This is a genomic window from Pantoea sp. BAV 3049 (genome assembly GCF_009765445.1).
Lineage (GTDB): Bacteria > Pseudomonadota > Gammaproteobacteria > Enterobacterales > Enterobacteriaceae > Erwinia.
This window is the reverse complement of the sequence record NZ_WHOY01000031.1, coordinates 1,979,407-2,078,511: the sequence shown is the minus strand read 5'-3', so window position 1 is coordinate 2,078,511 and position 99,105 is coordinate 1,979,407. Positions and strand designations below refer to the sequence as shown.

87 protein-coding genes and 4 pseudogenes (1 of these 91 only partly in view) are annotated in these 99,105 nt (G+C 55.2%); 52 read left to right on the top strand and 39 right to left on the bottom strand.

The window, feature by feature from the left end; genetic code table 11:
• Positions 1 to 252 precede the first annotated feature (252 nt).
• Positions 253 to 1,656, top strand: a complete 1,404-nt coding sequence (gene mdtD / locus GSQ70_RS10510) for a multidrug transporter subunit MdtD (protein ID WP_158782483.1) — start codon at positions 253 to 255, stop codon at positions 1,654 to 1,656.
• Here mdtD and rbsR read toward each other — a convergent pair.
• From rbsR to GSQ70_RS10475, 7 genes are all read right to left on the bottom strand, one after another.
• Positions 1,653 to 2,654: a ribose operon transcriptional repressor RbsR gene (gene rbsR, locus GSQ70_RS10505; RefSeq protein WP_233268269.1), complete on the bottom strand. Its 1,002-nt coding sequence runs from the start codon at positions 2,652 to 2,654 to the stop codon at positions 1,653 to 1,655. The genes mdtD and rbsR overlap by 4 nt on opposite strands.
• Positions 2,655 to 2,657: 3 nt before the next feature.
• Positions 2,658 to 3,587 (bottom strand): ribokinase, encoded by a 930-nt coding sequence (rbsK, locus tag GSQ70_RS10500; protein WP_158782482.1) that lies wholly within the window; start codon positions 3,585 to 3,587, stop codon positions 2,658 to 2,660.
• 57 nt (positions 3,588 to 3,644) lie between these two features.
• Entirely contained in the window at positions 3,645 to 4,526 is an 882-nt protein-coding gene (rbsB, locus tag GSQ70_RS10495) for a ribose ABC transporter substrate-binding protein RbsB (protein WP_370521057.1), read from the bottom strand.
• Positions 4,527 to 4,548: 22 nt separating this feature from the next.
• A complete protein-coding gene (rbsC, locus tag GSQ70_RS10490) occupies positions 4,549 to 5,517 on the bottom strand; it encodes a ribose ABC transporter permease (protein ID WP_158782480.1) in 969 nt (322 codons plus the stop codon).
• Positions 5,518 to 5,519: 2 nt separating this feature from the next.
• A complete protein-coding gene (gene rbsA / locus GSQ70_RS10485) occupies positions 5,520 to 7,025 on the bottom strand; it encodes a ribose ABC transporter ATP-binding protein RbsA (RefSeq protein ID WP_158782479.1) in 1,506 nt (501 codons plus the stop codon).
• Positions 7,026 to 7,032: 7 nt separating this feature from the next.
• The gene (gene rbsD, locus GSQ70_RS10480; RefSeq protein WP_158782478.1) at positions 7,033 to 7,452 is read right to left on the bottom strand and encodes a D-ribose pyranase; all 420 of its coding nucleotides are present in this window, start codon (positions 7,450 to 7,452) and stop codon (positions 7,033 to 7,035) included.
• A gap of 294 nt (positions 7,453 to 7,746) precedes the next feature.
• The gene (locus GSQ70_RS10475; RefSeq protein WP_158782477.1) at positions 7,747 to 8,145 is read right to left on the bottom strand and encodes a YgiW/YdeI family stress tolerance OB fold protein; all 399 of its coding nucleotides are present in this window, start codon (positions 8,143 to 8,145) and stop codon (positions 7,747 to 7,749) included.
• A gap of 213 nt (positions 8,146 to 8,358) precedes the next feature.
• On the opposite strand from GSQ70_RS10475, the gene qseB reads away from it, so the two are divergent.
• Positions 8,359 to 9,021, top strand: coding sequence for a quorum sensing response regulator transcription factor QseB (qseB, locus tag GSQ70_RS10470; protein ID WP_158782476.1), 663 nt, complete (start codon positions 8,359 to 8,361; stop codon positions 9,019 to 9,021).
• Positions 9,018 to 10,364 (top strand): quorum sensing histidine kinase QseC, encoded by a 1,347-nt coding sequence (gene qseC, locus GSQ70_RS10465; protein WP_158782475.1) that lies wholly within the window; start codon positions 9,018 to 9,020, stop codon positions 10,362 to 10,364. The genes qseB and qseC overlap by 4 nt, the downstream gene beginning before the upstream one ends.
• 213 nt (positions 10,365 to 10,577) lie before the next feature.
• Here qseC and kup read toward each other — a convergent pair whose 3' ends face one another.
• The gene (kup, locus tag GSQ70_RS10460; RefSeq protein WP_158782474.1) at positions 10,578 to 12,446 is read right to left on the bottom strand and encodes a low affinity potassium transporter Kup; all 1,869 of its coding nucleotides are present in this window, start codon (positions 12,444 to 12,446) and stop codon (positions 10,578 to 10,580) included.
• Positions 12,447 to 12,704: 258 nt separating this feature from the next.
• Here kup and ravA point away from each other — a divergent pair, with 258 nt between their 5' ends.
• From ravA to glmS, 18 genes are all read left to right on the top strand, one after another.
• Positions 12,705 to 14,198 (top strand): ATPase RavA, encoded by a 1,494-nt coding sequence (gene ravA, locus GSQ70_RS10455; protein ID WP_158782473.1) that lies wholly within the window; start codon positions 12,705 to 12,707, stop codon positions 14,196 to 14,198.
• Positions 14,195 to 15,658: an ATPase RavA stimulator ViaA gene (gene viaA, locus GSQ70_RS10450; protein ID WP_158782472.1), complete on the top strand. Its 1,464-nt coding sequence runs from the start codon at positions 14,195 to 14,197 to the stop codon at positions 15,656 to 15,658. Before ravA ends, viaA begins: the two co-directional genes overlap by 4 nt.
• 82 nt (positions 15,659 to 15,740) lie before the next feature.
• A complete protein-coding gene (gene ovoA, locus GSQ70_RS10445; protein ID WP_158782471.1) occupies positions 15,741 to 17,879 on the top strand; it encodes a 5-histidylcysteine sulfoxide synthase in 2,139 nt (712 codons plus the stop codon).
• Positions 17,880 to 17,999: 120 nt separating this feature from the next.
• Complete coding sequence (asnC, locus tag GSQ70_RS10440) at positions 18,000 to 18,461, top strand: transcriptional regulator AsnC (RefSeq protein ID WP_158782470.1); 462 nt, start codon at positions 18,000 to 18,002, stop codon at positions 18,459 to 18,461.
• 136 nt (positions 18,462 to 18,597) lie between these two features.
• Positions 18,598 to 19,041, top strand: a complete 444-nt coding sequence (gene mioC, locus GSQ70_RS10435) for an FMN-binding protein MioC (RefSeq protein WP_158782469.1) — start codon at positions 18,598 to 18,600, stop codon at positions 19,039 to 19,041.
• A 459-nt stretch (positions 19,042 to 19,500) separates the two neighbouring features.
• Positions 19,501 to 21,390, top strand: a complete 1,890-nt coding sequence (gene mnmG / locus GSQ70_RS10430) for a tRNA uridine-5-carboxymethylaminomethyl(34) synthesis enzyme MnmG (RefSeq protein ID WP_158782468.1) — start codon at positions 19,501 to 19,503, stop codon at positions 21,388 to 21,390.
• Between the two features lie 74 nt (positions 21,391 to 21,464).
• Positions 21,465 to 22,085: a 16S rRNA (guanine(527)-N(7))-methyltransferase RsmG gene (rsmG, locus tag GSQ70_RS10425; RefSeq protein ID WP_158782467.1), complete on the top strand. Its 621-nt coding sequence runs from the start codon at positions 21,465 to 21,467 to the stop codon at positions 22,083 to 22,085.
• 853 nt (positions 22,086 to 22,938) lie between these two features.
• Entirely contained in the window at positions 22,939 to 23,319 is a 381-nt protein-coding gene (gene atpI / locus GSQ70_RS10420; protein WP_158782466.1) for a F0F1 ATP synthase subunit I, read from the top strand.
• Positions 23,320 to 23,327: 8 nt separating this feature from the next.
• Positions 23,328 to 24,143 carry a F0F1 ATP synthase subunit A gene (gene atpB, locus GSQ70_RS10415; protein ID WP_158782465.1) on the top strand — a complete coding sequence of 272 codons (816 nt, stop codon included), beginning with the start codon at positions 23,328 to 23,330 and terminating at the stop codon, positions 24,141 to 24,143.
• Between the two features lie 50 nt (positions 24,144 to 24,193).
• Entirely contained in the window at positions 24,194 to 24,433 is a 240-nt protein-coding gene (atpE, locus tag GSQ70_RS10410; protein WP_158782464.1) for a F0F1 ATP synthase subunit C, read from the top strand.
• 96 nt (positions 24,434 to 24,529) lie between these two features.
• Positions 24,530 to 25,000: a F0F1 ATP synthase subunit B gene (gene atpF / locus GSQ70_RS10405; protein WP_158782463.1), complete on the top strand. Its 471-nt coding sequence runs from the start codon at positions 24,530 to 24,532 to the stop codon at positions 24,998 to 25,000.
• A 14-nt stretch (positions 25,001 to 25,014) separates the two neighbouring features.
• The gene (gene atpH / locus GSQ70_RS10400; protein ID WP_158782462.1) at positions 25,015 to 25,548 is read left to right on the top strand and encodes a F0F1 ATP synthase subunit delta; all 534 of its coding nucleotides are present in this window, start codon (positions 25,015 to 25,017) and stop codon (positions 25,546 to 25,548) included.
• Positions 25,549 to 25,562: 14 nt separating this feature from the next.
• Positions 25,563 to 27,104 (top strand): F0F1 ATP synthase subunit alpha, encoded by a 1,542-nt coding sequence (gene atpA, locus GSQ70_RS10395; protein ID WP_158782461.1) that lies wholly within the window; start codon positions 25,563 to 25,565, stop codon positions 27,102 to 27,104.
• Positions 27,105 to 27,158: 54 nt separating this feature from the next.
• Positions 27,159 to 28,028: a F0F1 ATP synthase subunit gamma gene (atpG, locus tag GSQ70_RS10390; protein ID WP_158782460.1), complete on the top strand. Its 870-nt coding sequence runs from the start codon at positions 27,159 to 27,161 to the stop codon at positions 28,026 to 28,028.
• Between the two features lie 153 nt (positions 28,029 to 28,181).
• On the top strand, positions 28,182 to 29,564 hold the full coding sequence (atpD, locus tag GSQ70_RS10385) for a F0F1 ATP synthase subunit beta (RefSeq protein WP_158782459.1): 1,383 nt from the start codon (positions 28,182 to 28,184) through the stop codon (positions 29,562 to 29,564).
• A 24-nt stretch (positions 29,565 to 29,588) separates the two neighbouring features.
• On the top strand, positions 29,589 to 30,008 hold the full coding sequence (locus GSQ70_RS10380; RefSeq protein ID WP_158782458.1) for a F0F1 ATP synthase subunit epsilon: 420 nt from the start codon (positions 29,589 to 29,591) through the stop codon (positions 30,006 to 30,008).
• Between the two features lie 126 nt (positions 30,009 to 30,134).
• Entirely contained in the window at positions 30,135 to 31,505 is a 1,371-nt protein-coding gene (glmU, locus tag GSQ70_RS10375) for a bifunctional UDP-N-acetylglucosamine diphosphorylase/glucosamine-1-phosphate N-acetyltransferase GlmU (RefSeq protein ID WP_158782457.1), read from the top strand.
• A gap of 244 nt (positions 31,506 to 31,749) precedes the next feature.
• The gene (gene glmS / locus GSQ70_RS10370) at positions 31,750 to 33,582 is read left to right on the top strand and encodes a glutamine--fructose-6-phosphate transaminase (isomerizing) (RefSeq protein WP_158782456.1); all 1,833 of its coding nucleotides are present in this window, start codon (positions 31,750 to 31,752) and stop codon (positions 33,580 to 33,582) included.
• Positions 33,583 to 33,882: 300 nt separating this feature from the next.
• Here the strand turns inward: glmS and GSQ70_RS10365 are convergent.
• Together GSQ70_RS10365 and GSQ70_RS25980 are read right to left on the bottom strand one after the other, a co-directional pair.
• A pseudogene (locus tag GSQ70_RS10365) lies at positions 33,883 to 33,996 on the bottom strand (IS6 family transposase); the annotation flags it as partial.
• A 57-nt stretch (positions 33,997 to 34,053) separates the two neighbouring features.
• Positions 34,054 to 34,254, bottom strand: a pseudogene (locus GSQ70_RS25980) (IS6 family transposase); the annotation flags it as partial.
• Between the two features lie 223 nt (positions 34,255 to 34,477).
• Here GSQ70_RS25980 and GSQ70_RS10355 point away from each other — a divergent pair.
• Positions 34,478 to 35,374, top strand: a complete 897-nt coding sequence (locus GSQ70_RS10355; protein ID WP_158782455.1) for an ETX/MTX2 family pore-forming toxin — start codon at positions 34,478 to 34,480, stop codon at positions 35,372 to 35,374.
• A gap of 190 nt (positions 35,375 to 35,564) precedes the next feature.
• Here the strand turns inward: GSQ70_RS10355 and GSQ70_RS10350 are convergent.
• Together GSQ70_RS10350 and GSQ70_RS26385 are read right to left on the bottom strand one after the other, a co-directional pair.
• Positions 35,565 to 35,672 (bottom strand): annotated as a pseudogene (locus GSQ70_RS10350) (IS5/IS1182 family transposase); the annotation flags it as partial.
• Between the two features lies 1 nt (position 35,673).
• Positions 35,674 to 35,775 (bottom strand): annotated as a pseudogene (locus tag GSQ70_RS26385) (transposase); the annotation flags it as partial.
• A gap of 172 nt (positions 35,776 to 35,947) precedes the next feature.
• Here GSQ70_RS26385 and pstS point away from each other — a divergent pair.
• From pstS to GSQ70_RS10320, 6 genes are all read left to right on the top strand, one after another.
• Positions 35,948 to 36,988 (top strand): phosphate ABC transporter substrate-binding protein PstS, encoded by a 1,041-nt coding sequence (pstS, locus tag GSQ70_RS10345; RefSeq protein WP_158782454.1) that lies wholly within the window; start codon positions 35,948 to 35,950, stop codon positions 36,986 to 36,988.
• 82 nt (positions 36,989 to 37,070) lie between these two features.
• Positions 37,071 to 38,033: a phosphate ABC transporter permease PstC gene (gene pstC / locus GSQ70_RS10340; protein ID WP_158782453.1), complete on the top strand. Its 963-nt coding sequence runs from the start codon at positions 37,071 to 37,073 to the stop codon at positions 38,031 to 38,033.
• Positions 38,030 to 38,917, top strand: coding sequence for a phosphate ABC transporter permease PstA (gene pstA / locus GSQ70_RS10335; protein ID WP_158782452.1), 888 nt, complete (start codon positions 38,030 to 38,032; stop codon positions 38,915 to 38,917). The genes pstC and pstA overlap by 4 nt, the downstream gene beginning before the upstream one ends.
• A gap of 43 nt (positions 38,918 to 38,960) precedes the next feature.
• Positions 38,961 to 39,731 carry a phosphate ABC transporter ATP-binding protein PstB gene (pstB, locus tag GSQ70_RS10330; protein WP_158782451.1) on the top strand — a complete coding sequence of 257 codons (771 nt, stop codon included), beginning with the start codon at positions 38,961 to 38,963 and terminating at the stop codon, positions 39,729 to 39,731.
• A gap of 17 nt (positions 39,732 to 39,748) precedes the next feature.
• Positions 39,749 to 40,486, top strand: a complete 738-nt coding sequence (gene phoU / locus GSQ70_RS10325) for a phosphate signaling complex protein PhoU (RefSeq protein ID WP_158782450.1) — start codon at positions 39,749 to 39,751, stop codon at positions 40,484 to 40,486.
• Positions 40,487 to 40,618: 132 nt separating this feature from the next.
• Positions 40,619 to 41,854, top strand: a complete 1,236-nt coding sequence (locus GSQ70_RS10320; RefSeq protein ID WP_158782449.1) for an MFS transporter — start codon at positions 40,619 to 40,621, stop codon at positions 41,852 to 41,854.
• A 170-nt stretch (positions 41,855 to 42,024) separates the two neighbouring features.
• On the opposite strand, the gene yieH is transcribed toward GSQ70_RS10320, so the two are convergent.
• The gene (gene yieH, locus GSQ70_RS10315) at positions 42,025 to 42,687 is read right to left on the bottom strand and encodes a 6-phosphogluconate phosphatase (protein WP_158782448.1); all 663 of its coding nucleotides are present in this window, start codon (positions 42,685 to 42,687) and stop codon (positions 42,025 to 42,027) included.
• A 206-nt stretch (positions 42,688 to 42,893) separates the two neighbouring features.
• Between yieH and GSQ70_RS10310 the strand changes: the two genes are divergently transcribed.
• Entirely contained in the window at positions 42,894 to 44,207 is a 1,314-nt protein-coding gene (locus GSQ70_RS10310; RefSeq protein WP_158782447.1) for an NCS2 family permease, read from the top strand.
• Positions 44,208 to 44,261: 54 nt separating this feature from the next.
• On the opposite strand, the gene GSQ70_RS10305 is transcribed toward GSQ70_RS10310, so the two are convergent.
• The 7 genes from GSQ70_RS10305 to rpmH all read right to left on the bottom strand — a co-directional run bounded on the left by GSQ70_RS10305 (position 44,262) and on the right by rpmH (position 49,915).
• Positions 44,262 to 44,999 (bottom strand): 4'-phosphopantetheinyl transferase superfamily protein, encoded by a 738-nt coding sequence (locus GSQ70_RS10305; RefSeq protein ID WP_158782446.1) that lies wholly within the window; start codon positions 44,997 to 44,999, stop codon positions 44,262 to 44,264.
• 352 nt (positions 45,000 to 45,351) lie between these two features.
• Positions 45,352 to 45,789: a DcrB-related protein gene (locus GSQ70_RS10300; RefSeq protein ID WP_158782445.1), complete on the bottom strand. Its 438-nt coding sequence runs from the start codon at positions 45,787 to 45,789 to the stop codon at positions 45,352 to 45,354.
• Positions 45,790 to 46,083: 294 nt separating this feature from the next.
• Positions 46,084 to 47,448: a tRNA uridine-5-carboxymethylaminomethyl(34) synthesis GTPase MnmE gene (gene mnmE / locus GSQ70_RS10295; protein WP_158782444.1), complete on the bottom strand. Its 1,365-nt coding sequence runs from the start codon at positions 47,446 to 47,448 to the stop codon at positions 46,084 to 46,086.
• An 82-nt stretch (positions 47,449 to 47,530) separates the two neighbouring features.
• Positions 47,531 to 49,174: a membrane protein insertase YidC gene (yidC, locus tag GSQ70_RS10290; protein WP_158782443.1), complete on the bottom strand. Its 1,644-nt coding sequence runs from the start codon at positions 49,172 to 49,174 to the stop codon at positions 47,531 to 47,533.
• A 2-nt stretch (positions 49,175 to 49,176) separates the two neighbouring features.
• Positions 49,177 to 49,434, bottom strand: coding sequence for a membrane protein insertion efficiency factor YidD (yidD, locus tag GSQ70_RS10285; protein WP_158782442.1), 258 nt, complete (start codon positions 49,432 to 49,434; stop codon positions 49,177 to 49,179).
• On the bottom strand, positions 49,398 to 49,757 hold the full coding sequence (rnpA, locus tag GSQ70_RS10280; RefSeq protein WP_158782441.1) for a ribonuclease P protein component: 360 nt from the start codon (positions 49,755 to 49,757) through the stop codon (positions 49,398 to 49,400). The genes yidD and rnpA overlap by 37 nt, the downstream gene beginning before the upstream one ends.
• 17 nt (positions 49,758 to 49,774) lie before the next feature.
• Positions 49,775 to 49,915, bottom strand: a complete 141-nt coding sequence (rpmH, locus tag GSQ70_RS10275; RefSeq protein ID WP_003849659.1) for a 50S ribosomal protein L34 — start codon at positions 49,913 to 49,915, stop codon at positions 49,775 to 49,777.
• 600 nt (positions 49,916 to 50,515) lie between these two features.
• Between rpmH and dnaA the strand changes: the two genes are divergently transcribed.
• The 4 genes from dnaA to gyrB all read left to right on the top strand — a co-directional run bounded on the left by dnaA (position 50,516) and on the right by gyrB (position 56,707).
• The gene (dnaA, locus tag GSQ70_RS10270; protein ID WP_158782440.1) at positions 50,516 to 51,907 is read left to right on the top strand and encodes a chromosomal replication initiator protein DnaA; all 1,392 of its coding nucleotides are present in this window, start codon (positions 50,516 to 50,518) and stop codon (positions 51,905 to 51,907) included.
• Positions 51,908 to 51,911: 4 nt separating this feature from the next.
• Complete coding sequence (gene dnaN / locus GSQ70_RS10265; protein WP_158782439.1) at positions 51,912 to 53,012, top strand: DNA polymerase III subunit beta; 1,101 nt, start codon at positions 51,912 to 51,914, stop codon at positions 53,010 to 53,012.
• Between the two features lie 183 nt (positions 53,013 to 53,195).
• The gene (recF, locus tag GSQ70_RS10260) at positions 53,196 to 54,281 is read left to right on the top strand and encodes a DNA replication/repair protein RecF (protein ID WP_158782438.1); all 1,086 of its coding nucleotides are present in this window, start codon (positions 53,196 to 53,198) and stop codon (positions 54,279 to 54,281) included.
• Between the two features lie 17 nt (positions 54,282 to 54,298).
• Positions 54,299 to 56,707, top strand: a complete 2,409-nt coding sequence (gene gyrB / locus GSQ70_RS10255) for a DNA topoisomerase (ATP-hydrolyzing) subunit B (protein ID WP_158782437.1) — start codon at positions 54,299 to 54,301, stop codon at positions 56,705 to 56,707.
• Positions 56,708 to 56,765: 58 nt separating this feature from the next.
• Here gyrB and GSQ70_RS10250 read toward each other — a convergent pair whose 3' ends face one another.
• Positions 56,766 to 57,371, bottom strand: coding sequence for a LuxR C-terminal-related transcriptional regulator (locus GSQ70_RS10250; RefSeq protein WP_158782436.1), 606 nt, complete (start codon positions 57,369 to 57,371; stop codon positions 56,766 to 56,768).
• 358 nt (positions 57,372 to 57,729) lie between these two features.
• Between GSQ70_RS10250 and yidA the strand changes: the two genes are divergently transcribed.
• The 8 genes from yidA (at position 57,730) to GSQ70_RS10210 (ending at position 65,194) form a co-directional block, all read left to right on the top strand.
• The gene (gene yidA / locus GSQ70_RS10245; protein ID WP_158782435.1) at positions 57,730 to 58,539 is read left to right on the top strand and encodes a sugar-phosphatase; all 810 of its coding nucleotides are present in this window, start codon (positions 57,730 to 57,732) and stop codon (positions 58,537 to 58,539) included.
• A gap of 247 nt (positions 58,540 to 58,786) precedes the next feature.
• Positions 58,787 to 59,482: a FadR/GntR family transcriptional regulator gene (locus GSQ70_RS10240; protein ID WP_158782434.1), complete on the top strand. Its 696-nt coding sequence runs from the start codon at positions 58,787 to 58,789 to the stop codon at positions 59,480 to 59,482.
• Positions 59,479 to 60,360, top strand: a complete 882-nt coding sequence (locus tag GSQ70_RS10235; protein WP_158782433.1) for a 2-dehydro-3-deoxygalactonokinase — start codon at positions 59,479 to 59,481, stop codon at positions 60,358 to 60,360. The genes GSQ70_RS10240 and GSQ70_RS10235 overlap by 4 nt, the downstream gene beginning before the upstream one ends.
• Positions 60,344 to 60,961, top strand: coding sequence for a 2-dehydro-3-deoxy-6-phosphogalactonate aldolase (locus tag GSQ70_RS10230; protein WP_158782432.1), 618 nt, complete (start codon positions 60,344 to 60,346; stop codon positions 60,959 to 60,961). The genes GSQ70_RS10235 and GSQ70_RS10230 overlap by 17 nt, the downstream gene beginning before the upstream one ends.
• Positions 60,958 to 62,106 (top strand): galactonate dehydratase, encoded by a 1,149-nt coding sequence (dgoD, locus tag GSQ70_RS10225; protein WP_158782431.1) that lies wholly within the window; start codon positions 60,958 to 60,960, stop codon positions 62,104 to 62,106. The genes GSQ70_RS10230 and dgoD overlap by 4 nt, the downstream gene beginning before the upstream one ends.
• Before the next feature lie 230 nt (positions 62,107 to 62,336).
• Positions 62,337 to 63,656, top strand: a complete 1,320-nt coding sequence (locus GSQ70_RS10220) for an MFS transporter (protein WP_158782430.1) — start codon at positions 62,337 to 62,339, stop codon at positions 63,654 to 63,656.
• A 42-nt stretch (positions 63,657 to 63,698) separates the two neighbouring features.
• Positions 63,699 to 63,911 carry a hypothetical protein gene (locus tag GSQ70_RS10215; protein ID WP_158782429.1) on the top strand — a complete coding sequence of 71 codons (213 nt, stop codon included), beginning with the start codon at positions 63,699 to 63,701 and terminating at the stop codon, positions 63,909 to 63,911.
• An 11-nt stretch (positions 63,912 to 63,922) separates the two neighbouring features.
• Positions 63,923 to 65,194 carry a DUF3748 domain-containing protein gene (locus tag GSQ70_RS10210; protein WP_158782428.1) on the top strand — a complete coding sequence of 424 codons (1,272 nt, stop codon included), beginning with the start codon at positions 63,923 to 63,925 and terminating at the stop codon, positions 65,192 to 65,194.
• Here the strand turns inward: GSQ70_RS10210 and GSQ70_RS10205 are convergent.
• Positions 65,191 to 65,565: a YceK/YidQ family lipoprotein gene (locus GSQ70_RS10205; RefSeq protein WP_158782427.1), complete on the bottom strand. Its 375-nt coding sequence runs from the start codon at positions 65,563 to 65,565 to the stop codon at positions 65,191 to 65,193. The genes GSQ70_RS10210 and GSQ70_RS10205 overlap by 4 nt on opposite strands.
• Positions 65,566 to 65,866: 301 nt before the next feature.
• Between GSQ70_RS10205 and ibpA the strand changes: the two genes are divergently transcribed.
• Positions 65,867 to 66,283, top strand: coding sequence for a small heat shock chaperone IbpA (ibpA, locus tag GSQ70_RS10200; protein ID WP_158782426.1), 417 nt, complete (start codon positions 65,867 to 65,869; stop codon positions 66,281 to 66,283).
• A 59-nt stretch (positions 66,284 to 66,342) separates the two neighbouring features.
• Here ibpA and GSQ70_RS10195 read toward each other — a convergent pair whose 3' ends face one another.
• The gene (locus GSQ70_RS10195; protein WP_158782425.1) at positions 66,343 to 67,593 is read right to left on the bottom strand and encodes a valine--pyruvate transaminase; all 1,251 of its coding nucleotides are present in this window, start codon (positions 67,591 to 67,593) and stop codon (positions 66,343 to 66,345) included.
• 346 nt (positions 67,594 to 67,939) lie between these two features.
• Between GSQ70_RS10195 and kduD the strand changes: the two genes are divergently transcribed.
• A complete protein-coding gene (gene kduD, locus GSQ70_RS10190; protein ID WP_158782424.1) occupies positions 67,940 to 68,701 on the top strand; it encodes a 2-dehydro-3-deoxy-D-gluconate 5-dehydrogenase KduD in 762 nt (253 codons plus the stop codon).
• A gap of 139 nt (positions 68,702 to 68,840) precedes the next feature.
• Here kduD and ghrB read toward each other — a convergent pair whose 3' ends face one another.
• From ghrB to GSQ70_RS10155, 7 genes are all read right to left on the bottom strand, one after another.
• Positions 68,841 to 69,815: a glyoxylate/hydroxypyruvate reductase GhrB gene (ghrB, locus tag GSQ70_RS10185; RefSeq protein ID WP_158782423.1), complete on the bottom strand. Its 975-nt coding sequence runs from the start codon at positions 69,813 to 69,815 to the stop codon at positions 68,841 to 68,843.
• Between the two features lie 54 nt (positions 69,816 to 69,869).
• Positions 69,870 to 71,153: an MFS transporter gene (locus tag GSQ70_RS10180; protein ID WP_158782422.1), complete on the bottom strand. Its 1,284-nt coding sequence runs from the start codon at positions 71,151 to 71,153 to the stop codon at positions 69,870 to 69,872.
• Between the two features lie 83 nt (positions 71,154 to 71,236).
• On the bottom strand, positions 71,237 to 72,190 hold the full coding sequence (locus GSQ70_RS10175) for a sugar kinase (protein ID WP_158782421.1): 954 nt from the start codon (positions 72,188 to 72,190) through the stop codon (positions 71,237 to 71,239).
• A 3-nt stretch (positions 72,191 to 72,193) separates the two neighbouring features.
• On the bottom strand, positions 72,194 to 72,943 hold the full coding sequence (locus GSQ70_RS10170; RefSeq protein WP_158782420.1) for a sugar phosphate isomerase/epimerase: 750 nt from the start codon (positions 72,941 to 72,943) through the stop codon (positions 72,194 to 72,196).
• Between the two features lie 152 nt (positions 72,944 to 73,095).
• Positions 73,096 to 74,127, bottom strand: coding sequence for a LacI family DNA-binding transcriptional regulator (locus tag GSQ70_RS10165; protein ID WP_158782419.1), 1,032 nt, complete (start codon positions 74,125 to 74,127; stop codon positions 73,096 to 73,098).
• Positions 74,128 to 74,322: 195 nt separating this feature from the next.
• Entirely contained in the window at positions 74,323 to 74,985 is a 663-nt protein-coding gene (locus tag GSQ70_RS10160) for an OmpA family lipoprotein (protein ID WP_158782418.1), read from the bottom strand.
• A 108-nt stretch (positions 74,986 to 75,093) separates the two neighbouring features.
• Entirely contained in the window at positions 75,094 to 75,657 is a 564-nt protein-coding gene (locus GSQ70_RS10155; protein WP_158782417.1) for a DNA-3-methyladenine glycosylase I, read from the bottom strand.
• Between the two features lie 280 nt (positions 75,658 to 75,937).
• Between GSQ70_RS10155 and GSQ70_RS10150 the strand changes: the two genes are divergently transcribed.
• The 7 genes from GSQ70_RS10150 to torA all read left to right on the top strand — a co-directional run bounded on the left by GSQ70_RS10150 (position 75,938) and on the right by torA (position 86,585).
• Positions 75,938 to 77,461, top strand: coding sequence for a sodium:solute symporter family protein (locus tag GSQ70_RS10150; protein ID WP_158782416.1), 1,524 nt, complete (start codon positions 75,938 to 75,940; stop codon positions 77,459 to 77,461).
• 18 nt (positions 77,462 to 77,479) lie between these two features.
• The gene (locus tag GSQ70_RS10145; RefSeq protein WP_233268267.1) at positions 77,480 to 78,250 is read left to right on the top strand and encodes a glucosamine-6-phosphate deaminase; all 771 of its coding nucleotides are present in this window, start codon (positions 77,480 to 77,482) and stop codon (positions 78,248 to 78,250) included.
• On the top strand, positions 78,243 to 79,394 hold the full coding sequence (locus GSQ70_RS10140) for an N-acetylglucosamine-6-phosphate deacetylase (protein ID WP_158782414.1): 1,152 nt from the start codon (positions 78,243 to 78,245) through the stop codon (positions 79,392 to 79,394). The genes GSQ70_RS10145 and GSQ70_RS10140 overlap by 8 nt, the downstream gene beginning before the upstream one ends.
• A 57-nt stretch (positions 79,395 to 79,451) precedes the next feature.
• Complete coding sequence (locus GSQ70_RS10135; RefSeq protein WP_158782413.1) at positions 79,452 to 80,594, top strand: ROK family protein; 1,143 nt, start codon at positions 79,452 to 79,454, stop codon at positions 80,592 to 80,594.
• Positions 80,595 to 80,773: 179 nt separating this feature from the next.
• Positions 80,774 to 82,768 carry an autotransporter outer membrane beta-barrel domain-containing protein gene (locus GSQ70_RS10130; RefSeq protein WP_158782412.1) on the top strand — a complete coding sequence of 665 codons (1,995 nt, stop codon included), beginning with the start codon at positions 80,774 to 80,776 and terminating at the stop codon, positions 82,766 to 82,768.
• A 186-nt stretch (positions 82,769 to 82,954) separates the two neighbouring features.
• Complete coding sequence (locus GSQ70_RS10125) at positions 82,955 to 84,112, top strand: NapC/NirT family cytochrome c (protein ID WP_158782411.1); 1,158 nt, start codon at positions 82,955 to 82,957, stop codon at positions 84,110 to 84,112.
• Positions 84,102 to 86,585, top strand: coding sequence for a trimethylamine-N-oxide reductase TorA (gene torA, locus GSQ70_RS10120; RefSeq protein WP_158782410.1), 2,484 nt, complete (start codon positions 84,102 to 84,104; stop codon positions 86,583 to 86,585). Before GSQ70_RS10125 ends, torA begins: the two co-directional genes overlap by 11 nt.
• Positions 86,586 to 86,618: 33 nt before the next feature.
• Here the strand turns inward: torA and GSQ70_RS10115 are convergent, their stop codons facing one another.
• The 8 genes from GSQ70_RS10115 to fdnG form a co-directional block, all read right to left on the bottom strand.
• A complete protein-coding gene (locus GSQ70_RS10115; protein WP_158782409.1) occupies positions 86,619 to 87,281 on the bottom strand; it encodes a DUF1345 domain-containing protein in 663 nt (220 codons plus the stop codon).
• 43 nt (positions 87,282 to 87,324) lie between these two features.
• Complete coding sequence (selB, locus tag GSQ70_RS10110; RefSeq protein ID WP_158782408.1) at positions 87,325 to 89,163, bottom strand: selenocysteine-specific translation elongation factor; 1,839 nt, start codon at positions 89,161 to 89,163, stop codon at positions 87,325 to 87,327.
• Positions 89,160 to 90,539 carry an L-seryl-tRNA(Sec) selenium transferase gene (selA, locus tag GSQ70_RS10105; RefSeq protein WP_158782407.1) on the bottom strand — a complete coding sequence of 460 codons (1,380 nt, stop codon included), beginning with the start codon at positions 90,537 to 90,539 and terminating at the stop codon, positions 89,160 to 89,162. The genes selB and selA overlap by 4 nt, the downstream gene beginning before the upstream one ends.
• 16 nt (positions 90,540 to 90,555) lie before the next feature.
• A complete protein-coding gene (locus GSQ70_RS10100) occupies positions 90,556 to 91,167 on the bottom strand; it encodes a glutathione S-transferase (protein ID WP_158782406.1) in 612 nt (203 codons plus the stop codon).
• A 68-nt stretch (positions 91,168 to 91,235) separates the two neighbouring features.
• Entirely contained in the window at positions 91,236 to 92,162 is a 927-nt protein-coding gene (gene fdhE, locus GSQ70_RS10095; RefSeq protein ID WP_158782405.1) for a formate dehydrogenase accessory protein FdhE, read from the bottom strand.
• Positions 92,162 to 92,806, bottom strand: a complete 645-nt coding sequence (gene fdoI / locus GSQ70_RS10090; protein WP_158782404.1) for a formate dehydrogenase cytochrome b556 subunit — start codon at positions 92,804 to 92,806, stop codon at positions 92,162 to 92,164. The genes fdhE and fdoI overlap by 1 nt, the downstream gene beginning before the upstream one ends.
• The gene (gene fdxH, locus GSQ70_RS10085; RefSeq protein WP_158782403.1) at positions 92,803 to 93,690 is read right to left on the bottom strand and encodes a formate dehydrogenase subunit beta; all 888 of its coding nucleotides are present in this window, start codon (positions 93,688 to 93,690) and stop codon (positions 92,803 to 92,805) included. Before fdxH ends, fdoI begins: the two co-directional genes overlap by 4 nt.
• Positions 93,691 to 93,702: 12 nt before the next feature.
• Positions 93,703 to 96,750 carry a formate dehydrogenase-N subunit alpha gene (gene fdnG / locus GSQ70_RS10080; protein ID WP_158782402.1) on the bottom strand — a complete coding sequence of 1,016 codons (3,048 nt, stop codon included), beginning with the start codon at positions 96,748 to 96,750 and terminating at the stop codon, positions 93,703 to 93,705.
• A 156-nt stretch (positions 96,751 to 96,906) separates the two neighbouring features.
• On the opposite strand from fdnG, the gene fdhD reads away from it, so the two are divergent.
• Entirely contained in the window at positions 96,907 to 97,722 is an 816-nt protein-coding gene (gene fdhD / locus GSQ70_RS10075; RefSeq protein ID WP_158785277.1) for a formate dehydrogenase accessory sulfurtransferase FdhD, read from the top strand.
• On the opposite strand, the gene GSQ70_RS10070 is transcribed toward fdhD, so the two are convergent.
• Positions 97,719 to 98,495, bottom strand: a complete 777-nt coding sequence (locus tag GSQ70_RS10070) for a DeoR/GlpR family DNA-binding transcription regulator (RefSeq protein ID WP_158782401.1) — start codon at positions 98,493 to 98,495, stop codon at positions 97,719 to 97,721. The genes fdhD and GSQ70_RS10070 overlap by 4 nt on opposite strands.
• 178 nt (positions 98,496 to 98,673) lie before the next feature.
• Between GSQ70_RS10070 and GSQ70_RS10065 the strand changes: the two genes are divergently transcribed.
• A protein-coding gene (locus GSQ70_RS10065) for an aspartate aminotransferase family protein (RefSeq protein WP_158782400.1) crosses the window boundary here: on the top strand, positions 98,674 to 99,105 show its 5' end (the start). Its footprint extends 909 nt past the window's final position; 432 of the gene's 1,341 nt are visible here — the first part of the coding sequence; its start codon is at positions 98,674 to 98,676; the stop codon falls past the right edge of the window.

Genomic DNA, 99,105 nt, shown 5'->3' with positions numbered 1-99,105 from the left:
GTAAGCCGTTGTTCCGTGTCAGTGGAGGCGCATTATAGGCAGTTCCTGACGGGTGACAAGTGTTTCTTAAAAAAAAACAACCAACCGATTATTTTTTCATCAAAAGATAAAAAAAACACCGTTACACGGCCATTTTTGCAGCAAAACTGCGTTTAAAAACCTTTTTTGGGCATCACGATAATGGACAGCCTGGTGCTATTCTTTACCCATTGCAGGTTTGCCTGCTACCTCCAAGAATGAAAAGGATGCCCAATGATAAAATCCGCGCGCAGTATGGCCGGACTTCCGTGGATTGCCGCCATGGCCTTTTTTATGCAGGCGCTGGATGCCACGATACTGAATACCGCTCTTCCCGCTATCGCCCACAGCCTTGACCGTTCTCCCCTGGCGATGCAATCCGCCGTCATCAGTTATACCTTAACCGTTGCCATGCTGATCCCGGTCAGCGGCTGGCTGGCCGACCGCTTCGGCACCCGCAAAGTGTTCATCATTGCCGTTGCACTGTTCACCCTTGGGTCGCTGGCCTGTGCCCTTTCCGGCTCGCTGACCATGCTGGTTGTCTTCAGGGTGGTGCAGGGGATTGGAGGGGCAATGATGATGCCGGTGGCAAGGCTGGCATTGCTCAGGGCTTATCCCCGCAGTGAACTGCTACCGGTGCTGAACTTTGTCACCATGCCCGGCCTGATTGGGCCGGTACTCGGGCCGATGCTTGGCGGTGTGCTGGTAACCTATGCCACCTGGCACTGGATCTTCCTGATTAATATTCCGATGGGGATCCTGGGTATTATCTACGCGCGCAAATACATGCCCGACTTCACCACGCCTAAACGCCGCTTCGACCTGCTGGGCTTTATGCTGTTTGGTCTGGGGTTAGTGCTGCTGTCCAGCGGGATTGAGTTGTTCGGAGAGAAAATTGTAGCCAGCAGCATTGCACTGGCCGTAACGGCGGGAGGCATCCTGTTACTTCTTCTATATATAGTACATGCACGACGCCACCCGACTCCGCTGATCCCGTTGCCGATGTTTAAAACCCGCACCTTCTCTGTCGGCATTCTGGGTAATATCGCTTCACGACTTGGTACTGGCTGTATTCCCTTCCTGATGCCGCTGATGTTGCAGGTTGGCTTCGGCTATTCCGCCATTCTGGCTGGCTGCATGATGGCCCCTACCGCCGTTGGCTCGCTGCTGGCGAAGTCTACGGTGACTCAGGTGCTGCGCTGGTTCGGTTACCGGAAAACGCTGGTCTGGATTAGTGTCATTATTGGTGTACTGATTGCCAGCTTTGCGTTGCAAACACCGGCAATGGGTCTGGTTATTCTGCTGCTGCCGCTGTTTATCCTGGGAATGGCGATGTCGACTCAGTTCACCGCAATGAACACCATTACTCTGGCAGATCTTAACGACAGCAACGCCAGTAGCGGCAACAGCATGCTCGCCGTCACTCAACAATTGGCGATCAGTTTCGGCGTGGCAGTCAGTGCCGCAGTGCTTCGCTTCTATGAAAACTTTGATGGCACCACCGTTCAGCACTTCCATGCCACCTTCCTGACGATGGGCGTGATCACGGTGCTTTCAGGGTTGGTGTTTATGCTGCTTAAGCCCGGCGATGGCAGGCATCTGATCACCAACCGGGAAAAGCGCCAAAAACGCGCTTAAATTTCCGCGACAGAGCCACGCTCAATCAGTTCCGGCGTCAGCACCAGCAGCTGCTGGCTGGCGCCCGGTTCAGCAAGGCGGTGGATCAAGGTATCAATCGCCAGTTCTCCCAGCTCATCTTTCGGCTGGTGTATGGTGGTCAGTGGCGGCGTCATGTAGCGAGCCAGTTCGATATCGTCATAGCCAATTACCGCAATATCCCGCCCGACCGCAAGCTCTGCCTGAAACAGCGCATGATAAACGCCTACCGCCATCGCATCATTACTGGTGAAAATAGCCTGCGGCAGCGGGTCGACCGAGAGTAGCTGATGCATCGCGTTATAGCCGCCTTCAAACTCAAAGTCACCGCTTACCACATAATCTGGCAGGATCGGCAGGCCAGCCGTTTTCATCGCCTGCCGGTAACCCTCCAGACGCAAACGAGCCGGGGTTTTATCCTGAGGGCCGGCAATACAGGCAATGCGCGTGTAGCCGCGCGATATCAGATAACGTGTCGCCATCTCGCCCCCCAACAGGGAATTATCCTGAATAATGTCGCTGCCGCCTTCAAAGGGCGACCAGTCCATCATTACTGATGGAATAGAGGGATAGCGATTCAGGATCTCTGCTGAAGGAATATGGCTTTCGGTGCACATGATCAACAGTCCATCGACCCGCTTTTGCAGCAGCGTTTCAAGACTCCGGTTCATGCGATCTTCATCACCTTCGGTATTGCACAAGACCAGACTGTAGCCGCGTTCGAAGCAGCAACGTTCCACGCCACGAACGACCTCAGAATAAAAGGGGTTGCTGCTGGCGGTCAGCAACATGCCGATCGTCCGCGTCTGGTTGAGTTTGAGACTACGGGCCAGCGCCGAAGGTGCGTAATTGAGCTGGGTTATCGCCGCAGTGATTTTTTCGCGAACCGCTTCGCTGACAAAGCGGTTGTTATTAATGACGTGAGACACAGTTGAAGTTGACACACCGGCAAGCCGCGCGACATCTTTCATGGTAGCCACGAGTTACTCCTGCTGTAGCAAGAAGCTGTCGGTTTCATCGCGCCAGGGCACCGAGGGTTGCGCACCGGCGCGGGTTACCGCAATGGCCGCCGCCGCATGGGCAAAGCGAACCGCCTGATCCATTGGCTTATCTTCCAGCAGAGCAGTGATCAGCGCTCCGTTGAAGGTGTCTCCAGCGGCAATAGTATCAACCGCTTTTACCCTGAAACCGGCAATACGCTGCCCGTTGCCGTTTTCACTCAGCCACACCCCGCGGCTGCCCAGTGTAATCAACACGCTATAGATCCCTTTATCATGCAACACGGTTGCTGCACGCGCCGCATCTTCATCAGACTCGATATGCACGCCGGTCAGAATTTCCGCTTCTGTTTCGTTCGGCGTAATCATATCAACCAGCGCCAGTAATTCGTCTGAAAGCGGCGTTGCCGGAGCCGGATTGAGAATAACCTGCGTCTGGTGCTGACGGGCAATTTTCGCCGCCGCCAGAACACTTTCCAGTGGGGATTCCAGCTGCATTAAAAGTGCATCGGCGTCGGCAATAGTTTGCTGATGTTTTTCCACCAGTACCGGAGTCAGTGCCGCATTCGCCCCTGCGTGGATGGCAATACTGTTTTCACCTTCGGCATTAACGAAAATCAGCGCCACGCCCGTGGATTCGCCTGCCACTACTTCAACTGGCGTCACATCGATTTTGTCTTCCACCAGCTGCTGGCGAATGCGCAGACCAATACCATCTTCGCCCACGCAGGCCAGGAAGGATATATTCGCACCGCTGCGCCCGGCGGCCACAGCCTGGTTTGCGCCCTTACCGCCAAAAGCTACCTGATACTGCTTTCCGATCACCGTTTCGCCGGGACGCGGAAACTGAGTCAGATTAAGGATATGATCCGCATTAATGCTGCCAAGGACAGCCAGCTTGCCGGTTTTTTTCATCAGGGAATCGTCCAGAAAAAGGCGCCACCTGTGGAAGGTGGCGCGTGCCGTACTGATTTATTTAGTGACCAGCTTCAGATCAACCGGATTGATTGCCTGAACTTTCTGGCCCTTCAGCACTTTATCAGCAGTATCCACGCCGATAACGCCGATTTGTTCTGGCTGCTGTGCCACTGTCGCTGCCAGTTTGCCGCCTTCAACTGCTTTCACGCCATCTGCGGTGCCATCGAAGCCGACCACCACCACATCGGATTTGCCCGCTGTTTGCAAGGCACGCATCGCACCGAGAGCCATCTCATCGTTCTGCGCAAACACTGCCTGCACGTCCGGATGAGCGGTCAGCAGGTTCTGCATCACGTTCAGACCTTTGGTACGGTCAAAATCGGCAGGTTGACTGGCGAGGATAACAAATTTGTGCGCGTCTGCCGCAGTTTTAAAACCTTCGCCACGCTCGCGTGCTGCTGACGTTCCTGCAATGCCCGACAGTTCGATAATTTTGGCGTTATCGCCGAGTTTCTTCGCGATGTAATCACCAGCCATTTTACCGCCGAATCGGTTATCCGAAGCGACGTGGCTGACAACTTTGCCCTGGGCCGCCACGCGGTCAAGGGTGATCACCGGAATGTTAGCCTGGTTAGCCATTTTTACCGCGTTGCCTACCGCATCAGAATCCGTTGGGTTGATCAGCAGCAGTTTGGTGCCGCGCACGGTCAGATCCTGCACGTTTGCCAACTCTTTCGCCGGGTTATTCTGCGAATCCAGCACCACCAGGTTGTAGCCCAGTTTGTCGGCTTCCTTCTGCGCACCGTCTTTCAGCGAGACGAAGAACGGGTTATTCAGGGTGGAAACCACCAGCGCAATGGTGTCTTTCGCCATGGCATTTGCGCTCAGCGTGGTGCCGAGCAGAATGGCAAGGGCTGTCAGTTTGGTCATTTTCATCATAAATTCCTGTAGGGGAGAGTTATTTACTGCTTTTGTTATCCACCAATACCGCCAGCAAAATCACCACAGCTTTGACGATCATTTGGTAGTAAGACGAAACGCCGAGCAGGTTGAGACCGTTGTTAAGAAAACCAAGGATTAGCGCCCCGATCAACGTGCCCATAATGCGTCCCTTGCCACCTGCCAGACTGGTGCCGCCCAGCACCACCGCCGCAATAGCATCCAGTTCATAGCCCGTGCCCGCTATCGGCTGAGCCGAGGAGAGACGGGCAACTTCAATGGTGCCTGCCAGCGCGGCCAGCATGCCACACAGGGCATAAACGATAATTTTGACGCGATTGACGCTGATCCCGGACAGGCGAGTAGCCGCTTCATTGCCACCCAGCGCGTAGATATAGCGGCCCAGGCGGGTGTGATGCAGCATGTACCAGGCCAACCCAAATACCACCGCCATCAGCCATACCGGCGTCGGGATCCCCAGCGGACGGCCAATACCGATCCAGCCAAACAGATCGGCATTGTCATTAAAGCCAGTGTTGATCGGGCTGCCGTTGGTGTAGACCATGGTCACGCCACGCAACAGCAACATCATTACCAGTGTGGCAATAAAGGCCTGAACCTTGCCTTTCGCCACGATGGTACCGGTCACTGCACCGATCGCTGCGCCAAGGGCCAGAGAAGCCGCGACGGCCACCAGCGCGTTCACTTCCAGGCCCACCAGCGAAGCACCCACCGCACCGGTCAGCGCCAGCAGCGATCCCACCGACAGGTCGATGCCCGAAGTCAGGATAACCAGGGTCATCCCCACCGCCATGATGGCGTTAACCGAGGTCTGCTGCAGGATGTTGAACATGTTGTTCAGGGTGAAGAAATTCGGGCTCATGCTGGAGACGATGGCAATCAGCACGATCAGTGCGATCAGTGACTTCTGCTCCAGCAGCCAGGCCTTGCTGAAAAAACGGGTGCTCTGAAGGGTTTGGGTACTCATTGTTATGCCAGCTCCACGCTATGTTGCTTACCTACTGCCGCCGCCATCAGCACTTCCTGCGAGGCTTGTTCAATCGGGAAATCACCGCTCAGGCGGCCTTCGTGCATCACCAGCACGCGATCGCTCATGCCCAGCACTTCCGGCATTTCCGAGGAGACCAGGATGATGCTCAGCCCCTCTTCTTTAAACTGATTGATTAACTGATAAATTTCTTTTTTTGCCCCCACGTCCACGCCGCGGGTAGGCTCGTCGAGGATCAGCACTTTTGGTCGGGTCATCAGCCCACGGGCGATAGCGACTTTTTGCTGATTTCCTCCTGACAGCAGGCCAATTGGCTGGTTCATCGACGGCGTTTTAACGTTAAAAAGTTTGATAAAGTCACTGACGGCCAGCTGCTCTTCCGCATGTTTCAGACGGCCGCCGCTGCGGCTGAAGTAGTCCAACGCGGTAAGAGACATGTTCTCTTTCACCGACATCCCCAGTACCAACCCGTCACGTTTACGGTCTTCTGAGATATAAACGATGCCGTTCTGCAGTCCTTCTTCCGGCGAACGAGTCTGCACGCTCTTACCGTCAAGTGTCACGCTACCAGCGCTGCGCGGCAGAGCACCGTACAGTACCTTCATCAGTTCCGTGCGCCCCGCGCCCATCAGACCAGCCACACCCAGAATCTCCCCTTTACGCAGCGAGAAGCTGACATCCGCGACACCCGGCCCGCTGAGGTGCTCCACCTGCAGGCGAACGTCGCCTGGCGCTTTATCGAGGCGCGGATACTGCTCTTCGAGTTTGCGGCCCACCATCATCTCAATCAGCGAATCTTCATTCAAAGTGTCGACCGTCCGCTCAGCAATAAACTGCCCGTCGCGGAAAATCGTCACGTCATCGCAGATTTCAAAAATCTCTTTCATGCGGTGGGAGATGTAGACGATGCCGCAGCCCTGCGCTTTTAGCTCACGGATCACCCGAAAAAGTGAGGCGGTCTCGGTATCGGTCAGCGCATCGGTCGGCTCGTCCATCACGATCACTTTCGACTCGAAGCTCAGCACCTTAGCAATCTCCACCATCTGCTGATCGCCAATCGACAAATCGCCCACCAGCTTGTGGCTGCTGAAGCGCAGGTTGAGCTTTTTCAGCAGCACATCCGCTTCAGCGTGCATTTTCTTCCACTGGATACGGCCAAAACCGTTCACAAACTCACGCCCGAGGAAGATATTTTCCGCAACGCTGAGCTGAGGGATCAGGTTGAGCTCCTGGTGAATAATGCCAATTCCCGCCTCCTGAGAGGCTTTTGGCCCGTTGAATGAAACTTCACTACCCAGCCAGGTGATCGAACCAGCATCTCGGGTGTAGATCCCGGTCATCACCTTCATCATGGTTGATTTTCCGGCCCCGTTTTCCCCCACCAGTGCCATCACGCGGCCAGGGTAAACAGCCAGCGCCGCTCCCGAGAGCGCTTTCACGCCGGGGAAGGATTTATCTATGCCTTGCAGTTGCAGTAAAGGTTGCATGACGGCCTCAGAAGGTCACGCCAGCACAGAGGATGACGTTGGCATAAGGGGAACATTCCCCGCTGCGGATCACCGCCTGGCTGTGCTGTGTTTGCTGTTTGAACTGATGATGACTGACGTACTGAACAGTGATGGTGTTGCCCTGGTGTTGTTGCAGCAAATCGAGCTGGGTGAGCAGTTCACTATGAAGCTGTGGGTTATGAGATTTGATCTCTTCCGCGATGACGGCACTTTCTACCTGCATCTCTTCGGTCACGGCCTGTACCACCTGCATAAAACTGGGAATACCTTTCATCAGCGCCAGATCGACACGCTGCGGCCCGGCCGGAATGGGCAGACCTGCATCGCCAATGACCAGGCTGTCGGTATGCCCCAGGCGGGATACCAGGGACGAGATTTCAGAATTCAGTAAGGTGCCTTTTTTCATCGTTCACTCCAGAGCGAAACGTTTCGCTGATCGGGAGTGTAAAAAATCGCGGGGGGAAAACAATCGCAGAAAGGTGAAATTGTGATCGCCATCGAAACGTTTCGCTCGCGGCGAAGAAAGTTTGACTTAGTCTGCAGAAGGAAGGGATTAAAAGGGCTGGCAGGAAGCTGGTTTGCGGATAGCGGCAGGGATAGCCGTCAATAAAAAATGCGCCGGGTATTTCCCGCTGGTCATATCAGGGTACCCAGCCACACCAGTACCTGGTGCAGCTGGCAAACAAGCTGCAGGTCAGACTTAACCCTGAATTTTGCGGATCTGTTTCACGTCCACTTCAACTGAGTTGAAGTCTTTGTCAATTTTGCCCTGCAGTTCGACTTTGTCTGTTGGCGTTACAGTCTGTCCTTCCCAGCGTTTGTGGTCGATCTCAACCCTGATTGAGCCGGTAGCATCGTGGAACAGGTAATCTTCATCGCCCACACGCTTTTCAATATTACCGCGCATCGTAACCCAGGCATCATCCGGCAAATCCTGCGCCTGTTTTACGCTGGTCAGTGCCCCATTGGTTGCCACAAAGCCCCCTTTCTGCGCTGCGACCGCCGGTGCGGCCGGATCGCTGAAGCCACCGGTCTGGGCAGCAAGTACAGGAGTGGAAACCAGAGCGGCAATGGCCAGTAAAGCAGCTGTCTTTTTCATCGTATTCACCTTTTTATTTATCCTTGTTCCCTGGAAGGGGTACGTGATCTTCAGGACGGATTAAAACAAAAGGTTCTTAACGGGATCTTAAGATGAATCATCCTGCGGATTTATTTCTGTATTTTGTCGAAAAAGCGCAATTCCCGTCGATCTTGGGTATACAAACCGCAACCCTGTCTCGTATAAAGCCGTTATCTACAGAAGGAATCTACCATGCGAATTTTAGTCATTGAGGACGATCGGCTGATTGGTGACGGCATCCGGGCCGGCCTGGTCAAAATGGGTTTCAGCGTTGACTGGTTTACCGACGGCAGGGAGGGGAAGAGTGCTTTATCTGCCGCGCCCTATGATGCCGTGGTGCTGGATCTCAGCCTGCCCGGTATTGATGGCCTGGAAATCCTGCGCCAGTGGCGGCAATCGGGTCGCGATGAACCGGTGCTGATCCTGACGGCAAGAGATGCGCTGGAGCAGCGGGTTGCCGGGTTGCAGCAGGGCGCGGATGACTATCTTTGCAAGCCTTTTGCCCTCAGCGAAGTCGCCGCGCGGTTGCAGGCGTTGATTCGCCGCCGCCACGGGCAGCTCCTGCCCACATTGAATCACGGTGCAGTGGTGATGGAAACCGGATCGCACACGGTCACGCTTAATGGTGAGCCGCTGCCGCTAAAGGCACGTGAACTGGCATTGCTGGAACTGTTCCTGATGAATCCCGGCCGAGTACTGACCCGTGCCCAGTTGGAAGAAAAGCTCTACGGCTGGGACGATGATGTATCCAGCAATGCTGTTGAAGTGCATATCCATCACTTGCGTAAAAAACTGGGCAGCCAGTTTATCCGTACGGTCCACGGTGTGGGCTACACGCTGGGAGAACCGTTTTGAGCCGTCTGAGTTTACGTCTGCGGCTGATGCTGGGGTTTATTCTGCTGACGCTGATCTGCTGGGGAGCGGCAAGTCTGGGCTCCTGGTGGCAAACCAGGCACAACATCAACAAATTGTTCGATACACAGCAGATGCTGTTCGCCAAACGCCTGGCGGCGATGAATCCGGAGCAGTTGAGTCACCAGGCGCTGGTGCTGCCGAAAAGTAAAAAGATGCTGAGACATCATCACGGTGAACAGGATGACGACGCGCTGGCTTTTGCTGTGTTTACTCCAGACGGCAGGATGGTGATGAATGACGGCGACAACGGCAGAGATTTTCAGTTTCTCTACAATCGCGACGGCTTCACAGACGCCAAACTGAAGGGGGACGATGACTTGTGGCGGCTGGTATGGCTCAGCACACCGGATAAGCGTTACCTGGTGGTAGTCGGCCAGGAGTGGGAATACCGCGATGATATGACCAGAGACATTGTGGAGACCAACCTTGTTCCGTGGCTGGTTGCCCTGCCGATCATGCTGCTACTACTACTCTGGCTGGTCACGCACGAGCTGGTGCCGCTGAAAAGGATCGCCCACCAGCTCCGCCAGCGCTCGCCTGATGACAGTTCGCCACTACAGGAGAACCGGGTGCCGCAGGAAGTCCGTCCGCTGTTGGAAGAGCTGAATGCATTGTTTGCCAGAACAGGTGAGATGCTGGTGCGTGAGCGTCGCTTTACCTCAGATGCTGCCCATGAACTGAGAAGCCCACTGGCCGCGCTGAAAGTACAAACCGAAGTGGCGCAGCTGGCACATGACGATCAGGCCATGCGCCATCATGCCCTGACCAATCTGGATGAGGGGATCGATCGTGCGGCACGGCTGGTGGATCAGTTGCTGACGCTCTCCAGGCTGGAAAGCGATGAACAGCTGGAGAAGCAGCCGGTGGATCTGCAACAGCTACTGCAACAGGCGGTAGTGGATCATTATGGCAATGCACAGTCGCAACAGGTGGAACTCATGCTGGCAGCAGCGGACACGCCGGTTATCCGCTCTGGCAACGCGCTGTTGTTGTCTCTGATGCTGCGTAACCTGCTGGATAACGCCATTCGCTACAGCCAGCCGGGCACCAGGGTTGAACTGAAGCTGACCCTGCAGGGAATAGAAGTAGTGGATAACGGTGCCGGGGTCAGTGCGGAGGCGTTGCAACGGCTGGGTGAGCGTTTCTACCGGCCACCAGGACAGGAGAAAACCGGCAGCGGCCTTGGGCTGTCAATTGTCAGTCAGATAGCCAGGCTGCACGGGATGCAGGTGAGGTTTGCGAATCGGGAAGAAGGCGGGTTCGCCGTAAAGATCAGTTGGTAACGTAAGGGCGGAATTTATTCCGCCCTCGTTTCACGAAATTACACAGTTCGTATGCAGAGAGCATTCAGCATTAGCCTCATGCAACCCCAAAGCGAGAGGCACGAGAAGCACGACTCTGAATTCCCCCCAGTCAACTCCTGCGCAAGCACTGTGTAAAATTCCCGGTTAGTGTTCCCCGCGCAAACACCGGCCCCTGTTTAAGTATTTAAACTCTTAAATCTCGACCTGAGTTCCCAGCTCAATAACCCTGTTTGGCGGTATTTCAAACTGATCCGGCGCACGCAAGGCATTTTTCTGCAGCATCAGGAACAACTTGCCGCGCAGGCGCAGATACCAGGGACGCTTACCGATAATCAGCGACTCATGCGACATAAAGAACGACGTTTCCATCATCCGGCAGTTCAGCCCTTCCAGCCCGCAGCGGTGGAAAATCTCTTCCACATTCGGGGTTTCACGCCAGCCGTAGCTTGCCACCACGCGCCAGAATGTCGGGGAAAGCTGCTCGATGGTGACACGGCGAACGTTGTGCACGTACGGCGCGTCTTCAGTCCTTAACGTCAGCAAGACCACTCGCTCATGTAATACCTTGTTATGTTTAAGGTTATGCAACATAGCGAAAGGTATAACGTTCAGCGCACGGGACATATACACGGCGGTGCCTGGCACACGTACCGGCGGTGATTTCTCCAGAGAAGCAATCATCGCCTCCAAGGAATTGCCATGTTCGTGCATACGGCGCAGCAGGCGAAAACGCTCGCTTTTCCAGGTGGTCATCACAATAAACATCATCAGCGCCAGGCAAAGCGGCAGCCACCCACCCGAGAACACTTTGACCAGGTTTGCGGAGAACAGGGGGACATCGATGCACAGCATGCCGATGAGGATCAGGATCACCAGATAACGATTCCAGTGCCAGTTTTTGATCGCCACGGTGGTGCAGAGAATAGCCGTCAGCACCATAGTGCCGGTAACGGCAATACCGTAAGCCGCCGCCAGGTTGCTGGAGTGTTTAAAGCCAACGATGACGATAACCACCGAGAAGAACAGGATCCAGTTGATGACCGGAATATAGATCTGCCCGGACTCTTCTTCAGAGGTATGCACGATGCGCATTGGCGGCAGGTAACCCAGACGAACCGCCTGACGGGTCAGGGAGAACACGCCGGAAATCACTGCCTGCGAAGCGATCACCGTCGCCAGCGTGGCGAGGATCAGCATCGGGATCAGCGCCCAGTCTGGTGCCAGCAGGAAAAACGGGTTTTTAATTGCTTCAGGATTTTTCAGCAGCAGTGCGCCCTGGCCGAAGTAATTCAGCACCAGCGACGGCAGCACCACGGAGAACCAGGCCAGGCGGATCGGCAATTTGCCGAAGTGGCCCATATCCGCATACAGCGCTTCCACCCCGGTGATGGCCAGCACCACCGCGCCGAGCGCGAAGAAGGAAACTTCTTTGTATTCCATGAAGAAGTGCATCGCCCAGTACGGGTTTAGCGCATGGAGAACCTCAGGGTTGTCCACAATACTGCGCGCACCGAGTACCGCCAGCACGATAAACCACAGCAGCATCACTGGTGCAAACAGCTTGCCGACGATTCCGGTGCCGTGTTTCTGGATCACAAACAGCAAAGTCAGCACGGCAATCGCCATCGGAACGATGTAAGCATCGAGGTTTGGTGCCGCAATCTCCAGACCTTCAATGGCTGAGAGCACCGAAACGGCAGGGGTGATAACCACCTCACCATAGAAAAAGCTGCCGCCAATCAGTCCCATAATCACCAGAACCGCGGTGGCTCTTGCCCCGGTGTTGCGGCCCGCCAGCGACATCAGGGTGAGGATCCCCCCTTCTCCGGCGTTGTCGGCACGCATCACATAGCTGATGTACTTCAGCGAAACCACCAGCACCAGCAGCCAGAAAATCAGCGAAAGAAAGCCAAATACCGCATCGCGCTCAACGCCGAACCCGAACTGTCCGGAGAGGCATTCCCGCAGGGTATACAGAGGGCTGGTACCGATATCGCCATACACCACACCTATCGCTGCTAACGTGACGCCACCAAGGGACTGCTTTTTATCAGAACTCATAGACTAATCTTTTGTTGGGGCTGGAAATTGCCGGATTGCTCGCCGCTTATCAAGCCATCAAAAAGCGCACAGTATGCACGATTCATCACGAATGCCTATCCTTAATTACGCTAGCAAAAAGAAGTTCAATGGCCCACGTCACCCTTTGACAAGAAAAAAGCTGACTCGTATCAACTCTTTCAAGCATCATAGCCAGTAGTGTTTGCGCTCGCCAGTGACCCAGCTGGTCAGGCCGTAGAAAAGGATGAATGTTTGATTATGCCTCAGCCTCACGTACTTGCGGAAAGAATCGCTCGCCTCAGCAATGCATTAGAAAAAGGACTTTATGAAAGGCACCATGCGATTCGCCTTTGCCTGCTGGCTGCGCTGAGCGGTGAGAGCGTCTTTTTGCTTGGCCCGCCGGGTATAGCCAAAAGCCTGATTGCCCGCCGGCTGAAGTTCGCTTTTCAGCATTCCCGCGCTTTCGAATATCTGATGACCCGCTTCTCCACGCCGGAGGAAGTGTTCGGTCCGCTGTCCATTCAGGCGTTAAAAGACGAGGGCCGCTATCAGCGTCTGACCCGCGGCTACCTGCCTGATGCAGAAATTGTGTTTCTGGACGAGATCTGGAAGGCCGGTCCGGCTATTCTCAATACCCTGCTGACGGCAATTAACGAACGGCGTTTTCGTAACGGCGACAGCGAAGAAAAAATCCCGATGCGACTGCTGGTCACCGCCTCCAATGAACTGCCCGAAGCTGACAGCGGGCTGGAAGCGCTGTATGACCGAATGCTGATCCGCCTGTGGCTGGACAACGTCCACGAGAAGCAGAATTTCAAGAGCATGCTGACCCACCAGCAGGACGACAGCAATCCGGTGGCCGACTCACTGTGCATCACCGATGAAGAATACAGCGAATGGCAGAAAGGCATTACCCAGGTTGCACTGCCTGATGACGTTTTTGAACTTATTTTTCTGCTTCGCCAGCAGCTTGAGAACCAGCCGGAAGCCCCTTATATCTCCGACCGCCGCTGGAAAAAAGCCATTCACCTGCTGCAGGCCTGTGCTTTTTACAGCGGGCGTAGCGCGATTGCCCCGGTCGATCTGATCCTGCTTAAAGACTGTCTGTGGCATGACGTGGCGTCGATGAAGCTTCTCGATCGTGAAATCGATAATTTGATCACGCTTCAGGCGTGGCAGCAGCAGCCAATGCTGATCAAGCTGCAGCAGATCGAATCCCGCCGCCTGGTCCTGCAGCAGGAGAAGAGCGTCGAACAGGCCATCCGGCTGGAGAAGCATGGTGGCATGTTCAGCCGCAAGCCACATTACGAGCTGCCTGCAGTGCTGGCTGACGATACCCTGACCCTGATGCTGCAAAAGCCGTTGATGTTGCATGATATGCAGGTAACGCATGTGGTTATCGCCCGTGAGCCACTGCATCACTGGCTGCAGAAAGGCGGCGACGTGCGCGGCAAGCTGAACGGCATTGGCTTTGCCCAGACGCTGGATCTGCACGTGGACGGTAATGACTGCCTGACGCTACGGGATGTCAGCCTGCAGGCTACCCGACTGATGCTGCCGGGCAAACAGCAGGCCAGCGGACTGCCGGAAGAGATTGTTCAGGCGCTCGACGAACTGGAAACCCAGCTGCGCGGTCAGCGCACCCTGTTCAGCCAGTCTCAACGCTGCCTGTTTATCAGCGATGACTGGCTGGCTAAGATCGAAGAGAGTCTGCAGCAGGTTGCTGACCAGCTGAAGCAGGCGCGTCAGTGATTTCACTGGATACGCTGAGCGCCTTTCTGGCGGTCAGTGAAAACGATCTGATCGAGGAGCTGGTGCTGGCTCTGCTGGCCAGCCCGCAGCTGGCGATTTTCTTTGAGAAGTTCCCCGGCCTGAAGAAAGCGCTGATGCAGGATTTGCCCCGCTGGAAGTCCGAAATAATGGAGCAGCTGAAAAACACCCGTGTGCCGGATGAACTGGCTGATGAATTCACCCTGTTCCAGCAGTGTCAGCCGCTCAACCTGAAAGAGTTCTGCCTCAGGCTGCCGGAGGTGCTGCAATACCTCGAACAACACCACTCTCCCTTTGCCGAAAAAGCCCGGGCGCTGGTTGCCAATGCCGATGCCGCCAGTTCTCTGACCGGATCGCAGCAGACGCTGTTTCTGCAGCGCTGGCGGCTCAGCCTGACGCTGCAAACCCTTTCACTGAACCAGCAGCTGCTCGATGAGGAACGCGAAAAGCTGCTGGCTGAACTGCAGCATCGGCTGGCAATGAGCGGCCAGCTGGCACCCGTGCTGTCGGATAACGACGAGGCTGCGGCTGGTCGCCTGTGGGATCTGACCAAAAGTCCGCTGCAGCGCGGCGATTATCAGCTGATCGTCGAATACGGCGATTTCCTGGCGCAGCAGCCCACCCTGCAAAAACTGGCCGAACAGCTGGGCCGCAGCCGCGAAGCCAAAGCTGTCATGTCGCAGGATGCGCCGCTGGAAGCCTTCCACCAGCTGGTCAGGGAGCCGGAGAGCGTGCCGGAAGAGGTCAACGGGCTGCACCAGAGCGACGATATCCTGCGCCTGCTGCCGCCCGAGCTGGCGACGCTGGGCATCAGCGAGCTGGAGATGGAGTTTTACCGGCGGCTGGTGGAGAAGCGACTAATCACTTATCGCCTGCAGGGTGAGGCGTGGCATGACAAGGTCACCCTGCGTCCGGTTTCCCACCAGCAGCATGACGAACAGCCTCGCGGACCTTTTATCGTCTGCGTGGACACTTCCGGTTCAATGGGCGGCTTTAACGAACGCTGTGCCAAAGCCTTCTGTCTGGCGTTGCTGAAGGTGGCACTGGCCGATAACCGGCGCTGCCACATTATGTTGTTTGCCCATGAAGTGGTGAGTTATGAACTGACCGCGGGAGACGGCATCGCTCAGGCGATCCGCTTCCTCAGCCAGCGCTTTCGCGGCGGCACCGATCTGGCCGCCTGCCTGGATACCGTGCTACTCAAGCTTGCCACTCCGGCATGGAACGATGCCGATGCGGTGATTATCTCTGACTTTATCGCCCAGCGCCTGCCGGATGAACTGGTGAAAAGAATCAAACTACACCAGCTACAACAGCAGCAACGCTTCCATGCAGTTGCGCTGTCCGATCATGGAAAACCTGGCATTATGCGCATCTTCGACCATATCTGGCGTTTTGATACCGGGCTGAAAAGCCGCCTGCTGCGCCGCTGGCAACGCTAGCTCCCTTCAGACACAATCTGGTAAAGCTTGTTTGCTATAGTCATAAGTACGCTACAGCCATCAGGCAGATTGGGAGCATCAAGTGGTATCACAACAACAAGATTTTGCATCAGGTCTTCCCGCACCAACCCACACCCTGCTTTTAAGCGGTGGCAGTTCTGAACAAAAGCGTCAGGAGCTGCTGACCTATTTCACGCAGACCTGGACACTCTACGAGAGCCTGTTCGACTGCCTCGCCAGTGAAAAAGCGTATTACACCAAAGCCATTTCTCTGCGACACCCGCTGGTGTTCTACTTTGGTCATACCGCGACTTTTTACGTTAATAAGATGATGGCGGGTGGGCTGATTACCGATCGTGTCGATGACAATATCGAAGCGATGATGGCGATCGGCGTGGATGAGATGAGCTGGGACGATCTGGACACCAGCCACTATCAGTGGCCAACGCTGTCTGAATTACGCGACTACCGTGGCAAGGTGCGCCATCTGGTCGAAACCTTTATTAAAGAGATGCCGCTGACCCTGCCGATTGGCTGGGACAGCCCGGCCTGGGTTATCCTGATGGGGATCGAGCATGAACGCATTCATCTGGAAACCTCCAGCGTGCTGATCCGCCAGCTGCCGCTCGCCTGGGTCAAACCACAGCCGCACTGGCCGGTCTGCCCCAGCGCCCGCCATGACCTTGCCTCCGTCCCGCCGAACAGACTGGTGGCTGTTGACGGTGCCCGCGTAACACAGGGAAAAACCGATGATACTTACGGCTGGGATAACGAATACGGCACGCAGGTCAGTGAAGTGAAGCCGTTTAAAGCCAGCCAGATGCTGACCAGCAACGCGGAGTATTATGAATTTATCACCGCCGGTGGCTATCAGGACGACCGCTGGTGGGATAAAGAGGGATTGGGCTGGCGAAATTTTGCCAGCGCGAAAATGCCCACGTTCTGGGTGGGAACGCCTGACCAGCCGGAACAGCTCAGGCTTCGTCTGATGGCCGAGGAAGTGCCCATGCCGTGGGACTGGCCAGCCGAGGTTAACCAGCTGGAAGCGGCGGCGTTCTGCCGCTGGAAAGCCGATGAAACCGGTAAATCAGTGCAGTTGCCCAGTGAATCAGAATGGCTGGTGCTGCGTGAACGGCTGGCTGGCGATCGGATGGCTGAAGTGCCGGGCAACATTAATCTGGCCTGGTGGGCATCCTCCTGCCCGGTGGATCGCTTTGCCCAGGGCGACTTCTTCGATCTGGTCGGCAATGTCTGGCAGTGGACCACCACGCCAACCAACGGTCTGGAAGGCTTTAAGGTTCATCCGCTTTATGATGACTTCTCCACACCTACCTTCGACGGCAAACATGCGCTGATTAAAGGTGGCAGTTGGATATCAACCGGTAACGAGGCGCTGAAATCAGCCCGCTACGCCTTCCGCAGGCATTTCTTCCAGCATGCGGGCTTCCGCTATGTGGTCTCCAGCCATCAGGAGAAGATGTCGCTTAATCCTTATGAAACCGATGGCATGGTGTCGCAGTATCTCGACTTTCAGTTCGGGCCGGACTATTTCGGCACGCCGAACTATGCCGCCGCGCTGGTGGATATCGCCTGCCGGATCACGGACAAACGCGGCAGAGCGCTGGATATCGGCTGTGCCACTGGCCGCGCCAGCTTCGAACTCGCCCGTCACTTTAAAGAAGTGGTGGGAATGGACTATTCCGCGCGCTTTATTGATGTGGCACTGCAGCTGACCAGCGGTGAGGATTTCCGTTATGTGACTCAGGAAGAGGGCGATCTGGTTGAGTACCGTCAGGTGCGCCTGAAGGACTTCGGGCTGGACACAGAGCTGACCGGCAGGATCCAGTTTGTGCAGGGCGATGCCTGTAACCTTAAGCCGCAACAGGATCACTACGATCTGGTGCTGGCTTCTAACCTGATTGACCGCCTGCGTCAGCCTAAGCGCTTCCTGCAGGATATCACCACCATGATCCGCTCAGGCGGCGTACTGATGCTCTCCTCGCCCTATACCTGGCTGGAGGAGTTTACGCCGAAGGAGAACTGGCTGGGCGGCATCAGGGAGAACGGTGAAGCACTGACCACTTACCAGGCACTGCAGCGTTTGCTGGCGGCAGATTTTGAAGAGATTGCCGCTCCTCAGGATGTTCCGTTTGTTATCCGCGAAACGGCCCGCAAATATCAGCATACGGTTGCACAGCTGACAATTTGGCGTAAGCGTTAATCCCTCTCAGCGGGTGTCAACCGGTACCCGCTGTTCAATCCACAATAATATTGCCTCCCTGGTTAATTTCCTGCACATTAATCGACAATACATTGTTAATTCTTTAATTCAGGAAGCCCTATGGCAGATAATCTGCAAATCGATAACCTCGACCGCGGCATTCTCAACGCCCTCTTGTCCGATGCCCGCACCGCCTATGCCGAGCTGGCCAAGCAGTTTAACGTCAGCCCCGGGACCATTCACGTGCGCGTGGAGAAGATGAAGCAGGCCGGAATTATCAAAGGCACGCGGGTGGAGATCGATCCCAAGCATCTGGGTTATGACGTCTGCTGCTTTATCGGCATTATCCTGAAAAGCGCCAAAGACTACCCTTCCGCACTGGCCCGCCTGAACAGCCTGGACGAAGTGGTCGAGGCTTATTACACCACCGGCCACTACAGCATCTTTATCAAGGTGATGTGCCGCTCGATCGATGCCCTGCAGCAGGTTCTGATTAACAAGATCCAGACCATCGACGAGATCCAGTCCACCGAAACCCTGATCTCCCTGCAGAACCCGATCATGCGCACCATTAAGCCCTGATTTGTGCACAAAATTATCCACACTCAAAATGGCAGGCTCAGGGACCGATCCTGACCAATAACCCTACTTACCCACAGGTAGATCCCATTTAGATCACAGCGTACAATGTCCGCCTTTGCAGAACAGGGATCCTTTTATGGCGGACGTAACCTTAATCACCGGCAGCACCTTAGGTAGCGCAGAATACGTGGCTGAAATGCTGGCTGAGAAGTTAGAAGAAGCTGGCTTTTCCACCGAGTTGTTGCACGGTCCTGAACTGGATGAGCTGGCCAATGAAGGAACCTGGCTGGTGGTGACCTCCACCCATGGTGCCGGTGACCTGCCGGATAACCTGCAGCCTCTGTTTGATGAAATAGAAGAAGGGAAACCGGATCTGAGCAAGGTGCGTTACGGTGCTGTGGGCATTGGCAACCGGGAGTACGATCTGTTCTGCGGCGCTATCGATAAGCTTGATCTTCTGCTGACTGCCTGTGGTGCGAAACGACTGGGCGATCGTCTGGATATTGACGTACTGGAACATGAGATCCCGGAAGATCCCGCAGAGGTGTGGGTGGAAAGCTGGAAAACACTGCTGAAGTGACGATCCCTGGCGGCTGGATCGGGCCTTTTCTGGCCGCTGGCGGGTGAAAAACCGCAAGAGTTTTGTAAATTATGCCCCGTTTCGTCGCTTTTTCGGGCAAATAATTGTGTATAACTATGCTGAATTCCCGGTAATAACCGGTTGTTATCCCAAGAACAAGTTGATGCCTTACCGATGCCTGTGAATAACATGCCCTTTTGATCCCAGCTTATACGTCACAGGATCACCGATCTTTCACAGCAAATGATCCTCCTTAACCCAATGATCGTCCTTAGGAAAAAAGGCTTATCCACAGAGATCCTCGATCCTAATAGAAGATCCAATAAAGAGATCTCTAAATAAAAAAGATCTTCTTTTTAATACGTGTCTGGCCCTGCGCTTTCACCATCGTCTAAAGTTGAGTAGAATCCACGCCCCAGACAGCTATCACTCAATCGCACAACCGCGAGGTGCAGTACCATGTTTTATCCAGATCCTTTTGACGTCATCGTAATCGGTGGTGGTCATGCGGGTACCGAAGCCGCCATGGCGGCTGCCCGAATGGGTCAGCAAACCCTGCTTTTAACCCATAACATTGATACGCTTGGACAAATGTCCTGTAACCCGGCAATCGGTGGGATTGGCAAAGGACATCTGGTTAAGGAAGTGGATGCACTTGGCGGGCTGATGGCCCATGCCATCGACCAGGCGGGTATCCAGTTCAGGATACTAAACGCCAGCAAAGGCCCGGCGGTAAGGGCGACCCGCGCTCAGGCGGATCGCGTGCTCTATCGTCAGGCGGTACGCACTGCTCTGGAGAATCAACCAAACCTGATGATCTTCCAGCAGGCGGTTGAGGATCTGATCGTTGAGAACGATCGTGTGGTGGGTGCCGTTACCCAGATGGGGCTGAAGTTCCGTGCGAAAGCAGTGGTACTGACCGTCGGGACTTTCCTGGATGGCAAGATCCATATCGGACTGGATAACTACAGCGGTGGCCGTGCTGGCGATCCTCCTTCGATCCCACTGGCCCGCCGTCTGCGTGAACTGCCACTGCGCGTCAGTCGCCTGAAGACCGGGACGCCTCCGCGTATCGATGCCAGAACCATTGATTTCAGCGTGCTGACCCCTCAGCATGGTGACACCCCAATGCCAGTATTCTCGTTTATGGGAAATGTGTCGCAACATCCACAGCAGGTGCCTTGCTATATCACCTATACCAACGAGAAGACGCATGAGGTAATCCGCAATAACCTCGATCGCAGCCCGATGTACTCAGGTGTGATTGAAGGGATCGGGCCACGTTACTGCCCGTCGATAGAAGACAAGGTCATGCGCTTTGCCGATCGTAATGCTCACCAGATCTTCCTGGAGCCGGAAGGCCTGACCAGCAACGAGATTTACCCTAACGGCATCTCTACCAGTTTGCCGTTTGACGTGCAGATGCAGATTGTCCGTTCAATGCAGGGAATGGAAAATGCCAAAATCGTCCGTCCGGGCTATGCCATTGAGTACGATTTCTTCGATCCACGCGATCTGAAACCGACACTGGAAAGCAAATACATTCAGGGGCTGTTCTTCGCTGGTCAAATCAACGGTACCACCGGTTACGAAGAAGCAGCGGCTCAGGGACTGCTGGCTGGCCTGAATGCCGGCCGCCTGTCTGCAGACAAAGAGAGTTGGGCACCCCGGCGCGATCAGGCTTATCTCGGCGTGCTGGTCGACGACCTCTGCACGCTGGGCACCAAAGAACCGTACCGTATGTTCACTTCCAGGGCTGAATATCGTCTGATGCTGCGTGAAGATAACGCCGACCTGCGTCTGACCGAAGCCGGTCGTGAGCTGGGTCTGGTGGATGACGCCCGCTGGGCGCGCTACAACGAGAAGCTGGAAAGCATTGAGCAGGAACGCCAGCGTCTCCGGGATATCTGGGTGCATCCGAAGTCTGAATCGGTTGAAGAGGTGAACGGCGTGCTGAGCGCAGTCCTGACCAAAGAAGCCAATGGTGAAGATCTGCTGCGTCGTCCGGAGATGACTTATCCCCAGTTGATGACCCTTAGCACCTTTGCCCCAGCACTGAGCGACCCTCAGGCAGCGGAGCAGGTGGAAATTCAGGTGAAATACGAAGGATATATCGCCCGACAGCAGGAAGAGATTGACCGCCAGTTGCGTAACGAGAATACCCTGTTGCCAACAGAACTGGATTATCGTCAGGTGAACGGCCTCTCAAACGAGGTGATCGCCAAACTCAACGATCATAAACCGACTTCGATTGGCCAGGCTTCGCGCATCTCGGGAATTACCCCGGCAGCGATCTCTATTCTGTTGATCTACCTAAAAAAACAGGGATTACTGCGCAAAAGTGCCTGACAAATACGGCATTTTATGATGATCTTCAGGGGCGAATAAATTCGCCCTTTTTTACGCTATAACCGGAAGTTATTGTGATCACTAAACTCTCTTCGCTGCTAAAAGCTGCCCATATTTCCCTGTCCGATCAGCAAATAAACCAGCTGGTGGGCTATGTGGAACTGCTGCACAAATGGAACAAGGCCTATAACCTGACCTCGGTGCGCGATCCTGAACAGATGCTGGTCCGCCACATTCTCGACAGCATCGTGGTGGAACCTCACCTGCAGGGAAGCCGTTTTATCGACGTAGGTACTGGTCCCGGCCTGCCTGGCGTGCCGCTGGCTATTGTGCGACCCGATGCGCATTTCACCCTGCTGGACAGCCTTGGAAAGCGTATCCGCTTCTTAAAACAGGTGCAGCACGAGCTGAAGCTCAGTAATATCAATCCGGTCCAGAGTCGCGTGGAGGACTTTCCTGCCGAACCGCCTTTTGATGGCGTGATCAGCCGGGCCTTCGCCTCACTGAATGATATGTTGAACTGGTGCCACCACCTGCCTGCTCAGCAGGGGCATTTTTATGCTCTTAAAGGAGTAGTTCCTGAGGACGAAATTGCCTCATTACCGGCCGGTTTTACCCTCAATCGTGTGGTCAGATTGTCGGTTCCGCAGCTTGAAGGTGAGCGTCATCTGGTGGTCATTAACCCGCCCGCCTGATCGTCTGCTGGCGACATTGTCTGGCTGTTTTTTGCCCGGAAATATGACCATGTTAAGCGGTTTTTTACTCTGATTGTACTGTAAGTTTGCAATAGTCCTACATACTGTAAGTGCTTTATGTTATTGAATTTTAGTTAAGTAATGTGACTATTTTTCAGGGTAACAAGAGGGAACCGGAATGAGATCTCTGAGCACTGTCTGAAAAGTAAGCTTTTGCGCAAATTTCTGAATTTATTTTTGGCCTGCAGATTGTTTCGCTGAAGTTAAATTGATCGGCTGAAATTATCCGACATGTCTGTTTACATTTAACGTTAATTTCACATTTTGTGATCAAAATTATCACCCAGCTCCGTCATTATCTGGCCATTAATAGTCACGCAGGGGAATATTTGCCCTTTATAAATCAGGGTAAGTAAGGGCTCTGGAAGGGAGAATTAGTTGCTGCAGATGTCAATATGCGCTTTAAGTTAAGGTTAAGGTTTATTTTTAAAATAAACCTATTTAACTAATTGAAATAACTTTATTTATTTATATTCTCTCGCACCAAATTCAGATAATTCCCGCCTTGTTGTTAAGCTTTATATTACTGAACTGTGATCTTACGCACGCTTTATGAGCAGTATTTGTTGAAGATCGCCGTCTATTTTCGGCAAATTGCGCTCTTCGTCAGTTTTGAAAAACAGGCCTCGCGAAAGAAATTTAAATAATTGTTCACCTTTTCGCTACTTATCCATTGAAATCGCAGGGGCGCACCGTATAATTTGCTCGTTTTTTGCTGCTTGACTCAAAAGAGTAAAGGCAGTTTTATACGACACGCGACATACCCCCGAGGGGGCAGGAGAGTTTTAGCGTCATGTCAGTGTCCCTTTACAGAGTGAAATTTGCCCGAACCATGCTGCTGCTTCAGCTGGTGACCTTTGTCGTAATCGGCGCGCTGTTTGCCCTTAAAGATCTGACCTGGGGCATGTCCGCTTTTTCGGGCGGACTGGCAGCCTGGTTGCCAAACGTGTTGTTTATGATTTTTGCCTGGCGTCATCAGGCAGGAGACCCGGTTAAAGGGCGTGTGGCCTGGAGCTTCGCACTGGGTGAAGTGCTTAAGGTGCTGGCTACCATCCTCCTGCTGATTGTGGCGCTGGCGGTATTTAAGGCGGTGTTTATGCCGCTGGGACTGACCTGGTTATCGGTGCTGATTGTGCAAATCGTCGCACCGGCTGTAATTAACAACAAAGGGTAAGAGGCATCATGGCTGCAGGAGAAATCTCTACGCCGCAGGACTACATAGGTCATCATCTGAATAACCTTCAGCTTGATCTGCGTACCTTCGAGCTGGTGAATCCGCACGACGCTCCGTCGTTCTGGGTACTAAATATCGACTCCATGTTTTTCTCTGTGGTGCTGGGACTGGTGTTCCTGGTGCTGTTTCGTAAAGTTGCGAAATCAGCCACCAGCGGCGTACCGGGAAAACTGCAGGCCGCCGTTGAGCTGGTAGTCGGTTTTGTCGACGCTAACGTGCGCGACATGTATCACGGTAAAAGCAAACTAATCGCCCCGCTGGCTCTGACGATTTTTGTCTGGGTCTTCCTGATGAACTTCATGGACCTGTTGCCTATCGATTTGCTGCCGTATATCGGCGAGCATCTCCTGGGGCTGCCAGCGTTGCGTGTGGTGCCTTCTGCTGACGTAAACGTCACGCTGTCGATGGCACTTGGCGTATTTATTTTGATTCTGTTCTACAGCATCAAGATGAAAGGCATTGGGGGCTTTACCAAAGAGCTGACTCTGCAACCCTTCAACCACCCAATCTTCATCCCGATCAACCTGATCCTTGAAGGTGTGAGCCTGTTGTCCAAGCCTGTTTCTTTAGGTCTGCGACTGTTTGGCAACATGTATGCGGGTGAGTTGATTTTTATCCTGATTGCCGGCCTGTTGCCGTGGTGGTCACAGTGGGTTCTGAATGTGCCATGGGCCATTTTCCACATCCTGATCATTTCGCTGCAAGCTTTCATTTTCATGGTCTTAACGATTGTCTATCTGTCGATGGCATCTGAAGAACATTGATTTTTTTCTCAACACTACTGCGTTTTTATTGAAATAAACTGGAGACTGTCATGGAAAACCTGAATGTGGATCTGCTGTACATGGCTGCCGCTATTATGATGGGCTTAGCGGCAATCGGTGCTGCGATTGGTATCGGCATTCTTGGAGGTAAATTCCTGGAAGGCGCCGCGCGTCAACCGGATCTGATCCCTCTGCTGCGTACTCAGTTCTTTGTTGTAATGGGTCTGGTGGATGCTATCCCAATGATCGCTGTTGGTCTGGGTCTGTACGTGATGTTCGCTGTCGCGTAGTAACCGATTGTTCATCGTTGAACTCAGGTTTGACGATGAACGGCTTCTGCCGGTTTATCGGCAGAAAAAAGTTAACTTAACAAGAGGCATTGTGCTGTGAACCTTAACGCAACAATCCTCGGTCAGGCTATCGCGTTCATCCTGTTTGTAGCGTTCTGCATGAAGTACGTATGGCCGCCGCTTATGGCCGCCATCGAAAAGCGCCAGAAAGAAGTTGCTGAAGGCCTTGCTTCCGCTGAACGTGCCAAGAAAGATTTGGATCTCGCGCAGGCTAATGCGACCGACCAGCTGAAGAAAGCGAAAGAAGAAGCTCAGGTAATCATCGAACAGGCTAACAAGCGTCGTTCGCAGATCCTGGACGAAGTGAAAGCTGAGGCTGAGGCTGAACGTAACAAGATCGTCACCCAGGCGCAGGCTGAAATTGAAGCCGAACGCAAACGTGCACGTGAAGAGCTGCGTAAGCAGGTCGCGATGCTGGCAGTTGCCGGTGCCGAGAAAATCATTGAACGTTCCGTGGATGAAGCTGCTAACAGCGACATCGTTGATAAACTGGTCGCTGAACTGTAAGGAGGGAGGGGCTGATGTCTGAATTTACTACTGTAGCTCGCCCCTACGCCAAAGCAGCTTTTGACTTTGCTGTTGAGCATCAGAGTGTCGATAGCTGGCAGCAGATGCTGGCGTTCGCTACCGAGGTAGCCAGCAATGAACAGGTAGCAGAACTCCTTTCCGGCGCGCTTGCGCCGGAGTCGTTGTCTGCACAGTTCATCGCTATATGTGGCTCTCAACTGGACGAAGCCGGTCAGAACCTGATTAAGGTAATGGCTGAAAACAAACGTTTACCAGCACTTCCAGATGTTCTGGCTCAGTTTATCCTCCTCCGCGCCGCACACGATGCGACCGCAGAGGTCGAGGTAATCTCTTCCACTACTCTGAGTGACGAACAGCTGACTAAAATCAGCGCCGCTATGGAAAAACGTCTGTCACGCAAAGTTAAGCTGAATTGCAAAATTGATAAGTCTGTAATGGCAGGCGTAATCATCCGTGCGGGTGATATGGTCATTGATGGCAGCGTACGCGGCCGTCTTGAGCGCCTTGCAGACGTCTTGCAGTCTTAAGGGGACTGGAGCATATGCAACTGAATTCCACCGAAATCAGCGAACTGATCAAGCAGCGCATTGCTCAGTTCAATGTCGTGAGTGAAGCTCACAATGAAGGTACTATTGTTTCCGTCAGTGACGGTATCATCCGCGTAAACGGCCTGGCCGATGTTATGCAGGGTGAGATGATCTCACTGCCGGGCAACCGTTATGCAATCGCACTGAACCTGGAGCGCGACTCCGTTGGTGCAGTGGTGATGGGTCCATACGCTGACCTCGCCGAAGGCATGAAGGTGAAGTGTACTGGCCGTATCCTGGAAGTGCCGGTAGGCCGTGGCCTGCTGGGCCGCGTGGTGAACACCCTGGGTGCACCTATCGACGGTAAAGGCGCAATCGACAACGATGGCTTCTCGCCAATCGAAGTGATCGCACCGGGCGTTATCGACCGTCAGTCCGTTGACCAGCCTGTGCAGACTGGCTACAAGTCAGTGGATGCGATGATCCCAATCGGCCGTGGCCAGCGTGAGCTGATCATCGGTGACCGTCAGACCGGTAAAACCGCAATGGCGATCGATGCGATCATCAACCAGCGTGATTCCGGCATCAAGTGTGTGTACGTGGCTATCGGTCAGAAAGCCTCTACTATCGCTAACGTGGTACGTAAACTGGAAGAGCACAACGCTCTGGCTAACACCATTGTGGTTGTGGCGACCGCTTCTGAGTCAGCTGCGCTGCAGTACCTGGCTCCGTATGCAGGTTGCGCCATGGGTGAATACTTCCGTGACCGCGGTGAAGATGCACTGATCGTGTACGATGATCTGTCCAAACAGGCTGTTGCTTACCGTCAGGTTTCCCTGCTGCTGCGTCGTCCGCCAGGCCGTGAAGCGTTCCCTGGTGACGTGTTCTACCTCCACTCCCGTCTGCTGGAGCGTGCTTCCCGTGTGAGCGCCGACTACGTTGAGCGTTTCACCAATGGTGAAGTGAAAGGTAAAACCGGTTCACTGACTGCTCTGCCAATCATTGAAACTCAGGCTGGCGACGTTTCCGCGTTCGTTCCGACTAACGTAATCTCGATTACCGATGGTCAGATCTTCCTGGAAACCAACCTGTTCAACTCCGGTATTCGTCCGGCCGTTAACCCGGGTATCTCCGTATCCCGTGTTGGTGGTGCTGCACAGACCAAGATTATCAAGAAACTGTCCGGTGGCATCCGTACCGCGCTGGCACAGTATCGTGAACTGGCAGCGTTCTCTCAGTTCGCTTCCGATCTGGACGAAGCAACCCGTAAACAGCTGAGCCACGGTCAGAAAGTGACCGAGCTGCTGAAACAGAAACAGTATGCGCCGATGTCCGTAGCGCAGCAGGGTCTGGTGCTGTTTGCGGCCGAGCGTGGCTTCCTGAACGACGTTGAACTGGCGAAAATCGGCAGCTTCGAGGCCGCTCTGCTGGCCTTCGCCGATCGCGATCACGCCGAGCTGATGGCTGAAATCAACCAGTCTGGTAACTACAACAACGAAATCGAAGAGAAGCTGAAAGGCCTCCTCGAAACGTTCAAGAAAACCCAGTCCTGGTAATGTCTGGCGGCTTGTCCCTTAAGGGGCAGGCCGCAAGGCTTTGAGGAGAAGCTTATGGCCGGCGCAAAAGAGATACGTAGTAAGATCGGAAGCGTCCAGAATACGCAAAAGATCACCAAAGCGATGGAAATGGTCGCCGCCTCCAAAATGCGTAAATCGCAGGAACGCATGGCAGCCAGCCGTCCTTATGCAGAGACCATGCGCAAAGTGATTGGTCACATTGCGTTAGGGAATCTGGAGTACAAGCACCCTTACCTGGATGAGCGTGACGTTAAGCGCGTCGGCTACCTGGTCGTGTCTACCGACCGCGGGCTTTGTGGTGGTTTGAACATTAACCTGTTCAAAAAATTGCTGGCTGATATGAAAGGCTGGTCTGATAAAGGTGTACAGAGCGATCTGGCCATTATCGGTTCCAAAGGCCTGTCATTCTTCAGCTCTGTCGGTGGCAACGTGGTTGCTCAGGTAACCGGCATGGGGGATAAACCTTCCCTGTCTGATCTGATTGGCCCGGTGAAAGTGATGCTGCAGGCTTACGACGAAGGTCGTATCGACAAGCTGTTTGTGGTCAGCAACAAATTTATCAACACCATGTCCCAGTCGCCGCAAATCGTTCAGTTGCTGCCGTTACCGCCAGCAGATGAAGACGAAGGCGTGGTGAAGAAGAGCACCTGGGATTACCTGTATGAGCCGGACCCGAAAGCGCTGCTGGATACGTTGCTGCGTCGCTACGTCGAGTCTCAGGTTTACCAGGGTGTTGTGGAAAACCTGGCCAGCGAGCAGGCCGCGCGTATGGTGGCGATGAAAGCTGCGACCGACAACGGCGGAAACCTGATCAAAGAGCTGCAGTTGGTATACAACAAAGCTCGTCAGGCCAGCATCACCCAGGAACTTACCGAGATTGTCGGTGGGGCCTCCGCGGTTTAACCAGGTGTACCCAGGCAATTGGAGCTGCAGCAAGGCAGCAAGTGAATGAGTCCCGTTGAGCTTACTTGAGTAAGTTATACGGGTGAGTTCACGCAGCTAACACTGCTAGTTTCAAGTGAGCAGGGTATAAACGAATTAGGTAGAGGATTCAAGATGGCTACTGGAAAGATTGTCCAGGTAATCGGCGCCGTGGTGGACGTCGAGTTCCCTCAGGACGCAGTACCACAAGTGTACAGCGCCCTTGAGGTTCAAAATGGTGATGCTCGTCTGGTGCTGGAAGTCCAGCAGCAGCTGGGTGGTGGCGTGGTTCGTACCATCGCCATGGGGTCTTCCGACGGCCTGAAGCGCGGTCTGGTTGCTACTGACCTTGAGCACCCAATCGAAGTTCCTGTCGGAACGGCAACACTCGGTCGTATCATGAACGTGCTGGGTGAGCCAATCGATATGAAAGGCGACATCGGTGAAGAAGAGCGTTGGGCTATCCACCGCGCGGCACCTTCATACGAAGATCAGTCTAACTCGCAAGAGCTGCTGGAAACCGGGATCAAAGTAATCGACCTGATGTGTCCGTTTGCGAAGGGCGGTAAAGTGGGTCTGTTCGGTGGTGCGGGTGTGGGTAAAACCGTAAACATGATGGAGCTGATCCGTAACATTGCGGCTGAGCACTCAGGTTTCTCCGTATTTGCCGGTGTGGGCGAGCGTACCCGTGAAGGGAACGACTTCTACCATGAAATGACCGACTCCAACGTTATCGACAAAGTGTCCCTGGTCTATGGCCAGATGAACGAGCCACCAGGAAACCGTCTGCGCGTAGCGCTGACCGGTCTGACCATGGCGGAGAAGTTCCGTGACGAAGGTCGTGACGTTCTGCTGTTCATCGATAACATCTATCGTTACACCCTGGCCGGTACTGAAGTTTCGGCACTGCTGGGTCGTATGCCTTCTGCGGTAGGTTATCAGCCAACGCTGGCGGAAGAGATGGGCGTTCTGCAGGAACGTATCACCTCTACCAAGACCGGTTCAATCACCTCCGTACAGGCCGTTTACGTCCCTGCGGATGACCTGACTGACCCATCACCAGCTACCACCTTTGCTCACTTAGATGCAACCGTGGTACTGAGCCGTCAGATCGCATCTCTGGGTATCTACCCGGCGGTTGACCCACTGGATTCTACCAGCCGTCAGCTGGATCCACTGGTTGTTGGCCAGGAGCACTACGACACTGCACGTGGCGTTCAGTCACTGCTGCAGCGTTATCAGGAACTGAAAGACATCATCGCCATCCTCGGTATGGACGAGCTGTCTGAAGAAGACAAACTGGTGGTGGCACGCTCTCGTAAGATGCAGCGCTTCCTGTCCCAGCCGTTCTTCGTGGCAGAAGTCTTCACCGGTTCTCCAGGCAAATATGTGTCGCTGAAAGATACCATCCGTGGCTTTAAAGGCATCATGGAAGGTGAATTCGACCATATGCCAGAGCAGGCTTTCTACATGGTAGGTTCCATCGAAGAAGCCGTGGAAAAAGCGAAGAAACTGTAATAACGGTTTCCCTGGAGGTTAATCATGGCTATGACTTATCACCTGGATGTTGTCAGCGCAGAACAGCAGATGTTCTCCGGTACTGTACAGAAAATCCAGGTGTCAGGTAGCGAAGGTGAGCTGGGAATTTTCCCTGGCCACGCCCCGCTGCTGACCGCCATTAAACCTGGTATGGTTCGCATCGTTAAAGAGAAAGGCGACGAAGAGTATATTTATCTCTCCGGCGGCGTTCTGGAAGTCCAGCCAGGCGCGGTCACCGTGCTGGCTGATACAGCCATCCGCGGTACCGATCTCGATGAAGCCCGCGCGCTGGAAGCGAAACGCAAAGCCGAAGAGCACATGAACAGCTCTCATGGTGATGTGGACTTCGCTACCGCGTCGGCTGAACTGGCCAAAGCGATCGCCAAACTGCGCGTGATCGAGTTGACCAAAAAAGTGATGTAACTCAGGTTTAAGCAGCCCGAATGCCAGTCAGGAAACTGACTGGCATTTTTTTTGCTGAGAAAAATGTAGTATTTTCTCCACTGAACCGCTTTACTTCCTTTTCATTACAGAGCTATCAGGATTTCTATGTCTGACACCGCGATGAGCGTGGTGATCCTTGCCGCTGGCAAGGGGACCCGTATGTATTCCGAACTCCCTAAAGTGCTTCATCCCCTTGCCGGTAAACCGATGGTGCAGCACGTGATTGATGCCGCCAATGGTACCGGCGCGGACAGGGTTCACCTGGTATACGGCCATGGTGGGGAACTGTTGCAGTCAACCTTAACCGATCCGTCGCTGAACTGGGTACTGCAGGCTGAGCAACTGGGCACCGGGCATGCTATGCAGCAGGCAGCAAAGTACTTTGCTGATAACGAAGATATCCTGATGCTGTACGGCGACGTGCCGCTGATTTCTGTAGAAACGCTGAAACGGCTGCGCGCAGCGAAGCCTGAAGGCGGCATTGCGTTGCTGACGGTCATTCTGGATAACCCAACGGGTTACGGTCGCATCATCCGCGAACACGGCTCAATTGTGGGCATCGTGGAACAGAAAGATGCTTCGCCAGAACAGCTGGAAATCCGTGAAATCAATACCGGTATTCTGCTGGCCAGTGGCGCGGATCTGAAGCGCTGGCTGAGCAAGCTGACCAATAACAATGCGCAGGGTGAGTATTACATCACCGATATCATCGCCCTTGCCCACCAGGAAGACCGTGTGACCGAAGCGGTCCACCCTTCCCGCACCACCGAAACCGACGGTGTGAACAATCGTCTGCAGCTGGCAACGCTGGAACGTGTTTATCAGGCCGAACAGGCTGAAAAGCTGCTGCTGGCCGGGGTGATGCTCAATGACCCGTCACGCTTTGATCTCCGCGGCGAGCTGTCTCACGGCCGTGATGTGGTGATCGATACCAACGTCATTATCGAAGGCAGAGTCACACTCGGCAATCGCGTGAAGATTGGCAGCGGCTGTGTGCTGAAAAACTGCGTGATTGGCGATGACTGCGAAATCAGCCCTTACAGCGTACTGGAAAACGCCGAACTGGCCTCAGCCTGTACGGTCGGGCCGTTTGCCCGCCTGCGCCCAGGCGCAACGCTGGCGGAAGGAGCGCACGTCGGTAACTTCGTGGAGCTCAAAAAGGCCACGCTGGGCAAAGGCTCAAAAGCCGGTCATCTGAGTTATCTGGGCGATGCGGAGATCGGTGCCAATGTGAACATTGGTGCCGGAACCATCACCTGCAACTACGACGGCGTGAACAAGTCGCTGACGGTGATTGGCGATAACGTCTTCGTCGGATCCGATACTCAGCTGGTTGCGCCGGTCACGGTGGCTGCCGGGGCAACCATTGCGGCAGGCACCACGGTGATGAAAGATGTCGCGGCGGATGGCCTGGTTTATAACCGCAAAGATCAGAATCTGAAAACCGGCTGGCAGCGGCCGCTGAAGAAGAAATAAGTTTCTTTTTTATTGAAAATAAAAGCAGTAATACCCCAGCTAATTCGGGTTGCAGGACAAAAACGTCAGCGTTTTTTTACAGCACTGGTGTTCGTGCAATCAACGTATCTGCAGCTTGAAGTATGAAGGGTAAATAAAAATATAATCCCCACTCTCTACAAGGCTCGGGGAACCGGCAAAGACCGGATAATCAGGTCAGAAGACAAGATAAATGGCATCGCGCCATGACGTCAGGAAAAACAATATGTGTGGAATTGTAGGTGCAGTAGCGCAACGTGATATCGCTGAAATCCTGCTGGAAGGGTTACGCCGACTGGAATATCGTGGCTATGACTCAGCCGGGTTGGCGGTGGTCACTGCAGCCGGTGAAGTCACACGTCTTCGCCGTCTGGGCAAGGTAAATAAGCTGGCAGAAGCGGCAGAAACCACACCGCTGGTGGGTGGAACCGGGATCGCCCATACGCGCTGGGCAACGCACGGTGAACCTTCGGAGGCCAATGCCCATCCGCATATCTCTGAACATATCATCATTGTTCACAACGGCATTATCGAAAATCATGAGCCGCTGCGTGAGCAGCTTACCGCTCGTGGCTACCATTTTGCTTCTGAAACCGACACCGAAGTGGTGGCTCACCTGGTGCACTGGGAGCAGAAGCAGAGTGGGGGTTCACTGCGTGAAGTGGTGCTGCGCGTTATCCCGCAGCTGCGCGGTGCGTATGGTATGGTGATCCTCGACAGCCGCGATCCGTCCGTGCTGGTGGCCGCCCGTTCCGGCAGCCCGCTGGTGATTGGCCGTGGTGTGGGGGAGAACTTTATCGCTTCCGATCAGCTGGCCCTGCTGCCGGTCACCCGTCGTTTTATCTATCTGGAAGAAGGTGATATTGCTGAAATCACCCGCCGTGAAGTCACTGTGGTGAATCGCAGCGGCGAGAAGGTACAGCGCGCTGAAATCGAATCTAACGTGCAGTACGATGCAGGCGACAAGGGTGTTTATCGCCACTACATGCAGAAAGAGATTTATGAGCAGCCGATGGCGATCAAAAACACCCTGAGCGGGCGTTTCAGCCACGGTGAAGTCGATCTCAGCGAGCTGGGACCAAAGGCCAACGAGCTGCTTAAGCAGGTTGAGCATATCCAGATCGTCGCCTGCGGCACCTCTTATAACTCCGGTATGGTTTCCCGCTACTGGTTCGAAGCGCTGGCTGACGTGCCGTGCGATGTGGAGATTGCCTCTGAGTTCCGCTACCGCAAATCTGCGGTGCGCAAGAACAGCCTGCTGATCACTCTTTCCCAGTCGGGCGAAACGGCGGATACGCTGGCGGCACTGCGTCTGTCCAAAGAGCTGGGTTACCTGGGATCGCTGGCTATCTGCAACGTGTCCGGTTCCTCGCTGGTGCGGGAGTCCGATCTGGCGCTGATGACCAAAGCCGGTACGGAAATCGGCGTGGCTTCCACCAAGGCCTTTACCACCCAGTTAACCGTGCTGCTGATGCTGGTGGCGAAGATTGGCCGCCTTAAGGGCGTGGATCCGCAGATCGAGCATGATATCGTTCATGGTCTGCAGGCGCTGCCAAGCCGTATCGAGCAGATGCTGTCTCAGGCCAAGCTGATCGAAACGCTGGCAGAAGATTTCTCTGACAAGCATCACGCACTGTTCCTCGGCCGTGGCGATCAGTATCCCATCGCAATGGAAGGGGCGTTGAAGCTCAAAGAGATCTCCTATATCCATGCGGAAGCCTACGCCGCAGGCGAACTGAAGCACGGCCCGCTGGCGCTGATTGATGCTGATATGCCGGTGATTGTGGTTGCGCCGAACAACGAGCTGCTGGAAAAACTGAAGTCAAATATCGAAGAAGTGCGCGCCCGTGGTGGCCTGCTGTACGTCTTTGCCGATCAGGATGCCGGTTTCAACAACAGCGAAGGAATGCGCATTGTTTCTCTGCCGCACGTGGAAGAGATTATTGCGCCGATTTTCTACACCGTTCCTTTGCAGCTGCTCTCTTACCATGTGGCGCTGATTAAGGGCACCGATGTGGATCAGCCGCGTAACCTGGCGAAATCGGTGACGGTGGAGTAAAAACTCGCAGGCACAAGGGCTAATCTTCATTGCCCTTATTTTGTTCATGGTCAGGAGACTGAATCGCATCTTATGAGAGCTCCTGACCATGAATTTCACCAAGCACCCTCCCTTTGATGGCGCGGTTATAGATGATCGTGTGTGTAAAAATGTGGTTCTGTCGCATTAACGGCAGCAGGCTGGCAAAAAGTGCATTGCCTGTTTTTAAGGCAGCCAGCAGATATAATTGCTCTGCAGGGGACAGTCCGTCACCGTCCGGATGTCGGATGGCCTTACGAAAGAAGTGCAGGGCCGCAGTGGCATCCCGTCCAGGCTGCGCAGGCTCAGGGAATAGGCCAGATACCAGCGGACACACTGAGTAATAATATCGGTGGGATAATGCAGGCGTTTAAAGGCTTTTCGGGTCAGAGACATGGTCAGACAACGTTAAAAATAACATGTTACCTGACGCCGCCTTAATGCGACAGAACCACGCAAATTGCTGGCGATTTGAGAGCCAAACTTTTTAACCCAACGGCGGACCGTCTCATAGGAAACGTCGATCCCGCGCTCCAGTAGCATCTCTGCGACTTCCCGGAAGCTCAGGTTGAAGCGCAGATAAAGCCAGACAGCGTGAGAAATGAGCTGAGGTGGAAATCGATGGCGTTTGAAGCTGATCGGTAATGTTTGCATTAGCCGAATCTAGCCAAAAAATGAAGTACAGGCAACTGGCGCAAGATTAACGTGACAACTCCATATTACTTGCTATGTTTTGGAACACAGATAGCTATTTTTGAGATTGCCTGATGGATCTAAATGTAAATAATAAAGGTCAGCGCAGAAATATATAACAATGAGATTGATAAGTGGATGTTATTTTATTTTCTGTTTTTTATTTACATAAGGAGTTAATACAATGTCTATGAAAGTAAATATTATGTCTTCGGCTAATTCATCGCAATGCAGTGCCAGTGCATTCGGTAATGATGTTGCTTTAATCAGTAATACAGAAAGAAATACGTTTAGATTAAATGACAGCCAACTAAAACGTGCGGTAGAAAGAGATTTCGGGCGTGAACCGAATGACGCCTTCCTGCGGGAAACAACTCAATGGGGAGGTTTATACGGCCCCTATGGAGGGACAGAGGTTTCAAGAACTCTGCGTCCTGTGAGCGCCCGGATTCTGAGCCAAAATACTTCACCTGTTATTGTGATGACCCAGGATTTCGTTAATCACAGTTCAGTCCCTGCCACATTTAATACAGGTATTTCACAGAGCGTTGAAAACACCGTGTCTAGTAACTGGTCAACCGGGGGTACGTTATCTGTCAGTGCAGGTGTTGAGATTTCGGTCGGTTTTTTGGGTACAGGAGGCACGGCCACCGCATCTATTTCGTATGAACAGTCATGGGGGATCGGTGGAGAAAGGTCGACCAGTGTTGTGCTGGGATCCTCATCTGGTGTAGAAGTTACCCTTGCGCCAGGGCAAGCAGTTACCGCAGAACTTGTCGCAACCCGAGGCACGATGAGGACGGAAGTTGTTTATTCCGGATCGCTTTCCGGACAATGTGCTCTGAATTATTACCCCCGATATAAGGAACATCATTTCTGGTTCTTACCGATTACTCGTGTGATGGCTAATTCAAATATTGGCAATGCAATATCGTCGACTCAAATACTGGATGTAGGCTTTTACACAAACGCAAGTATTATCGTGAGAGATAAGACTTCAAAAGAAGTCATCAGGTTTTTTGATTGCGATGATCAATTTGTCATTGACGATGGTAATCATCCAATCCCATTGAGTTTATAAGGCATTATTGCAAAGGGAGCCTGTAATTTAAATTATGTATCTGCCTGTTTTTGATATCTTCACTCAGATAAAGGAGACAGGCAATTTATGGACGAAAAGAAACTTAGAGCCCTTGCGGCTGAACTGGCTAAAGGGGCTTTGTTGAATAAATCAGATTTGGGGCCAGCATCTTCGTAACCGGTTGCAGTTGTCAGATAATACGCACGCTTTCTGGCATGCCAGCCTTCGTCATTTTGTTCAGCGCAAGCACCATGGCCAGAGCCTCTGCAACCTGACCATCGTAGTCACGCAACGTCAGGAGAATAGTGCTGAGGCCGTCCTCGCGATGTGTGTATGGTGGGCTCATACCAGGCCTGAATAGCCTCGTCATCAAGCCAGAAAGTGACGGAGCCGCGGTTGATGAGGGCTTTGTTGTAGTTGCGCCAGTTGGTGACTTTAAACTGCCGCTTATGTCATAAAACTGTCATATTTCGTACATTTTACTGTCACTAAACTGTCCTATTTTGCCTCCAGCAGCAATCATTATTCATACAAAAACGGCATAAAGCCTGACTTTAATCCCCTGGAGGGAACATGACACTGATGCAAAAAACCGTGACTCAATGTGTAGCTGTAGCCCTTTCTCTGACCGCTGTTTCCGCGTTCGCGGCCACTAACCTGACTGGCGCAGGCGGTACCTTCCCGGCTCCTGTTTATAACAAGTGGGCGGCAGAGTACAACACGGCTACCGGAGCACAGGTTAACTATCAGGGTATCGGTTCTTCCGGCGGCGTTAAGCAGATTATCGCTAAAACCGTCGACTTTGGTGCGTCAGATGCGCCGCTGAAAGATGAAGATTTGCAGAAAAACGGCCTGTTCCAGTTCCCTACCGTGATCGGTGGCGTGGTACTGGCTGTTAACATTCCAGGCATCAAATCTGGCCAGCTGATTCTGGACGGTAAAACCGTTGGTGACATCTACCTGGGCAACATCAAAAAATGGAACGACCCGGCAATCACCAAGCTGAACCCGGGCGTGAAGCTGCCTGACAGCAACATCAACGTGGTTCGCCGTGCTGACGGTTCTGGCACCTCTTTCGTGTTCACCAGCTACCTGGCAAAAGTGAACAGCGACTGGAAGAGCAAAATTGGCGTGGGTAACACCGTTAACTGGCCAACCGGTCTGGGCGGGAAGGGTAACGACGGCGTGGCCGCTTTCGTTCAGCGTCTGCCTGGTTCAATTGGTTACGTAGAATACGCTTACGCCAAGCAGAACAGCCTGGCTTACACCAAGCTGGTGGATGCTGATGGTAAAGCCGTAGAGCCAAGCGAGAAGAGCTTCAGCAACGCGGCGAAAGGCGCAAACTGGAGTGAATCTTTTGCTCAGGACCTGACTTTCCAGAAAGGTGCTGATGCATGGCCAATCTCTTCCACCACCTTCATTCTGGTGCAGAAAGAGCAGGCTAATGCCGAGAAGGGCGCAGCAGTTCTGAAGTTCTTTGACTGGGCTTACAAAAATGGTGGCAAAACCACTAACAGCCTGGACTACGCTTCCCTGCCAGATTCCGTGGTTGAGCAGATCCGTGCCGCCTGGAAAACCAACGTGAAAGACAGCTCAGGTAAAGCTCTGTACTAAGCTGATGTAGGGGCCGGATTATCCGATCCTTGCTTTCGGGCGGCAGAGATGCCGCCCTTACACTTTCAACATCGAGAATTCTATGGCTCCAACCAAGCCGACATTTAAAGCCCCCGGTAAGCAGGGTGACATCATTTTCGGTGCGCTGGTCAAACTGGCTGCGCTGATTGTGCTGTTGCTGCTTGGTGGCATTATTGTTTCGCTCATTTTCTCCTCCTGGCCCAGCATTCAGAAGTTTGGCTTCTCCTTCCTGTGGACCAAGACCTGGGACGCTCCCAATGAACAATTTGGTGCGCTGGTTCCGATTTACGGAACGATCGTCACTTCCATCATTGCGCTGATTATCGCCGTACCGGTCAGTTTCGGCATCGCTCTGTTCCTGACGGAACTGGCGCCAAACTGGCTTAAGCGCCCTCTTGGCGTGGCGATTGAGTTGCTGGCGGCCATTCCCAGCATCGTCTACGGCATGTGGGGCCTGTTTATCTTCGCTCCACTGTTCGCGACTTATTTCCAGACCCCGCTGGGCGACCTGATGTCGAACATTCCAATCGTTGGCGCGCTGTTCTCTGGCCCGGCGTTTGGTATCGGGATCCTCGCTGCCGGGATTATCCTGGCGATTATGATCATTCCTTACATCGCCTCAGTGATGCGTGATGTTTTCGAACAGACGCCGGTGATGATGAAAGAGTCCGCTTACGGCATCGGTTGTACCACCTGGGAAGTGATCTGGCGCATCGTGTTGCCGTTCACTAAAAACGGGGTGATTGGTGGCGTGATGCTGGGCCTCGGTCGCGCTCTCGGGGAAACCATGGCGGTGACCTTTATCATCGGTAACACCTACCAGCTCGACAGCGCTTCGCTGTTTATGCCGGGCAACAGTATTACCTCCGCGCTGGCCAACGAATTCGCCGAAGCGGAATCCGGTGTTCATACTGCCGCGTTGATGGAGTTGGGCCTGATCCTGTTCGTGATCACCTTTATCGTGCTGGCCTGTTCCAAGCTGATGATCCTGCGACTGGCGAAAAGTGAAGGAGCGCGCTCATGACCACCATGGAAATGCAGGCTCGCGCCGAACTGGAAGCCTCACGCCGCAAAATGCAGGCGTGGCGTCGGTTTAAAAACCGGATTGCCCTGACCCTTTCGCTGTTGACCATGGCTTTTGGTCTTTTCTGGCTGGTTTGGATCCTCTGGGCAACCGTCACCCGTGGCTTTGACGGCATGAGCCTGTCACTGTTCACCGAAAATACTCCCCCCCCTAATACCGCAGGCGGTGGTCTGGCAAACGCCATTGCCGGTAGTGGTCTGTTGATCCTCTGGTCAACGGTAGTCGGTACGCCGCTGGGCATTATGGCGGGGATCTATCTGGCGGAGTACGGCCGTAAATCCTGGCTGGCTGAGGTGATTCGTTTTATCAACGATATCCTGCTCTCTGCGCCCTCTATCGTGGTGGGACTGTTTGTTTACACGCTGGTGGTGGCACAGATGCAGCACTTCTCTGGTCTGGCCGGAGTGGTTGCGCTGGCGTTGCTGCAAATTCCTATCGTGATCCGCACCACTGAGAACATGCTCAAACTGGTGCCGGACAGCCTGCGTGAAGCGGCTTATGCGCTGGGAACGCCGAAGTGGAAGATGATTTCAGCGATCACCCTGAAAGCCTCGGTCTCCGGTATCCTGACCGGTGTGCTGCTGGCGGTGGCGCGTATTGCCGGGGAAACGGCTCCGCTGCTGTTCACCTCGTTGTCGAACCAGTTCTGGAGCACCGATATGATGCAGCCACTGGCTAACCTGCCAGTGACCATCTTCAAATTCGCCATGAGCCCGTTTGCCGAATGGCAAAGCCTGGCCTGGGCGGGCGTGCTGCTGATTACCGTCTGCGTGCTGCTGCTGAATATTCTGGCGCGCGTGATTTTTGCTCGTAGCAAACATTAATTCAGAAGCGCGGCCGCGGCGGCGCAAATAAGCGAGAAAGAGAATGGCTGACAACACTTCCAGTAAGATGATTCAGGTTCGTGATTTGAACTTCTATTACGGGAAATTCCATGCGCTGAAGAACATCAATCTGGATATTGCCAAAAACCAGGTGACGGCTTTTATCGGCCCGTCAGGCTGTGGAAAATCCACTCTACTGCGTACCTTTAACAAAATGTTTTCTCTCTATCCTGAGCAGCGCGCAGAAGGCGAAATCCTGCTGGATGGCGAAAATATTCTGACCGCAAACCAGGACATTGCCCTGCTGCGTGCCCGTGTTGGCATGGTCTTCCAGAAGCCCACGCCGTTCCCGATGTCGATCTACGACAACATCGCCTTCGGGGTGCGCCTGTTTGAAAAGCTTTCCCGTGCCGATATGGACGAGCGCGTACAGTGGGCGTTGACCAAAGCCGCACTCTGGACCGAAACTAAAGATAAACTGCATCAGAGCGGATACAGTCTCTCTGGTGGTCAGCAGCAGCGTCTCTGTATTGCCCGCGGGATTGCCATCCGCCCTGAAGTGCTGCTGCTGGATGAACCGTGCTCGGCGCTGGATCCGATCTCTACCGGTCGTATCGAAGAGCTGATCACCGAGCTGAAGCAGGATTACACCGTGGTTATCGTGACGCACAATATGCAGCAGGCTGCACGCTGCTCCGATCACACGGCCTTTATGTATTTGGGCGAACTGATCGAGTTCAGCGATACCGACACGCTGTTCACCAAGCCGCACCAGAAGCAAACCGAAGACTACATTACCGGCCGCTACGGTTGATTTGACTGGAGAATACGATGGATAACCTGAATCTGAATAAACATATCTCCGGGCAGTTCAACGCCGAGCTGGAGCATATTCGTACCCAGGTGCTGACCATGGGCGGCCTGGTGGAGCAGCAGCTGACAGACGCCATTATTGCGATGCATAACCAGGACGGCGAGCTGGCGCAGCGGGTGATTGACGGCGATCAGAAGGTCAACATGATGGAAGTGTCGATTGATGAAGCCTGCGTGCGCATCATCGCCAAACGCCAGCCTACCGCCAGCGACCTGCGCCTGGTGATGGCAATCATCAAGACCATCTCTGAACTGGAACGTATTGGCGACGTGGCTGAGAAGATCAGCCGCACCGCGCTGGAGAAATTTGGTCAGCAGCATCAGCAACTGCTGGTGAACCTGGAGTCTCTGGGCTACCACACTATCCAGATGCTGCATGACGTGCTGGATGCGTTTGCGCGTATGGACCTGACTGCTGCGGTTGAGATCTACCGGGAAGACAAGAAGGTTGACCAGGAGTATGAGGGCATCGTGCGTCAGTTGATGACTTATATGATGGAAGACCCGCGGACCATCCCGAGCGTACTGACCGCGCTGTTCTGCGCGCGTGCCATCGAGCGTATCGGTGACCGCTGCCAGAATATCTGCGAAATCATCTTCTACTTCGTGAAGGGGCAGGACTTCCGTCACGTTGGCGGCGATCAGCTGGACAAGCTGCTGACCGGTGACGACGGTATCGACAACCCTCCAGCCTGATCCCCGGCAGGCCAGCTTCGCCTGGTCTGCTGCTGCTCTCGCGCTTTCGCCGATCCGACATCACTATTTTATGGCCTGTTAAAGTTCTGAAACATATACTTGCCGCACTTTTATTTCTGGCAGGGATTTCTTATGACCACTCAGACGCCGAAAAAAGGCGCCACGCCCGGCAAAGCGATGCTGGCGGCCATCAGCGGTTATGCAATGGACGGCTTCGATCTTCTTATTCTCGGCTTTATGCTGCCGGCAATCAGCGTTTCGCTGGCGCTGAATTCTTCTCTGGCAGGATCGCTGGTGACCTGGACGCTGATTGGTGCCGTGATCGGCGGTGTGGTCTTTGGTCATCTCAGCGATCGTCTGGGCCGCATTCGTGTGCTGACCTTCACCATTCTGATGTTCTCAGTCTTTACCGGCCTGTGCGCAGTGGCGCAGGGCTACTGGGATCTGCTGGCGTACCGCACGCTGGCGGGTGTCGGGTTGGGCGGCGAGTTTGGTATTGGCATGGCGCTGATTGCAGAAGCCTGGCCTGCCAACAAGCGTAACCGCGCTTCAGCCTGGGTCGGCATCGGCTGGCAACTGGGTGTGCTGCTGGCAGCATTTATCACCCCGTTACTGCTGCAGCATATTGGCTGGCGTGGCATGTTCCTGGTCGGGCTGCTGCCTGCACTGGTCTCTTTTGCTATTCGCCGTGGCATGGGCGAGCCGGAAGCGTTCACCCGCCATGTGGATGTGAACCAGGGGCTTTCATTTACTGCGCGGATCAGGTTGCTGTTTAAGGACGCGGCGACGGCCAAAGCCAGCCTGGGTATTTTTATTCTCTGCTCGGTGCAGAACTTTGGTTATTACGGCCTGATGATCTGGATGCCAAGTTATCTCTCCTCTAACTTTGGCTTCTCGCTGACCAAATCCGGCCTGTGGACGGCGGTGACGGTGATCGGCATGACCTTCGGCATCTGGTTGTTTGGCGTGCTGGCCGACCGTTTTGCCCGCTGGAAAATCTTCCTGCTGTATCAATTTGGCGCGGTAATTATGGTGGTGGTTTATGCGCAGCTGCGCGATCCAACAGTGATGCTCTTTACCGGCGCAGTGATGGGGATGTTTGTTAACGGCATGATTGGCGGCTACGGCGCGCTGATTTCGGATACCTATCCGGTACAGGCAAGGGCAACCGCGCAGAACGTCTTGTTTAATCTTGGACGGGGAGTGGGAGGTTTTGGCCCGCTGGTGATTGGCCTGCTGGCCGCGAATTACTCGTTTGTGGCGGCTATCACCCTGCTGGCGCTGATTTACCTGCTGGATATTGTTGCCACGCTGTTCCTGCTGCCGAAGACGCAGGGGAACGAGGATTCGCTGGGCGCGATTGGCTGAAGCTGGTGATGGGATGGGCCGGATAAAGATACAACCGCCACCTGGATTACAGATCTGACCGGCCATACAGGTAACACTTCTTCTGATCGATCCGGATGATACTTTGCTTAGCTCTGTCATAGTAAGCAAGTATCATCCTGTAAAGGGCGAGTTTAGCCGCCCTGCGGGTTTCAGCGTGTAATATTCCAGCCCCGCGCCTGCCAAAGAGCGGGAAGCTGCCCCATCTCGGTAAAGGTGGTCACCAGAGGGTGTTCCAACGGCTTGTTGTGCGCATCTGCGCAGAAGTAAAACACCGGAATACCGGCAGCAATCCCGGCTCTGGCACCCGCTTCAGAATCATCAATCAGAATGCACTGCTCAACCGGCACACCCATTGCCTCAGCGGCGTGAAACATCAGCTGCGGGTCGGGCTTCCAGCTGTTAATGTCATAGCCGCTGTACAACCGCTCCTCAAACCAGGGAAGCATCCCTGTCAGCCCCAGAGAATGCTGCATTTTGCCGACGGTGCCGTTCGACACCACGCACATTGGCACGGTGATTTTCTCCAGCAGCGCCTTCGCACCGGTAATCGGCTGTAGCTGCTCGTCAAACAGGCGGGCTACCTCCTTACGATAAGCAGGTTCCAGCTCTTCCTTAGTGGCGTTCAGGCCGTGCTCAGCACAAACCTCCGCAATGATGTCGTACAGCTTGACGCCTTTGTACTTTTCGAACATCTCCTGCAGTGACAGCTCTGCGCCAAACAGCGCAAACGTATTGACGTAGGCCTGGGTACAGAGCAGTTCGCTGTCGACCAGCGTCCCGTCACAATCAAAAAATACACAGCTTACTGACATGAGCTCATCCTTAATGTTTAACCGTCCTCCCACTTTACTTCACTGACACTGAAATGCGACCCGGAAATGTCAATTCCAGTTAGCGGTAGCGATCTCCCGGTAAAAACAGCGCAATCGGTTGCGAAAAAACCGCCTGGTGGTCTGGCAAATTAATATTTATAGGTTAGGATAGCCGACGATAACTTTTCTCCGTTTTGGAATTCATAATGAACAATTCAGGTCTACTGCAGCGGATCTTCAAATTACAGGAACACGGCACAACGGCACGTACCGAAGTGATTGCTGGTTTCACGACTTTCCTGACGATGGTCTATATCGTTTTCGTGAACCCACAGATCCTCGGCACTGCCGGAATGAACACCCAGGCGGTGTTTGTCACAACCTGTCTGATTGCTGCATTCGGCAGTATTCTGATGGGGCTGGTGGCTAACCTGCCTGTCGCACTGGCTCCGGCAATGGGGCTGAATGCGTTCTTTGCCTTTGTGGTGGTGGGTGCTATGGGCATCTCCTGGCAGGTAGGCATGGGCGCAATTTTCTGGGGTGCCGTAGGTCTGTTGCTGCTGACGCTGTTCCGCGTCCGTTACTGGATGATTGCCAATATTCCGGTCAGCCTGCGCGTGGGGATCACCGCCGGTATTGGTCTGTTTATTGCGATGATCGGCCTGAAAAATGCCGGAATTGTTGTGCCAAATAAAGACACCCTGGTGGCTGTGGGTGACCTGACCTCACACAGCGTGCTGCTGGGTGCACTGGGCTTCTTCATTATCGCCATTCTGGCTTCCCGTAATATTCACATCGCGGTGCTGGTCTCTATCGTGGTCACCACGCTGATTGGTCTGGCGATTGGTGACGTGAAGTATGGCGGCGTGTTCTCAGCCCCGACCGGGATTACATCGGTGCTGGGCCAGGTGGACCTGGCGGGTTCGCTGAACATCGGTATGGCGGGGATTATCTTCTCCTTTATGCTGGTTAACCTGTTCGACTCTTCCGGTACGCTGATTGGCGTGACCGATAAAGCAGGCCTGACCGACGAGAAAGGGACTTTCCCACGCATGAAGCAGGCGCTGTTTGTGGACAGCATCAGCTCGGTCGCCGGGGCTTATATCGGCACCTCTTCGGTGACCGCTTATATTGAGAGTTCTTCAGGTGTTTCTATCGGCGGGCGTACCGGCCTGATGGCGGTGGTGACCGGCATTCTGTTCCTGCTGGTGATGTTTCTGTCACCGCTGGCGGGCATGGTTCCGGCTTATGCTGCAGCAGGCGCGCTGATTTATGTTGGGGTGTTGATGACTTCAAGCCTGGCGCGTGTGAAGTGGGATGATCTGACCGAAGCCGTTCCTGCCTTCGTGACCACTGCAATGATGCCATTCAGTTTCTCAATCACCGAAGGGATCGCTCTGGGCTTTATCTCTTACTGTGTAATGAAGCTGGGCACCGGCCGCTGGCGTGAAATCAGCCCTTGCGTGGTGGTTGTGGCGCTGCTGTTCGTGCTGAAGATTGTCTTTATCGACGCACACTAAGTGATGATTCAGGCCGGAGTACTCCGGCCTGATGCTTTCCGTTCAAAGCCTTTCTCAGGCGTGCAGGGATTTTTCAGGTGGCAGACTGGTTAAACGCAGCGTGCGTGGCCCCATGCTATGTGTGTGAGTCTGAATGTCCTGCAACCGCCGCCAGTTTTGACTGCCGTCAAACTCCCATAAATGCAGCCGTTCACTGGCCGGTGCCAGCGCACAGGACCAGATGATTAGCGCTTCCACGTCAGAAATCGCCTGAAGGTCCGGACAGAGAGCCGAGCGGAGCCGTCCTGAGGCCGGGTGCAGCTGCAGAGAAGCACTGTCTGAAGCTTCACCGGTTAATTTCAGCACGCTCTGACGTAGCGCCCAAAGCTGAGTTGCGGCTTCATCGGGGTCAGCCTGTGCCCGAATCCATGCTTTTTCACCGGAAGAGATGTCTCTGGAGTGCAGCTCCAGGGTCTGGCGGCTGTGCGCACGGACTATCTCCATTCCCAGCCCGGCACGACTGCCTTCTTCCGCCAGCAGGACGCCCACGATATTACCGGCATAGCCGATGCTGAAATCCGGCAGGGTGCCATCGGCAAATTTCGGTCGGCCGGTGCTGTCAGCGATCACTTCGGGAAGCTGAACTATGCCGTAAACACGCCACATCAGCTCAGCCAGCAGCGTACGTGAGGCAAGATAGCGGATCTGGCGTCGTTCCGGGAGTGCACGGGCATAATCCACTGTCTGCAGAGAGAGTCGGTGTACCGGGACGCTGGAATCAGTCAGGGTCCAGCGAGCAAAATGACTTGCCATCTGTCGCTCCGTGAAAATGGTCGAAAAATCACCCCGGTATTGTAAGAATTTTCTTAAGAAATATCACGCAGGTTTACCGTTTTTGCTGACAAATTCGGATTAATATCATCCTGAGCACAAGGGCTGGATGACCCCTGCGGAGAGCGGTGGCTGAAGTGGCGCTCACCCTTTAAATTACTAACATAGAAATAACAATTTTTTCACTTTATCGCAGAGCAGCCTGGTTAATATCCGGAAGGCGACGAAACTGACAAGATCAAATACGCTATTACCAGCAACAGCCAGGCCAATATTTCCATCAATAGTGCCGGTCATCATGACCGGCAAAATAGATATCTCTGATGACGATCAATTATGTGTTTGGGATAAAACTTTGCAGCATACCGTCCAGCAGGCTTTGATCATTTTCGTCGAAGGCCGAAACTTTTGACAGGCTGAAAACCAGCACATCTTTATCACCAATCACAAATACGGCCTGTTTCTGCCACAGGCGGTGTTCTGGCTGCCGCAAAAAACTGAAAGTAATCTCTTGCCCGGGAATGCGGTCTTCACCCAGAAAGATCTGCTTGCGGGGTTCTTGTTCCCAGCCGACCATTTTAGCGATCAGTTGCTGGTACTGTTCATCGAGGTAGTCATCTAATGTTTGATTATCAGAGAGTTTATCGCGGGAAATGTTAATACCAGGCTTGTTTGAAATGTCATCGATAAGCGCATGCACCGTGCGATCGATATAATTTTCCGGAAGAATTATCTTTCCTTCATTGAAGGTGTAATGGCTATTGTTGTTCATAATGTCCTTATATGTTTAACAGGCTCCAGAAAGGTCACTCAGGAGAACCGTATTCCTTTCAGTTGCCCGGCTCTTGCGACGCTGAGTTAATATCCATGGCAGGATTGCAATAAGCCGACAGACGGCCATTGCTTGTGTTCTGAGTCTGTCAGATTATATTCGTTCCGTCCAGAGAGTGACATGGAGCGAAAGAGGTTATCGATTATTTTTTTATTCTTAAGATTCTTAAAAAAAATATCCGGGGTCATCAGGGGCGACGGTTTGTATTTTTGTAACCGCCACCCGACCTGAAGATTATTTTCCGATGCAAAAACTGGAGAAGATGCGGCCCAGAAGATCATCAGAGGTGAACTCACCGGTGATCTCGCTAAGGCATTGCTGTGCCGCCCGCAGCTCTTCGGCCAGCAGTTCGCCCGCCCGCGCGCCCAGTAACTGCTCTTTACCCTGCAGTAAGTGAGTGGATGCTAACTCCAGAGCCTGCAGATGGCGACGACGAGCCAGGAAGCCACCCTCCATATTCCCGGCAAATCCCATGCTGGCTTTCAGGTGATTGCGCAGCAGGTCAATCCCTTCGCCAGTACGGGCGGAGAGGCGAATAAGTGAGTGACCATTCACTTCTGTCATGCCCAGCGTCTCACCTGTGACATCAGCCTTATTCCGCACCACCGTAATCGGCAGCGTGGCGGGAAGGCGGGCAATAAAATCTGGCCAGATGGCAGCAGGTTCGGTTGCCTCAGTGGTTGTGCCATCGACCATAAACAGTACCCGGTCAGCCTGTTCAATTTCATTCCATGCACGCTCAATACCAATCCGTTCGACTTCGTCACTGGCTTCCCGCAGCCCGGCAGTATCGATGATGTGCAGTGGCATACCGTCGAGATGAATATGCTCACGCAGGACGTCACGGGTGGTACCGGCGATATCTGTCACAATGGCTGCTTCACGACCGGCCAGTGCGTTCAGCAGGCTGGATTTACCGGCATTGGGTCGACCGGCTATCACCACTTTCATGCCTTCACGCAGCAGGCTACCCTGGCGTGCTTCGGCACGTACGCCGTCGAGGTCGGCAATCACCTGATTCAGCTGGGCCTCGATTTTGCCGTCTGACAGGAAGTCTATTTCCTCATCCGGGAAGTCGATGGCAGCTTCCACAAAGATTCGCAGGTGAGTGAGTGCTTCCACCAGGGTATTCACCCGCAGAGAAAATGCGCCCTGCAGGGAGTTCAGGGCTGAGCGAGCCGCCTGTTCTGAGCTGGCATCGATCAGGTCTGCAATGGCCTCAGCCTGAGCCAGATCCAACTTGTCATTCAGGAAAGCACGCTCTGAGAATTCCCCCGGACGGGCAATGCGCACGCCAGCTATGGCCACAATGCGTTTGAGCAGCAGGTCGAGAATTACCGGGCCGCCGTGTCCCTGCAACTCCAGCACATCTTCGCCGGTAAAGGAGTTAGGGCCAGGGAACCATAGCGCTATCCCCTGATCCAGCGTGGTGTTGTCGGCATCACGGAACGGCAGATAGTCGGCGTAGCGGGGTTTTGGCAACTTGCCCAGCAGGATCTGGGCCACTTCGGCGGCTTTCGAACCGGAAACGCGCAGAATGCCCACACCGCCACGGCCTGGCGGGGTCGCCTGGGCGACGATGGTCTCGCTATGATTCATGTTTAACTCTCACTCAGGCAAAAAATAAGGCGGTCATCTGACCGCCTTATTCTAAAGGGTTGTTTGCGGTTAATCGCGCAAATTACGCTTTCTTCTTGTCGCGGCTGTGCAGGCCACGTTTTTCCAGGCCGCGATAAATCAGCTGCTGCTGGATAATGGTCACCAGGTTACTGACGATGTAGTACAGCACCAGACCTGACGGGAACCACAGGAAGAACACGGTAAAGATCACCGGCATAAAGGTCATGATCTTCTGCTGCATCGGGTCGGTCACGGTGGTTGGCGACATCTTCTGAATGAAGAACATCGTGATTCCCATCAGAACCGGCAGGATGTAGTACGGGTCCTGTGCAGACAGGTCATGGATCCACAGGATGAACGGCGCATGACGCAGTTCAATAGAGCCCATCAGCATGTAGTACAGGGCCAGGAAGATTGGCATCTGGATAACCAGCGGCAGACAGCCACCCAGTGGGTTCACTTTTTCTGCCTTATACAGCGCCATCATCTCCTGACTCATGCGCTGCTTATCTTCACCTAACCGCTCACGCATAGCCTGAATCTTGGGCTGCAGCATGCGCATTTTCGCCATGGAGGTGTACTGCGCTTTGGTCAGCGGGTACATGATGCCACGAACGATAAAGGTGATAACGATAATGGAAAAGCCCCAGTTACCGATAAAGCTGTGGATAAACTTCAGCAGTTTGAACAGCGGCTGAGAGATAAACCACAGCCAGCCATAGTCAACGGTCAGGTCAAGGTGAGGCGCGATGGCCGCCATCTTGTCCTGAATTTCCGGTCCTACCCACAGGGTGGCAGCCAGGTTCTGCTGTGAACCCGCAGCGATGGTCACCGGTGCAGATTTATAGCCTACAGCCGCCACGCCATTACCCAGGTTGCTGGTATAAAGGGTGTTGGTGCCTTCGGTGCGAGGAACCCACGCAGTGGCGAAATACTGCTGAAGCATCGCCACCCAACCATTGTTGGTGCTGACGTTCAGGTTTTCGTTATCACTGATTTTGTCGAACTTGTACTTCTCGTAGTTGCTCTCACTGCTGGAGTAAGCCGCACCACGGAAGGTGTGCAACGCAAAGTTGTTGCTGCCGGTATCACGATGCTTAGGCAGGTCGATGGTCTGCTTCAGCTGACCAAACATCGCCACTTCCAGCGGCTGCTGGGTGGTGTTGTTAACCTGATAATCGACGCCAATCGCAAAATCACCACGCTTCAGAACGAAGGTTTTGGTGTAGGTTACGCCGTTTTCAGCAGTGTAAGTCATCGGGATACGCAGTTCGCTCTGTCCCTCCGCCAGCTCAAAACTATCCTGAGTGGTGGTGAACAGCGGGCGAGCACCGTTAGCCGGGTTATCCGGGCCGTTGCGACCGGTCAGACCGCTCTGAGCCTGATACAGAAAATCTGGGGTGGTTTCGAGCAGCTGGAATGGCTGTGAAGAACCCATTTTGTCCGGGTAAGTCAGCAGATGTGCCTGCTCAATATCGCCACCGCGGGTGTTGATCTGTAAAGACAGCACGTCAGTCTTAACGGTGATCGTTTTGCCCTGGCCGCTGGCAGGTACGCCCTGATTGGCGGCATCACCGTTTACTGTCGTGTTTTGCGTGGTCTGGGTTTGCTGTGGCTGCGGAGCGTGGTCCGTCTGCCAGGCTTGCCAGATCATAAAAGACACGAACAGAAAAGCGATGAGAAAAAGATTGCGTTGCGAATCCATCGTTAATGTTCTCTGTTATCGTCGGTTTTTGGCGGCACCGGATCGTCGCCACCCGGGTTCAAAGGGTGGCATTTTAATACGCGTTTCATCGTCAACCAACTGCCTTTTATCATGCCAAACCTGCTATATGCCTCAATAGCATATTGCGAGCAGGTTGGATGAAAGCGACAGTGGGGTCCCAGCAGTGGGCTGATAGCGCGTTGATAGACGCGGATCAGCCCAATCAGGAGCCGCGAGCCAGGCGACAGTGACGACGCCATATCTTCTCCAACGCTTCCGCCAGCGCACGGTTATCCAGATCGGCCACCCCTTTCTTCGCTACCACCACAAAATCCATGGCAGGAAGCTCATGCTGACGCAGGCGAAAACTCTCGCGGGTCAATCGCTTGATCCGGTTGCGTTCGTGCGCACGTTTAACATTTTTTTTGGCTACGGTGAGACCGATGCGGGGATGCCCCAGCGAGTTAAGGCGGCCGAGTATGGTGATTTGCGGCGTACCGGCTCTTTGTGGCTGCTGGAAGACGAAAGTGAAATGAGTGGGAGTTAACAAACGTAACTCCCTGGGAAATGCGAGCTTAACCACTCAGCGGTTAGCTTTTATTACTTAGAAACGGTCAGACGTGAACGGCCTTTAGCACGACGACGTGCCAGAACCTGACGACCATTTTTTGTTGCCATACGAGCACGGAAACCGTGTGAACGGTTACGCTTCAGTACGGACGGTTGAAAAGTGCGTTTCATGGCGATTTCTACCTAAACTTGGAAAATTTCACTTGGTGACGCGCTTGATGGTCAGTAAACCGACCGACGCCTCAGTGTATCTTTAATAAAGAGGCGGGATTGTAATAATTGTACAGTCCGGAGTCAATTTACTTCGCGTTAAAGTCGCGTCTGGATGTCCCGTTCGACCGCAAAACCAGCCGGTTCGGGCCAGAGCGCAACACGCCGGGGCAGGAATTATACGGAGTCTGTATTAAAGCGCAAGGATCCTTCAGGATCTTCCTGCGATCTTGTTGCAGGGACTTTGCGGTAATAACGTGACGGCACCTTAAAATCTTAACGAATGCAGACGATCCTGAATGCCTTTTGAGCGTGATGGCGTAAACTTATCCCGCGATCTTTGGCCTGTGGATAAATTGGATCAAAACTGTGTAGAAAGTGAAGATCTCTGCTGCGCTTTGCGCTATGATCCGCCCTTCCGTTAGCGATCCTCCGGGTCAGTCAGCGGCGGAGAAACCGCGGATAGCGGTTCGTATGTGCGTCATCTGCATGCGTCAACAATGATGAATTTATCGCTTCAGCGCCTTTTTTCTTGTCGAATTTTTTCGAGTGGAGTCCGCCGTGTCACTTACGCTTTGGCAACAGTGTCTTGCCCGTTTGCAGGATGAACTACCTGCCACCGAATTCAGCATGTGGATACGTCCATTACAGGCCGAATTGAACGACAACACGCTGGCCTTGTATGCACCAAATCGCTTTGTGCTCGATTGGGTCCGTGATAAATACCTCAATAATATTAATGGCTTGCTGAATGACTTCTGCGGGGCGGACGCGCCTTTACTGCGTTTCGAAGTGGGCAGCAAACCGGTCACCCGTCAAATCAGCCAGCCGGTGATGGCCAGCGCTCACGCCAGTGCGCCTGCGCACGGCGCTCGTCCTGCCCCTGCACGTCCAAGCTGGGACAGCATGCCGGCACCGGCAGAGCTTTCGTACCGCTCGAACGTCAACACCAAACACAACTTTGACAACTTCGTTGAAGGTAAGTCGAACCAGCTGGCTCGTGCCGCTGCCCGTCAGGTTGCGGACAACCCTGGCGGAGCTTATAACCCTTTGTTCCTTTATGGTGGCACCGGCCTGGGCAAAACCCACCTGTTGCATGCGGTAGGGAACGGCATCATGGCGCGTAAGCCCAATGCCAGGGTGGTGTATATGCACTCCGAGCGTTTTGTGCAGGACATGGTCAAAGCGCTGCAGAACAATGCTATCGAAGAATTTAAGCGTTACTACCGCTCGGTGGATGCACTGCTTATCGATGACATTCAGTTCTTTGCTAACAAGGAACGATCCCAGGAAGAGTTTTTCCACACCTTTAATGCGCTGCTGGAAGGTAATCAGCAGATCATTCTGACTTCGGATCGTTATCCAAAAGAGATCAATGGGGTCGAGGATCGTCTTAAATCCCGCTTTGGCTGGGGTCTGACGGTGGCGATCGAGCCGCCGGAGCTGGAAACCCGCGTGGCGATCCTGATGAAGAAAGCCGATGAAAACGACATCCGCCTGCCGGGTGAAGTGGCGTTCTTTATTGCCAAGCGTTTGCGTTCCAACGTGCGTGAGCTGGAAGGCGCGCTGAACCGCGTCATTGCTAACGCCAACTTTACCGGTCGGGCGATCACCATCGATTTCGTCCGTGAAGCGCTGCGCGATCTGCTGGCGCTACAGGAAAAGCTGGTGACCATCGACAACATTCAAAAAACTGTCGCCGAGTATTATAAAATCAAAGTGGCTGATCTGCTCTCCAAGCGCCGCTCGCGTTCTGTTGCCCGTCCGCGGCAGATGGCGATGGCGATGGCCAAAGAGCTGACCAACCACAGTTTGCCGGAAATCGGTGATGCTTTCGGGGGTCGTGACCACACCACGGTGCTTCATGCCTGTCGTAAAATCGAACAGCTGCGTGAAGAAAGTCACGATATTAAAGAAGATTTCTCAAATCTAATCAGAACATTATCTTCCTGACGCTATGAAATTTATTGTAGAACGCGAGCATTTACTCAAGCCTTTACAGCAGGTCAGCAGCCCTTTAGGCGGTCGTCCAACGTTACCGATCCTCGGCAACCTGCTTTTACAGGTCAACGAAGGCAGCCTGCTGCTGACCGGGACCGATCTGGAAATGGAGATGGTGGCCCGCGTCGCGCTGACGCAGGATCACGAGCCGGGCGCGACTACGGTTCCGGCCCGCAAATTCTTTGATATCTGTCGTGGCCTGCCCGAAGGCGCAGAGATCACGGTGATCCTGGAAGGCGAGAGAATGCTGGTGCGCTCCGGACGCAGCCGTTTCTCGCTGTCCACTCTGCCAGCCAGTGATTTCCCGAACCTGGACGACTGGCAGAGCGAAGTGGAATTTACCCTGCCGCAGGCGACCATGAAGCGCCTGATTGAGGCGACGCAGTTCTCCATGGCTCATCAGGATGTGCGCTACTACCTTAACGGCATGCTGTTTGAAACTGAAGGTGAAGAGTTGCGTACCGTGGCGACCGATGGTCACCGCCTGGCGGTTTGCTCAATGCCGGTGGGGCAGTCACTGCCGGACCATTCAGTGATCGTGCCGCGTAAAGGGGTGATTGAGCTGGTGCGTCTGCTTGATGGTGGCGATACGCCGCTGCAGGTGCAGATTGGCAGCAACAATATTCGTGCGCACGTTGGCGACTTCATCTTTACTTCCAAGCTGGTTGATGGCCGTTTCCCTGATTATCGCCGCGTATTGCCGAAAAATCCGGACAAAACGCTGGATGCGGGTTGCGATCTGCTGAAGCAGGCCTTTGCCCGTGCGGCCATTCTCTCTAACGAGAAATTCCGCGGTGTTCGCCTCTATATCAGCGAAAATCAGCTGAAAATAACCGCGAATAACCCGGAACAGGAAGAAGCGGAAGAGATGCTGGATGTCACCTACGGCGGCACCGATCTGGAGATTGGGTTTAACGTCAGCTACGTGCTGGACGTGCTCAATGCGCTGAAATGTGAAAATGTCCGCCTGCTGCTGACCGATTCGGTGTCCAGCGTGCAGATTGAAGACGCGGCCAGCCAGTCTGCGGCCTACGTTGTCATGCCAATGCGATTATAATCTATCGGGCTAACTTGCTTGCCATTTTGTGTCCGGGCAGTGCTCGCCATCCTCACGTACTTCAAGTACGCTCCGGTGGCTGTGCGCTGGCCGAACGCAAACTGACTGCGCCGTTGTCGCCCTGGCCTGTTGAAAAACAAACACTGATTTTATCTGGGCATTTTCCGCGGAATAACTTCGTTTATGGCTTTAACCCGCCTTCTTATTAAAGACTTTCGCAATATCGAAAACGCGGATATTGCGCTGGCTCCCGGATTTAACTTTCTGGTGGGTGCTAACGGCAGCGGCAAAACCAGCGTGCTGGAGGCGATTTATACTCTGGGACACGGTCGGGCTTTTCGCAGCCTGCAGGCTGGCAGGGTCATCCGCCACGACCAGGAAGCTTTTGTCCTGCATGGTCGCATTGAAGGTGCGGAGCGGGAAATGTCGGTTGGCCTGACTAAAAATCGTGCCGGAGACAGCAAAGTGCGCATTGACGGCAGCGATGGTCACAAGGTGGCTGAACTGGCCCAGATGCTGCCAATGCAGCTGATCACTCCGGAAGGTTTTACCCTGCTGAACGGCGGCCCCAAATACCGTCGCGCTTATATCGACTGGGGCTGTTTTCACAACGAGCCGGGCTTTTTCACTGCCTGGAGTAACCTCAGGCGTCTGCTGAAGCAGCGAAATGCCGCGCTGCGGCAGGTCTCACGCTATCAGCAAATTCGCGCGTGGGATCAGGAGTTGGCTCCCCTGGCTGAACAAATCAGCCAATGGCGCGCCGCCTACAGCGAAGCCATCGCTGCCGATATCAACGCCACCTGCGCGCAGTTTCTGCCGGAGTTTGAGCTGAACTTCTCCTTCCAGCGCGGCTGGGATAAAGAGACGGATTACAGTGAGTTGCTGGAGCGCCAGTTTGAGCGCGACAGAGCCCTGACCTACACCGCCAGCGGGCCGCACAAGGCCGATTTTCGTATTCGGGCCGACGGCACGCCGGTGGAAGATTTACTGTCACGCGGCCAGTTAAAGCTGCTGATGTGCGCCCTGAGACTGGCGCAGGGTGAGTTCCTCACCCGACAGAACGGGCGACGCTGCCTGTATCTGATAGATGATTTTGCCTCTGAGCTGGATGAAACGCGCCGTCAGTTACTGGCCTCGCGACTGAAAGCCACTCATGCCCAGGTTTTTGTCAGCGCCATCAGTGCCGAGCACGTCTTCGACATGGCTGACGAAAAGGGCAAGATGTTCCACGTAGAACAGGGTAAAATAGCGGTTCAACCTGAAGATTAAACGAGCGAGAAACGTTGATGTCGAATTCTTATGACTCCTCAAGTATCAAAGTTCTAAAAGGGCTGGATGCAGTACGCAAGCGCCCGGGTATGTATATCGGCGATACGGATGACGGCACCGGTCTGCATCACATGGTATTCGAGGTCGTGGATAACGCCATCGACGAAGCACTCGCCGGTCACTGTAAAGATATTCTGGTTACTATTCATGCGGATAACTCCGTATCCGTTCAGGATGATGGCCGTGGTATTCCGACCGGCATCCATGAAGAAGAGGGTGTCTCTGCTGCGGAAGTGATCATGACCGTTCTGCACGCAGGCGGTAAGTTCGATGACAACTCTTATAAAGTGTCGGGTGGTCTGCATGGCGTGGGTGTTTCAGTGGTTAACGCCCTGTCGGAAAAACTGGAACTGACCATCCGTCGTGAAGGTAAAGTTCACCAGCAGGTTTACGTTCACGGTGTGCCACAGGCTCCGCTGGGCGTAACAGGTGAAACGGATCTGACCGGGACGCGCGTGCGCTTCTGGCCAAGCCATGAAACCTTCACCAACGTTACTGATTTCGAATATGAAATTCTGGCCAAGCGTCTGCGTGAGCTGTCGTTCCTTAACTCCGGCGTGTCAATCAAGCTGGAAGACAAGCGTGACGACAAAAAAGATCACTACCACTACGAAGGTGGCATCAAGGCGTTTGTTGAATACCTGAATCGCAACAAGACCCCAATCCACCCTAATGTCTTCTACTTCTCCACCGAGAAAGACGGCATCGGCGTGGAAGTGGCGCTGCAGTGGAACGACGGTTTTCAGGAAAACATTTACTGCTTCACCAACAACATCCCCCAGCGCGATGGCGGTACTCACCTGGCCGGTTTCCGTGCCGCGATGACCCGTACCCTGAACGCCTATATGGATAAAGAAGGCTACAGCAAGAAAGCCAAGGTCAGCGCCACCGGTGACGATGCGCGCGAAGGCCTGATTGCGGTAGTGTCAGTCAAGGTTCCGGATCCTAAGTTCTCCTCACAGACCAAAGACAAACTGGTTTCTTCCGAAGTGAAATCCGCGGTTGAGCAGCAGATGAATGAGCTGCTGGCGGAATACCTGCTGGAAAATCCGGGCGATGCGAAAATCGTGGTCGGTAAAATCATCGATGCTGCCCGTGCCCGTGAAGCAGCTCGTCGCGCACGTGAAATGACCCGCCGTAAAGGCGCGCTGGATCTGGCAGGACTGCCGGGCAAGCTGGCGGACTGTCAGGAGCGCGACCCGGCGCTGTCTGAAATCTACCTGGTGGAGGGTGATTCTGCAGGCGGTTCCGCCAAGCAGGGTCGTAACCGTAAAAACCAGGCCATCCTGCCGCTGAAGGGGAAAATCCTCAACGTGGAGAAGGCGCGCTTTGATAAGATGCTCGCTTCGCAGGAAGTGGCGACGCTGATCACCGCGCTGGGCTGCGGCATTGGTCGTGACGAATACAACCCTGACAAGCTGCGCTACCACAGCATCATCATCATGACCGATGCGGACGTCGATGGTTCCCACATCCGCACGCTGCTGCTGACCTTCTTCTACCGCCAGATGCCGGAAATCATCGAGCGTGGACACGTTTATATTGCCCAGCCGCCGCTGTACAAGGTGAAGAAAGGCAAGCAGGAGCAGTACATCAAAGACGACGACGCAATGGATCAGTACCAGATCGCCATTGCGCTGGACGGCGCAACGCTGCACACCAATGCCGATGCGCCTGCACTGGGCGGTGAGCCGCTGGAAACGCTGGTGGCGGAATTCAACAGCGCCCGCAAAATGATCAAACGTATGGAGCGCCGTTATCCGGTTGCGCTGCTGAACTCACTGATCTATCACCCGACGCTGAGCGATATTTCCGTTGAAGCACCAGTGCAGAGCTGGATTGATGGCCTGGTCGCACGGCTGAACGAAAAAGAGCAACACGGCAGCTCATATTCCGGTCTGGTGCGAGAAAACCGCGAGCTGCACATCTTCGAACCGATTGTGCGCATCCGTACCCACGGCGTGGATACCGATTATCCGCTGGACAGCGAATTCGTGCTGGGCGGCGAATACCGTAAAATCTGTTCGCTGGGTGAGAAGCTGCGTGGCCTGATCGAAGAAGACGCATTTATTGAACGTGGCGAGCGTCGTCAGCCGGTTGACTCTTTTGAGCAGGCAATGGACTGGCTGGTGAAAGAGTCCCGTCGTGGTCTGTCCGTTCAGCGTTATAAAGGTCTGGGCGAAATGAACCCGGAGCAGCTGTGGGAAACCACCATGGATCCGGACAGCCGCCGCATGTTGCGCGTAACGGTGAAGGACGCTATCGCGGCCGATCAGCTGTTTACCACGCTGATGGGTGATGCGGTTGAGCCACGTCGTGCATTTATCGAAGAGAACGCCCTGAAAGCTGCCAACATCGATATTTAACGCCGTTTAAGCAGCAGACAGCAAAAAGGCAGATCGAAAGATCTGCCTTTTTTTATGCTCAACGCTGGAGGATCCCTGCCAGCGTGTACTGGTAGAACTCACTGTTATTTTTCATGCCCAGCTTGCGCATGATGGCCCGCTTGTGGGTACTGATGGTTTTTACGCTCAGGCTGGTGACGCGGGAAATATCGGTCAGCGACATGCCCTCGCGGGTATACTGCACCACCATTGCCTGCTGTTTACTCAGAATAATGTCCTGCGGCTGGCCGCCAGGGGATTTTCTGTTACACCAGGGCTGGGAAATCGCCGGGTTTCCGCGTTTAAAAAACTTCTGCAGCTCGGTGGCCGCCTGCTGTTTTTCCAGACGGACCTGGTGCCGCTGGCACTCTTTCCCCGCACCTGTTCTGGCTGGAGAAGTCAGGGTAAGCGAAACATGGCGGCCAGCCGGAGACTGTTTTTTTACGTTGCGGGCAGAGTTATTGCAGCGCGTCCATCCGCTGGAGCAGACATCGGCGATGATGATATCTGGCTCCAGCAGCGATGTGCCTTCGTCACCGATCAGGAAAACCGGGTGGTTATTAAAGCTGTGTAGCCAGGCCTGGTTGATCAGGCCGATGGTGCCGGTGATAAAAAAACTGTCCTTGCTGTCGATCAGAATGTTCATTTTATTCCTCCATGAATGTGTATCAATTCTGGCTCCAATCGGATCATTATCCTGACTTCCCCTGTGGATAATTTGAATGTACGCTCCCGATAGTGCCGGATGATTCCAGAATTTTATAATCACTCCCGTTACTTTACGCTCAAATACGTCCCCGATACCACCATTTATGGAGCATTTTGGAGATTTCCGCTCTATTCGCCTGTCGGCGTCACTAATAATAAATGGTCTTAATGGGGTCCGAACCTTTATCTGCGGGGATTCAATCGTGATGACCAGCGGTACCGCTGACGCAATCAGACTGGTCAATGTGAGCTGAATCGCGCTAGCATGAGAGAAACCGTGTACTGACGAGGATGTTATGGCGATAAAACTGATTGCGATCGATATGGACGGCACACTCTTAAACCCGCAGCATGAAGTGACACCGCGGGTAAAACAGGCGATTCAGGCTGCCCGTGACAAAGGCGTGGCGGTCGTACTGGCAACCGGCCGTCCTTTTGTTGGCGTGCAACGTTACCTGATGGAGCTGGATCTCCAGCAGGAAGGCCAGTACTGCATCACTAACAACGGTGCGCTGGTGCAGAAGGCGGAGACGGGCGACTGCGTGGCAGAAGTGACCCTTAACTACGACGACTATCTGTACTTTGAACAGCTGGCGCGCGAACTGGGCGTACATTTCCAGGCACTGACCAAATCGCTGCTGTTTACCCCTAACAAGGACATCAGCGAATACAGCGTGCATGAATCGTATCTGACTGGCATCCCGCTGCGCTATCGTGCGGTGGAAGAGATGGATAAGTCCGCCACCTTCCCGAAAGTCATGATGATCGATCCGCCGTCGATTCTTGATGAAGCCATCAAGCGTATCCCGCAGGAAGCCCGCGATCGCTACACAATTATGAAAAGTTCCCCTTACTATCTGGAAATTCTCAGCAAGCAGGTAAATAAAGGCGCGGGCGTGAAAGCGCTGGCCGATCGTCTTGGCCTGACTCGTGAGGAAGTGATGGCGATTGGTGACCAGGAAAATGACATCGCGATGCTGGAATATGCCGGAACGGGCGTGGCGATGGGCAACGGTATTGATTCGGTCAAAGCCGTCGCGCAGTATGTCACCAAAACCAATATGGAAGACGGCGTGGCGCTCGCCATTGAGAAGTTCGCGTTGTAAATACTCTCTGTGTCCCGGCCAGCCCGGGACCTCATCACGCTGTCCCTGCTCCCTGCACTGGTCCTTTAATCTCTACAAAACCTTCCTGCCTCAATTGTCCGTTTTGTGATCTATATTGTAGTACAACCCTTATTTAAGGTACTACAATCATCTCATCACCTGAACATTTTCGCTGATCAATGTAGTGCAAAAAAACCGCAGACGGCGGTAAAGTGAGAAAAACTTTCACTTAACTGCATGGAACATCATGAAAGACGAACTCAGTAAAACGGACCGCATCATTCTGACCCTGGGCGAGGAGATTGTTTCTGGTCAGTACACGCCAGGCGCTTCCTTACCGGCTGAAGCTGAGCTGTGCGAACGCTTTACCACTTCGCGCAATATCATCCGGGAGGTTTTTCGCTCGCTGGGCTCCAAACGTCTGGTGGAGATGAAGCGCTATCGTGGCGCATTTGTCACCCAGCGCAGCCAGTGGAACTTTCTCGACAGTGATGTCCTGCAGTGGTCGCTGAAGCACGATCAGGACCCGCGGCTGATAGCGGCAATGAGTGAAGTCCGTAACCTGGTGGAGCCGCAGATCGCCCGCTGGTCGGCCGAGCGGGCCACCTCCAGCGACCTGGCCAGCATCGAGGCCGCGCTGAATGACATGGTCGCCAATCATCGCGATCGCGAAGCTTTCAACCAGGCGGATATTCGCTATCACGAAGCGGTACTGGAATCGGTGCATAACCCGGTGCTGCAGCAGCTCAGCGTGGCCATCAGCTCGCTGCAGCGTGCGGTGTTTGAACGCACCTATATGGCAGACAGCGGCAATATGCCTACCACGCTGCAGGAACACAAAGCGCTGTTTGACGCCATTCGGCACCAGAAGCCGGATGAGGCAGAGCAGGCGGCGCAGAAGATGATTGCCAGCTCAACCCGACGAATGAAGGACATCACGTGACAAGCTATATCGCCATCGACTGGGGCTCTACAAACCTGCGCGCCTGGTATTACCGCCAGGGGGAATGCCAGCAGGAGCGCCGCTCGGAATCAGGTGTCACCCGCCTGAACGGACGGACGCCCGCTGCAGTTTTTGCCAGCATGACTGAAGGCTGGCCGGTGAATGAGGTTCCGGTCGTGATGGCGGGGATGGTTGGCAGCAATGCTGGCTGGCTGAGCGTGCCGTACCTGGCTTGTCCTGTGGTGCTCGGGGATATTGCTTCACGCCTGACGCGGGTGGAAGACAGGGCCTGGATTATTCCCGGCCTGAGCGTCACCGCCAGCGATAACCATAACGTGATGCGCGGAGAAGAAACTCAGCTGCTGGGTGCGGTTTCACTGGCCCCCGCGGCGTATTACGTAATGCCTGGCACGCATTGCAAATGGGTTCGTGCAGATGGCGACAGAGTTGAAGATTTTCGCACCGTAATGACCGGAGAACTGCACCATGTCCTGCTTAATCATTCACTGGTGGGTAGCGGATTGCCGGAGCAGCAATCCGATCCGGAGGCCTTCTGGCAGGGGCTGGAAACCGGCATCAGCGACAGCAGCATTCTGGCGCGCCTGTTTGAGGTCAGAGCTGCCCATGTGCTCGGCTCGCGGCCGAGAGAATCGGTCAGCGACTACCTTTCCGGACTGCTAATCGGTCATGAGGTGGCGCTGATGAAGCGTGAATTTATGCAGGGCAGCGGTGAACCGCTGACGGTGATTGCAGGCAGCGGGCTGTCAGAACGTTATCTCAGCGCGCTGAAACTGGCCGGGCTACCGGCACAACTGCTGGAGGGCGACCGCGCTTTTCAGCATGGAATAAGGAACATCGCAGATGAACTGGAGCACTAAGCTACCGCTGATCGCCATTTTACGTGGCATCCGCCCTGAAGAGGCTGAGGCGCATGTCGGCGCGCTGGTTGAGGCCGGATTCGATGCGGTGGAAATCCCGCTGAATTCGCCGGACTGGCAGCTGAGTATCGCCAGCATGGTGAAAACGTTCGGTGATAAAGCGCTGATCGGTGCCGGAACCGTACTGGAACCGGAGCAGGTGGACCGTCTGGCTGAAATGAACAGCAAGCTGGTGGTGACCCCGAACACAGATGTGGCGGTGATCCGCCGGGCTGTTGAACACGGAATGACGGTAGCGGCCGGTTGTGCCACCGCCTCAGAAGCTTTTGCCGCCCTGAAGGCGGGGGCGCAGGCGCTGAAAATTTTCCCTTCATCAGCCTTCGGACCGGACTATATCAAAGCGCTGAAAGCGGTGCTGCCGTCGGAAGTCCCGGTGTTCGCCGTTGGCGGTGTGACTCCTGAAAATCTCCATGCGTTTCTGGCTGCTGGCTGTGTAGGAGCTGGTCTGGGGAGCGATCTCTATCGCGCCGGACAGCCCGTCTCACGCACGGCAGAACAGGCACGCGCTTTCGTTACTGCCTGGAAGGAAGCCGTAAAATGAAAATTACCAAACTCACCACTTATCGCCTGCCGCCGCGCTGGATGTTCCTGAAAATTGAAACGGATGAAGGCGTGGTGGGCTGGGGCGAACCGGTGATCGAAGGCCGCGCGCGCAGCGTGGAAGCTGCCGTGCACGAATTGTCGGAGTACCTGGTGGGTCAGGATCCCGCACGGATTAATGACCTGTGGCAGGTGATGTATCGCGGCGGATTCTATCGTGGCGGCCCGGTGTTGATGAGCGCCATTGCCGGTATCGATCAGGCGCTGTGGGATATTAAAGGTAAAGTGCTGGGCGTGCCGGTGTGGCAGATGCTGGGCGGCCTGGTGCGTGACAGCATTAAAGCTTATAGCTGGGTGGGTGGCGATCGTCCGGCGGAAGTGATCGACGGGATTAAAAAGCTGCGGGAAATTGGCTTTGACACCTTCAAGCTGAACGGTTGTGAAGAGATGGGCATTATCGACAGCTCGCGCAAGGTGGATGCTGCCGTGAACACCGTGGCGCAAATCCGTGAAGCCTTCGGCAATGAGATTGAGTTTGGCCTGGATTTCCACGGTCGCGTCAGTGCGCCTATGGCGAAAATCCTGATCAAAGAGCTTGAACCGTATCGTCCGCTATTCATTGAAGAACCGGTGCTGGCCGAGCAGGCCGAGTATTATCCCCGCCTGGCGTCACAGACCCACCTGCCGATTGCCGCCGGTGAACGCATGTATTCCCGCTTTGAGTTCAAACGGGTACTCGAAGCGGGTGGCCTGGCAATTCTGCAGCCGGATCTCTCCCATGCGGGCGGCATCACCGAGTGCTACAAAATTGCCGCAATGGCAGAAGCCTATGATGTGGCACTGGCTCCGCACTGTCCGCTGGGGCCGATTGCGTTGGCTTCCTGCCTGCATGTGGATTTCGTCTCGCGCAATGCCGTTTTCCAGGAGCAGAGCATGGGCATCCACTACAACAAAGGTGCCGAACTGCTGGATTACGTCGTGAACAAGGAAGATTTCAATATGAAAGGCGGCCACTTTGCACCGCTGAATAAACCAGGTCTGGGCGTGGAAATCAACGAGCAGCTGGTGATTGAACGCAGTCAGCAGGTAAAGGACTGGAGAAATCCGTTGTGGCGATCTGAAGACGGCACAGTAGCAGAATGGTAAATCTCCGTTGTCCCTGACGCTGTAGCGGCGTTAGTTGCAAGAACCTCCCCGAATCACTTACTGGAGTAAGCTCATCGGGACTCACTTTCTTGCAGCCTGGCTACAGCGCCATTGATTTTGAGAATTCCTGAGTAAAATATAATAAAAACAGAATATTAAACCCTGTCATCCGTGGCGGGCAGCCTTTCTGCTGCCTGGATCCGGCGGCAACACCTGCTGAGGTCGTGAATATGAACTCCGATCTGTACTCCTCTACCCTGAAGCAACTTAACGCCAGAATCATTCCGTTTATCGTGATTTGCTATTTTGTCGCCAACCTCGACAAGACCAATATCTCGATTGCCGCGCTGCAGATGAATGCCGATTTAGGGCTGTCTGCCGGCATGTACGGTCTGGGCGTCGGCATGTTTTATATCTCTTACATCCTGTTCGAAATCCCCAGTAACGTCATCATGACCAAAGTGGGGGCGCGCCGCTGGATTGCCCGCATCATGATCACCTGGGGAATTGTCAGCACCGGTATGGCGTTTGTGCACAGCGCTAACCAACTGTATGTCATGCGTTTTCTGCTGGGAATGTGTGAAGCTGGCTTTGCGCCGGGGATCATCTATTACATCTCCTGCTGGTTTCCGAAAAGCAATCGTGCCCGCGCTATGTCTTTCTTTTATATGGGATCGGTGGCGGCTTCGATCATCGGCCTGCCGGTTTCCGGGGCGATTCTGAATATGCATGGCATCGCCGATGTGGCTGGCTGGCGCTGGCTGTTTGCGCTGGAAGGCCTTCCTGCCGTGGTACTGGGCTGCCTGGTGCTGCGGCATCTGCCTGACACGCCGGACCATGCGTCCTGGCTGAGCAGCGAGCAAAAAACCTGGCTGCGCCAGCGCCTGCAGCAGGACAACGCAGGCGTTGAAATAGATAAAAACCACTCCTGGCTGAGCGCCCTGAAGGACAAAACCGTGCTGTTGCTGAGCCTGGTGTGGTTCCTGCAGGCTTTTGGATCGATCGGTATCACGCTGTTTATGCCGCTGATTATTAAAAGCGTGGCGGCCGGGCAGAGTAACGTGGTGATTGGACTGCTGTCAGCCGTGCCGTTTGTGATGGCCTGCCTGTTTATGTACCTGAATGGCCGCCACTCTGACAAAACCAATGAGCGCTCCTGGCACCTTGGTCTGCCGCTGATCCTCTCCGGTCTGGCGCTGGCCACGGCCGTTTACTCCGGTAATCTGGTGGTTTCTTACTTCCTGCTGGTGCTGACCGTGGGCTTCAACTTTGCACTGACGCCGGTTTTCTGGGCGGTTACCACCGAGAAACTGGCCGGTGTTGCCGCGGCAGCTTCCATTGCTTTTATTAATACCGTTGCTAACTTTGTCGGGTTGGGCCTGCCGCCGGTGCTGGGCAAAATCAAGGACATGACCAACAGCTACCACTCCGGTCTGCTGATTGTCGCCGTCGCGCTGATCGCTGGTGGCATCATCGGCATCCTCATTTCGCGTCCCCCGCGCGATACCCTGAAATCTGTTCCTGACACATTGTCGGATAATTGCAAATGAAGAAAAAAAATACTGAAACAGGCCTCGTTGCCGCCGCTGTTGATGACGGTACTGCAGGAGCATTATGACATTGTGGAGTACAGCGAACTGACGGCAGAAGACTTAAGTCGCCAGGCAGCCGAATTTCAGGTGATGCTGACCAATGGTGAGGGAACCGTCACCAGAGAGCCGATCGCTTCGCTGCCGGTTCGCCGCTGGTCACGCCAGTACCCGAAAGCCGGTGAATGCATTACCCTTAGCAGCAGACACTGCTAAAGGTAAGCAAGATGACCGAAAAACAGCTGACTTTTGACCGCCGTAACCATCAGCTCACCAATATTAATATCTGGACGGCAGACAGCCACTGGCTGGTGTATGACGTGCGTCCCGACGGAGCCACCTTCAGCGGCCTGACCGTGGAGCGCGTCAACCTCAGTGGCCAGACCGAAGTACTTTATCAGGCCAGAGACGGTGCCCATGTTGGTGTGATCACCGTCAGCCCCGATCTGCCGCCCCGTTACGTCTGCATTCATGGTCCGGAGCATCCTGACAGCCAGTGGAAGTACGATTTTCACCACCGGCGCGGCGTGATTGTACAAAATGGCCTGGCGGAGAATATGGATGCCTGCGACATCACTGCTCCTTTCACTCCAGGTGCGCTGCGCGGCGGTACACATGTTCACGTTTTCAGTCCGGACGGCACGCGGCTGAGCTTCACCTACAACGATCATGTGATGCATGAATTTGCGGTGAAGGAAGATCTGCGCAACGTTGGCGTGGCCGTTCCACTGCATCCGGTTTGCCCGCCCAAAAGCCATCCGCGTGAATACGATGGCAGCCACTTCTGCGTGCTGGTCAGCCGTACCACTTCGGCTCCCCAGCCCGGCAGCGACGAGATCAATCGTGCTTATGAAGAAGGCTGGGTTGGCGAAGAGGGCTATCTGAAGCACGACGGTCACCGGCAGCGCTGGGCGCTGGCCTTTATTGGCGACACGCTCAGTACCAGCGGCGAGAAAGTGCCTGAAGTCTTTATTGTCGATCTGCCGGAGAAGATGGTCGACTATGCTCTGGAAGGTGATGAGCCGATTGAAGGTACTGCTACCTCGCTTCCAGCCCCGCCAAAGGGCATTACGCAGCGGCGGCTGACCTTTACCCACGATCGTGCTTATCCCGGTCTGGCAACCACGCCCCGTCACTGGCTGCGCAGCTCACCTGATGGGCGTTCCATCGCTTTCCTGATGAAAGATGAAGCTGGGGTGGTTCAGCTGTGGACGATTGCGCCGACGGGCGGCCAGCCGCGGAAGATCACTGATGCCGCCAGCGATATTCAGTCCGCCTTCAGCTGGCATCCTGATGGCCGCTCGGTGGCGCTGATCAACGACAACAGCGTGATGCTGTGCGATACAGGCAGCGGGAAGATGCGGCGGTTGACGACGCGCACTGATGAAGCGCCGGTAGCAGACGCGGTAGTCTGCTCACCGGACGGACAGCACGTGGCTTATCTGCGCCACACAGAGGGCTTCCGGCAAATCTTTGTTGCGGAAGTGATGGCTGACTAGCGCTGCGGTTGTGGCGTGTTCACGACCAGCGGCGCGGCCTGGGACAGGCTTTCATCGGTGTGATTCTGCTGCTCGCTGCGCAGGACGCGCTCGCGCGGTGAATCTGCGGCCTTATCGCTGCCAGAGCGGTAATAGTCATACGGCAGCAGCAGCGTATCCAGCACGGCGGAGAAGGGCAAATCCAGGGCCGCCAGCGGGCGCATTACCCAGCCACTGTTGCTGTCAGCTACGATTTTGGCACTGGCTCTTGTGCCGGAGTAGTAACCCTGATCGGGTCCGGAATGAGACATAAAGCTGGAGCAGCCACTGGTGCCTGCAAGTGACAGACAGGTCAGCAGACCAGCAAAGCGACACTTTTTCATTACCATCATTTCATCATCCCTTCAGTCACGGCAGCGCCGGCCTGATTGTTATCGCCGTTTGCAGGGAAGTCCCCGGTCACTCTGTGGTAACTCATGCACTCTCCGACGAATTCTTCCCTGAGTGTATGCCATTCACGGCCTGTGGGTTAAAAAAAATTGCATTTGCTGCTCTTGAAAACCCGCGGGCCATCACCATTTTATGGTTACGGTCACAAAAATGTACGCCGACAGGGTACTGCTTTTTGACCGGCGGCCTGTCCAGAGTGGAAGGCCTTAACGTTCAATCTCGCTGATTATCAGGAGTAGTAAAATGCGTAATTTCGACCTTGCCCCACTGTATCGTTCATCTATTGGTTTCGACCGTCTGATTAACCTGCTGGAATCAAACCAGGGTCAGAGCAACGGCGGCTACCCTCCGTATAACGTAGAACTGGTAGCAGAAAACCAGTACCGCATAACCATTGCCGTGGCCGGGTTCGCCCAGGACGAGCTGGACATCACTTCCCACGACAATATGCTGACTGTACGCGGCGCACACCCTGAAGAGCAACAGGAAAAAAACTACCTGTACCAGGGAATTGCCGAGCGTAACTTCGAGCGTAAATTCCAGCTGGCTGAGCACGTAAACGTTCGTGACGCCAAGCTGGAAAACGGCCTGCTGTATATCGACCTGGAACGAGTCGTTCCGGAAGCGAATAAACCGCGTCGTATCGAAATAGTTAAGTAATCTGGTGATAATAAAGGGCCGCACTTTGTGCGGCCCTTTGCGTTTCTGCCGGGAAGGTTTTAGCCTTCCTGATGTGCGCGCTCTATCTCTTCAGCCAGAATCGCAATTCCGCGCTCAATTTTCTCACTGTCCGGCACGTAATTCATGCGCATGCATTGATGCGTGTGCGGCCATTCGTGCTCCAGGCCCGGGAAGAAGAAGTGCCCCGGCACCATCAGTACGCCGCGCTTTTTCAGACGCTGATACAACGTTTCCGTTGAAACCGGCAGATCCTTAAACCACAGCCAGAGGAAAATTGCCCCTTCTGGTTTATGGATCAGGCAGCGATCTTCGGATAAATAGCGGCGAATAACGGCAATCGTCTGATTAACCCGTTCCTGATAGAAAGGTTTGATCACCTCTTCCGACAGCCGCAGCAGGTCGCCACGCTGGATCATCTCATTAGCGATGGCCGGGCCGATACTGCCGGGTGCGAGGCTGATAATGCCATTCATATTGCTGATGGCGGAGATCACTTTCTCATCAGCGATGATAATCCCGCAGCGTGAACCCGGCAGGCCCAGCTTGGAGAGACTCATGCACAGGATGATGTTCGGGTTCCACAGCGGGCGCGCTTCGCTGAAGATAATGCCGGGGAAAGGCACGCCGTAGGCGTTATCAATCAGCAGTGGGATCTCATGCTGTTGGGCCAGTACGTCCAGCTTCAGCAGCTCTTCGTCGGTGATCACGTTTCCGGTCGGGTTGGTCGGCCTCGAAACGCAAATCAGCCCGGTATCATCGGTGATCTGCAGATGTTCAAAATCAACGTGGTACTTAAACTGGCCTTCCGGCAGCATTTCAATATTCGGGCGGGTGGAGACAAACAGCTCTTCATCCAGCCCGGCATCGGCATAGCCGAGATATTCCGGTGCCAGCGGGAACAGCACGCGCTTTTTGCTGCCATCAGCCCGGCGACCAGCGTAGAGGTTAAACAGGTAGAAGAAGGCGCTCTGGCTGCCGTTGGTCAGCGCAATATTTTTCGGGCTGATATCCCAACCCAGCTCGTCACGCAGCAGTGCGGAGAGCGATTCCAGCAGGGTGGTTTTCCCGCGCGGTCCGTCATAATTGCACAGTGCTTCCGCCAGTTTGCCCTCGTCGTGCATCTCCTGCAAAAGCTGCTGGAAATAGTCGTTCATGGCCGGGATCTGCGCGGGATTTCCGCCACCCAGCATGACCGCACCTGGCGTGCGTAATCCTTCACCCATATCTTCCATCAGGCGGGTAATGCCTGAAAGGCGCGTAAATTTGTCACCGAAGGCGGAAAAGCTCATAGCGTGTTAACTGCTTGTTATCTGCAAGTGGACGTTAACCTTAACGCCAGCCTTGACGCGATGCAATCCTCTGCCTCTTTTGAGCAGAACGGAATTGTTAGCGGGAATGTTCTGGTCTGACTTGCTACGGCTATTTATATGTAAAGCGTCGTTTTTTTTCACATTTAATTAAACAATAAGAAACAATTTCAATATATATAAATGAAACGATGTTTTGTTTTTATAAAAACAATGTATCAAAAATAAATTTGTTCGATAGCGATCACGGTAAGCGTCGTTTTCACTTCGTTATAGTAATCCCGGAAAAGCGCAGTCGCTCATCACAGGAATAACAGGAGTTGTGAAGATGATTTTAAATGCTTTTGATTTGAAAGGAAAAGTGGCGCTGGTAACGGGATGTGATACCGGCCTGGGCCAGGGGATGGCTCTGGGACTGGCGGAAGCAGGCTGTGACGTTGTCGGGATTAATATTGTCGAACCGCAGGAAACCCTCGACAGGGTTACCGCGCTTGGACGGCGTTTCCTCAGCCTGAAAGGCGATCTTGGGAAAATTAACTGTATTGAGGGACTGCTGGAAAAAGTCGTGGCGGAATTTGGCCGGATTAATATTCTGGTGAATAACGCCGGGATTATACGCCGGCAGGATGCCATCGAATTTAGCGAAAAAGACTGGGATGACGTGATGGATCTGAACAGTAAATCCGTTTTCTTTATGTCGCAGGCCGTCGCCCGTCAGTTTATTAAACAAGGGCAGGGTGGGAAGATTATCAATATTGCTTCAATGCTCTCTTTCCAGGGCGGTATTCGCGTGCCTTCCTATACGGCTTCCAAAAGTGCGGTAATGGGCCTGACTCGCCTGATGGCTAACGAATGGGCAAAGCACGGCATCAATGTGAATGCTATCGCGCCGGGATATATGGCGACCAACAATACGCAAATGCTGCGGGCGGATGAAAAACGTAATGCGGAAATTCTCGCGCGCATTCCTGCTGCGCGCTGGGGATTGCCTGACGACCTGAAGGGGCCGGCGGTATTCCTGGCTTCGGATGCTTCGGACTATATCAATGGTTACACCATTGCTGTTGATGGCGGCTGGCTGGCACGTTAAGTGAGATCGCTGTCAATAAAAGGCCTGGCATAGTCCGGGCCGGTGATAAAAACGTAAGCGTTGTCCCGGGCCGGAAGGTTTACACCGTCCATGGTGTGAAATCCGGCCTTTGAGTTTATCGCCATCCGGAGAGCTGAGTTTATTTCAGCAGCTGTGGGTTAACGCAGTTTTTTTCGACCTTCCCGCTCAGCGCGGCAATCAGATTGTCCACGGCATCCCGTGCCATACCGTAACGTGTTTCATGAGTGGCAGAACCGATATGCGGCAGCGCCACAACGTTTGGCAGCTTCAGCAGCGGTGAATTCTCTGGCAGCGGCTCTTTCTCGAACACATCCAGCCCGGCGGCATGGATAGTGCCCTCCTGCAGCGCGGCAATCAGCGCTTCTTCGTCCACGACCGGACCACGCCCGGCATTGATCAGCACTGCAGACGGCTTCATTTTCGCCAGCTGTTCACGGCCGATCAGATGATGGGTCTCGTCGGTCAGCGGCAGGCTGATGCACAGGAAGTCAGACTCTTTCAGCAACGTATCCAGATCGCAATACTTCGCGTCGAAGCGCTGTTCAGCCTCTTCATGATGTTTACGGGCGTTATAGAGAATCGGCATGCTGAAGCCCAGATGAGCACGCTGAGCCAGCGCCAGGCCGATACGACCCATGCCCAGAATACCCATCTTTTTGTGGTGTACATCAATACCAAACCAGTCGGCACCGATGTTGCTCTGCCATTTGCCGTCTTTAACCCGTTCAGCCACTTCAACCACCCGGCGAGCGCTGGAGAGCACCAGAGCCATCATAGTGTCGGCGACGGTTTCGGTCAGCACGGTGGGGGTATGCATCAGGATCACGCCGCGTTCGTTAAGGGCTGGGATATCAAAATTATCCACACCCACCGAGACGGAAGAGGCAGCGCGCAGTTTGGGCGTTTTCGCCAGGAAAGCCGCATCAATTTTGCCACCGGATCCTAAAAGGCCTTCAGCCTGTTGCAGGGCATCGGCGTGCTGGCTGATGGTTTCCGGCGTCAGGCCGTTAATTTCAGTCACGGCAAAATGTTCATCCAGTCGCGAACGCAGATCTTCCGGCAACGATTTATACAGCACCACAGAAGGTTTCATTCTTGTCTCCCTGTTTGAAGTGAGGAAACGGGCCAGCTGGCCCGTTTTGCAACATTAAGCATGTTTAGCGCCATGCGGCATTGGAGGCTGTTTGTTCTCCGCGGGCTTTACTATCAGTGTCAGCCAGACCGAGATCAGCAGCGATGCCCCCATAAAGATATACGAAGCTGCAGGGTTGCCGGTGGCACCGTTCAGATAACCCACCACCCAGGAGCCGAGGAAAGAACCCAACGCACCCATAGCGTTAATCAGCGCCATCGCGCCGCCCGCTACGTTACGCGGCAGCATTTCCGGGATGATGGCGAAGAAGGGACCGTATGGCGCATACATTGCTGCACCGGCCACCACCAGCAGGCTGAACGACAGCCAGAAATTATTCGCCCCTACAAGATATGAACCTAAAAACGCCAGCGCGCCAATCAGCAGTAACGGCCAGACAAACAATTTGCGGTTCTGTAACTTATCGGAGGCCCAGGAAACGACAATCATCGCCACTGTGGCTGCCAGATACGGTACTGCGGATAACCAGCCTGCCTCGACCATCCCCATCTGGCTGCCATTACGCAGGATGGAAGGCAGCCACAGCACGAAGCCGTACACGCCGATGCTCCAGGTAAAGTACTGAATGCAGAGGATAATGACATTGCGGGATTTGAATGCTTCGCCATAGTTACGCACGGCTTTGATATTTTCCTGCTCTTGTTGCAGCTGAGCCTGCAGCGCGGCTTTCTCATCCTGACTCAGCCATTTCGCCTGCGCGGGTTTATCCTGCACCATAAACCACCAGGCGACGGCCCAGATCACCGCTGGAATGCCTTCGAAGATGAACATTTCACGCCACCCGAAGCTTTCAATCAGGTAGCCGGAAACCACTGACATCCACAGCACGGTGACCGGGTTACCGAGGATCAGGAAGGTATTGGCCCGCGAACGTTCGGATTTGGTAAACCAGTTACTGATGTAAATCAGCATTGCTGGCATCACTGCGGCTTCCACCACGCCAAGTACAAAGCGGATGGCCGCCAGCGCAGGGATGTTGCTGACCACACCGGTCAGTGAGGCACAGACGCCCCATAACAGCAGACAGATGAACACCAGCTTCTTTACGCTGCGACGTTCGGCATACACCGCGCCGGGGATCTGGAAGAAGAAATAGCCCAGGAAGAACAGGGCGCCAAGCAGTGACGACATGCCTTTGGTGATGCCCAGATCTTCGTTTATCCCTGCGGCGGAGGCGAAGCTGAAGTTGGCCCTGTCCAGATACGCCAGGCTGTAGGTGATAAACACGATGGGCATGATATACCACCAGCGTTTAGGCGCGATTGTATGCTTATTCATAGATTTATCCTCTGTTGATGAGGAGGCAGCACTCTGTTCCGCCGGGGAACGATGCCGCTTCATAATGGTGCCGGTTTCAGACTTTAAAAATCGCCCAGGGCAGCGCGCGTCGGTAAACCTTCGCTGTCGCCAGCTACCTGGATTGCCAGAGAACCGATTTTGTTGCCGCGTTTAATCGCCTGCGGTAACGTTTTCCCTTCAAGCAAGGCGCTGATCACGCCAACGGCAAAGCCATCGCCAGCGCCAACAGTATCCACCACGTTGTCCGTTCTGATTGCTGCCACCTGACCTTTCTCGCCTTCGGCAGTTTTGTACCAGGCGCCGTCACCGCCGGTTTTGATAATCACCGCTTTTACGCCCATATCGAGGTAGAAGTCGGCAATCGCTTCAGGCTGGCTGTGACCGGTTAGAATTTTGCCCTCGCTGACACCAGGTAACACCCAGTCAGCGAAGCCTGCCAGCGTGTTCAGCTGCTTCGCCATTTCCTGTTCGCTGGGCCACAGCACCGGGCGGAGGTTGGGGTCGAAGGAGAGGGTTTTGCCCATTCGCTTCATCTCCTGCGCGGCGTGTTTTGACAGCGCCAGAGAACTGTCGGAAATCGCTGCCGCCACGCCGCTCAGATGCAGATGGCGGGCTGAACCAAAATAATCGCGGTTAAAATCGGCCACTGAAAGATGGCTGGCGGCGGAACCTTTACGGAAGTACTCCACCAATGGATCGGAGCCGTCTTCGACTTTCGATTTCAGTTGAAAACCGGTGGCATAGCGCTGGTCGGTGATAACCTGGCGGCTGTCGACACCCTCCTTTTCCAGCTGCTGGCGTGTAAAGCGGCCAAAAGAGTCATCGCCGACGCGGCTGACCCAACCCACCTTCAGCCCCAACCTTGCCAGCCCGATCGCCACATTCAGCTCTGCCCCGGCAATTCGCTTGATAAAGCATTCCGCTGAGGCCAGATCGCCGCTTTCAGTGGCGATAAACATCGCCATCGCTTCGCCAATGGTGACCGCGTCCAGCGTGCCGTTTTCATGGATGGTCATGGCTTACTCCTCTCGCAGCAGATCAACGTAATGGCGGGTAACGGCAATCAGATCGTCGCCTTCCAGCGGGAACTCAATACCGCGCGGTACACCAGCGGGCAGCAGCGACAGTGTTTCACGCCACAGGTTACTGGCCTCATCCAGTGCCACTGCACGCCAGCCGTTTTCAGCCGGGGCTGCGGCTTTCACATGGACGTAGCTGACGAAGCGGCTCAGACGTTCTGCCGCCTGCAGCGGATCGTCGCCGACCCACAGCCAGTTGCCCATATCGAAGGTCATGCCATTACCGGCCCGGGCCTCGCCGCAGTCGTGAAAATAGCTGTCCAGCGCACTCAGCCTGCCGCAGTCGGTCTGATCGTTTTCCACCACCAGATGAACCGGTAACCCCGAAAGTTTCTCGCGCAGTTGGGAGTAGTCAGCACCATGCTGATAGTGACCCAGTGAATATTTTAGTAGCTGGGCATTTAATTGCTGTGCCTCAGCGACGTGCTGATCGATGTTGGGATTCAACGATCCTTCATCGGTAAACAGCGCTTCCGGGACCGAATAGAACGCTATCAGGCGGGCAGCACTGATAGCCTGACCCAGAGCAGGCAGCCCGTCGAATTCTGCCGGGCTGAACAGCTCGCGTCGGATTTCCACCCCGTCTGCGCCAGCGGCGGCAATGACGGGTAAAACGGCCTGCTGGCCTCCCATAGCTTTAATTCGATCGCGGCCATAGGCGGCCGTCACTACGATCACTTCACGTTTCACTGATTCCTCCGGGTCTGACCCTGACGTTATAAAAACGTTAAATGGAACCGGTTCCAATGCAAAGAGGCAGCGTGTGGTTTTATGATCGCGCTCACGATGTGAACACTTTTTTTAAGGGGAAGTCTGAAAAGGTGCCGGATGACGTCAGGAAATCAGGGGGTGGGAGAAAACCTTGTCGATCCCCGAACAATCAGCTCTCCGGAGTAGACCTTTTCTTCAGGAGGCGCGGTATCTCCTTCAATGCGGCGGATCACCTGTTCCAGCGCCGAATAGCCGATTTGCCAGGTCGGCTGCTTCAGCGTGGTGATGCCCACTCCTGCCAGTTCCGCCCAGACCAGCTCGTCAAAGCCCAGCAGCCCCATCTGTGTGCCCCAGTCCAGGCCCAGACGCTTCATCGAGCGGGTCACCTGCAAGGTCAGTGCGCCGTTAACTACCAGTACGGCGCAGTGCTCAGTCTGATGGCGCTGCCAGAAATCCATCAGAACGTGATCGAGTTTCGCCGGATCGTTTAGCGCCACTTCAGCCTGTTCAGCGTAGCGTCCGGGATGGCGTTCCATTGTCGTTTTGAAAGCCTGTAAGCGTTCATGACGGGTATTGACCAGCCCCAGTGGCTCGGTAACAAACAGCACTGCACGATAGTCCTGTTCGATCAAATGCTCGGTCGCCACGCGGGCAGCTTCACTGTTGTTCAGTCCGACCACATCACAGTCAAATTCCGGAATTTTGCGGTCAATCAGCACCATTGGCAGCAGGGATTGCTGCAGGTAGCTCAGCGCCTCTTCACGCATACCCACCGCATTGACCACAATGCCCTCCACCTGATAGCTGCTCAGCAGATTCAGGTAATGCTGCTCCTGATCCACTTCATTGTTGGTGTTACACATCAGCAGGGTAAAGCCCTGAGCACGGCACGCCGCCTCAATGCCGCACATCACTTCAACGGAGTAGGGGTTGGTGATATCTGCAATGATCAGCCCAATCAGCCGGGTACGCCCGCGCTTCAGCCCTCGGGCCATCTGGCTTGGGCGGTAATTCAGCCCGGCAATCGCCTTTTCGATGCGCTGTTTCAGATCGGCGGAAAGCACATGCTGCTCGCCGTTGAGATAGCGGGAGACGCTGGTTTTTCCGGTTTTTGCAGCTTTGGCAACGTCGCTGATGGTGGCGCGTGCGCCCTTGCGGTTCATGGCGATCCTTGGACAAGTGACTTTAACGGAGAGGTTTCAGCAATGGCTGGTCTTAACACCCCAAGATAGTCCGAAATGACGGAGTATGGATCGGGCCATCATAATCCATCTGGCCGATCCCGCCCAGCGAGCGGCGTCACGCTTATTGAACTCTGAGATTTGATGACCGGGCGGGGCTGCCCGGCCATAGCAGGATTACTGCAGCGGGCTGAGGGTGATTTCCACGCGACGGTTCTGCGCTTTACCTTCTGCGGTGCTGTTGGAGGCGACAGGATTATCCGGCCCCATACCACTGGTGCGCACGCGGTCAGCGGCGACGCCCTGAGTGATCAATGCGCTACCCACGCCGTCAGCACGCTGCTGGGACAGGGTCATATTCAGCTGGCGGGTGCCGGTGCTGTCGGTATAGCCGACGACGTTAACCGCCGTTTTTGGGTACTCCTTCAGCACCATTGCCACGCCGGTCAGGGTATTGGCTCCGGCAGGTTTCAGCGTGCTGCTGCTGCTGTCAAAGGTGACGTTATTCGGCATGTTCAGCACGATGTTGTTGCCGTTACGGGTGACGCTGACGCCGGTACCGCGCATTTTATCGCGCAGCTTGGCTTCCTGAACGTCCATATAGTAACCCGCACCACCGCCCAGGGCGGCCCCGGCTGCCGCGCCGATCAGTGCGCCTTTGCCCCGGTCTTTTTTCGAAGAAGAGAGCATGCCCACGCCCGCGCCCAGCGCCGCGCCAATTCCTGCACCGATCCCGGATTTACCCGCTTCACGCTCGCCCGTATAGGGGTTGGTGGTACAGCCGGACAGAGCAATAGTTCCGCTCAAAACCAGAGCGAGGGTGATATAACGCTTTTTCATTAATCTTCATTCTCCACAGCGGCAGGCGAAATCGCCCTTAAAACGCCGATTATGCCGCCGGATTGTGGAAAAAAAACGGTGTTATCTTCTTAATTATTGTAAAGAATCTTATTTAAGGTTATCAGGATGGCAGAAGCAGTCGGTGGTATGGTCGCTGATCAGACCGCAGGCCTGCATAAACGAGTAACAGGTGGTCGTGCCAACGAATTTAAAACCGTGCTTCTTCAGCGCCTTTGATAATGCATCAGAGATTGGGCTGAAAGTAGGCGCAGTGCGGTAATCGGCGTAGTGATGGATTTGGGGTTTATGATCGACAAACTGCCAGATAAAAGTGTTAAACGCCTCTCCTCTTGCCTCCATCGCCAGCAGGGCACGGGCATTGGCGATAATGGCGGAGATTTTTCCGCGGTGGCGGATAATGCCACTGTCCAGCATCAGTCGATCCACATCTGCCTCGTCCATCAAAGCCACTGCCTGCGGATCGAAATGGTGGAAAGCCTGGCGGTAATTCTCCCGCTTTTTCAGCACCGTCAGCCATGATAATCCGGCCATTTGTCCCTCAAGGCAAAGCATCTCAAACAGCTCACGGCTGTCCGTCAACGGAATACCCCACTCTTCGTCATGATAGGCAAGATAGATCGGATCCTGAGAAACCCAGCCGCAACGTTGCATAAATAATTTCCTTGATGGCGATGAATATCGGCGTTCTTTCAACCCGGGCAGTATAGCGTCTGGCATTTGTCTGGAGCCAGATCGCAAGATAAGAAGGCCCTATGACAGGTGTTTTCAATTTGTAACTCTGATCACAATTTAACCAGCACTGACATGCTAGCGTTAATTAGTCCTAAGTCAGGACTAATTGCGGTAACCCTGACCGGACGGCATTCATACCAAAAAAAACCGATCCGGGCTGTGCCGGATTGCTAAATCTCCCTTCGTCCCGGAGTCAGCTATGAATTTATTCGATTATCTCGTCATGGCGCTGTATGCATTAATGATTGTATTGATTACCTTTTGGGCAATGCGTCGCGTGGGCAGTACCAAAGATTTCTTCGCGGCAGGTGGGAAAATGCCGTGGTGGCTCTCCGGCGTTTCACACCATATGTCGGGTTACAGCGCGGCGGTCTTTGTCGCCTATGCTGCGGTTGCCTATCAGGCAGGCATCACTATCTACTTCTGGTGGGCGTTTCCCATTGCGGTGGCCGTTTTGCTGGGCGCGGCCATTTTTGCCCCGCGCTGGGCAAGATTACGTGTTCATATGAATATCGAATCGCCGATGGAATACCTCGCCACCCGCTATAACGTGCCCACGCAGCAGGTGCTGGCGTGGAGTGGCGTTCTGCTGAAGGTGTTTGATGTCGGCGCGAAATGGGCTGCTATCGCGATTATTATCAACGTCTTCACCGGCTTTAATCCGCTGATGGGGATCCTGATTGCCGGGGCGCTGAGCCTGTTTTATTCGGTGATGGGCGGGCTGTGGGCCGATGCCTGTAATGATTTCGGCCAGTTCATCGTGCAGTTTGTCGCGGCGATAGTGATGGTGATTGCGGTTGCGATTCACCTGGGCGGCTTCAGCGAGCTGATCCATATCTGGGATCGTCTGCCGCCGCAGCACACGGTGATCGTGCAGGAACCTTATTCGCTGGGCTTTATCCTCGCTTATTTTATTATTTACACCCTGAGTTACAACGGGGGCACCTGGAACCTGGCCCAGCGTTTTATCGCTTCACCCGGTGGAAAAGAGGCGCGTAAGGCGGCACTGCTGTCAGCGGTACTGTATCTGATCTGGCCGCTGGTTCTGTTCTGGCCGATGTGGGCTGCGCCACTGCTGTTCCCGGACTTAGCCGATCCCTCCCGCTCCTATTCACTGATGGCAATGTCGTTGTTACCTAACGGGCTGATTGGTCTGGTGCTGGTGGCGATGTTTACCCATACGCTGTCGATGACCTCGTCGGACACCAACGCGATAACCGCCGTGGTGACCCGCGATATTTTACCGGTGCTGTTTCCGACACGTTTCGCCCATGGCAAACCTTCGCTGCTGGCTGCAAGGGTGACAACTGCGCTGTTTATCTCCATCACGCTGCTTATTGCGCTGAATGCAGGTCGTTTCGGCGGCATCCTGTCGCTGCTGATCGTCTGGTTTGGCGGGCTGGTCGGGCCGATCTCCATCCCGATGCTGCTGGGCCTGCTGCCGTGGTTCCGTCGCTGCGGACCGGCAGCCGCTATTGCCTCATGGGCCGTCGGCGTCACCACTTTTTTTGTGGTGAAATTTTTACTGCCGGGCGGCAGCACCGCGCTGGTGGTTGCTGCTCCGGTGCTCTCTTCGCTGGTCATTTTTATCACCCTGGGATTACTGCGCCGGTCACCGGTTTCCGTAGAAGTTGACACCTTACTCAATGCGCTGAATCAGGATGGCCCGGCTTCGCAGCCGGAGAATATCGGCATCCCGGTCAGCCATCGCGGTACTCACTGAATGAAAGGAGCTATATCCGTGAACTATCACAGCCAGCAGGCAGAGAAGTTGCAGGTGAAAGTGTTTGCTGACCGGCAGACGCTGGGCATTCAGGCTGGAGATGAAGCGGCGGCGCACCTGCGCCAGCTGCTGGCCAGTCAGCAGCGGGTCAGGATTATTTTTGCCGCCGCCCCGTCGCAAAATGAGTTTCTGGCCCGGCTACGGCAGGCACCCGACATCGACTGGTCGCGTGTGACGGCGTTTCACATGGATGAATATATTGGCCTGCCGGAGAACGCTGAGCAGCTTTTCAGCCACTATCTGCACCAGCAGCTGTTCCGCCACGTTAATCCGGGCGAGGTGCACCTGATCCCGTCGGCCGGTGAGCCTGTAGAGATTTGCCAGCGCTATGCTGCGCTGCTCACTCAGGCTCCCATTGATATGGTTTGCCTGGGCGTCGGGGAAAACGGCCATCTGGCCTTTAATGACCCGCCGGTGGCGGATTTTCAGGATCCGGAACTGATGAAGCCGGTGGCGCTGGATGCCGTGTGTCGCCAGCAGCAGGTCAACGATGGCTGTTTCGCCTCGCTGTCCAGTGTGCCTACTCATGCGCTGACGCTGACCATCCCGGCGTTACTTTCCGCTCAACGGCTGTTTTGCATGGTGCCGGGGAAAAATAAGCATCAGGCGGTCACTGCGATGCTGAACCAGCCGCTGAGCACGTCGTGCCCGGCGACCATTCTGCGCAGTCATACAGGCTGTACTCTCTATACCGATCGGGATGCTTTTCAGGAGCGGTCAGATGTCTGAAAGCCTGATTTATGGACGGGATTACCGTACGTTACGGCCGGTCAGGCTGACCCTGGCCAACGGTGTCATCAGTGACATTCAGCCCTTTCACAGTGCTGAAGAGCTGCCGGTTATCGCGCCGGGACTGGTGGATTTGCAGGTCAATGGTTATGCCGGGATCGATTTCAACCATTATCCGTTCAGCGTGGATGACGTGGAGCAGGTGACCCACAAGCTGTGGCAACAGGGCGTGACGACCTTTATGCCCACGGTCATTACGGCCGACAGCGAGATTATTGCGCAGGCCATGAGCCGGCTGGGGCAGGCGGTTGATCAACGCGGGGATGTGGCGCGGGCGGTCTGCGGCATTCATCTGGAGGGGCCGTTTTTGTCTCCGGAAGACGGGCCACGTGGCGCTCATCCTCGCGAGCACATTAAAGCGCCCGATCCTGGCCTGTTGGATCGCTGGCAGGCGGCAGCACGGGGCAGGATCAGGTTGGTGACCCTCTCGCCGGAGTGGCCGCAGGCAGCAACCTTCATCCGGCATTGCGTGGCATCCGGCGTGCAGATTTCGCTGGGACATACTTCTGCGACACCAGAGCAGATTACCGCTGCGGTCGAGGCGGGGGCGCGCATGTCCACTCATCTTGGTAACGGTGCGCATCTGCAGCTTCCCCGCCATCCAAACTATATCTGGCAGCAGCTGGCGCAGGATGAACTGGCCTGCGCGCTCATCGCGGATGGTGACCACCTGCCGCTGGCGGTGCTGAAAGTGTTTATGCGGGTGAAGGGCGAAAATGCCCTGCTGGTGAGCGATACCACCTGTTTTGCCGGGATGCCTGCCGGTGTCTACGACACGCCAATCGGCGGACGGGTGCAGCTGAGTGACAGCGGGCGCTTATCGGTTGCGGGGCAGCCACAGCTGCTGGCTGGATCGGCGAAAGGGCTGACCGATGGGGTTAATCACCTGCTGCGCAACGGGCTGGCTTCGTTACCGGAAGCGCTGGAAATGGCCTCGCTCCGGCCTGCCAGACAGATGGGGCTGCCGGAGCAGCCCGGGCTGAGCGTGGGCGCTCCGGGCGATGTGATATTGCTGGAAACGACGGCAACGCACGGAGTGAAGCTTTGTGGGACCTGGAAAGCAGGCCAGAAAGTGTGGGGGTGAAATCAGCCCCGAAAACTGCCAGACTGGCCGGAATACGTGATTCCGGATGACGCCAGCATGAAAGAAGCAGGAAAGGGACCAGCCGTACTTCGCCTCAATAACGAGAAACGGGTGTTGAGTTATCTGCGCAGACAGCGCGTCACCACGCGCCAGAGCATCTCGCAGGCGCTGGCGCTGAGTAAAAACACCGTGTCGCTGATTGTTGATGAGATGCTGTCGCAGGATCGGGTGGTTGAGCTGGGACCGCGGGCAGTCTCTTCTGCCGGGCGGCCAGGGATTGAAATCAGTCTGCGTCCGGAAAAACGGAAGGCCGCCGGAGTGATGGTTGAACGCAATCAGATCCACCTGACGGTCTGCGATTATTTCTCAGAAGTTCTGGAGCAGAAAAGCTGGGAGACGGACACGCAAGATCCGCAGCGCCTGCTGGCTGAGCTGGCCAGAGAGTGCGGGGCTTTATCGCAGCGCCACCCTGAACTGCTGGGCATCGGGTTGGGTTTTCCGGGGATTGTGGATTCGGATAACGGTTATCTTCATCTCTCCTCGCACCTGGGCTGGCAGGACGTGGATATCCGGGCGGCTGTTGCCCACTCGAAAAGCGTGCCGCTAAAGGTGATGAATTATGTCAAAGCTGCCGCTCTGCTCTCCCTGCAAACGACAGAAGTGGCTGCAGGAAGCAGCTGCTTTTATCTGCGCATCGGTGAGGGCACGGGCGGAGCACTGTTACGCGGCAGCGAAGTGTTCACCGGCAGCAGCTGGACAGCCGGTGAGGCGGGGCATCTGACGGTCGCTGACGGCCCGGAGTGCCGTTGCGGTCAGCGTGGTTGTCTGGAAGCGCTGATCAGCATTCCGGCTATAAACCGGCAGCTGCAGGCAAGGCAGGCGGGATTGAGCTGGCAGAGACGTTCTCAGGCTCCCCAAATTGTTGATGAGGTTATGGCGGAGGCCGGGCGGTATCTGGGCAAAGCCCTCAGCCAGATTATGCTGCTGATGAACCCGGCATCGCTGATGATCGACAGCCCGTGGAACGCCAGCCCGGCTTTCTGTGCCAGTGCGCTGGAAAGCGCCCGGACGAACACGCTGGCCTTCACTTTTCAGCATACTCACCTCCATTTTATTCCTTCTCCTCTGGCACCTCCGCTCGGGCTGGCGCTGGCGGTTATTGAGCAGAGCGAAGTGGCTGCCCACTTTCCGTCTGCCTGAGTTAACGTATCGACCGCGCGAAAAATGAATAAAGCTTATTAAAGCTGGTTAAAAAAGAGTCGATAACAACTTGACGTGGGCGTTAACCAGGCAATAGTTATTCAACAGAAAGACCTGTAAAAAATGTAAAAAATAACGCCTTAAACTTGCCGCTTTGGGCTCTTTCCCGGAGTCATTTCATGTCAAAGAATCGCTTGTGCACGCGCCGTTATGCCTTTGGGGCGGCGTGGATAGCTTGTTATCTCTGTTCTGGCAGTATGGCTTACAGTTTCGATCAGCTTTACGTTTTTGGTGACAGCTTAAGTGACAGTGGCAACAACGGTCGCTACACCTGGGACGGCAGCCAGCACCCTTTATACGATGATGTCCTGGCCGCAAAAATTAATCAGTCGCTGCGTCCTTCCGATGCCGGAGGCACCAATTACGCCGCTGGCGATGCCGTGGCGGTTCCGCCACTCAACCCCGTCGATAATACAGCCGAACAGGTTCGCGCTTACCTTGCGGCGACGGGTGGACGGGCTGATGCTGACGGATTGTACGTTCACTGGGTGGGCGGCAACGATCTGGCCGCCGCCGCGCTGAACCCGCAAGCAGCCGCTGGCATTGTCAGCACCAGCGCCTTTGCGGCAGCCAGCCAGGTGCAGGCCTTGCTGGCTGCCGGAGCAGGAACGGTGATTGTCCCGACGGTGCCGGACATTGGTGCCACGCCCGTCCTGCTGGAAACGGTGATCCAGACCGGATTGTCTGTGGTAGCCAGTTCTGCCCTGGCGGCTGCTTTTGCTTCTCTGGACAGCCAGCCGACGCTGAACCAGACCGATCGCAATCAGGCCATCTATCAGGCGCTGGTGGCCGCAGCAGGGCAGGTCAGCAACATCGCCAGCGTTCAGCAGGCGATAGCCACCCAGCTTTATCAGGCGTGGCAGTCTGCCAGCAGCCAGGCCAGCGCGCTGACCGCCAGCTACAATCAGCAGGAGGACAACCAGCTTGCTCTGCTGAACGGTAATATCGTGCGCGTGGACATCAATGGGTTGTTTAACGAGGTGCTGAGTAATCCTGCTCTTTACGGCCTGACTAATACCGCCGGAATGGCCTGTCCGCCCGGTGTTTCTGCGGCGAACTGTGGCACGGCCACGCCTGGTTTTTCCAGCGAACAGGCTTACCTGTTTGCTGACCATCTGCATCCCAGTCCGGCCACCCATCTGCTGATTGGCGATTACATTCAGTCAGTGCTTGATGCACCCGCTCAGGTAGTGGCGCTGAATCAGGCTACTCTGGCGATGTCCCGCGATGCCCGCGCCACGCTCGACAGCCGGTTACAGCAACAGCGCCACGGCGATAATCCGCAGGGTTCTCTGGGCATTTACGGCGGTTATGCCGGGCAGCATTATGATTATTCGTCGAACCTGGCGGCCGGAGACGGCGACGCCACCACCCACAATCTGACGCTAGGCGTGGATTACAAACTCACCAATAATTTATTGGTGGGCGCACTGGTGTCCGGTTCGGACGACAGCCAGCATCCCACGCCGCGTTACGATTATAAAATGCGTGGCTGGCTGCTGTCGGCTTACAGCGAGCTGTCATTCTTTGATAACGGTTGGGTGAATGCCGATGCGCACTATGCCTCAGTAAATTATGACGACATCAAACGCTCCATTCAGCTTGGCCCCACCACACGCACCGAAAACGGCGATACCAGTGGCACACAGTTTGGTGCGCGGATCACCACCGGCTGGGACATCCCGATCGGATCAATTCTGACCACCGGTCCGATGGCACAGTACGCACTGGATTACAGCTCGGTTGATGGTTACAAAGAGCAGGGCGACAGCAGCACGGCGATGCGCTTTGATGACCAGAATTACCATTCGCAAATTGGTGCGCTGGGCTGGCGGGTGGACTCGCTGCTGGGCTGGATCAATCCCTGGGCGGAAGTCAGCTACAACCACCAGTTTGGTGACAATGTCTGGCGGGCCGGGGGCGGGCTGAAATCCACGCAAACCTCATTCGTGCGCGATTCTGCAGAGCAGGATACCAACTGGGTCGACGTGACCGTCGGTGCTCATGTGCCGCTGGGCGAGACCGTTGCTGCCTTTGCCTCCGTCTCGCAAACCGGCGGCCTCAGCTCTGGGGAACAATTTATGTATAACCTCGGAGTCAGCGCCAGATTTTAGGCTGAAGGCGCATCACGGGCCTTTCAGCCACTCAATGCCAGAATTGCTACCTTCACCACGGTTTTACTCCTGAATGAGTACTCTCCTTGCTTCTTTTTGATTAGCCACAAGTTAACCTCACAAATTATATGGGATAACAGGCTTTTCATTTCCCCGGTATTGCGGGCAGGGAAGACAGGAGAGGATATGGAGTTTTTCAGTAAACCAGGGCGGCGGGGCTGGCGTATTGTCCTGCTCATTCTTTGTGGTATGACGCTCGCCGTGGTGGTGATTGCGGGCAGTGTTACGGTGCTGCATAAAACCAGCGACACGGCCTTTTGCGTCTCCTGCCACAGCATGGAGCGGCCGCTGGCAGAGTATCAGGGCAGCATCCATTTTCAGAACCACGCCGGTATCCGTGCCGAATGTTCGGATTGTCATATTCCCTCTCAGCCTGTCGCATACCTGGTGACAAAACTCGGCGCGGTGAAAGACGTTTATGGCGAGCTTACCGGGAAAATCGCCACGGAGGAGCAGTACAACAGCCACAAGTTAGCGATGGCAGAGTCGGTGTGGAAAACGATGAAAGCCAGCGATTCCGCCACCTGTCGCAGCTGCCACAGCTTTAAGGCGATGGATATTCTCGCCCAGCAGCCGGAAGCGCGTAAGGCTCATCCGGTGGCTATTAAACAGGGTGAAACCTGCATAGACTGCCATCGTGGTGTGGCCCACATCCTGCCGGATATGCGGCAAAGTAACTCTTCCGGCGCCGCCGCGCTGGCAGCCATTGCGGCCACCACCAGGCCCGATGCCAGCCCGCTCTACAGCATCGCCACACAACCTTTTATGCTGCAACCTGAAGAGGGGCCTTCTGCCGGAACACTGTTTCCCGCTGCGGAGCTGAACATCCTGCAGCGAAAAAAGGGCTATCTGCAGGCTGAGCTGGCAGGCTGGCAGCAGGAAGGCGTTCCCGGCGTCATCTATGCCGCAGCCGGTAAACGCATCATCAGCGCCGTTATCGGAGAAGGCGCGGTATCCCACATCAAAACCACCAGGTCAGAGCAGGACAGTGAGACAGGCATGGTCTGGCATCAGGTGTCGCTTAACCTGTGGCTGCAACCCGCCTCGTTGGTCGAAGATCGGCAAAAAATCTGGCAGTACGCTGCCGGGCTGATGACTGCCAACTGTACCGGTTGTCACGGCCTGACGTCTCTCGATCACTACACGGCTAACCAGTGGATTGGGGTGATGAAGGGAATGGCTTCCCGCACTTCACTGAATCCGGAACAGCTGCGCCTGCTGACGCTGTATGTTCAGCAGCACGCCAGCGATATGTCGCCAGCAGGTACCCACCATGAAAAATAATACGCTAAGCGGACTGTCACGCCGCCGTTTCTTGCAGGCAGGAGGGTTGCTGATGGCCGCCGGCTCGCTGGATCTGCTGTTCAGCAAATCCGTTCTCGCGCAGGCCATCAGTCAGGCTATGCCGCTGTTTAAAGCCCTGAGACCTGCGCAGGAAGGTATCCTCACTGCGGCACACTGGGGAGCATTTGAAGCGCTGGTGGAGAGCGACCGGATGGTAGGCGTCAGGCCGGTTCAGGACGATCCTGCCCCCAACGAGCTGATTGATATGGCACCGTATCAGGTTCATGCCCACAACCGGATTACCTCCCCAATGATCCGTAAAAGTTGGCTTGAACAGGGGCCGGACAGCCGAAACGACCTGCGCGGCAGGGATGAGTGGGTGCAGGTCAGCTGGGACAAAGCTATCCGGCTGGTGGGCGACCAGATCCGTCACCTGCAGCAAACCGCTGGCCCTTCATCAATCTATGCCGGTTCTTATGGCTGGAAAAGTACCGGGATGTTACACAACAGCCGCGCGTTGCTGAGCCGTCTGATGAACCTCGCGGGTGGCTTTCTCAGCTACAGCGGAGACTACTCTACCGGCGCAGCGCAGGTGATCATGTCTCATGTTGTCGGTTCAATGGAGGTCTACGAGCAGCAAACCAGCTGGCCCAACGTGATTGAACATAGCGAGCTGGTGATCCTCTGGGGGTGCAACCCGTTGACCACGCTGAAAAACAGCTGGAACGTGCCCGATCACGTCGGTCTGGCCGGATTTGAGGCGCTGGCGGCTAAGGGAACGCGGGTTATCTGCATTGATCCCATCCGCAGCCCGAGCGCCAGGAAGTTGAAGGCGGAATGGCTGGCTCCTGCCGCTTACACCGATGCCGCGATGATCCTCGGCCTGGCCCATACCCTGCTGACGGAAAAGTTGCATGATGAGGCCTTCCTGCAGCGCTACACCGTGGGGTTCGATAAATTCCGCGCTTACCTGCTGGGTGAAAGTGATGGCACGGTGAAAAGTGCCGAATGGGCCAGCGCGATCTGCGGTATTGATGCAGAACGGCTGCGCGAACTGGCGAGAACGCTGGTCAGACAACGCACGATGATCATGGCGGGCTGGGGAATTCAGCGCCAGCACCATGGCGAGCAACCTCACTGGCTGCTGGTGACGCTGGCAGCGATGACCGGTCAGATTGGGCTGCCCGGCGGCGGCTTTGGCTTCAGCTACCATTACTCCTCCGGCGGCAGCCCCACGGCCAGAGGCGGTATTCTCTCCGGCATCAGCGCCGGGGCCGCTCCGGCAAATTCTCCCGCACCCATTCCGGTGGCGCGCATTGCCGATTGCCTGGCTAATCCCGGAAAAACCATTGATTTCAATGGTAAGCAGGTGACCTATCCGGACGTGAAAATGGTCTATGTGGCCGGGGGTAACCCTTTCCACCATCATCAGGATACCAACAATCTTCTTAAGGCGTGGCGGCGACCGGAAACTATTGTGGTGCATGAACCTTACTGGACTGCCACCGCCAGGCATGCAGATATTGTGCTGCCCTGCACCACCAGCTATGAGCGTAACGATCTGGATATGGGCGGTGATTATTCGCAACTCTACGTTTTCCCCATGCATCAGTGTGTGCCGCCCCAGCATCAGTCACGCAGTGATTTTGCTATTTTCAGCGCCCTGGCTGCCCACCTTGGCGTGGAGCAGGCCTTTACCGAAGGCCGGGATGAGATGCTGTGGCTGAAAGCGATGTACGACAACATGAAAGTTCAGGCGCGCAACGCCGGGATCCCTCTGCCGCCATTCGATATGTTCTGGCAGTCAGGAAACTACATTCGCTTCCCGATACCGGAAGAGAACAGGCAGTGGGTGCGCTTCGCAGATTATCGGGCCGATCCCCTGCTGAATCCTTTGGGAACGCCAAGCGGCAAGATTGAAATTTTCTCGCAGACCGTCGCCAGCATGAAGTATCCGGACTGTGCTGGCCTGCCGGGCTGGCAGCCGCCGAAAGAGTGGCATGGCAGTCCGCTGGCACGTAAGTATCCGCTATCCCTGAACACGGCACATTCGGGCCACCGGCTGCATTCCCAGTTGGACAACACGCCTTTGCGGAGAAAATATGCCGTGGCCGACCGGGAAGCCATTCTGATCAACCCACAGGATGCTGCAATCCGGGGGATCAAGTCTGGCGATCTGGTCAGGGCCTTTAACGATCGGGGGCAGATCCTGGTTGGAGCAGACGTAACGGAAGATATTCGTCCCGGCGTGGTGCGTATCAGTGAAGGGGCCTGGTATGATCCGCAGGACCCGTCCATACCCGGCACGTTGTGCAAGAATGGCAACGTTAATTGCCTGACTTTCGATATTGGTTCGTCAAGGCTGGCGCAGGGCAACTGCGGGCATATGGCGCTGCTGGAGATTGAGAAGTTCACCGGTGAGGCTCCGGCTAACACCGCGCACCTGGCTCAGCAGCCTGCTGCACGGGCTTGAGCTACTACGGATCCGGCTCAGGGTTCTGCGAACTTAACTGAGTAATCCTGCGCCGACGTTAATGGAAAGCCCCAGGATAGCCAGGTTAAACAGAAAGGATAATACCGCCTGCAGCGTGGTGATGCGCCGGACGGCGGTATTCCCGGTTGCCACATCAGCTGTTTGCGCGGCCACCGCGATGGTGAAGGAGTAGTAGATAAAATCCCAGTAGCCGGGTTCGGCGATCTTATCCGGAAACAGCAGGACCTTTTTCTCCGGATCGCCCTGATAGTACATATGGGCATAGTGCATGGCAAAAGCCGTGGGCAGCAGAGACCAGGAGACGATCAGCGTGAGGGCAGTCAGCAGGATATGCCGGGCCTGACCGGCTTGCGAAAGGTGCTTCACTGCACCGAGTTCAAACAGGATCGCCAGAATACTGACCAGGCAGGTGAGGCAGACCAGGCCCAGCACGGTGGCTGCGCTCTCGTCCTGTTCGCGGGCAATTCTGGCAATCTCCCTGGTGGGGGTGGTGAGCAGCAGCCACCAGAGCAGCAGCAGATAAAGCCACGCCAGTATGTTCCAGCTAATCAGCAGTTTTTGCACCAGCGGCTGGCTTGCCGGCAGGAAACAAAAGCTGGCGACTGCCACGATAAAAGCAGCCAGCAGCCTGGGACGTGTGTGGTAATAGTGACGCAGAAAGTGCAGTGCCTTCATTTCCCGATCCCATCCACTGGTAATCTCTATACTGTAGACGCATTTAGCTGAACATGTCGCTGTCCCGCAGCAGATGCTCGTTGCCTTTACGACGGGTGAAACCACTGCGGTCAAAAAATTCCAGCACCTGCACGGCCAGTTTGCGGCCGACCGCCAGCTGGTCGCGGAAATCTGCCGCGCTGGTGCTCTGGCCTGCCTGGTCACGCTGGCGGATCAGTTCAGCGAAGCTTTTCATCTTTTCGCTGGAGAAGTAGCGATCTTTGACAATAGCAGTGATAAAGCCACTCTGCGCCGCCTTGCGTAACGTGTGCCGCATCAGCTCCTCTTCCACCCCCAGCTTTTCTGCCATATCACGGACCCACCAGGCACCCTCAGCCAGCAGCGGTTCGGCACGCTGCCAGAGCTGCGCCTCTTCAGGGAGGAAGTCGATGGAGAATTCGGGCAGGTGCAGCCAGCCGTGGTTGTTGCCCAGTTCGCCGCTGGCCGTAAGCAGATCAATCAGCGCCAGGCCCACCTCTTCCGGCTGGTTTGGCAGCGCCATGCGCCGTAGGCGGTCGCGCCCCAGGCCCGGCCTGTCACCGTGGTGCTGATGATAGTCGCTCAGGGTGTTGTGCAGCAGCGCCTGCCACTTTGCAATGGAACCGGTCAGCATCAGGTAATCTCCGGCTTCGACCGGTTTAAGCGCCTCAAGCTCGTTGGCCATTGCCGATGGAGTCAGCTGCCGTGCCCAGGCCAGCAGCTCTTTGCGGCAGGGGTGCTCCTGCAGATAACATTCCAGTGCCTGCCCGTCGTTTTCTGCCGCCGTCAGCTGATGCAGCCAGTGCAGATAATCAGGCTGCCGCTTGCCGCGTTTTTTCGGCGTGAGCAGCACCACCCTTGCGCCGGCCAGCGTCTGGCGGGCGGCAATGTCACGCAGGATCAGCCGGTCGTTATCGGCCAGCCAAAGCGGGGTATCCAGCCGCAGTTCTGCCAGATCGCCATCCAGCACTGAAACGCGACCGGTAATATGGCTTGCCGCATGATGGATATGCAGCGGTTGCCCCTGCTGCAGCGGCTGGTGCAGAGTCAGCGCCACAATCAGCCGTTCTGTCGGACTTTCTGCCCGGGTTTCCAGCAGCCAGTCGCCACGGGAAATCTCGCTTTTTTCCACGCCGCCAGTGATGTTAAGGGCGATTCGCTGGCCGCCGTAAGCCACTTCTGTCGGCTGGTTTTGCGCATGCAGTCCCCGCACGCGCACGGCTTTGTCCATTCCGGTCAGCCAGAGTTTATCGCCAACGCTGACCTTGCCGCCCAGCGCCGTTCCGGTCACCACCGTGCCTGTGCCTTTCACATTGAATGCGCGGTCAATCGCCAGCCGGAAACGCTTATTCTCGTCCCGGCTACGCGAAGGAAGCTGGCGGAGATGGCTGGCCAGTTCGCCGATGCCGCGACTCTCCGTCACGCTGGTGACGAACAGGGCGATCTCCGGCCAGCCCAGCTGCGTGGTCAGCTCGCGTATCTGCTGCTCCACTTCCAGCAGGCGCGACTCATCCGCCCGGTCTGCCTTGGTAATGGCGACGGTCAGAGGAGGCTGGCCGTTAAGCTGAAGGATAGCCAGATGCTCGCGGGTTTGCGGCATCACGCCGTCATCGGCTGCCACCGCCAGCAGGGAGTGATCCAGGCCGCCAGTGCCGCTGAGCATATTGGTGAGGAATTTTTCATGACCTGGCACGTCGATAAAGCCGATTACGCGGCCATCGTATTGCGGCCAGTAGGCATAACCGAGATCGATGGTCATACCGCGCGCTTTCTCTTCCGGCAGGCGGTCGGCGTTGATCCCGGTGATCGCATGCAGCAGCGCGGTTTTGCCATGATCGACATGGCCTGCACTGGCAATGATCATCGGGCTATCGTCTTGAGGAACAGCGCTTCCTCCTGCAGGCAGCGGAGATCCAGCCACAGCTTACCAGCCTGGATCCTTCCGATAACCGGTACGGCCAGCTGGCGCAAAGTAGCGGCCAGTTGTTGCAGCGCACTGCCACGACCGTCGCGTGGAGTCAGCGTTACTGCCATACCGGGTAGCAGATCGACCGGCAATGAACCGCTGCCGATTTGTGATGAACAGGCAGCGATCTCAAGCGAAAATTGTTCACCAAATGCTTTTTCGAGTGCGGGTAACAGACGCTCAGCCTGGGCACGGATATCAGCCTGCGAACGGGTCAGCAAACGTAGCGTCGGAAGCTGTTCAGCCAGCTTTTCCGGCTGCAGATAAAGCTTCAGGGTGGCTTCCAGCGCGGCGAGCACCATTTTATCCACGCGGAGTGCCCGCTTCAGCGGATGCTGTTGCAGACGGGCAATCAGCGTTTTTTTGCCGACGATAATCCCGGCCTGTGGGCCCCCCAGCAGCTTGTCGCCCGAAAAACTCACCAGGCTGACCCCGGCGGCAATCAACTGCTGCGGCATGGGTTCGGCAGGCAGGCCGTACTGACTGAGGTCGATCAGCGAGCCGCTGCCCAGATCGGTAATCACCGGCACGTTCAGCTCGCGCCCCAGCGCGGCCAGATCGCTCTCTTCCACTGCGCTGGTAAAACCTTCAATCTGATAATTACTGGTGTGCACCTTCATCAGCAGCGCGGTATTTTCCCCGACAGCCTGGCGGTAATCTTTCAGATGGGTGCGGTTGGTCGTGCCCACTTCAGCCAGCTGACAGCCAGCCTGCTTCATCACATCGGGAATGCGAAAGGCCCCGCCGATCTCTACCAGCTCACCGCGTGAGACGACAACTTCCTGACCGGGTGCCAGCGCGGCCAGCATCAGCAGCACTGCCGCCGCGTTGTTATTCACGATGCAGGCATCTTCTGCACCGGTCAGCTGGCACAACAGATCGGCTAACGTCCGGTCACGATGCCCACGCTCCGCTTCATCCAGCGCGTATTCGAGCGTCACCGGTGAGCGCATCACGCAGGCAACCGCTTCCACCGCGCTTTCACTGAGCAAGGCACGCCCCAGATTGGTATGCAGCACGGTGCCGGTCAGATTAAAGACCGGGCGCAGCGCGCTCTGCTGTTGAGCCTGCAGACGTTGTTCTGCTGCCTGCGGCCAGTCGACCTGCCACTCCGGCAACTGCTGCTGTTGCAGGATCTGCTCTCTGGCCTCCTGCTGCAGCTTTCTCAGAGTGGTAACGACCTGCTGGTGACCATACTGGCCGGTCAGGGCCTGTACGGCGGAGTCGCGCAGCAGGCTGTCGATGGACGGGAGCTGGCTGAAAAGTGTGTTCATGGTTTCACTAAGGGACTCACGATGTTGGGGGGACCGTACGGGCAAAACTCTCGCGTTCGAACATTTTTTCCGCCAGTTTCACCAGTGCCGGGCGCTCCACGCACCAGTTCGGCAGAATGCGGCGGAAATTGATAAAGCCGATCAGGCAGGCGGTGGCGATGTCTGCCACATTCAACCTGTCGCTGTTCAGTACGGTGCCTTTAGCGGCTTCCTTTTCCAGTGCATCCAGTCCGCGCTGAATTTTCTCTCGCTGGCGCAGAAGCTGGCTTTCCATTTGCTGCTCCGGCGGACGCATTTGCTCCCGTAACAGGATCACCGCCGCATCGCCAATGCCGTCCGCCAGCGCCTCCAGCTGTTGCACCTTCAGCGCTGCCAGCTTCTCTCGCGGCATCAGCGCTGGTGCGATATCCAACTGTTCAAGGTACGCGGCAATGATATGGGAGTCATACCAGGTTTCCTCCGGCCCGGTCACCAGCGCGGGGACTTTGCCCAGCGGGTTGTACTGCGGGACGTGGCTCTCCTCCGTCCAGGGTGATTCGTTGATAAACTCAAACGTGATGCCTTTTTCCAGCATGATCACCGAAATTTTCCGTACGAAGGGACTGGTATAACTGCCGATGAGTTTCATTGTGCGATTCCCCTGTCGGGCCGGAGCGATCCGGCCTGGTTGTCGTTAAACGGGCGGCTGCCTTTCAGTCATTCTCCCGGAAAAAGGAAAGGATTCAAGCTGCTGCGTGAAAATCCTTCCTGTTCCATGCGGGCATCCAGCACCAGCGAGGCCAGATCGTCGGCTACCGGCTCCACTGCCGGGTCTTTCTCCTGATAGAGCATTTTCAAGTAGGTGCCGCAGTCGCCACAGCTTTCTGCTTTGATCGCTGCCACTTCGCTGTCCAGCGACCAGTAGTGTAAATCGCGGGTTTGCTCGCAGTTGCTGCATTTGGCGCGCACCACATACCACTCGCTTTCGCACAGGTTGCAGTGCAGATAGCGCAGGCCGCCATTTTGCGTACCCATATGGATCACGCTGGAAACCGGCACGCTGGCGCAGACCGGGCAGAACTGGCGCTGTTCACCGTATTCGGCACGGGCTTTGCCGGGGATCAGCGCAGCCATCTGCGCCCAGTACAGTGACAGGGCAGCCCAGATAAACGGCGATTTATCGCTGCTGACCTGAGCGAAGTCGTTGGCGAACAGTGCGGAGGCCATCGCCTCCAGCTCCGGTGCGGAAGCCTTTTCCAGATTTTCCAGCACTGCCAGCGCCTGGCCAGTCATTTCCGGCTTCAGCTCAGCGATGAGTGAATGCAGCAGACGCTGCCAGTGTCCGTCGCGGGGCAGGGTATGGATATCCAGTGGCGGTTTGCCGCTGGCTGCCGTCTCCACCAGTCGGGCGTGCAGATCCATCTGTAAAGGATGGTCATACAGCACGATCTCCTGGGCAGTAGCGATAACAGCGGCAAAGCGCAGATAATCACCCAGCGGATTTTTTTCTGCCAGCTGGCGCAGTCGGGCAGCGCGGCGTGAGTACAAATTTTTCAGCCTGGGGAAAAGTAACGGCGGGATCATCTCCGCCGTTTTTTTGTCGCCTTTCGCAAGCCTTTCCTGCGGGATTATGCGAATACTCATCAGGGACGTTTTTCCTGTTGTTTCAGTTGCCGTTCGCGAACGGCGCGGTACCAGCGCGGATGGTGACGTTTCGCCCAGGCCGGGGTCACCCAGCCTTCAACCATCGCGGTGAGGGTGCCTTTCACCCACAGCGCCGCGTAAATGTGGACCATAATGACCAAAATCAGCCCTGCGGCGGCAACGGAGTGAACCAGCAGCGCCAGGCGAATCACCGGAATGGCGAAGGCACCGGCAAAGTAAGGCCGCCAGATAACAATACCGCTGGCCAGCAGCAGTACTAAACTGATGATAGCAGCCCAGAATACGCTCTTCTGCCCGAAATTATAGCGTCCCGTATCCCCGACTTCCTGGTTAAGGGCAATTTTATGAATATTTTTTGCCCAGTACAGATCTTCACGGTCGACCAGATTGTGCTGCCAGTAGCGGAAAAACATCAGTAAAAACGCAACGAACATCACCACTCCGATAAAGGGGTGAAGAATGCGGGCCAGCTGCGGCGAGCCGAGAATATTCATCAGCCAGTTAAACGAGGGGAAGAAAAACCCCAGCCCGCTGAGGGCGGCAAAGACAAAGCAAAACGCCACAACCCAGTGGTTGATGCGTTCCGGCGCGCTGTAGCGCTGAATGCGGTCGCGTTTTTTCATTGCTCATCCTCCTTCTCATGCTGCTCTTCCTCAACCCGGTTTGGCCCGATACCCACGTAATGAAACACGCTGGCCGCGAAGGTGGCGGCAAAGCCGATGGCAGCCAGAGGCTTCCAGATCCCTTTCCAGAAAGTGACCGTCGGGCTGATGCTCGGGTTATCCGGCAGGCCGTGATAAAGCTGCGGCCGGTCGGCATGGTGCAACACGTACATCACGTGCGTGCCGCCCACGCCTTCCGGATCGTACACCCCGGCATTGGCGTAACCCCGTGTGTTCAGCTCGCTGACGCGCTCAGCCGCGACCTGCTTCATCTCCTCTTTGCTGCCAAAGTGGATAGCACCGGTCGGACAGGTTTTCACGCAGGCAGGTTCCTGACCGACGGTGACACGATCGACGCACAGCGTGCATTTATAGACGCGATTGTCCTCTTTATTTAACCGGGGAACGTCAAAAGGACAGCCCGCAATGCAGTAGCCGCAGCCGATGCACTGCTCCGACTGAAAGTCGACAATGCCGTTGGCATACTGAATGATCGCCCCCTCTGAAGGACAGGCCTTCAGACAGCCGGGATCGGCACAGTGCATGCAGCCGTCCTTGCGGATCAGCCACTCCAGCCGGTTGTTCTCTTCCACCTCGGAAAAGCGCATCACCGTCCAGGATTTGGCGGTCAGATCGGCGGGGTTGTCGTAAACCCCGACGTTGTGTCCCACTTCATCCCGGATATCGTTCCACTCCGAGCAGGCCACCTGACAGGCTTTGCAGCCGATGCAGGTGGTCACGTCGATCAGCTTTGCCACTTCTTCCTGATGGTTCCTCGCCTGTGGGGCGGGCGTGAAGCCATTGGTCGCGGAACGGCGGATGATGTCTTGCGATTGATAAGCCATAAACAGTCTCCGTTACACTTTTTCCACGTTAACCAGGAACGCCTTAAACTCTGGCGTTTGCGTATTGGCATCGCCGACGAACGGCGTCAGGGTATTGGCGAGGAAGCCTTTTTTCGCCACCCCTTCAAAACCCCAGTGGATCGGAATGCCAATGGTATCCACCGGCTTGCCGTCCACCGTCAGCGTGCGGATACGCTTGGTGACGACCGCTTTTGCCTTGATATAGCCACGGTTAGAACTGACTTTCACCGTATCGCCCGCGATGATGCCAAGGCGGTTTGCCAGCCCTTCACCGATCTCCACAAACTGCTCCGGCTGCGCGATGGCGTTCAGCCTGGCGTGCTTGGTCCAGAAATGGAAATGCTCGGTGAGACGATAAGTTGTGCCGACATACGGGAATTTATCCGCCTTGCCCATGGTCGCCAGATCGTCTTTGAACACACGCGCCGCCGGGTTGGATATCACCTTCGGATGCAGCGGGTTGGTACCGATTGGTGTCTCAAACGGCTCATAGTGTTCCGGGAAGGGCCCTTCTGCCATCTTGTCGAGAGCGAACAGGCGCCCCATCCCTTCCGGCTGCATAATAAACGGCCCGGCATCACTGCCCGGAGGCGCGGTGCTGTAGTCCGGGATATCCTGCCCGCTCCACTTCGCGCCATCCCAGTGCAGCAGCGCTCTTTTCGGATCCCATGGCTTACCCTGCGGATCGGCAGAGGCGCGGTTGTAGAGGATGCGCCGGTTCAGCGGCCATGCCCATGACCAGTTCAGCGTGTTGCCCAGCCCGGAAGGATCTGTGTTGTCGCGACGGGCCATCTGGTTACCGTCCGCCGTCCAGCTTCCGGCGAAAATCCAGCAGCCGCTGGAGGTGGAACCGTCATCGCGCAGCAGGGCAAACGAGCCGAGCTGCTGGCCTTTCTTCGCCAGCACCGTGCCTTTTTCGTCAACGAGGTCGGCCAGTGCTTTGCCGTTGCTTTCCATTGCCACTTCTTCCGAAGCAGGATTGTCCGGCGTCAGGTAATTCCAGGACATGTTCAGTACCTGTTCCGGCAACGCACCGCCGTCTCTGGCATACATCTCGCGCAGGCGCATGAAAATCCCCGCGAGGATTTCGCCGTCGTTACGTGCTTCACCAGGCCCATCCGCACCTTTCCAGTGCCACTGCAGCCAGCGTGCGGAGTTAACAATCGAGCCATTCTCCTCGGCAAAGCAGGTAGAAGGCAGGCGGAATACCTCGGTCTGGATTTGCGACGAGTCCACATCGTTGAATTCGCCGTGGTTCCGCCAGAAGTTAGATGTTTCCGTGGTGAGCGGATCGATAATCACCAGGAATTTCAGCTTCGACAGAGACTTAACCACCTTGTTTTTGTTCGGGAACGAGGCAATCGGGTTAAAGCCCTGGCAGATATAGCCATTTACTTTGTCCTGCGACATCATTTCGAAGTACTGCAGCACGTCGTAGTTTTTGTCCCATTTTGGCAGCCAGTCAAAGCCCCAGCTGTTCTCTTTCTGCGCCTTATCGCCGTAGAAGGCCTTCATCATGCTTACAAAGAACTTCGGATAATTGCTCCAGTAGTTCACCTGGCCGGGCAGGCTGGCTTTCGGCGTGTTCGCGGTGAGATAGGTTTGCAGGTCCGCCTGTTTCTCCGAAGGCAGGGTCATATAGCCTGGCAGGCTCTGCGACAGCAGCCCGAGGTCGGTCAGCCCCTGGATATTGGAGTGACCACGCAGGGCGTTGATCCCGCCACCGGCCATGCCCATATTGCCCAGCAGCAGCTGAACCATCGCCATGGTGCGAATGTTCTGTGCGCCGATGGAGTGCTGAGTCCAGCCCAGTGCATAAAGGAATGAGGCGGTGCGGTCCGGCGCGCTGGTTTCGGCCAGCAGTTCGCAGACGTGCAGGAAATCAGCCTTCGGCGTGCCGCAGATGTTTTCCACCACCTCTGGCGTATAGCGGCTGACGTGCTCTTTCAGCAGGTTCCACACGCAGCGAGGATGGCTCAGCGTCAGGTCACGTCTGGCAAAACCGCTCTCATCCAGCTCGTAGTTCCAGCTGGTTTTATCGTATTTACCGTTCGCTTCGTCATAGCCGCTGAACAGGCCTTCGTCGAAGTGGTAATCCTCGCGCACGATCAGGCTGGCGTTGGTGTAAGACTCAACATATTCGCGCTGGATTTTGTTGTTGCTCATCAGGTACAGCAGGACGCCTGACAAAAAGGCGATGTCAGTACCGGAACGGATCGGCGTGTAAAAGTCCGCCACCGATGCAGTGCGCGTAAAGCGCGGATCGATAACGATTAATTTTGCCTTGTTATGGATTTTGGCTTCCATCGCCCAGCGGAATCCGACCGGATGCGCTTCAGCGGCGTTGCCACCCATGACAATGATCAGGTTTGCATTGCGGATATCAACCCAGTGGTTGGTCATCGCACCGCGACCAAATGTTGGAGCAAGACTTGCTACCGTTGGTCCGTGTCAGACGCGCGCCTGGTTGTCGACGGCCAGCATGCCGAGCGACCGGGTGAATTTTTGCGTTAAATAGCCGGTTTCATTACTGGAAGCCGAGGCGCAAAGCATCCCGGTACTCAGCCAGCGGTTGACGGTAGTCCCAGCCTCATTTTTGGCGATAAAATTAGCGTCGCGATCGGCCTTCATCAGCTTCGCGATGCGCTCAAAGGCATCTTCCCAGCTGATTCGCTGCCACTTATCGGAACCGGGCGCGCGGTATTCAGGATATTTCAACCGGCTTTCGCTGTGGACAAAGTCCAGCAGACCGGCCCCTTTAGGACAAAGTGCGCCGCGGCTGACCGGATGGTCCGGATCCCCTTCGATGTGGAAAATCGACTCTTTGGCATTTTTGGCACCGTCGCCGAGGCTGAACATCAACAGCCCACAGCCAACGGAACAGTAGGTGCAGGTATTTCGGGTTTCGCGGGCACGCAATAATTTATACTGGCGTGTTTCCGCCAGCGCTATGCCTGGCGTAAAGCCCAGCAGCGCTGCCGTCGTCCCTGCCATCCCACCAGCACAGATCTTGAAGAAGCTTCTTCTGCTGACATTCATGGCGTCATTCCTGTTTCGACATTGCTCAATTATTTTTTTTTGCGGTGTTACCTTCGCAGGTTCAGAATCGCAGAAGAAATTCGGAACCCGGGTGTTCGAAATATTACCACAGGATTGGTGTGGACGTTGCAGGCAGGTGGCTAATGGGTGAACAAAATGGGTGAATGTTATAAGAATGTGAGTGAGATCGCAGGGCTGAGCCGGACGCAGGTCTGGCAGCGCGATTCACTGAGCGAGGCAAAAGAGGACTGGCTGGCTGATGAAGTGCCGGTGGCGCTGGTCTATAACGGTATCTCCCACGTAGTGATGATGGCTACGCCAAAAGATCTGGAAGCCTTTGCCCTCGGTTTCTCACTGTCGGAAGGCATTATCGCTTCCCCTGCCGATATCTACGGCCTAGAGATTCGGCCCTCCTGCGGCGGCATCGAAGTGCAGGTGGAGCTTTCCAGCCGGCGCTTTATGGGGCTGAAAGAGCAGCGCCGCGCCATGGCCGGACGCACCGGTTGTGGCGTCTGCGGCGTGGAGCAACTGGAGGAGATCGGCAAACCCCTTCAGCCGTTGCCGTTTACCCAGACTTTTGATCTGAACCGGCTGGATGAGGCATTATCGCAGATGAATAGCTACCAGCCAGTAGGGCAACTGACTGGCTGCACGCACGCTGCAGCCTGGATGATGCCTGACGGCAACCTGGCTGGCGGCTGTGAGGACGTGGGCCGCCATGTGGCGCTGGACAAGTTGCTGGGGCAGCGCAGCCAGCAAAGCGGCTGGCAGCAGGGCGCAGTACTGGTCTCCAGCCGGGCCAGCTATGAGATGGTGCAGAAGTCCGCGATGTGTGGTGTCGAGATCCTGTTTGCCGTTTCTGCCGCAACAAAGCTGGCCGTGGAAGTGGCCGAACGCAGTAATCTGACGCTGGTCGGCTTCAGCAAACCCGGCCGGGCGACTGTTTACAGCCATCCGGAAAGACTGCTCTAAGCCACCACCACCGCAGGCAGGACTTTCTCCAGGGCGGAAAAAGCCGGGAGCGACGTGGCACCGCTGTCGGTTACTAATGTTGTGACTTCTCCAATGGCGGCATAATTCATCCGGCTGGTCAGGCCCAGCTTGCTGTGATCGGCCAGCAGGATCAGCTGAGCGGACTGGCGGACCATGGCCCGGGCAACCGTTGCTTCGTGGGGATGAAAACTGCTGGCACCATTCTTACTGTCGATCCCTACCGGGGACATCATCGCCACATCAGCACGGTAGCGGTAAATCTCGCCAACGGTCAGTTCGCCGCGCGTTTCCTGCGCACCAGCCAGCATGCTGCCGCCTAATAAAATAATGTTGTTATTCAGCGGCTCATGCTCGTCCGCCCCCGAGAGTTTCAGGGCGGCATTCAGGCTGTTGGTGATAATCGTCAGGCCGGACATGGTGCGCAGTTCTTCAGCCAGCATGGTGGTGGTACTGCCGGCATCCAGAAACAGCGTTTGCCCCGGTTTTAACAGCTGAGCGGAGGCACGGGCAATGGCGCGCTTTTCCCGTGCACGCACCTCACTGCGCACGGTTAAAGGCGGCTCCGGTTCGGCATCCAGTGCCATCAGCCCGCCGTGTACGCGGCGCGCAAGTCCCAGCGCTTCCAGTTCAATAATGTCCCTTCTGGCCGTTTCGCGGGAGATGCCCAACTCTCTGATGATCCGCTCTGTGCTGACGTGATTGAGCGTGGTCAGCAGGGCACGAATACGGTGGAGCCGCGTTTCCTGAAGCATGTTTAGTTCCTTAACCAGACGGGATGTGCATAGCCTAACTGACAATGCCGGGGCGTGCATGTGTATTTTGTTGTATTTGTGTATTTTGTTGCATTTTTGCAAAAAGTTGCCATGATGAAGGCAGACCAGGCCACCCGGCCTTATGCTCATAGTCACCCACATCGCAACGGGAGTTATCATGGCTACACGTTCGACCATCATGGACACCAACAGCTTTCGCGCCGAGCACGCCGCCGGTCTTGATGCTGACGTCCGTAAACTGACCGATAAACGCAGCAAAGTGCTGGGTGAATCCTACCGCCTGTTTTACCGCAAGCCAGTGCATCTGGTGCGGGGTGAGGGCCAATATCTGTGGGACGCGGCCGGGGATAAATATCTGGACGTGTATAACAACGTGGCGAGTATTGGCCACTGCCATCCGGCGGTTATCGATGCGGTTTATCAGCAGATGCAGCAGCTGAATACCCATACCCGCTATCTGCATGAACGCATTCTTGATTACTCGGAAGAGCTGCTGGCGACGATGCCGTCAGAAATCGACCGGGCAATGTACATGTGTACCGGTTCTGAAGCCAACGATCTGGCTATCCGCATTGCGCGAGCTTACAGC

Coding starts and splice junctions, on each gene's coding strand:
- yidC (WP_158782443.1), bottom strand. CDS start 49,174: ATGGATTCGCAACGCAATCTTTTTCTCATCGCTTTTCTGTTCGTGTCT.
- atpG (WP_158782460.1), top strand. CDS start 27,159: ATGGCCGGCGCAAAAGAGATACGTAGTAAGATCGGAAGCGTCCAGAAT.
- phoU (WP_158782450.1), top strand. CDS start 39,749: ATGGATAACCTGAATCTGAATAAACATATCTCCGGGCAGTTCAACGCC.
- mioC (WP_158782469.1), top strand. CDS start 18,598: ATGGCGGACGTAACCTTAATCACCGGCAGCACCTTAGGTAGCGCAGAA.
- kduD (WP_158782424.1), top strand. CDS start 67,940: ATGATTTTAAATGCTTTTGATTTGAAAGGAAAAGTGGCGCTGGTAACG.
- atpH (WP_158782462.1), top strand. CDS start 25,015: ATGTCTGAATTTACTACTGTAGCTCGCCCCTACGCCAAAGCAGCTTTT.
- rbsB (WP_370521057.1), bottom strand. CDS start 4,526: ATGAAAATGACCAAACTGACAGCCCTTGCCATTCTGCTCGGCACCACG.
- glmU (WP_158782457.1), top strand. CDS start 30,135: ATGTCTGACACCGCGATGAGCGTGGTGATCCTTGCCGCTGGCAAGGGG.
- GSQ70_RS10130 (WP_158782412.1), top strand. CDS start 80,774: ATGTCAAAGAATCGCTTGTGCACGCGCCGTTATGCCTTTGGGGCGGCG.
- selB (WP_158782408.1), bottom strand. CDS start 89,163: ATGATCATTGCCAGTGCAGGCCATGTCGATCATGGCAAAACCGCGCTG.
- GSQ70_RS10310 (WP_158782447.1), top strand. CDS start 42,894: ATGAACAATTCAGGTCTACTGCAGCGGATCTTCAAATTACAGGAACAC.
- GSQ70_RS10140 (WP_158782414.1), top strand. CDS start 78,243: ATGTCTGAAAGCCTGATTTATGGACGGGATTACCGTACGTTACGGCCG.
- GSQ70_RS10475 (WP_158782477.1), bottom strand. CDS start 8,145: ATGAAAAAGACAGCTGCTTTACTGGCCATTGCCGCTCTGGTTTCCACT.
- GSQ70_RS10165 (WP_158782419.1), bottom strand. CDS start 74,127: ATGAACCGCAAGGGCGCACGCGCCACCATCAGCGACGTTGCCAAAGCT.
- GSQ70_RS10380 (WP_158782458.1), top strand. CDS start 29,589: ATGGCTATGACTTATCACCTGGATGTTGTCAGCGCAGAACAGCAGATG.
- GSQ70_RS10230 (WP_158782432.1), top strand. CDS start 60,344: ATGAACTGGAGCACTAAGCTACCGCTGATCGCCATTTTACGTGGCATC.
- mnmE (WP_158782444.1), bottom strand. CDS start 47,448: ATGAATCATAGCGAGACCATCGTCGCCCAGGCGACCCCGCCAGGCCGT.
- GSQ70_RS10100 (WP_158782406.1), bottom strand. CDS start 91,167: ATGAAACTCATCGGCAGTTATACCAGTCCCTTCGTACGGAAAATTTCG.
- GSQ70_RS10210 (WP_158782428.1), top strand. CDS start 63,923: ATGACCGAAAAACAGCTGACTTTTGACCGCCGTAACCATCAGCTCACC.
- glmS (WP_158782456.1), top strand. CDS start 31,750: ATGTGTGGAATTGTAGGTGCAGTAGCGCAACGTGATATCGCTGAAATC.
- rbsD (WP_158782478.1), bottom strand. CDS start 7,452: ATGAAAAAAGGCACCTTACTGAATTCTGAAATCTCGTCCCTGGTATCC.
- selA (WP_158782407.1), bottom strand. CDS start 90,539: ATGAACACACTTTTCAGCCAGCTCCCGTCCATCGACAGCCTGCTGCGC.
- mnmG (WP_158782468.1), top strand. CDS start 19,501: ATGTTTTATCCAGATCCTTTTGACGTCATCGTAATCGGTGGTGGTCAT.
- rpmH (WP_003849659.1), bottom strand. CDS start 49,915: ATGAAACGCACTTTTCAACCGTCCGTACTGAAGCGTAACCGTTCACAC.
- GSQ70_RS10135 (WP_158782413.1), top strand. CDS start 79,452: ATGAAAGAAGCAGGAAAGGGACCAGCCGTACTTCGCCTCAATAACGAG.
- rbsA (WP_158782479.1), bottom strand. CDS start 7,025: ATGCAACCTTTACTGCAACTGCAAGGCATAGATAAATCCTTCCCCGGC.
- atpB (WP_158782465.1), top strand. CDS start 23,328: ATGGCTGCAGGAGAAATCTCTACGCCGCAGGACTACATAGGTCATCAT.
- GSQ70_RS10150 (WP_158782416.1), top strand. CDS start 75,938: ATGAATTTATTCGATTATCTCGTCATGGCGCTGTATGCATTAATGATT.
- fdxH (WP_158782403.1), bottom strand. CDS start 93,690: ATGGCTTATCAATCGCAAGACATCATCCGCCGTTCCGCGACCAATGGC.
- GSQ70_RS10160 (WP_158782418.1), bottom strand. CDS start 74,985: ATGAAAAAGCGTTATATCACCCTCGCTCTGGTTTTGAGCGGAACTATT.
- GSQ70_RS10300 (WP_158782445.1), bottom strand. CDS start 45,789: ATGAACAACAATAGCCATTACACCTTCAATGAAGGAAAGATAATTCTT.
- GSQ70_RS10220 (WP_158782430.1), top strand. CDS start 62,337: ATGAACTCCGATCTGTACTCCTCTACCCTGAAGCAACTTAACGCCAGA.
- mdtD (WP_158782483.1), top strand. CDS start 253: ATGATAAAATCCGCGCGCAGTATGGCCGGACTTCCGTGGATTGCCGCC.
- GSQ70_RS10070 (WP_158782401.1), bottom strand. CDS start 98,495: ATGCTTCAGGAAACGCGGCTCCACCGTATTCGTGCCCTGCTGACCACG.
- GSQ70_RS10155 (WP_158782417.1), bottom strand. CDS start 75,657: ATGCAACGTTGCGGCTGGGTTTCTCAGGATCCGATCTATCTTGCCTAT.
- yieH (WP_158782448.1), bottom strand. CDS start 42,687: ATGTCAGTAAGCTGTGTATTTTTTGATTGTGACGGGACGCTGGTCGAC.
- GSQ70_RS10320 (WP_158782449.1), top strand. CDS start 40,619: ATGACCACTCAGACGCCGAAAAAAGGCGCCACGCCCGGCAAAGCGATG.
- ravA (WP_158782473.1), top strand. CDS start 12,705: ATGCCTCAGCCTCACGTACTTGCGGAAAGAATCGCTCGCCTCAGCAAT.
- GSQ70_RS10195 (WP_158782425.1), bottom strand. CDS start 67,593: ATGAGCTTTTCCGCCTTCGGTGACAAATTTACGCGCCTTTCAGGCATT.
- qseB (WP_158782476.1), top strand. CDS start 8,359: ATGCGAATTTTAGTCATTGAGGACGATCGGCTGATTGGTGACGGCATC.
- torA (WP_158782410.1), top strand. CDS start 84,102: ATGAAAAATAATACGCTAAGCGGACTGTCACGCCGCCGTTTCTTGCAG.
- recF (WP_158782438.1), top strand. CDS start 53,196: ATGGCTTTAACCCGCCTTCTTATTAAAGACTTTCGCAATATCGAAAAC.
- rbsC (WP_158782480.1), bottom strand. CDS start 5,517: ATGAGTACCCAAACCCTTCAGAGCACCCGTTTTTTCAGCAAGGCCTGG.
- asnC (WP_158782470.1), top strand. CDS start 18,000: ATGGCAGATAATCTGCAAATCGATAACCTCGACCGCGGCATTCTCAAC.
- fdhD (WP_158785277.1), top strand. CDS start 96,907: ATGGGTGAATGTTATAAGAATGTGAGTGAGATCGCAGGGCTGAGCCGG.
- yidA (WP_158782435.1), top strand. CDS start 57,730: ATGGCGATAAAACTGATTGCGATCGATATGGACGGCACACTCTTAAAC.
- atpA (WP_158782461.1), top strand. CDS start 25,563: ATGCAACTGAATTCCACCGAAATCAGCGAACTGATCAAGCAGCGCATT.
- pstA (WP_158782452.1), top strand. CDS start 38,030: ATGACCACCATGGAAATGCAGGCTCGCGCCGAACTGGAAGCCTCACGC.
- GSQ70_RS10240 (WP_158782434.1), top strand. CDS start 58,787: ATGAAAGACGAACTCAGTAAAACGGACCGCATCATTCTGACCCTGGGC.
- fdhE (WP_158782405.1), bottom strand. CDS start 92,162: ATGAGTATTCGCATAATCCCGCAGGAAAGGCTTGCGAAAGGCGACAAA.
- dgoD (WP_158782431.1), top strand. CDS start 60,958: ATGAAAATTACCAAACTCACCACTTATCGCCTGCCGCCGCGCTGGATG.
- GSQ70_RS10180 (WP_158782422.1), bottom strand. CDS start 71,153: ATGAATAAGCATACAATCGCGCCTAAACGCTGGTGGTATATCATGCCC.
- atpE (WP_158782464.1), top strand. CDS start 24,194: ATGGAAAACCTGAATGTGGATCTGCTGTACATGGCTGCCGCTATTATG.
- GSQ70_RS10305 (WP_158782446.1), bottom strand. CDS start 44,999: ATGGCAAGTCATTTTGCTCGCTGGACCCTGACTGATTCCAGCGTCCCG.
- pstS (WP_158782454.1), top strand. CDS start 35,948: ATGACACTGATGCAAAAAACCGTGACTCAATGTGTAGCTGTAGCCCTT.
- GSQ70_RS10250 (WP_158782436.1), bottom strand. CDS start 57,371: ATGAACATTCTGATCGACAGCAAGGACAGTTTTTTTATCACCGGCACC.
- pstC (WP_158782453.1), top strand. CDS start 37,071: ATGGCTCCAACCAAGCCGACATTTAAAGCCCCCGGTAAGCAGGGTGAC.
- pstB (WP_158782451.1), top strand. CDS start 38,961: ATGGCTGACAACACTTCCAGTAAGATGATTCAGGTTCGTGATTTGAAC.
- GSQ70_RS10205 (WP_158782427.1), bottom strand. CDS start 65,565: ATGATGGTAATGAAAAAGTGTCGCTTTGCTGGTCTGCTGACCTGTCTG.
- GSQ70_RS10215 (WP_158782429.1), top strand. CDS start 63,699: ATGACGGTACTGCAGGAGCATTATGACATTGTGGAGTACAGCGAACTG.
- kup (WP_158782474.1), bottom strand. CDS start 12,446: ATGAGTTCTGATAAAAAGCAGTCCCTTGGTGGCGTCACGTTAGCAGCG.
- atpD (WP_158782459.1), top strand. CDS start 28,182: ATGGCTACTGGAAAGATTGTCCAGGTAATCGGCGCCGTGGTGGACGTC.
- GSQ70_RS10125 (WP_158782411.1), top strand. CDS start 82,955: ATGGAGTTTTTCAGTAAACCAGGGCGGCGGGGCTGGCGTATTGTCCTG.
- ibpA (WP_158782426.1), top strand. CDS start 65,867: ATGCGTAATTTCGACCTTGCCCCACTGTATCGTTCATCTATTGGTTTC.
- atpI (WP_158782466.1), top strand. CDS start 22,939: ATGTCAGTGTCCCTTTACAGAGTGAAATTTGCCCGAACCATGCTGCTG.
- rbsK (WP_158782482.1), bottom strand. CDS start 3,587: ATGAAAAAAACCGGCAAGCTGGCTGTCCTTGGCAGCATTAATGCGGAT.
- GSQ70_RS10115 (WP_158782409.1), bottom strand. CDS start 87,281: ATGAAGGCACTGCACTTTCTGCGTCACTATTACCACACACGTCCCAGG.
- gyrB (WP_158782437.1), top strand. CDS start 54,299: ATGTCGAATTCTTATGACTCCTCAAGTATCAAAGTTCTAAAAGGGCTG.
- GSQ70_RS10175 (WP_158782421.1), bottom strand. CDS start 72,190: ATGACCATCCATGAAAACGGCACGCTGGACGCGGTCACCATTGGCGAA.
- GSQ70_RS10355 (WP_158782455.1), top strand. CDS start 34,478: ATGTCTATGAAAGTAAATATTATGTCTTCGGCTAATTCATCGCAATGC.
- fdoI (WP_158782404.1), bottom strand. CDS start 92,806: ATGAAAAAACGCGACCGCATTCAGCGCTACAGCGCGCCGGAACGCATC.
- yidD (WP_158782442.1), bottom strand. CDS start 49,434: ATGGCGTCGTCACTGTCGCCTGGCTCGCGGCTCCTGATTGGGCTGATC.
- dnaN (WP_158782439.1), top strand. CDS start 51,912: ATGAAATTTATTGTAGAACGCGAGCATTTACTCAAGCCTTTACAGCAG.
- ghrB (WP_158782423.1), bottom strand. CDS start 69,815: ATGAAACCTTCTGTGGTGCTGTATAAATCGTTGCCGGAAGATCTGCGT.